Origin of the sequence: Methyloligella solikamskensis (assembly GCF_042676065.1) — a bacterium.
GTDB lineage: Bacteria > Pseudomonadota > Alphaproteobacteria > Rhizobiales > Methyloligellaceae > Methyloligella > Methyloligella solikamskensis.
The window spans coordinates 257,191-369,698 of record NZ_JBHTJO010000002.1; the positions used below are offsets into that span (position 1 = coordinate 257,191).

102 protein-coding genes, 2 tRNA genes and 2 pseudogenes (2 of these 106 only partly in view) are annotated in these 112,508 nt (G+C 64.1%); 61 read left to right on the forward strand and 45 right to left on the reverse strand.

All coding sequences use genetic code 11. The annotated features are described in order from the left end of the window. On the forward strand, positions 1-167 hold the final stretch of the coding sequence (locus ACFQ2F_RS14255; protein ID WP_379091176.1) for a UPF0262 family protein. Its footprint begins 322 nt before the window's first position; the window shows 167 of its 489 coding nt (coding positions 323-489); its start codon lies off the left edge, out of view; its stop codon occupies positions 165-167. Positions 168-190: 23 nt separating this feature from the next. On the opposite strand, the gene ACFQ2F_RS14260 is transcribed toward ACFQ2F_RS14255, so the two are convergent. Further along, positions 191-457: a DUF3303 domain-containing protein gene (locus tag ACFQ2F_RS14260; RefSeq protein WP_379091178.1), complete on the reverse strand. Its 267-nt coding sequence runs from the start codon at positions 455-457 to the stop codon at positions 191-193. Between the two features lie 228 nt (positions 458-685). Between ACFQ2F_RS14260 and infA the strand changes: the two genes are divergently transcribed. The 6 genes from infA (at position 686) to ACFQ2F_RS14290 (ending at position 3,225) form a co-directional block, all read left to right on the forward strand. Continuing rightward, on the forward strand, positions 686-904 hold the full coding sequence (infA, locus tag ACFQ2F_RS14265) for a translation initiation factor IF-1 (RefSeq protein ID WP_045365920.1): 219 nt from the start codon (positions 686-688) through the stop codon (positions 902-904). A gap of 4 nt (positions 905-908) precedes the next feature. Continuing rightward, a complete protein-coding gene (locus tag ACFQ2F_RS14270; RefSeq protein ID WP_379091180.1) occupies positions 909-1,658 on the forward strand; it encodes a Maf-like protein in 750 nt (249 codons plus the stop codon). After that, the gene (gene yacG, locus ACFQ2F_RS14275; protein WP_379091182.1) at positions 1,655-1,864 is read left to right on the forward strand and encodes a DNA gyrase inhibitor YacG; all 210 of its coding nucleotides are present in this window, start codon (positions 1,655-1,657) and stop codon (positions 1,862-1,864) included. Before ACFQ2F_RS14270 ends, yacG begins: the two co-directional genes overlap by 4 nt. Before the next feature lie 92 nt (positions 1,865-1,956). Then, a complete protein-coding gene (locus ACFQ2F_RS14280; protein ID WP_379091184.1) occupies positions 1,957-2,415 on the forward strand; it encodes a YybH family protein in 459 nt (152 codons plus the stop codon). Between the two features lie 70 nt (positions 2,416-2,485). Beyond that, positions 2,486-2,998: a YybH family protein gene (locus ACFQ2F_RS14285; protein ID WP_379091186.1), complete on the forward strand. Its 513-nt coding sequence runs from the start codon at positions 2,486-2,488 to the stop codon at positions 2,996-2,998. A 151-nt stretch (positions 2,999-3,149) separates the two neighbouring features. Beyond that, positions 3,150-3,225, forward strand: a tRNA-Phe gene (locus ACFQ2F_RS14290). 250 nt (positions 3,226-3,475) lie between these two features. Here ACFQ2F_RS14290 and ACFQ2F_RS14295 read toward each other — a convergent pair. The 4 genes from ACFQ2F_RS14295 to ACFQ2F_RS14310 all read right to left on the reverse strand — a co-directional run bounded on the left by ACFQ2F_RS14295 (position 3,476) and on the right by ACFQ2F_RS14310 (position 8,190). Then, positions 3,476-3,877 (reverse strand): DUF2147 domain-containing protein, encoded by a 402-nt coding sequence (locus ACFQ2F_RS14295; RefSeq protein WP_379091188.1) that lies wholly within the window; start codon positions 3,875-3,877, stop codon positions 3,476-3,478. A gap of 109 nt (positions 3,878-3,986) precedes the next feature. After that, complete coding sequence (locus ACFQ2F_RS14300) at positions 3,987-5,675, reverse strand: alpha/beta hydrolase (protein ID WP_379091190.1); 1,689 nt, start codon at positions 5,673-5,675, stop codon at positions 3,987-3,989. A 67-nt stretch (positions 5,676-5,742) separates the two neighbouring features. After that, positions 5,743-6,669, reverse strand: coding sequence for a DUF2950 domain-containing protein (locus ACFQ2F_RS14305; protein WP_379091192.1), 927 nt, complete (start codon positions 6,667-6,669; stop codon positions 5,743-5,745). A 27-nt stretch (positions 6,670-6,696) separates the two neighbouring features. Further along, complete coding sequence (locus tag ACFQ2F_RS14310; protein WP_379091194.1) at positions 6,697-8,190, reverse strand: DUF3300 domain-containing protein; 1,494 nt, start codon at positions 8,188-8,190, stop codon at positions 6,697-6,699. 271 nt (positions 8,191-8,461) lie between these two features. Between ACFQ2F_RS14310 and ACFQ2F_RS14315 the strand changes: the two genes are divergently transcribed. After that, positions 8,462-9,490, forward strand: a complete 1,029-nt coding sequence (locus ACFQ2F_RS14315) for a SphA family protein (protein ID WP_379091196.1) — start codon at positions 8,462-8,464, stop codon at positions 9,488-9,490. 141 nt (positions 9,491-9,631) lie between these two features. Further along, a complete protein-coding gene (locus ACFQ2F_RS14320; protein ID WP_379091198.1) occupies positions 9,632-11,488 on the forward strand; it encodes an ABC-F family ATP-binding cassette domain-containing protein in 1,857 nt (618 codons plus the stop codon). 84 nt (positions 11,489-11,572) lie between these two features. Here ACFQ2F_RS14320 and ACFQ2F_RS14325 read toward each other — a convergent pair whose 3' ends face one another. Further along, on the reverse strand, positions 11,573-12,457 hold the full coding sequence (locus ACFQ2F_RS14325) for an alpha/beta fold hydrolase (RefSeq protein ID WP_379091200.1): 885 nt from the start codon (positions 12,455-12,457) through the stop codon (positions 11,573-11,575). A 175-nt stretch (positions 12,458-12,632) separates the two neighbouring features. Continuing rightward, positions 12,633-12,989, reverse strand: a complete 357-nt coding sequence (locus ACFQ2F_RS14330) for an MliC family protein (protein WP_379091202.1) — start codon at positions 12,987-12,989, stop codon at positions 12,633-12,635. A gap of 393 nt (positions 12,990-13,382) precedes the next feature. Here ACFQ2F_RS14330 and ACFQ2F_RS14335 point away from each other — a divergent pair, with 393 nt between their 5' ends. Continuing rightward, the gene (locus ACFQ2F_RS14335) at positions 13,383-13,883 is read left to right on the forward strand and encodes a bactofilin family protein (RefSeq protein ID WP_379091204.1); all 501 of its coding nucleotides are present in this window, start codon (positions 13,383-13,385) and stop codon (positions 13,881-13,883) included. A gap of 113 nt (positions 13,884-13,996) precedes the next feature. Next, positions 13,997-14,755 (forward strand): dienelactone hydrolase family protein, encoded by a 759-nt coding sequence (locus ACFQ2F_RS14340; protein WP_379091206.1) that lies wholly within the window; start codon positions 13,997-13,999, stop codon positions 14,753-14,755. A gap of 67 nt (positions 14,756-14,822) precedes the next feature. Here ACFQ2F_RS14340 and ACFQ2F_RS14345 read toward each other — a convergent pair whose 3' ends face one another. Beyond that, a complete protein-coding gene (locus ACFQ2F_RS14345) occupies positions 14,823-15,077 on the reverse strand; it encodes a hypothetical protein (protein WP_379091209.1) in 255 nt (84 codons plus the stop codon). Between the two features lie 250 nt (positions 15,078-15,327). On the opposite strand from ACFQ2F_RS14345, the gene ACFQ2F_RS14350 reads away from it, so the two are divergent. From ACFQ2F_RS14350 to ACFQ2F_RS14360, 3 genes are all read left to right on the forward strand, one after another. Next, on the forward strand, positions 15,328-15,591 hold the full coding sequence (locus ACFQ2F_RS14350; RefSeq protein ID WP_379091211.1) for a helix-turn-helix transcriptional regulator: 264 nt from the start codon (positions 15,328-15,330) through the stop codon (positions 15,589-15,591). A gap of 122 nt (positions 15,592-15,713) precedes the next feature. Then, positions 15,714-16,181, forward strand: coding sequence for a BLUF domain-containing protein (locus tag ACFQ2F_RS14355; protein ID WP_379091213.1), 468 nt, complete (start codon positions 15,714-15,716; stop codon positions 16,179-16,181). A gap of 76 nt (positions 16,182-16,257) precedes the next feature. Next, a complete protein-coding gene (locus ACFQ2F_RS14360) occupies positions 16,258-17,394 on the forward strand; it encodes an FUSC family protein (RefSeq protein ID WP_379091215.1) in 1,137 nt (378 codons plus the stop codon). A gap of 13 nt (positions 17,395-17,407) precedes the next feature. Here the strand turns inward: ACFQ2F_RS14360 and ACFQ2F_RS14365 are convergent, their stop codons facing one another. Both ACFQ2F_RS14365 and ACFQ2F_RS14370 read right to left on the reverse strand, forming a co-directional pair. Further along, positions 17,408-17,974 carry a carboxymuconolactone decarboxylase family protein gene (locus ACFQ2F_RS14365; protein ID WP_379091217.1) on the reverse strand — a complete coding sequence of 189 codons (567 nt, stop codon included), beginning with the start codon at positions 17,972-17,974 and terminating at the stop codon, positions 17,408-17,410. Positions 17,975-18,158: 184 nt separating this feature from the next. Then, positions 18,159-18,581, reverse strand: a complete 423-nt coding sequence (locus ACFQ2F_RS14370; protein WP_379091219.1) for a DUF2267 domain-containing protein — start codon at positions 18,579-18,581, stop codon at positions 18,159-18,161. 161 nt (positions 18,582-18,742) lie between these two features. Here ACFQ2F_RS14370 and ACFQ2F_RS14375 point away from each other — a divergent pair, with 161 nt between their 5' ends. Together ACFQ2F_RS14375 and ACFQ2F_RS14380 are read left to right on the forward strand one after the other, a co-directional pair. Then, positions 18,743-19,975, forward strand: a complete 1,233-nt coding sequence (locus ACFQ2F_RS14375) for an MFS transporter (protein WP_379091221.1) — start codon at positions 18,743-18,745, stop codon at positions 19,973-19,975. 9 nt (positions 19,976-19,984) lie between these two features. After that, positions 19,985-20,455 carry a hypothetical protein gene (locus ACFQ2F_RS14380; protein ID WP_379091223.1) on the forward strand — a complete coding sequence of 157 codons (471 nt, stop codon included), beginning with the start codon at positions 19,985-19,987 and terminating at the stop codon, positions 20,453-20,455. Positions 20,456-20,515: 60 nt separating this feature from the next. Here ACFQ2F_RS14380 and ACFQ2F_RS14385 read toward each other — a convergent pair whose 3' ends face one another. Then, a complete protein-coding gene (locus ACFQ2F_RS14385) occupies positions 20,516-20,806 on the reverse strand; it encodes a PepSY domain-containing protein (protein WP_379091225.1) in 291 nt (96 codons plus the stop codon). A gap of 131 nt (positions 20,807-20,937) precedes the next feature. Between ACFQ2F_RS14385 and ACFQ2F_RS14390 the strand changes: the two genes are divergently transcribed. The 3 genes from ACFQ2F_RS14390 to ACFQ2F_RS14400 are packed head-to-tail and all read left to right on the forward strand — an operon-like array spanning position 20,938 to position 23,302. Beyond that, positions 20,938-21,267 (forward strand): PepSY domain-containing protein, encoded by a 330-nt coding sequence (locus ACFQ2F_RS14390; RefSeq protein WP_379091227.1) that lies wholly within the window; start codon positions 20,938-20,940, stop codon positions 21,265-21,267. Next, positions 21,267-21,953 (forward strand): response regulator transcription factor, encoded by a 687-nt coding sequence (locus tag ACFQ2F_RS14395; RefSeq protein WP_379091229.1) that lies wholly within the window; start codon positions 21,267-21,269, stop codon positions 21,951-21,953. The genes ACFQ2F_RS14390 and ACFQ2F_RS14395 overlap by 1 nt, the downstream gene beginning before the upstream one ends. Then, complete coding sequence (locus ACFQ2F_RS14400; protein WP_379091231.1) at positions 21,950-23,302, forward strand: sensor histidine kinase; 1,353 nt, start codon at positions 21,950-21,952, stop codon at positions 23,300-23,302. Before ACFQ2F_RS14395 ends, ACFQ2F_RS14400 begins: the two co-directional genes overlap by 4 nt. Before the next feature lie 3 nt (positions 23,303-23,305). On the opposite strand, the gene ACFQ2F_RS14405 is transcribed toward ACFQ2F_RS14400, so the two are convergent. Together ACFQ2F_RS14405 and ACFQ2F_RS14410 are read right to left on the reverse strand one after the other, a co-directional pair. Next, the gene (locus tag ACFQ2F_RS14405; RefSeq protein ID WP_379091233.1) at positions 23,306-24,565 is read right to left on the reverse strand and encodes a sensor histidine kinase; all 1,260 of its coding nucleotides are present in this window, start codon (positions 24,563-24,565) and stop codon (positions 23,306-23,308) included. After that, the gene (locus ACFQ2F_RS14410) at positions 24,562-25,284 is read right to left on the reverse strand and encodes a response regulator (RefSeq protein WP_379091235.1); all 723 of its coding nucleotides are present in this window, start codon (positions 25,282-25,284) and stop codon (positions 24,562-24,564) included. The genes ACFQ2F_RS14405 and ACFQ2F_RS14410 overlap by 4 nt, the downstream gene beginning before the upstream one ends. Positions 25,285-25,511: 227 nt before the next feature. On the opposite strand from ACFQ2F_RS14410, the gene ACFQ2F_RS14415 reads away from it, so the two are divergent. The 8 genes from ACFQ2F_RS14415 to ACFQ2F_RS14450 all read left to right on the forward strand — a co-directional run bounded on the left by ACFQ2F_RS14415 (position 25,512) and on the right by ACFQ2F_RS14450 (position 38,460). Continuing rightward, the gene (locus ACFQ2F_RS14415) at positions 25,512-26,384 is read left to right on the forward strand and encodes a hypothetical protein (protein ID WP_379091237.1); all 873 of its coding nucleotides are present in this window, start codon (positions 25,512-25,514) and stop codon (positions 26,382-26,384) included. 181 nt (positions 26,385-26,565) lie between these two features. Continuing rightward, positions 26,566-27,711 (forward strand): efflux RND transporter periplasmic adaptor subunit, encoded by a 1,146-nt coding sequence (locus ACFQ2F_RS14420; RefSeq protein WP_379091239.1) that lies wholly within the window; start codon positions 26,566-26,568, stop codon positions 27,709-27,711. Then, positions 27,708-30,836, forward strand: a complete 3,129-nt coding sequence (locus ACFQ2F_RS14425) for an efflux RND transporter permease subunit (protein WP_379091241.1) — start codon at positions 27,708-27,710, stop codon at positions 30,834-30,836. The genes ACFQ2F_RS14420 and ACFQ2F_RS14425 overlap by 4 nt, the downstream gene beginning before the upstream one ends. 413 nt (positions 30,837-31,249) lie before the next feature. After that, positions 31,250-32,176 carry a tonB-system energizer ExbB gene (gene exbB, locus ACFQ2F_RS14430; RefSeq protein ID WP_379091583.1) on the forward strand — a complete coding sequence of 309 codons (927 nt, stop codon included), beginning with the start codon at positions 31,250-31,252 and terminating at the stop codon, positions 32,174-32,176. Positions 32,177-32,195: 19 nt separating this feature from the next. Next, entirely contained in the window at positions 32,196-32,696 is a 501-nt protein-coding gene (exbD, locus tag ACFQ2F_RS14435) for a TonB system transport protein ExbD (protein ID WP_379091243.1), read from the forward strand. Further along, a complete protein-coding gene (locus ACFQ2F_RS14440) occupies positions 32,693-33,676 on the forward strand; it encodes an energy transducer TonB (protein ID WP_379091245.1) in 984 nt (327 codons plus the stop codon). The genes exbD and ACFQ2F_RS14440 overlap by 4 nt, the downstream gene beginning before the upstream one ends. Positions 33,677-34,018: 342 nt before the next feature. Continuing rightward, positions 34,019-35,302 (forward strand): efflux RND transporter periplasmic adaptor subunit, encoded by a 1,284-nt coding sequence (locus ACFQ2F_RS14445; protein ID WP_379091247.1) that lies wholly within the window; start codon positions 34,019-34,021, stop codon positions 35,300-35,302. Continuing rightward, on the forward strand, positions 35,299-38,460 hold the full coding sequence (locus ACFQ2F_RS14450) for an efflux RND transporter permease subunit (protein ID WP_379091249.1): 3,162 nt from the start codon (positions 35,299-35,301) through the stop codon (positions 38,458-38,460). The genes ACFQ2F_RS14445 and ACFQ2F_RS14450 overlap by 4 nt, the downstream gene beginning before the upstream one ends. A gap of 7 nt (positions 38,461-38,467) precedes the next feature. Here ACFQ2F_RS14450 and ACFQ2F_RS14455 read toward each other — a convergent pair whose 3' ends face one another. After that, positions 38,468-39,037, reverse strand: coding sequence for a MarC family protein (locus ACFQ2F_RS14455; protein WP_379091251.1), 570 nt, complete (start codon positions 39,035-39,037; stop codon positions 38,468-38,470). A gap of 401 nt (positions 39,038-39,438) precedes the next feature. On the opposite strand from ACFQ2F_RS14455, the gene ACFQ2F_RS14460 reads away from it, so the two are divergent. Genes ACFQ2F_RS14460 through ACFQ2F_RS14475 form a run of 4 tightly spaced genes read left to right on the forward strand, consistent with a single transcriptional unit; the run spans position 39,439 to position 43,405 of the window. Beyond that, entirely contained in the window at positions 39,439-40,839 is a 1,401-nt protein-coding gene (locus tag ACFQ2F_RS14460; RefSeq protein WP_379091585.1) for a circularly permuted type 2 ATP-grasp protein, read from the forward strand. Beyond that, positions 40,836-41,801 (forward strand): alpha-E domain-containing protein, encoded by a 966-nt coding sequence (locus ACFQ2F_RS14465; protein WP_379091253.1) that lies wholly within the window; start codon positions 40,836-40,838, stop codon positions 41,799-41,801. Before ACFQ2F_RS14460 ends, ACFQ2F_RS14465 begins: the two co-directional genes overlap by 4 nt. Then, positions 41,801-42,661 (forward strand): transglutaminase family protein, encoded by an 861-nt coding sequence (locus ACFQ2F_RS14470; protein ID WP_379091255.1) that lies wholly within the window; start codon positions 41,801-41,803, stop codon positions 42,659-42,661. The genes ACFQ2F_RS14465 and ACFQ2F_RS14470 overlap by 1 nt, the downstream gene beginning before the upstream one ends. Positions 42,662-42,670: 9 nt before the next feature. Beyond that, positions 42,671-43,405, forward strand: coding sequence for a peptidase (locus ACFQ2F_RS14475; RefSeq protein ID WP_379091257.1), 735 nt, complete (start codon positions 42,671-42,673; stop codon positions 43,403-43,405). Between the two features lie 70 nt (positions 43,406-43,475). On the opposite strand, the gene ACFQ2F_RS14480 is transcribed toward ACFQ2F_RS14475, so the two are convergent. Beyond that, positions 43,476-44,228, reverse strand: a complete 753-nt coding sequence (locus ACFQ2F_RS14480; protein WP_379091259.1) for a phasin family protein — start codon at positions 44,226-44,228, stop codon at positions 43,476-43,478. A gap of 254 nt (positions 44,229-44,482) precedes the next feature. Between ACFQ2F_RS14480 and ACFQ2F_RS14485 the strand changes: the two genes are divergently transcribed. Continuing rightward, complete coding sequence (locus tag ACFQ2F_RS14485; RefSeq protein ID WP_379091261.1) at positions 44,483-45,217, forward strand: class I SAM-dependent methyltransferase; 735 nt, start codon at positions 44,483-44,485, stop codon at positions 45,215-45,217. A 10-nt stretch (positions 45,218-45,227) separates the two neighbouring features. On the opposite strand, the gene ACFQ2F_RS14490 is transcribed toward ACFQ2F_RS14485, so the two are convergent. Together ACFQ2F_RS14490 and ACFQ2F_RS14495 are read right to left on the reverse strand one after the other, a co-directional pair. Further along, positions 45,228-46,817 carry a cisplatin damage response ATP-dependent DNA ligase gene (locus tag ACFQ2F_RS14490; protein ID WP_379091263.1) on the reverse strand — a complete coding sequence of 530 codons (1,590 nt, stop codon included), beginning with the start codon at positions 46,815-46,817 and terminating at the stop codon, positions 45,228-45,230. Beyond that, entirely contained in the window at positions 46,814-47,830 is a 1,017-nt protein-coding gene (locus ACFQ2F_RS14495; RefSeq protein WP_379091265.1) for a ligase-associated DNA damage response exonuclease, read from the reverse strand. The genes ACFQ2F_RS14490 and ACFQ2F_RS14495 overlap by 4 nt, the downstream gene beginning before the upstream one ends. Positions 47,831-48,111: 281 nt before the next feature. Between ACFQ2F_RS14495 and bcsS the strand changes: the two genes are divergently transcribed. Further along, positions 48,112-48,846: a cellulose biosynthesis protein BcsS gene (bcsS, locus tag ACFQ2F_RS14500; RefSeq protein WP_379091267.1), complete on the forward strand. Its 735-nt coding sequence runs from the start codon at positions 48,112-48,114 to the stop codon at positions 48,844-48,846. A gap of 582 nt (positions 48,847-49,428) precedes the next feature. On the opposite strand, the gene ACFQ2F_RS14505 is transcribed toward bcsS, so the two are convergent. The 6 genes from ACFQ2F_RS14505 to ACFQ2F_RS14530 all read right to left on the reverse strand — a co-directional run bounded on the left by ACFQ2F_RS14505 (position 49,429) and on the right by ACFQ2F_RS14530 (position 57,622). Further along, a complete protein-coding gene (locus ACFQ2F_RS14505; protein ID WP_379091269.1) occupies positions 49,429-50,658 on the reverse strand; it encodes an extracellular solute-binding protein in 1,230 nt (409 codons plus the stop codon). Further along, positions 50,655-52,547: an AsmA-like C-terminal region-containing protein gene (locus ACFQ2F_RS14510; protein ID WP_379091271.1), complete on the reverse strand. Its 1,893-nt coding sequence runs from the start codon at positions 52,545-52,547 to the stop codon at positions 50,655-50,657. Before ACFQ2F_RS14510 ends, ACFQ2F_RS14505 begins: the two co-directional genes overlap by 4 nt. Before the next feature lie 139 nt (positions 52,548-52,686). Further along, positions 52,687-54,354, reverse strand: a complete 1,668-nt coding sequence (locus tag ACFQ2F_RS14515) for an ABC transporter permease (protein ID WP_379091273.1) — start codon at positions 54,352-54,354, stop codon at positions 52,687-52,689. A gap of 20 nt (positions 54,355-54,374) precedes the next feature. Further along, positions 54,375-54,911, reverse strand: a complete 537-nt coding sequence (locus ACFQ2F_RS14520) for a hypothetical protein (RefSeq protein WP_379091275.1) — start codon at positions 54,909-54,911, stop codon at positions 54,375-54,377. A gap of 11 nt (positions 54,912-54,922) precedes the next feature. Next, positions 54,923-56,035, reverse strand: a complete 1,113-nt coding sequence (locus ACFQ2F_RS14525) for a Fe(3+) ABC transporter substrate-binding protein (protein ID WP_379091277.1) — start codon at positions 56,033-56,035, stop codon at positions 54,923-54,925. Between the two features lie 198 nt (positions 56,036-56,233). Next, positions 56,234-57,622, reverse strand: coding sequence for a PAS domain-containing sensor histidine kinase (locus ACFQ2F_RS14530; RefSeq protein ID WP_379091279.1), 1,389 nt, complete (start codon positions 57,620-57,622; stop codon positions 56,234-56,236). A 323-nt stretch (positions 57,623-57,945) separates the two neighbouring features. On the opposite strand from ACFQ2F_RS14530, the gene ACFQ2F_RS14535 reads away from it, so the two are divergent. Further along, positions 57,946-58,455, forward strand: a complete 510-nt coding sequence (locus ACFQ2F_RS14535) for a phasin family protein (RefSeq protein ID WP_379091281.1) — start codon at positions 57,946-57,948, stop codon at positions 58,453-58,455. A gap of 272 nt (positions 58,456-58,727) precedes the next feature. Continuing rightward, a tRNA-His gene (locus ACFQ2F_RS14540) sits at positions 58,728-58,804 on the forward strand. A 136-nt stretch (positions 58,805-58,940) separates the two neighbouring features. On the opposite strand, the gene ACFQ2F_RS14545 is transcribed toward ACFQ2F_RS14540, so the two are convergent. Further along, on the reverse strand, positions 58,941-59,633 hold the full coding sequence (locus ACFQ2F_RS14545) for a PRC-barrel domain-containing protein (protein ID WP_379091283.1): 693 nt from the start codon (positions 59,631-59,633) through the stop codon (positions 58,941-58,943). 159 nt (positions 59,634-59,792) lie between these two features. Here ACFQ2F_RS14545 and ACFQ2F_RS14550 point away from each other — a divergent pair, with 159 nt between their 5' ends. Beyond that, a complete protein-coding gene (locus ACFQ2F_RS14550; RefSeq protein WP_379091285.1) occupies positions 59,793-60,932 on the forward strand; it encodes a glycosyltransferase family 4 protein in 1,140 nt (379 codons plus the stop codon). On the opposite strand, the gene ACFQ2F_RS14555 is transcribed toward ACFQ2F_RS14550, so the two are convergent. From ACFQ2F_RS14555 to ACFQ2F_RS14565, 3 genes are read right to left on the reverse strand one after another with little or no spacing between them, the layout of a single operon-like run. After that, a complete protein-coding gene (locus ACFQ2F_RS14555) occupies positions 60,929-61,867 on the reverse strand; it encodes an NAD-dependent epimerase/dehydratase family protein (protein WP_379091287.1) in 939 nt (312 codons plus the stop codon). The two genes, ACFQ2F_RS14550 and ACFQ2F_RS14555, sit on opposite strands and share 4 nt — an antisense overlap. After that, the gene (locus tag ACFQ2F_RS14560) at positions 61,864-62,877 is read right to left on the reverse strand and encodes a glycosyl transferase (RefSeq protein WP_379091289.1); all 1,014 of its coding nucleotides are present in this window, start codon (positions 62,875-62,877) and stop codon (positions 61,864-61,866) included. Before ACFQ2F_RS14560 ends, ACFQ2F_RS14555 begins: the two co-directional genes overlap by 4 nt. A gap of 27 nt (positions 62,878-62,904) precedes the next feature. Further along, positions 62,905-64,914 (reverse strand): polysaccharide biosynthesis protein, encoded by a 2,010-nt coding sequence (locus ACFQ2F_RS14565; protein WP_379091291.1) that lies wholly within the window; start codon positions 64,912-64,914, stop codon positions 62,905-62,907. A gap of 238 nt (positions 64,915-65,152) precedes the next feature. Between ACFQ2F_RS14565 and ACFQ2F_RS14570 the strand changes: the two genes are divergently transcribed. The 8 genes and pseudogenes from ACFQ2F_RS14570 to hisG all read left to right on the forward strand — a co-directional run. Continuing rightward, positions 65,153-66,310 (forward strand): TRAP transporter substrate-binding protein, encoded by a 1,158-nt coding sequence (locus ACFQ2F_RS14570; RefSeq protein ID WP_379091293.1) that lies wholly within the window; start codon positions 65,153-65,155, stop codon positions 66,308-66,310. Positions 66,311-66,388: 78 nt separating this feature from the next. Next, positions 66,389-67,825, forward strand: a complete 1,437-nt coding sequence (locus tag ACFQ2F_RS14575; protein WP_379091295.1) for an FAD-linked oxidase C-terminal domain-containing protein — start codon at positions 66,389-66,391, stop codon at positions 67,823-67,825. Between the two features lie 3 nt (positions 67,826-67,828). Next, a complete protein-coding gene (glcE, locus tag ACFQ2F_RS14580) occupies positions 67,829-69,052 on the forward strand; it encodes a glycolate oxidase subunit GlcE (RefSeq protein ID WP_379091297.1) in 1,224 nt (407 codons plus the stop codon). Positions 69,053-69,063: 11 nt separating this feature from the next. Beyond that, positions 69,064-70,413 (forward strand): glycolate oxidase subunit GlcF, encoded by a 1,350-nt coding sequence (gene glcF / locus ACFQ2F_RS14585; protein WP_379091299.1) that lies wholly within the window; start codon positions 69,064-69,066, stop codon positions 70,411-70,413. Between the two features lie 143 nt (positions 70,414-70,556). After that, on the forward strand, positions 70,557-72,596 hold the full coding sequence (locus tag ACFQ2F_RS14590) for a hybrid sensor histidine kinase/response regulator (RefSeq protein ID WP_379091301.1): 2,040 nt from the start codon (positions 70,557-70,559) through the stop codon (positions 72,594-72,596). A 106-nt stretch (positions 72,597-72,702) separates the two neighbouring features. Further along, positions 72,703-74,199 carry a histidine--tRNA ligase gene (gene hisS, locus ACFQ2F_RS14595; RefSeq protein ID WP_379091303.1) on the forward strand — a complete coding sequence of 499 codons (1,497 nt, stop codon included), beginning with the start codon at positions 72,703-72,705 and terminating at the stop codon, positions 74,197-74,199. A 12-nt stretch (positions 74,200-74,211) separates the two neighbouring features. Then, the gene (locus tag ACFQ2F_RS14600) at positions 74,212-75,387 is read left to right on the forward strand and encodes an ATP phosphoribosyltransferase regulatory subunit (protein ID WP_379091305.1); all 1,176 of its coding nucleotides are present in this window, start codon (positions 74,212-74,214) and stop codon (positions 75,385-75,387) included. Then, positions 75,387-76,085, forward strand: a pseudogene (gene hisG, locus ACFQ2F_RS14605) (ATP phosphoribosyltransferase); the annotation flags it as partial. The gene ACFQ2F_RS14600 and the pseudogene hisG, both read left to right, overlap by 1 nt. 169 nt (positions 76,086-76,254) lie before the next feature. On the opposite strand, the gene ACFQ2F_RS14610 reads toward hisG, so the two are convergent. From ACFQ2F_RS14610 to ACFQ2F_RS14625, 4 genes are all read right to left on the reverse strand, one after another. Beyond that, the gene (locus ACFQ2F_RS14610) at positions 76,255-78,027 is read right to left on the reverse strand and encodes an ABC transporter ATP-binding protein/permease (protein ID WP_379091307.1); all 1,773 of its coding nucleotides are present in this window, start codon (positions 78,025-78,027) and stop codon (positions 76,255-76,257) included. Between the two features lie 238 nt (positions 78,028-78,265). Next, entirely contained in the window at positions 78,266-79,921 is a 1,656-nt protein-coding gene (gene groL, locus ACFQ2F_RS14615; protein ID WP_379091309.1) for a chaperonin GroEL, read from the reverse strand. A gap of 101 nt (positions 79,922-80,022) precedes the next feature. Then, on the reverse strand, positions 80,023-80,310 hold the full coding sequence (locus ACFQ2F_RS14620; protein ID WP_379091311.1) for a co-chaperone GroES: 288 nt from the start codon (positions 80,308-80,310) through the stop codon (positions 80,023-80,025). A 189-nt stretch (positions 80,311-80,499) separates the two neighbouring features. After that, positions 80,500-81,252: an HWE histidine kinase domain-containing protein gene (locus ACFQ2F_RS14625; RefSeq protein WP_379091313.1), complete on the reverse strand. Its 753-nt coding sequence runs from the start codon at positions 81,250-81,252 to the stop codon at positions 80,500-80,502. 501 nt (positions 81,253-81,753) lie between these two features. On the opposite strand from ACFQ2F_RS14625, the gene ACFQ2F_RS14630 reads away from it, so the two are divergent. Beyond that, on the forward strand, positions 81,754-82,512 hold the full coding sequence (locus ACFQ2F_RS14630; protein WP_379091315.1) for a Crp/Fnr family transcriptional regulator: 759 nt from the start codon (positions 81,754-81,756) through the stop codon (positions 82,510-82,512). Between the two features lie 67 nt (positions 82,513-82,579). Here the strand turns inward: ACFQ2F_RS14630 and ACFQ2F_RS14635 are convergent. Both ACFQ2F_RS14635 and ACFQ2F_RS14640 read right to left on the reverse strand, forming a co-directional pair. Continuing rightward, a pseudogene (locus tag ACFQ2F_RS14635) lies at positions 82,580-82,683 on the reverse strand (IS5/IS1182 family transposase); the annotation flags it as partial. A gap of 85 nt (positions 82,684-82,768) precedes the next feature. Then, entirely contained in the window at positions 82,769-84,154 is a 1,386-nt protein-coding gene (locus tag ACFQ2F_RS14640) for a phenylacetate--CoA ligase family protein (protein WP_379091317.1), read from the reverse strand. A 361-nt stretch (positions 84,155-84,515) separates the two neighbouring features. Between ACFQ2F_RS14640 and ACFQ2F_RS14645 the strand changes: the two genes are divergently transcribed. Both ACFQ2F_RS14645 and ACFQ2F_RS14650 read left to right on the forward strand, forming a co-directional pair. Next, on the forward strand, positions 84,516-86,003 hold the full coding sequence (locus ACFQ2F_RS14645; RefSeq protein WP_379091319.1) for a hypothetical protein: 1,488 nt from the start codon (positions 84,516-84,518) through the stop codon (positions 86,001-86,003). 189 nt (positions 86,004-86,192) lie between these two features. Next, entirely contained in the window at positions 86,193-87,077 is an 885-nt protein-coding gene (locus tag ACFQ2F_RS14650) for a TIGR01459 family HAD-type hydrolase (RefSeq protein ID WP_379091321.1), read from the forward strand. A gap of 44 nt (positions 87,078-87,121) precedes the next feature. Here the strand turns inward: ACFQ2F_RS14650 and ACFQ2F_RS14655 are convergent, their stop codons facing one another. Both ACFQ2F_RS14655 and ACFQ2F_RS14660 read right to left on the reverse strand, forming a co-directional pair. Further along, entirely contained in the window at positions 87,122-87,526 is a 405-nt protein-coding gene (locus tag ACFQ2F_RS14655) for a hypothetical protein (RefSeq protein ID WP_379091323.1), read from the reverse strand. A gap of 33 nt (positions 87,527-87,559) precedes the next feature. Next, positions 87,560-87,943, reverse strand: coding sequence for a response regulator (locus ACFQ2F_RS14660; RefSeq protein ID WP_379091587.1), 384 nt, complete (start codon positions 87,941-87,943; stop codon positions 87,560-87,562). Positions 87,944-88,154: 211 nt separating this feature from the next. Between ACFQ2F_RS14660 and ACFQ2F_RS14665 the strand changes: the two genes are divergently transcribed. Both ACFQ2F_RS14665 and ACFQ2F_RS14670 read left to right on the forward strand, forming a co-directional pair. Then, entirely contained in the window at positions 88,155-88,628 is a 474-nt protein-coding gene (locus ACFQ2F_RS14665) for a MaoC family dehydratase (protein ID WP_379091325.1), read from the forward strand. A gap of 34 nt (positions 88,629-88,662) precedes the next feature. After that, positions 88,663-89,616: a bifunctional riboflavin kinase/FAD synthetase gene (locus ACFQ2F_RS14670; RefSeq protein ID WP_379091327.1), complete on the forward strand. Its 954-nt coding sequence runs from the start codon at positions 88,663-88,665 to the stop codon at positions 89,614-89,616. Positions 89,617-89,822: 206 nt separating this feature from the next. Here ACFQ2F_RS14670 and ACFQ2F_RS14675 read toward each other — a convergent pair whose 3' ends face one another. Beyond that, positions 89,823-90,119 (reverse strand): hypothetical protein, encoded by a 297-nt coding sequence (locus ACFQ2F_RS14675; RefSeq protein WP_379091329.1) that lies wholly within the window; start codon positions 90,117-90,119, stop codon positions 89,823-89,825. A gap of 120 nt (positions 90,120-90,239) precedes the next feature. Continuing rightward, on the reverse strand, positions 90,240-90,512 hold the full coding sequence (locus tag ACFQ2F_RS14680) for a hypothetical protein (protein WP_379091331.1): 273 nt from the start codon (positions 90,510-90,512) through the stop codon (positions 90,240-90,242). Positions 90,513-90,855: 343 nt separating this feature from the next. Between ACFQ2F_RS14680 and ileS the strand changes: the two genes are divergently transcribed. The 9 genes from ileS to ACFQ2F_RS14725 all read left to right on the forward strand — a co-directional run bounded on the left by ileS (position 90,856) and on the right by ACFQ2F_RS14725 (position 102,318). Next, on the forward strand, positions 90,856-93,855 hold the full coding sequence (gene ileS, locus ACFQ2F_RS14685; protein WP_379091333.1) for an isoleucine--tRNA ligase: 3,000 nt from the start codon (positions 90,856-90,858) through the stop codon (positions 93,853-93,855). 9 nt (positions 93,856-93,864) lie between these two features. Continuing rightward, on the forward strand, positions 93,865-94,413 hold the full coding sequence (gene lspA, locus ACFQ2F_RS14690) for a signal peptidase II (protein WP_379091335.1): 549 nt from the start codon (positions 93,865-93,867) through the stop codon (positions 94,411-94,413). Between the two features lie 133 nt (positions 94,414-94,546). Continuing rightward, positions 94,547-95,077: a hypothetical protein gene (locus ACFQ2F_RS14695; protein ID WP_379091337.1), complete on the forward strand. Its 531-nt coding sequence runs from the start codon at positions 94,547-94,549 to the stop codon at positions 95,075-95,077. Beyond that, positions 95,077-95,382 carry a hypothetical protein gene (locus ACFQ2F_RS14700; protein ID WP_379091339.1) on the forward strand — a complete coding sequence of 102 codons (306 nt, stop codon included), beginning with the start codon at positions 95,077-95,079 and terminating at the stop codon, positions 95,380-95,382. Before ACFQ2F_RS14695 ends, ACFQ2F_RS14700 begins: the two co-directional genes overlap by 1 nt. Before the next feature lie 117 nt (positions 95,383-95,499). After that, entirely contained in the window at positions 95,500-96,813 is a 1,314-nt protein-coding gene (locus ACFQ2F_RS14705) for a M16 family metallopeptidase (protein ID WP_379091341.1), read from the forward strand. Between the two features lie 23 nt (positions 96,814-96,836). Then, on the forward strand, positions 96,837-98,108 hold the full coding sequence (locus tag ACFQ2F_RS14710; RefSeq protein ID WP_379091343.1) for a M16 family metallopeptidase: 1,272 nt from the start codon (positions 96,837-96,839) through the stop codon (positions 98,106-98,108). A gap of 43 nt (positions 98,109-98,151) precedes the next feature. Beyond that, positions 98,152-99,474: a glucose-6-phosphate isomerase gene (locus tag ACFQ2F_RS14715; protein ID WP_379091345.1), complete on the forward strand. Its 1,323-nt coding sequence runs from the start codon at positions 98,152-98,154 to the stop codon at positions 99,472-99,474. A 63-nt stretch (positions 99,475-99,537) separates the two neighbouring features. Next, the gene (gene mutL, locus ACFQ2F_RS14720; protein ID WP_379091347.1) at positions 99,538-101,382 is read left to right on the forward strand and encodes a DNA mismatch repair endonuclease MutL; all 1,845 of its coding nucleotides are present in this window, start codon (positions 99,538-99,540) and stop codon (positions 101,380-101,382) included. Positions 101,383-101,469: 87 nt separating this feature from the next. Further along, complete coding sequence (locus tag ACFQ2F_RS14725) at positions 101,470-102,318, forward strand: hypothetical protein (protein WP_379091349.1); 849 nt, start codon at positions 101,470-101,472, stop codon at positions 102,316-102,318. Positions 102,319-102,327: 9 nt separating this feature from the next. On the opposite strand, the gene ACFQ2F_RS14730 is transcribed toward ACFQ2F_RS14725, so the two are convergent. The 3 genes from ACFQ2F_RS14730 to ACFQ2F_RS14740 all read right to left on the reverse strand — a co-directional run bounded on the left by ACFQ2F_RS14730 (position 102,328) and on the right by ACFQ2F_RS14740 (position 104,597). Beyond that, positions 102,328-103,056, reverse strand: coding sequence for a hypothetical protein (locus ACFQ2F_RS14730; protein WP_379091351.1), 729 nt, complete (start codon positions 103,054-103,056; stop codon positions 102,328-102,330). Positions 103,057-103,139: 83 nt separating this feature from the next. After that, positions 103,140-103,694: a 16S rRNA (guanine(966)-N(2))-methyltransferase RsmD gene (gene rsmD / locus ACFQ2F_RS14735; RefSeq protein ID WP_379091353.1), complete on the reverse strand. Its 555-nt coding sequence runs from the start codon at positions 103,692-103,694 to the stop codon at positions 103,140-103,142. Positions 103,695-103,697: 3 nt separating this feature from the next. Then, complete coding sequence (locus tag ACFQ2F_RS14740) at positions 103,698-104,597, reverse strand: pseudouridine synthase (RefSeq protein ID WP_379091355.1); 900 nt, start codon at positions 104,595-104,597, stop codon at positions 103,698-103,700. Between the two features lie 96 nt (positions 104,598-104,693). Here ACFQ2F_RS14740 and ACFQ2F_RS14745 point away from each other — a divergent pair, with 96 nt between their 5' ends. Next, the gene (locus tag ACFQ2F_RS14745; protein ID WP_379091357.1) at positions 104,694-105,125 is read left to right on the forward strand and encodes a nucleoside deaminase; all 432 of its coding nucleotides are present in this window, start codon (positions 104,694-104,696) and stop codon (positions 105,123-105,125) included. A gap of 351 nt (positions 105,126-105,476) precedes the next feature. On the opposite strand, the gene ACFQ2F_RS14750 is transcribed toward ACFQ2F_RS14745, so the two are convergent. The 3 genes from ACFQ2F_RS14750 to purD form a co-directional block, all read right to left on the reverse strand. Further along, positions 105,477-105,815 carry a hypothetical protein gene (locus ACFQ2F_RS14750; protein WP_379091359.1) on the reverse strand — a complete coding sequence of 113 codons (339 nt, stop codon included), beginning with the start codon at positions 105,813-105,815 and terminating at the stop codon, positions 105,477-105,479. 261 nt (positions 105,816-106,076) lie between these two features. Continuing rightward, complete coding sequence (locus ACFQ2F_RS14755) at positions 106,077-106,286, reverse strand: hypothetical protein (protein WP_379091361.1); 210 nt, start codon at positions 106,284-106,286, stop codon at positions 106,077-106,079. Positions 106,287-106,369: 83 nt separating this feature from the next. Beyond that, positions 106,370-107,632 carry a phosphoribosylamine--glycine ligase gene (purD, locus tag ACFQ2F_RS14760; RefSeq protein WP_379091363.1) on the reverse strand — a complete coding sequence of 421 codons (1,263 nt, stop codon included), beginning with the start codon at positions 107,630-107,632 and terminating at the stop codon, positions 106,370-106,372. A 142-nt stretch (positions 107,633-107,774) separates the two neighbouring features. Here purD and xseA point away from each other — a divergent pair, with 142 nt between their 5' ends. Beyond that, positions 107,775-109,397, forward strand: coding sequence for an exodeoxyribonuclease VII large subunit (gene xseA / locus ACFQ2F_RS14765; protein WP_379091365.1), 1,623 nt, complete (start codon positions 107,775-107,777; stop codon positions 109,395-109,397). Positions 109,398-109,473: 76 nt separating this feature from the next. Next, a complete protein-coding gene (locus ACFQ2F_RS14770) occupies positions 109,474-109,692 on the forward strand; it encodes a DUF2093 domain-containing protein (protein ID WP_379091367.1) in 219 nt (72 codons plus the stop codon). Between the two features lie 73 nt (positions 109,693-109,765). On the opposite strand, the gene lpxK is transcribed toward ACFQ2F_RS14770, so the two are convergent. After that, entirely contained in the window at positions 109,766-110,797 is a 1,032-nt protein-coding gene (gene lpxK / locus ACFQ2F_RS14775; protein ID WP_379091369.1) for a tetraacyldisaccharide 4'-kinase, read from the reverse strand. Then, positions 110,787-112,508: the 3' portion of a glycosyltransferase N-terminal domain-containing protein gene (locus ACFQ2F_RS14780; protein ID WP_379091371.1), read on the reverse strand. It continues 297 nt past the right edge of the window; only the last 1,722 of its 2,019 coding nucleotides appear in the window; the start codon falls outside the window, past its right edge; its stop codon occupies positions 110,787-110,789. The genes lpxK and ACFQ2F_RS14780 overlap by 11 nt, the downstream gene beginning before the upstream one ends.

The window sequence follows — 112,508 nt, forward strand, 5'->3', positions numbered from 1 at the left end:
AGACGGCGCCCGCTTCGCGCATCGAGGCCATCGACATGGGCCGCAAAGGCCTGCACGACGAAGGTAGCCAGCTTTTGAAGGAGCGGCTGGATGGCAAGATCAATCTCGATATCGCCACCGCGCGCCGCCTCTTCACGCTTCTCTGCGCCCTTCACTGGAAAGGCTGAGTCGTCCGGAGGCGACCCCGCGCCTAGCGTCCGACGTAGTCCGCCAGCTCGGAGAAATCCATCACCGGTGCGATCTGGTGCACGTTGATATCGGTCCAGGGCTGGAACAGCCTCATGATTGCCGAGGCGTCGTCGGCCTCGAAGATGCACCAGGTTTCCTGCTGGGTGAGGGCGATCCACGCGCCGATCATCTTCACGCCATCGGGCTCGGCGATGCCGCCCTTCTTGAAATTCTCGATGCTTTCGTCCCGGTTTTCCGGGTCAATCGTGACGTAGCAAACGAACAGCATGGCTCCGCTTCTCCTCTTCTGCTGTGCATTCAACTGGAAGACGATAGGCGAAGCTTTCGCAACGGAGTATGAAGGCCCTGCGCGCTGCAAGAGGCGGGGCGCAAGGGGCGAGTCGTCCAGCCGCAGGCGTTTTCGCCGGCTCATTTTCCGGCAAGTCGGTGATCGCCCTTGATTTTGCGCATCCGCGCGACCATTCTCCGCCAGCCGGTGCGAGACGAAAGGAGATTTATGGCGAAGGAAGAAATGCTCGAATTTCCGGGAGTGGTCACCGAACTCCTCCCGAATGCCACCTTCAGGGTGAAACTCGAGAACGAACACGAGATCATCGCCCATACGGCGGGAAGAATGCGCAAGAATCGCATTAGGGTGCTTGCTGGCGACAAAGTTCTTGTCGAGATGACCCCATATGATCTCACCAAAGGCCGTATCACTTACCGCTTTAAATAGGCTGGTGCCTGGCCGGGGTGCCGCCAAGGGCGAGGCTGCTTCATCGCAAGAAGCGCCGCGCGACAAGACAGGTGCGCCTGCGCCCGCCAAGCCCGCAAAGGCGAAATCCAAGACCGGCGGCCATCGGCCGAAACTGGTGTTGGCAAGCGCCTCGCCCCGTCGTCTGCGTCTCTTGGAGCAGGCCGGCATCACGCCCGACGGGCTGCGCCCTGCCAATATCGACGAGAGCGCCAAGAAAGGGGAAGCTCCCCGCCATCTTTGCCGACGCCTGGCGCGCGGCAAGGCGGAAGCCATCCGCAAGCTGCTGCGCTCCGAACCCGAATTCGAAAATTCCTTCATCCTGGCCGCCGACACGGTCGTGGCCGTGGGCAAGCGCATCCTCGGCAAGGCGGAGAAGGAGCACGAGGCGACCCGCTGCCTGGAGCTGCTCTCGGGGCGCTCCCATCGAGTCTATAGCGCCATCTGCCTGATCACGCCTTCGGGCCGCATCCGCGAGCGCATCGTGGAGACGCGCGTCCGCTTCAAACGTCTGACCCGCCATGAGATCGAGGCCTATATCGCCACCGGCCAATGGCGTGGCAAGGCGGGCGGCTATGCCGTGCAGGGCGTGGCCGGAAGCTTCGTGGTGAAGCTCGTCGGGTCCTACACCAACGTCGTCGGCCTGCCCCTCTACGAGACCCTGAACCTGCTTGCCGGCGAGGACTTCCCCGTCACCTATTTCTGGCTGAACCGGGTCGAAGTGGAGACCGCGTGACCGGCGGCAATACGCGAAAGCCGAAGGAGTCTGCGGGCGCGAAGCCCAAATGCCCGATCTGCGGCAAGCCGACGGCCGAGGATTACCGGCCCTTCTGCTCCAAGCGCTGCGCCGATGTGGATCTGAACCGCTGGCTCTCCGGCCGATACGCGGTCCCCGGCGAGCCTGCCGGACAAGCCCCGACCGACGAAGACGGGGAAACCTAGAACACCGTTGCACGCTTGGCCTCTCGACGCGCTAAGCTCTCTCAAAACGACCGGGGGCAAATCTTCCGGCGATGATGAGGGAGGAACAGTCGATGACCGAGCTGAGAGCGTGGATGGCCGCCGCGATGGTGGCAGGCCTTGCGATGCTGCTGCCGGGGCTTGCCGCGGCGGACGGCCTCAAGAACCCGAAAGACGCCGTCGAGATCTTCAAGAAGGCCACCGCAGAGGGCGATGCGGCGGCGATTGCAAACGTTTATGGACCCAAGGCCACGCTGCTCCTGCCCGACGGCAAGGTGGCCTCAGGGAGGGATCAGATCCGCGCCCTCAACGAGCGCATGCTCTCCGCCGGCAAGAACGAGCTGACGTTCCGCGATGTGAAGGTCGATGGCGGCGATTCACGCGCCGTGATGATCTGGAGCTGGGAACGCAAGATCACCCCGGAGAAGGGCGAGCCCGTCACCATCCGCGGCCGCTCCATGCTCTATTGGCTGAAGGGCGAGGATGGCTGGCAGATCGCCGTCGATATGTATCAGCAGGTGCCCCGGCGCTGAGCGCTTCCCACGAGCCGCTGATCCTCTTCACAGCCCCTACGCCTTGCCTTCTTCCGGACAAGCCAGGAAAATGAAGGCCGAACGCGCAAGGTGGCGCAAGATGGAGGGGACCATGCGACGCTTAATTGGAACGTGGGGAGTGCTTGGATTCATCTTCCTTGGCGTGAGCCAGGCGCCGGCTTCGGCTGAGGAGGGTTTGAAGCTATTGGCCGATGCCGACGAAGTCTTCGAGGAAGCTTTCGCCAATGGCGACGCCGATGCGATCGCAGAGCTTTATTCGGAGAAGGCCGTGCTCTTCCTCGCGGACGGTGAGAAATTTACCGGCCGCGACGCGATACGCCAGGCTTATCAAGGCAATTTCGACGCTGGGCGGAACACGCTGAACATTACCGAGCGGGCCACAGCACCCTGCAAGGATCAGGCGATGCTCATCTGGACCTGGGAACAGGAAATCGCGCCGCCAGGCCAGGCACCGTACAAGACCCACGGCGCCGGCTCGATGTTTTGGCAGCGCAGAGACGGTGTTTGGCGGATCTCGTCCGACATGCATGTGAACGCACCAATGGAGCAAGAAAAACCGTAGGCAATTGGCTGTATCCGACTCTCGACAGCGAAGGCCGGATTGCCTATAAGCCCACTTCCTGCTTGGCCTTTATGGCGTTCGATCAGGTGAAATTAACTCGCGCCTGATACGAAAAAGCAGTCGCCCGGGGCACCCAGTCCCGGAAGCAGATGCCCAGGTAGCTCAGTTGGTAGAGCAGCGGACTGAAAATCCGCGTGTCGGTGGTTCAAATCCGCCCCTGGGCACCACTTCTTTCCGCAGAGCCCCAACGCTTAGAGCCGCGTTCTACCAATGGCTGCACGGCTTTAGGCCAAACATATCCACAGTGGCGCGCCTGCATTAGTTCGTCCCCGCGGGCCCAACGAAAATATGCAATCGCGTCGCTGAGTCGGTTCCGGCGCTGACCCAAATTGGGGGCGGATTGGCGAGTTTCGGGATGGCTCGCCCTCGGCTTCGTGGTTTCGCCTCGAATTTGAGCAGCTCCGATGAGCCTGGAAGCTATCGAGCGGGAGACCAGCTTTCGCTTTTGCAGATAATGCCTCCGACGACACAACCTCGCGTCGTCAAACCGCTGCCGACCGTTTTGATGGTCATCGAGAACGTCAGCCCGCGCTTCGGGTCGTAAGCTTGACCGGCAAGCGTCGTGTTGGACTTGGGTTGGAGAGTCATGATGAGCTTGTCGCCCACCTCTTCGCCCTTACTGGTATCGCGTATCCAGACGTTCGTTGCACAAAGCGATTCTCCGCATTCTGCGATGCGAACATGCGCGTTTCCGTCACCTCGCATCCACGTGCCCGAGACATCCGGACCGCTTTGAGCGATCGCAGATCCGAGTGTGAAGAGTCCGAAAGTGACGAGCCATACAGCCGTAGCCAAACCAACGTGCCGTTGCCCAAGCATGATTCTCCCTCGCCGGCTTATTGCGTTCTGGAAGAAGTACGCCCGACACCTGACGATGGATCAGCCGGTCTGTAGGCCGCCTCTGGGCACCATTTTCCTTCGCTCAGGCCTACCAGGAACTGCTGTGCTTGGCGGCCTCGGTCTGCAGCTTGTCCGCAAGCCGGCTTGCATCTTCGCCGGTCCAGTCCTCTGGCGCGCTGACGGCCGTCCACGCCTCGATGTAATCCGCCGCCGCGATATCGTGACCATGTCCCGGCGGCACTTCCGCTGCGAACATCATGTCGATCCCGACCTGCAGCGCGGTGACGATGGGGAACCATTGCAGCAGCGGTGACACATCCTCGCCCCGCGGCGGCGCCATCCATTCTGGCTGCCGATAAAGCATGCGCTCCTCGAAGAAGACGATCGCGTCGCTGGGATAGACGATATAGACGATCCGCACCCGTCCCCAATCTTTGTGCGCGTCTTGCGCGCTGTCGCCGTGACCGATCACGCGGAAGTTCGCGCCGCCCTCGAAGACCGGCCGCCAGGCTGGCGAGTCCTCCTCCCGGTCGCGCTGGATCGAGCGCCACATGCGGTTGCGAAAGGGCGGGCCCGACCAGACCGCGCCGTCGAACCCATCCCCGAGCCAGGCATACATCGGCGGTGAGGCTTCCGAGCCGTGCGAGCCGAGGCTGAGGCCGAACAGATAGAGCTTCGGCCGGCGCTCTTCCGGCAGGCTCTGCCAGTAGCGATAGATCACGCGAAACACTTCGGCCGCGGATTCCTGTGAGCGTCCGGGCTCGAGGATCAGCGAGAGCGGGCTTTGCAGATAGGAGTACTGCACGGCGACGGTCGCGACATCGCCGTCATGCATATATTCCAGCGGCGCGATGCCGTTATTGTCCACCCAGCCGGTCCCCGTCGGGGTCGCGATCACCAGGATCGAACGGTCGAACGCGCCCATGGCGATCAGGTCGGCGAGCGCCAGCTCGGCCTGCTCCTCCGGGGAATCCGCCGCGCGCAGCCCGGCAAAAACCCGGATCGGCTCCTGCGCCGGACGCCCGGTGAACGCTGCGATATCCGCCTTCCTGGGGCCTTCCGTGACGAAACGCTTGCCAGCCCGGCCGAGATCTTGCCAGGCGATCTTCGAGCCGGGGCCGCCGGACCGGGTGACTTCCGTCGGCTGGATCGCGCCGGGCGGGCTCGTCACATCCGTCAGCGCCTGCGCTTTGTCGATGGCGGTGATGGTGGCACTGATCAGCGTGCCGTTCACCAGAGTCACCAGCAGCACCGCGAAGATGGCGGCGCCCAGCAGCGCGGCGATCCTCCGCGGCATCCACCGGTAGACGAGGGCCGATGCGGCGCGAAATCCTGCAATTAGGCCGCGCAGGAGCAGCATGAGAAGAATTGCGACGAGGATCGCGGTGCAGAGCACCAGCAAGAGGCTGGCGGCCTCTGCCGGCGGCATGTCCAGGCGGGCGCGGACTTCGTCCTGCCAGGCGGCGGCCTGCGGAAGGTAGACGACGGCAGCAACCGCGCAGGCGAGCGCCAACACGATATTCACCGCGCGCCACCAAGGCCGCGGCAGCTCCGGCAATTCGAGATAGCGCCAGAGCGCCACGCCGCCATGACCGATGGCATAGCCGATGAAGAAGGCCAGCCCCCCGAGGAGTCCTTGGAACAGCGGTGGCCGCGGCACCAGCGAAGGCGTGAATGTCAGAATGAAAAAGAGGAAGCCGAGAAAGAGCCCGGCATAGGACGGCAGCCACCAGGGCGCTGTTCGCTTCTCGTCCCTGGAGCTTGGCCGGTCTGTCATGTGCCGGTCTTTCATGAGCAAAGTCTTGTGCGCAGCCATGGGCCAGGCCCGCGCCGTGAGAAAGAGGCTACCGCGGCGCGACCTTGGTCCAGCTCTCATCGGGGTCGAAGCTGTCGATCTCGCTCGCAAGTTCCTCGGTGTCCTCTCCGAGATCCTTCTCGTAGACGACCCCGTCGTGATTGACCATGAAGGTCATGATGCCCGAGTTCCCATACGCGGCCGGTACGGCGATGAGACCGAAGCCGCCGATCATCCGCCCATCCACCACGTAGTCGAACGCCCCGCCCGGGGCGTCGGGGCCTTGCTGCGTCAGGATACGATAATAGTAGCCGTGATAGGGCATCGGCGTGCCGCCGATCGCATAGCCCTCTTCGCCGGCCTCGGCGAACAGCGTCCCGAGCGGGCTTTCCGTCCCACCCTCGGCGTTTGGCCAATAGAGCCCGTCTTTCCGGCCCTGGGCACTCACGATCCGCTGGGCGTAAGCCGGAGGATTGCGGCCGTCCAGATCGAGCGCGGCATAGTCGTTCTGGGCGCCGACATAGGCGAGGCTCGACTCGATCGCCCGCATCTCGTTGCGCCCGATGCGCCGGAGCAGGATCTCTTCCTCGCCCGCTTCCGTATCGAACTCCCATTTGCCGTCCTGCGAGACAATCGGAATCGGGAAGGGCCAATCGTCGTCACCGAGGATGAGGATGGCCGTATCCTCGCCGTCCTGCTGGAGGCTGTGCTTTTCCTCGTAGGCGCTGACGAACGCATCGCGCGTATTCTTGTCCGCGACCGGGTCGCCGGAGCCGATCACCGTCTCGCCCTCCGGCCCCAGTATCTCGAGGAGCTTGTTCTTGTCGCTCTCCTTAGCGGCCGCGACCAGAGCCTCGGCCGCCGCATCGGGCGTATCGAATTCTTGCTGCGCACTCGCCGCGGTGCCGGCAAGCAAAAGCAGCGCACCGGCGAGGCAACCGCCCATAATCCGCATCAGACGAAACTCCTCTAACATCGCTAGATCTCCGACACGCTTGCTCGATTACCGCCGGCGTCCGCCGCCCATATGCCCGCCACCCACGCGTCCGCCTCTGAAGGACATATCCCTGGCGCTGCGCCCGCCGAGACTGGACCTGCCGCGGTCGGCGAAATCCCTCGCCCTCGCGCCGTCACCCCTGTCGAAAGCGTTGACGGAGGGCCGGTTGGCCGACGGCCTTTTGACATCTGGCCGCTTGATATCCGGCTTCTGGATATTCGGTTTCTTGAGATCCGGCTTGTTGGCGAGATTGGGCCTCTTGTCCGCAAGGTTGCCGCCGCCTGGCTTCTTGTCGCCCAACTGGCCGGCATTGCCGCTAAGCCGTCCGCCATCTCCAGAACCGGGCTTGTTCTTCAGCTCGTTCTCCAGATCACCGACGCTGGGGCGCTTGTCCCCGAGATTGCCCGAGGCGCCGTCGGCACGATTGCGGAGATCGTTCTTTGTATTGGTGAGGTTGGTCTGGGAGACCTTATTGCGCACATTCGTGTTGTCGTAGTTCACCCCGCGGCGGTGATACGAATCGTGCTGCCAGTTCTGGATGTTGACGTCGTTCTTGTTGATGTTGACGTTGCGATTGAAGTTTTGGTTCACGTTCACGTGGATGTTGTCGTGATGCCAATCGAAGCCGTCGCCCCAGATGGCGTTGCCGATGGCAAAGCCTGCGCTCCACGCCAGCCCGGTCGCCAGCGCGCCGCCGAAGATGTAGCCGGGCGGCGGTGCGAAATAGTAGGGCGGATAGTCGGGATAGGGCCAGCCGCCATAGACCACCGACGGCTGATAATAGGGCACGTAGATCGTCTGAGGGTTCGTTGGCTCGATCACGATGACCTGCTGCGGCGCGGCCTGTGCGCCGGACGGCGCCGGCGCCGCTGAGGGCGCCTGGGAGCTGGAAGCCGGAGCCTGATCAGTGTCCGAATCCGGTGTCGTCACCTTCACCGTCTGCTGGTCGTTGGATGTCAGCTTCCCGTTCTTCTTTGCAATAGCCCGCAAGCGCTGCACGGCGTCCATGACGTCGGCCTGCTGGGCAAGCACGGCGTCGCCGAGCTTCGATGTCCAGTCGAGATCCTTGTTCATCATATCCAGGACATCGGGCACCTCGACGAGCGACTTGATGCTGTTGTCCCAATCCTGGCCGTTGAGAGCCTTGTCGAGGTCCTCGCCCTTCAGATCCTTGTTCTTCTCAAGCCAGCGGTCCGCTTGCACCACTTCGAGCGGATAGGTGGAGGCGATCAGGACCTGGGCGAGAAGCGGATCGGGGTAGAGCGCGATCGGCGCCACGAGCTGATCGAGCTGAGCCGCATCGAGAAGCTGTGAGGATTGCTGATCGTCCGAGGATTGGCTGCTTTGCGCGGGCTCGTTCTGCGTCCCTGCCTGCACCTGGGTCGCGGCGTCATCCGCAGAGCTTGCCGGCGCGTCTTGCGCGATGGAGGAGCCTGTTGTTGCAAGGATGAAGGCGGCGCCCAGGAGGACTGCAAGACTATGCGTCGGGCTCTCTATCATGGTCCCCATCCTCTACGTTTCATCCCAGGCAAAATCGTCTAAGCAACGCTGTTTATTGCCGCCGATAATTGCACAGAGCGAATGCCCTGGGACAAGCGGAATCCGTTTTGTGGTAAGCGCCGTCGTAAGGCTTGCCGAAAAGCCGCACCGCCGCTCCAATCGTGCACGACTATCACGCAAAGCTCGCCGACTTCTGCTCATCTGAGCTATTCTCCACCCCTATGTTCTGACCGGCGGGAGATGCCGGTGGAGCGACGGGGGGGGTAGTGCAATGGGCGAGATTGGATGCTCCAAGATTGAGCGCTCCAAGAGTGCATGCACGAAAACCTGGCGGAGCAGGCTGGCTCCGGTCCTGGCGCTTGCCGCCCTGGTAGGGCTGGCGACGCCGCCTGAAAAAGCACAAGCCGCCGAGGGCGCGACCGGCATCTATCTGCTGGGCTCCAAGACCACCATGGCGGGCTATCTTCCGCCGCCCGGCACCTATTTCCTCGACTACAACTACTATTATTCGGGTAGCACCAACTTCACCCTCAACGCGGCGGGGTTCGAGCTGGAAGGCGGCGTGGACGCCGACGCCTACTACAATCTCGTCACGCCCATGTGGGTCGCCCCCGGCGAGGTGCTTGGCGGCAATATCGCCTTCCTGGTGCTGACGCCCATCGGCTGGAAGGACACCGAAGCCGGCGTTGCCGTTCCGCTTCAACAGCTCAATCTAACCCTTCGCGCCGACAAGCAGGACGAGGAGACCCGCTTCGGCGATCCCGTGCCGGGCGTGAATATCGGCTGGCACGAGGGCAACTGGCACTGGACCGTCGGCGGCCTCGTCAACGTGCCCATCGGCTATTGGAAGCGGGGCAACCTTGCCAATATCGGCTTCAACCGCTGGGCTTTCGACGTGAACGGCGCCTTCACCTGGCTCAATCCGGAGATCGGCCTGGAAATCTCCAGCGCCGCCGGCTTCACCTTCAACGTGGAGAACCCGGAGACCGACTATAAGACGGGCACCGAGTTCCACTACGAGTTCGCCGTGGTGCAGAACTTCTCCAAGGCCTTCGGCATCGGCATCAACGGCTATTTCTACGATCAGGTCTCAGGCGACAGTGGTCCGGGCGCCCGCCTCGGCCCCTTCGAAGGCCGTGTTGCGGCGCTGGGACCCGTGGCCAATTTCAGTTTCAATCTGGGTGAGATCCCCGTCTCGACCAGCCTGAAATACTTCCATGAGTTCGACGTGAAGAACCGCCTGGAAGGCGATGCGGGCTTCCTGACCGTGACGCTCCCGCTCTCGGTGCCGAAGCCGTAAGGCTCGAAAATTTGCCGCTGCGCTGTCCTGTGCGCTATTGATCGCGCCAGCCTCGGCCCCATCGGCTGAGGCACGTGTTTTCCGATTTCCGCAACACCCATCGACGGTGGCGCTGCCGCCGGATCTCACCAGCGTATTGTCATGGCATCGCCGCCTCTTCTTCTGCTTCAAGATATCGACCTCACCTACGGGGTGAAGCCGTTGCTCGACGGCGCGACTCTCTCCGTGGGCGAGGGCGAGATGCTGGCGCTTGTCGGGCGGAACGGCTCCGGCAAGTCGACGCTTCTGAAGATCGCCGCGGGCCTCGTGGAGCCCGATGGCGGCACACGTTTCATGCAGCCCACTGCGACTGTCCGCTATCTGCCCCAGGCGCCTGATCTCTCCGGCCATGCCACCACCGCGGCGTTCGTGGAGGACGGCCTGCCGCCCAGCGACGATCCTCACCGGGCCCAGATCTGGCTGGAGGAGATGGGGCTGACGGGCAAGGAGAGCACTGCCCATCTGTCCGGCGGCGAGGCGCGCCGGGCAGCGCTGGCCCGGGTCCTGGCCGCGGCGCCCGATATCCTGTTGCTGGACGAGCCCACCAACCATCTCGATCTCCTCGCCATCGAACGGCTGGAGCAGGCTCTGAAGGCGTCCCGCTCCGCCATCGTCATGATCAGCCACGACCGGCGCTTCCTGGAGAACCTCTCAAAGTCGACCGTCTGGCTCGACCGCGGCACCACCCGCCGCCTTGAGCGCGGCTTCGCCCATTTCGAGGAATGGCGCGATCAGGTGCTGGAAGAGGAGGAGCAGGGCCGCCACAAGCTCGACCGCAAGATTGTTCAGGAGGAGCACTGGCTCCGCTATGGCGTCAGCGGCCGCCGCAAGCGCAATCAGCGCCGTCTCGAAGATCTGCGCAGCTTGCGCCGCCAGCGCGACCAGCTCCGCCGCAACAAGGCGGGCGGCGACATGAAGCTGGAGATCCAGGACGCGCTGGAGACCGGCAAGCGGGTCGTCGAGGCCCACCGCATATCGAAGTCTTATGGCGACCGGAAGATCGTCGACGATTTCAGCATCAAGATCGTCCGCGGCGACCGGGTCGGCATCGTCGGCCCCAACGGCGCCGGCAAGACGACCCTGATCAATCTCATCACCGGCGGCCAAAAGCCCGATGCGGGCACCGTGAAGCTCGGCACCAATCTGGAAGTCGCGACCCTCGATCAGAACCGCGAGAAGCTGGATGTCGACCGCAGCCTCGCCGCGACCCTGACCGGCGGGCGGGGAGATTCCGTCATCATCAACGGGCGCTCCCGCCATGTGGTCGGCTACATGAAGGACTTTCTGTTCAAGCCCGAGCAGGCCCAGACACCCATCAAGGCGCTCTCGGGCGGCGAGCTCGGCCGGGCCATGCTAGCCGTGGCGCTGTCTCACCCGTCGAACCTGCTGGTGCTCGACGAGCCCACCAACGATCTCGACCTGGAGACCCTCGATCTGCTCCAGGAGATGCTGGCCAACTATCCCGGCACCGTGATCCTCGTCTCCCATGATCGCGACTTCCTCGACCGCACGGTGACCTCCGTGGTGGCGTACGAAGGCGAAGGACGCTGGATCGAATATGCCGGCGGCTATACGGACATGGTCGCCCAGCGCGGCTACGGCATGGAGAAGGAAGAGGCCCACGCGACGCCGGTCAGCGCGCCGCCGAAGAAGATGCTAGCGGGCGAGAGTGGTGGGGGCACGCCGAGCAAGAAGCCCAAGAACGAGCCGAAGCCCGAACGGCGGCGCCTCAACCCGAAGGAGCAGCACGCGCTCAAGGTGCTGCCCGGCCAAATGGAGGCGCTCCACAAGGAGATCGGTAAGCTCGAAGAGGCTCTCGCCGATCCGGATTTCTACACCCGCGACGTCGAGGCTTTCACCGCCTCCACCAAGCGCCTCGCCGAAGCCCAATCCGAGCTGGAGCAGGCGGAGGAAGAATGGCTCCGCCTGGAACTGCTGCGCGAAGAGATCGACGGTTAAACCCCCGACGCAAAACGGGCGCCCTGATCGGAGCGCCCGCGATTTGCTTCTAGAGTCGGCGCGGCCGGCGATCCGGCCAGCCCGTCACTTCTGATCATTCAGGAAATTGATGACCGCATCGGCGATGTGATCCGGCTGTTCCGGCAGCATGGCATGCCCCATGTTCGGAAAAGCGACCAGCCGCGCATTGGGACGGTTGGTGACGAAATCGAACGCGTTCTGGGGCGGAGCGATCTTATCCTGTAGCCCCTGGACCACCAGCGCCGGAGCCGTGCCGCCATTGAACAGCGGCTTGAAATCCGTGCGTTTGGCCGCTTCCGCTTGCAGCTCCGCCGTCTTCTGGTTCCAGCCGCCGAGAAACGCGTCCGGGCTGTTGCCAGGGGCGAACATCGACTTCATCACCGCCTCGCGATGTTCCTCCGGCGAGAGGCTCGGATCGTACATCTTCTCGAACTCCGCCCAGGTCGCCTTGCTGGGCTGGATCTCACCGCCGGCCGCCAGCAGCATGAGCCCGATCACCCGGTCCGGCTGCAGCGACGATACGGTCCGGGAAACGCGATTGCCGAAGTTCTGGCCAAGCATGAAGACCTTATCGAGCCCGAGCTGATCGGCGACCATCCAGACGTCGTTGCCGAGGTCCTGGAGCTTCACGGTCTCCATCGGACCGGTGCTCTCGCCGATCCCGCGCGGATTGATCAGGACGACGTGATAGCCGGCCTCAGCCACGCTGTTGCCAAGGGCCTCGAAATCCTGTGCCGGCCGTCCAAGCGAGGGATGCATCAGGACGGTCTGGCCCTCGCCGCGTTCGAAGATCTCAAGGTGCACATCGCCCTTGTCGATCATCTTATGCGACCAGCCCTCGAGGGAGGCTGCGAAGGCGGTGCTGCCGGACACGACCGCAAGCAAGGCGATTGCGAGGAAGCAGAACAGCGAAGCCGCAGCCCGCTCGTGAATTCTATGAAAGGTCATGGTCGTCCTTTGTTACGGCCGCTTTTATGTCATTTGCGCTTATAAACATGCGCTCGGAGAAATCAGAAATACCGCGCTGGACAGCTAACACCTCGTGACGGCGGGAAATCCACCAACCGGCGGGCGAGGGCCGTGTCGGGCAGCTAATGCGGCTCGGTCCGGGAACTTGCCCGAGCTAGCCTGCGTCCTTCTCGTCGATGCAATTCTCGAAGGTCATGGTCTCGTCCGGCCCTTCGGTGACAAAGGCCGTGTTGCCCTTGTTCCAGAACACGAAGCTCTCATCGGCGTTGGCGTAGCGTGCGCCGGAGCCGGAGATCACCTGGGGCAGGTCCATGCTCCGCCCGTCGGAAAGCGTGAGGTCGACCTTGTCGTCGTAGAACGTTGCGTCGATCGCCTTGTCGCCATCGCATTTGAAGACCGCTTCCGCGATCGGCTTGGCGTCGTCCGCCTGAACGCTGGCAGGCACGGCCATGCTCATGAGCAGTGCGGCAAGCAGCAGAGGAGTGTGTTTCGTGACGAGGGATGCGGGCATCTTCTGGCCTCCTAGGTCCGGTGAGCGGCGCGCATCATGTCGTCCGGCGCCCGGTGCGGCAAGCGTGCGGAGCCGTATCGGTTTATCGACCGGAAACGCCCGCTTCGATAGAGGATGAGGCGCGACCTCCTAAGCGCCCGCACCCGCGAGGGAATAACCCGGAGACCCCCTCTCGCTATCCACAAGGACGGTGGAAATTCGCAACCCATCGTTGCGGAAGTAGTGCCCCTTCCGTCTTTCAACTAGCCTCGAAACTGGAGTTGCCTGCCGCTGAGTCGTCGGCGCGGGCCCATGTTGGTTCTGCGTTGTTGGTGTGGATGCGGCCGGGGCGCGCTCGCAAGACGAGCGACACAAATCAGGCCTTGGGCCGCTTGTAAGCGGGGAGAGGCCATTATGGCAGATAACGCGTTTCGGCCTGAGGATAACGGGGCCTATATCGGGCCCGGCGTGACCTTCAAGGGCGAGATTTCAGGCCCGGAGAAGATCGTCGTCGAGGGTATCGTCGAGGGGGATATCACGGCGGGCTCCCTCCATATCGGGCCGAACGGCTCGGTGAAGGGCAATGTGGTGGCCACGGAGGCGGACGTGGAAGGCACCTTGTCCAGCAATGTGGACATCAAGGACTTCCTGCTCTTGCGCTCCACGGGCCGGGTCGAAGGTCAGATCCGCTGCGGCGACTTCCAAGTCGAGCGCGGTGCGGTCCTGGCTGGCGATTTCGCCGCCGGCAACGGCGAGTCCCAGAAAACCAAAGCCGAAACTGCATCCGAGGCGCCCAAACAGGCGCCGAAGGCGGCAGAGTCTCCAGCGAAGGAGACCTCAGAAGAGGCTGATACTTCCGGCAGCGCCGAGCCGGAAGCCTCCTCCGAAGAGGTTCGTCTGGAGGCCGCCGAGTAGGGGGTGGACTCCCCCTCCATCCCTCCTCATGCTGCGGTGCTTCAACCGGGACACTCGCGCGTTTGAACGCAAAAGGTCCCCGGCCTGAAGCGTCGCAGCATCGAGGATCGGCCATGACCCCGCGAATTCTGGCGCTTGCCGCCGCGTTCCTATCCGCAGCCACGTTTTTCCCGGCTGCCGGCCTGGCGGGCGAGGACGTGACCTATCAGGTCGACGGCGAGGCCTTCGAAGGCTATCGCGCGCCTGCGAAGGGTGGCGAGGCGAAGGGACTGGTGCTTGTCGTCCAGGACTGGGACGGTCTCACCGGCTACGAGAAGAAGCGCGCCGACATGCTGAGCGAGCTCGGCTACGACGCCTTCGCCCTCGATCTCTACGGCAAGGGAAATCGTCCAGAAGACACCGGGGCCAAGAAGGCAGAGATGCAAGGCCTCTACGAGGACCGTGCTCGCATGCGGAAGCTGCTTCTCGCCGGTCTCAGCGAGGCCCGCAAAGGCTCCGACAAGGAGAGCGTCGTGGTGATGGGCTATTGCTTCGGCGGCGCCGCAGCCTTGGAGCTCGCGGCCTCCGGCGAGGCTGAGGATGTCGCGGGCTATGCGACCTTCCACGGCGGGCTCAACAATCTCCACGACCAGAGCTACCCGGAGGAAACCCCGCCGATCCTGGTGGCCCATGGGGCGCTGGACAGCTCCGTGAGCATGAAGGACGTCGCCCGCCTGTCCGAGGCGCTGGAAAAATCAGACGTCCCTTATGAGATCGACATCTATTCCGGCGCGCCTCACGGCTTCACCGTGTTCGGCTCCGACGCCTATCAGACGCGTGCCGACGAGAAGTCCTGGGACGCCTTTACCGGCTTCCTCGAAGAGCAACTCTAAAGGGAAAGCATAAAGGGGAAAGCCGTGGCGGCTGACCGATAACCGCTGGTTCAGGGAGCGGGTACGGTCAATCGGTCAGCCCGGCGCTACCGCCGCCGCCGGAAAGGCGTGCCACATTCTTGCAGAGCGAAAGCGACGAACCGAGCTCTTCAAGCTCCAGAGCCACCGCCATCGCCTCAAGCTCGCTCAGAAGCGTTTCGGCATATTCCGTAAATGCCGCCGCATCGACCGGCAGGGGACCGTCGTCCGGCCCCGCCTGGTCGCCAATCGCGCGCCAGCGCGAAAAAATCTCCCGTAGGGGATCGTCCTGTTCGATGTTCATGAAAGGCTCCCGCCCTTCGTCACCCATGCGCAAACAATATAGATAATCGTACAGGGTACGACCCTACTACCAGAACTTCCCGATGTCATAGGGAATTTTGGCAGGCTTCATGTCTGCTGCGCATGGACGCACAGGCTGGAAAGTCGACCTAATTTGTCACAATATTGATTGGTCAATTTATCGCGAGATCCAGCGGGGTCTCGTGTGGACTGCAACAAGCGATCAGCGCAAGCAAGGGGGATCCGCCAGGATGGCGGGCTCTGTTTCATTCGCTCTTTCGAGCCGCATCGATGCACGCCATGTCCGCATGGCCCGGGCCGGACTCGGTCTTTCGGTGCGCGACCTCGCAGAGCGAGCCGGCGTCAACAAGGCGACCATCGTGCGCCTGGAGGCCGGAATGCCCGTTCGCGGCGCCACCACCGAGGCGGTGAAAGCCGCGTTGGAGGCTGAGGGCGCATGCTTCTACATCAATGACCAAGGCACGATTTGCGTCAGCGTTCCGGCCCGGAAATAGCCGCCGCTGAACAAAGTCGAGTCGGCGGCTATGCGACTCCTCGCGCTGATGTGAAGACGCGATGCCTGCCGATGATGTTACAATCAAAAAAAACGCTGTGATCGACAATGGAGGAGCGCGCCGTGCATCTCATTGTCTATGTGAGCGACTGCGCGGTCCCCGACGGCGAGTTGAAAAACACGCTGGAAGAGGTCGATGCGGACTCGCGCCGCAACAACGCAGCCGCGGATCTCACAGGCGTCCTATTCTGCGAAAATCGCCATTTTCTTCAGGTGCTGGAGGGAGAGGAAGACGCATTGCGCGCGGCGATGGCGCGCATTGAGAAGGATCATCGTCATCGCAATATCGAGATCCTGGTCGATCAGTCGATCGAGTCCCGTTCATTCCCCGACTGGTCCCTCGATACGTTCTTTATCGACGACCCGGAGCTCCTGACGCCGGAGACTCTCAGGTCTCTGCGTGACATCTACTTCAAGCATTTCGAGCTGGATGCCCGCGATCTCGTCGCCTTCCTGAAACGCATCATCGACGAGATCGATAGTTTCAAGATCCTCCACCGTCCGAACACGACGAACGACGTTCCGCCTTAGCGTGTGACCCCGTGCAATTGGTCTCCCGCCTTTCCCGCCTTGGAACAGCTGCGGCGCGCCTGCGTTGGGCCGCCCCATGCATCTACCGCTCGCTCATAACCGCGAAGATCTGCGTGTCGCCCTCCAGGGCTGCATCGCCGCGATCGCTGCCTACGTGATCTGCCATGCCGCAGGTCTGGACAAGGCGGGCTCCTGGGCGGTGATCTCCGCGCTGTTCGTGCTTCACCGCAATCTCGACGCCACCTTGAGCCTTGTCGGAATGCGCCTCGTGGCGACGGTCGTGGGCACGGTCGCGGGTCTTCTCCTGGTGCAGATGCTCCAGGGTGAAGACTTCTCTCTCCTCCGCTTAGGCCTCGGCACCGGTCTCCTGATGCTCGTGGCGAGCCGCTGGCAGGGGCTGCGCTATGCGGTCGTGCCGGTCACCATTCTGGCCCTGTCGCCCGGCGCCGGCATCTTCGAAGGCGCGCTCACCAACGCGGCGGCGATTATCAGCGGCGCTCTGGTCGGCCTGGCGGCCACCATCCTCGTGTGGCCCCGCACGGCGTCGAACCGCGTCTTGTGGGAGACGAGCCGCGCCGCCCACGATTGCCGCCAGCTCCTGAACCGCATCCTGTGCGCCATCTTCGAAGACGATGGCGAGCGGCTCGATTCCCTCCATGCGGCGTTCTACCGGAACCTCCAGAAAGCTCAGAGCACCGCCCAGGAAATCCGTCTGCGCCCGGCCCGGGAAAAGACCGCGGCCAAAACCATGCTGCGCCATCTGGAGCGCCTTTGGCATAACCTGCTGCTCATCGACCGGGTAATCACCGAGCATGGGCCGCGCCCGAACCCGCAGGATTTGCGCGCTGTGCGCCCTGCCATGGAGGATCTGCGGAAGACGGCATCGGACTGCCTCGGTCAGGTGGAAGACTGCCTGCTGGAGGACTGCGAACCTCCGAAAGCCGAGGCGCTCAAGAGCGCCATCCGCAAGGCCGAGCAGGAAGCTCATACCGCGTTCGAGGCCTCCGATGCCGACCGGAGTGCCAGCGAGGAGCAAGCCATGCACGTGCTGCTCTATAGCGTGGGCGAAGTGAACGATTCCGTCTGCTACTTCGCCCAGAGCCTCGAGGACCGCGGGGCGCAGATCACCACGCCCTTCGGCGCGGTCCGCGCGCGCCTGGCGCGTCTCTTCACCCCAAGCCTTCCCCAGACCGCCATGCTGCGCCGACGCTAGGCCGAACGAACCATCAGCCTTTCTCGTCTGTCGACTGGGAAGGCAGAGCGCAGAACCCTTGCGGCGGCACGTCGAGCGCCGCGTTGAACTTGCTGGAGAGATTCTGGAAGGCGATCAGCCCCGTCAGCTCGACGATTCCGTCCTCGTCGAAATGCTCCCGTAGGGCAATGAAATGGGCGTTCGTCGTCTCCTTATCCGACAGGGTCACGGCTTCCGCATAATCGAGAGCCGCCCTCTCACGGTCGTCGAACAGATTGCTCTCCCGCCAGTCTGGCAGCGCCTCCACCTTCTCCATATCCACGCCACGCTTCATCAGCGTCGAAGAGTTCAGATCCACGCAGAAAGCGCAGTGATTGAGCTGGGAGACCCGCACGGTGATCAGCGAGCGCAAACGGGGATCGATGGGCGAGCTGTTCCGGTCGATCATGCCGTAGAGGAGCGCCACGCCGACGAACAGCCGCGGCGCACGGCCCCAGACGAGGGCCGGATCGAGCACGGCGCCGTATTTCCGGCGCTGGCTCCAGAAGAATGGCTTCAGATACCAGGGATAGGATTTGAGGGGTTTCGGCGCGATGCGCATGGCCAGAAATCGCTGCTAAGGGTCGCTGCTAGGATCGTCGTTGCGCCCATCATGGGCAGGAACGCGAACGAGCCTAGGCGCCAGGCCGCGCGAGCCGCAATGCAAAGGGCGCCCCCGCCCCATCACGTTGTCGCGAGGGGCGGGGCGCAGTCACGCCTGATGGTCAGGCGCGAGATGCCGGCCGCTAGTGGAAGTAGCCCTTCAGCTCTTCCGGCAAGGACTGCTTCACATCTCCCATCTCGCCATCGGAGATATGGGTGTCCAGCAGCTTGAACACGGCGCGGGTCGCGCGGTCGGGATCGATCGGATCGCTGGATTTCAGGTGCTCCGACACCTTCTCCAGAAACTCAGACTCCGAGCGGATCTTCTCCGGCTTACCGGCCGGCTCGTAGCCGTCGTAATAGATGCCGCGCACCAGCGTCGGCAGCTGCGAGGCGAGATGCGCCGATTCCTCCGGCGGAAGCCGGTCACGCAGGGCGAACAGCACGGCCCGCAGCGCGTGATAGGAATTCTGCTTGTCGGGACCGACGGTTTCGCCGATCTCGTTGAGCCAGCTATTGGTCGTCTGCAATGTCTTGTCGAAGACTTCGAGACCCGTAGCACTCATGGTTCTCCTCCCTTCTTCGATGTTGACTGGTCCTGCGCCCAACGGCTGCTGCGGATCATTGTTCCTGCCGCGGCGCTCGCGATCGGTGTCAAATCCGATATCCTGCGGAACGGCCAAACAGGGCAGAGTGGCCAAGGGGGAGGGGCGAAATGATTGGGGCGATGCTTCCGGAGTCACTGCGCGGCTGGAGCCGGTCTCAGCGCCACGCCGTGATCGCCAGCTATCTCGGCTGGACCCTGGATGCGTTCGATTTCTTCCTGCTGGTCTTCGTCATCGTGGACGTGGCCGAAGAGTTCGGCGCCTCCATCGAGGCCGTTACCTGGGCGGTGACCCTCACCCTGGCGCTTCGCCCGGTCGGCGCGCTGATTTTCGGCCGTCTCGCCGACCGCTACGGTCGGCGGCCCGTACTGATGATCGACGTGCTGGCCTATTCGATTCTTGGCTTCGTCACCGCGTTCTCGCCCAACCTCATGATCTTCATCATCATTCGCGCCCTATTCGGCATCGCCATGGGCGGCGAATGGGGCGTCGGCGCATCGCTGACCATGGAATCGATCCCCGCCAAATCCCGCGGCATGGTGTCGGGCATCCTCCAGGCGGGGTATCCAACGGGCTATCTGCTGGCGGCCATCGTCTACGGCCTGCTCTACGAATATATCGGCTGGCGCGGCATGTTCATGGTGGGCATCCTGCCGGCCTTGCTGGTGCTCTATATCCGCCAGTTCGTCCATGAATCCCCCGGCTGGCGGAGGGAGCATGCGGGGGCGAGCCGCATCGTCGACATCCTGCGCCGCCACTGGACCCTGACCGTCTATGCCGTGCTTTTCATGATGTGCATGGCCTTCTTCAGCCACGGCACCCAGGATCTCTACCCGACCTTCCTGAAGGTCGATCGCGGCCTCGACCCGCGCACCATCGGCGCCATCGCGGTGGTCTATAATCTTGGCGGTATCCTGGGCGGTATCGTCTTCGGGGCGTGGTCGCAGAAGATCGGCCGCCGCAACGCCCTCATCATCGGCGCCGTTGGGGCGCTCGCGGTCCTGCCGTTCTGGACCATGGCCCATAACGTCGTGATCCTGGCGGGAGCGGCCTTCCTCATGCAGTTCACCGCCCACGGCTGCTGGGGCGTTGTGCCGGCTCATCTCAACGAGATTTCGCCGCCGGAAGCCCGGGGCACCTTCCCGGGCTTCGTCTATCAGCTCGGCAATCTTCTTGCGTCCGGCAACGCGACCCTGCAAGCAGGGCTCGCCACGAGCTTCGGCGGTTATGCGCCGGCGCTCATGATCGTCGCGGCCGGCGCCGGCATCGGCGTGGCGCTGCTCTCCTTCTTCGGCCGGGAGGCCAGGGAGATCGACATGGCGTTGGCATCTGAATCTCAAGCACCGAAGGAGTAGCGAAGAGCGATGCGCGTATTGTCCAGACTTTCCGGAACCTGTGTGGCCCTATGCCTGCTGGTTCTGCTCTGCAGCCCTGCCTCCGCCGCCGACGAGCCGGAGGCGGTCGCGCTGGTGCAAGGGCTCTACGAGGCCCAAGCGAAGCTGCTGGCAGAAGAGGACATGCCCCTGGTCAAGGTGCCCCGCGTTTCGATCCGCTATTTCGATCCCTTCGTCGCCGGTCAGCTCGACGCTACGGATCTCGACTTCGATCCTGTCTACGACGCCCAGGACTATGACGTGACCGATGTGCGGGTGGCGCTCGATCCGGAGATGCCCGAGCTACGCGGCACCACCTTTGTGCAGGTGCATTTCAAGAATTTTGGCACCGAGCGGCAGCTCACCTATCTGCTGCGGCCCATGGAGGGTGGCGGCCCCTTGCGGGTGATCGATATCGAATCCGCCGATTGGCGCCTGTCAGAGCTGCTCGCCGCGAACTAGCGGGGCACGAGCAGAAGAAAGCGGGCCGGCGTGCACCGGCCCGCACTCCAGGACGATAGACTAGTCGTCGTAGTTCTTCAGGATCTCTCCCGTCTCGGGATGAACGTAGGCCTCGATGCGAGTGCCGTCCTTGTCGGTCATCTCGACCTCGTAGGCGCCGTCATCGGTCTCGATCTCCCGGACGTCGTAGCCCTGGTCCTTCAGGTTCGACTTCAGCTCCGCAGGCGACATCCACTTGTCGGCCGGCACGTTCAGCCGGTTGACGGGATCGGCCATGGCAGGCGTCGCCATAACAGAGGTCGACATGGCGAAGGCACCGAGAACGGCGAGGGTGATTGCTGTCTTACGCATTGTTTGCTCCTTCTCTCGTGATGTCGGGTTTTGGCCCGTTCGATGTGTGCGAGACTGGAGCACCCCCGCTGATACGGTGCTGACCGGTCTTGTCAGGGTTTTGTCAGCTTCTTCCGGGCAGGTTGAGCGCCATGGAATATGCACTCCGATCCATAGCGAAGCCGGCGGTTTTCCTCCTCCTTGCGAGCCTGCTTGTGGTGCCGGGAATCGTCCATGGCGACGATGACGACGATCACGAGTTCGCTCGGCGCGCGGTAGAGCAGGGCCTCGTGGCCCCGCTTGCCGAGATCGCCGAGAAGGTCAGCGAGGAGATCCCCGGCGAGATCATCGAGGTCGAGCTGGACCGCGAGGACGGCATCTATGTCTACGAGTTCAAGATCCTGACCGGGCAGGGCCGTCTGCTGGAGGTCGAGGTCGACGCGAACACCGCCGAGATCCTCGACCTGGAGGACGAGGACTGATGCATATCCTCATCGTCGAGGACGATGCACGCATCGCCGCCGATATCGAAAAGGCGCTCTCCGCGGCCGGGTTCTCGTCAGAGCTGTCGGCGGATGGCGAGGACGCCTGGTTTCGCGGCGACACGGGCGCGTTCGATGCCATCATCCTCGATCTCGGCCTGCCCAAAATGGACGGCCTCGCGGTGCTGAAGCGCTGGCGGGCAGGCGGCAAGCAGACGCCGGTCCTGATTCTCACCGCCCGGGGCGCCTGGCCGGAGCGGGTGGAGGGGATCGATGCCGGGGCCGACGACTACCTGACCAAGCCCTTCCGCATGGAAGAGCTGGTGGCGCGCATCCGGGCGCTTGTCCGCCGTGCCTCAGGCCATGGCGCAGCCCTGATTGAGGCCGGCAATCTCACCCTAGACACCGTGCAGATGCGGCTTTCCAATCGCGGCGTCCCGGTCTCCTTGTCGCCCCTGGAATACCGGCTCATGAGCTATCTGATGCACCAGAAGGGCAGGGTCGTTCCGCCGACGGAGCTGATCGAGCATCTCTATGGCGACGACGATGCCCGCGATGCGAACGCACTCGAGGCGGTGATTACGCGGCTGCGCAAGAAGCTCGGGGCGGGCGCCATCGAAACCCGCCGCGGTTTTGGTTATTGCATCGCGGACGGTCCGGAGGCTGTGCCGGACAAGGCATCATGAGCCGCGGCTCACTGCGCTGGCGCCTGCTTCTCGCAGGTGGCATCTCCAGCCTCGTCGCGGTGCTGATCGCGGCGGCACTCCTCATCCTCCTGTTCGAGCGCCACGTCGCAAGCTCCGCTGACAACGAGCTGAACGTCCATCTCGACCAGCTCATTGCCGGTTTGGGGCGCGGACCCGACGGCGGCATCGCGGTCGTCACGCCGCCAGGCGACAGCCGCTTCCGTGAGCCGCTCTCCGGACTCTACTGGGAGGTCAAGGTCGTGCCCGACGGCCCCACCTACCGTTCCCGCTCGCTTTGGGATTTCACGCTGACATTTCGCAAGACCGCCGGAGACGGTGGAGTGAAGCAAGTCAGTCTTGAGGGGCCGGGCGACACCGATCTTCATGGCTTGCAGCGTAGCGTCGTGCTGCCCCAAAGGCTGGGCGGCGGCACCGTGGAGGCGGTGGTGGCCCTCGACGCCACGGAGCTGCAATCGGCGACGCGCCGTTTCGCCGGCATCCTCGTGCCGTCGCTCCTGCTGATCGGCGTGCTGCTGGGGGCTGCCGCTTTTGCCCAGGTCACTATCGGCCTGCGTCCGCTGAGGACCATGCGGGAGCGCCTCGCCAGGATCCGGTCTGGCCGCGAAGATCGTCTTGGCTCGGCCCTCCCCGACGAGGTGCAGCCGCTCGCCACCGAGATCGACAGCTTGCTTGCCGCCCGCGCCGATCAGGTGGAGACCGCCCGCCGCCGCGCCGCCGATCTCGCCCACGGCCTCAAGACGTCGCTTCAGGTCCTCTCAGGCGAAGCCCGCAGCTTGCGGGAGAAGGGCGACAAGGATGCCGCCGACAACATCGAGCTTCTTGCAGACGCCATGCAGCGTCATGTGGAGCGTCAGCTCGCCCAGGCGCGGCTCGCGCCCCAGATAGGGGCTCGCGCCGAGATTGCGAAGGTGGTGGCAACCGTTCTGCGGGTCGTGGAGCGGACGCCGCGCGGGGCAGGGCTGACTTGGTCGGCGGATGTGCCCGAGGGCCTTGCCGCCCGGATCGACGCCCAGGATCTCGCCGAGGCACTTGGTAATCTGCTGGAGAATGCGGCCCGCCATGCCAAAAGCACGGTGGTGATCTCCGCTCGGGCGGAAGACGGCGCAGCCCATCTCACGGTCTCCGACGACGGGCCCGGCATCCCGGAGGATCAATTCGATGCGGTGCTGCGCAGGGGCGGCCGGCTGGACGAGACAGGCGGCGGGGCCGGTCTCGGCCTCGCCATCGTCGGCGATATCGCGGAAGCCTGGGGCGGTACCGTCAGGCTGGAGAGCAACGCACCTGGCCTTGCCGTTCACCTGATCCTACCCTTGGCTGCGGAAGGTTGAGGTCTACGCTTCGCTCGCCAGCGGTAGGCGGATCGTCTGGCGCAACCCCTTGGACGTCTTGTTCTCGATGGTCACGTCGCCGCCCGCCCGCTGCAAGATCTCCTTAGCGATAGTGAGCCCGAGCCCGGCACCGGCGATGTTCTGCCGGCGGGCCGGATCGACCCGGAAGAACGGCTCGAAGATCTGCGCCAGAAGATCGTCGGGAATGCCCGGCCCGTTATCGTCGATGCGCACGATCGCCTCGCCATCGTCCTCGATCAGGGCGATGGAGGCACCGCCCCCATGGGTCGCGGCATTGATGATCAGGTTGCGCAGCGCCCGGGACAGGGCCAGCGTGCTGCCGCTCACCGTCAGCGGCGGTAGGGCGCCCAGCGCCACGGACCGGCCTTGGGTGCGCAGCTCTCCGGCTATTTCTTTCAAAAGATCGTCTAGCCGGATCCTCTCCGGCGCCGGCTGATCGACCTCCTCGCGCACCAGCAGGATGGCGCTGTCGGCGATCCGGTCCAACTCGTCCAGATCCTTCAGCCAGAGTGCGCGCTCGTCATCGTCGAGATCGAGAAACTCGGCCCGGAGCCGCATCCGCGTCATGGGCGTGCGTAGATCGTGGCCGGCCGCCGCGACGAGCCGCATTCGGCTTTCCACCGCCGTTCGCAGGCGCGCCGAGAGGCGGTTCAGCGCTTGCGCCGTGGCCCGCACCTCCGCCGGTCCCTTCTCGGGCAGCCTCGGCAGGATAGCCTCCGGCTCCACCGCCGCCACGGCATTCTCCAGCATCACCAGAGGCCGCGTCATTCGGTAGGACACGAAGATGGCGATCGCCGCCGCCGCTGCCGTGAGATAGAGCATCCACTTGGAGAAGATCCGCCAGCCCACGCCGGGACGCGGCAGATGGGGCATGGGGATCAGCAGGTAGCCCTGGTCGCCGGCCTGGATCGACACCATGAAAGGCTCGGCGCGGCTTTCCCGTGTGACCCGCACGCCAAGGTCCGAGCCTTTCTTCTCCAGGGTGCTCTGGAGCCAGTTGGTCATGTCGGTGTCGTATTGCCCGGGGGCCGGCGTCTTCGAATAGTTCACGACACCCGCGGCCGCATCGGGATTGGCGGCTGCGAGCTTGGCCATCACGATGATGTCCTCCGCGATGGGCTCGATGGTGGTCTTCGGCCCCGGCGGCCCGAACACGAACATCGAGATCGCGGTGGTTGATCCCACGACGCCGACGATCACGGCGATCAGCAGGATCGCGATGCGGACACGCAAGGTATTCACGAGGCGGCGTCCTTGCTCTCGACCCGGGCCGCGAGTTGATAGCCGCCGTTGCGCACGGTCTTGAACAGCGGCTTGGAATTCTTCTCCCCGAGCTTCCGGCGGAGCCGGCTCATCAGCACGTCGATGGAGCGATCCATCACGTCGCCTTCCCGGCCGCGGGTGAGGTCGAGCAGGCTGTCTCGCGACAGCACCCGCCCGGGTCGCTCCAGAAAGACCTGCAGAAGATCGTATTCGGCGCCGGTGAGATCGATCTCCTCGCCTTCAGGGTCGATCACACGCCGGGTGGCCGGTTCGGCCACGAAGCCTTCGAAGGCATAGGTGGTGGCTTCAGCCGGTGCAGGGAGCTCCGCGCGACGCCGCAAGACGGCACGGATGCGCGCCACCAGCTCACGCGGGTTGAAGGGCTTGCCCATATAGTCGTCGGCGCCGATCTCCAGCCCGATAATGCGGTCGACATCTTCCTTTAGAGCGGTGAGCAGGATGATCGGCACGTTGGAGCGGCGGGCCCGCAGGTCCCGGCAGATATCGAGCCCCGAACCGTCAGGCAGCATCACATCAAGCACCATCAAATCGACACCGTGGGTGGTCAGGGCTTCTTCCAGCTCCCGTCGCGTGGCGGCGAGCAGCACGCGAAAGCCCTGGCTCTCGATATAGCGGGCGAGCAGCTTGCGGATTTCGGGGTCGTCGTCGACCACCAGAATTTGCGGGGAAGCTTGCATACGTGACCTGTTCTAATGCGTTCGCGATCCAGCCCGGCTCACCCTCTTCTAGCCACGGCCCGGTGGCACAGCGAGGGGAATTTTGTAAGCGAGCATTGAGAAACCCGGTCTGGGAAACACTTTGAAACAAAATTCCTTCGTGCGGACATCCTTGGACACAACAAGACCTACTGTTGCAAAGGTTTAGGCCTACCTTTCAGGCATCGAAACGACCCAAGGAGGTCCACATGACCCGTTTCAAATCCCTTGCCCTCGGACTGGCGGCCCTGCTGGCCGCGTCTGCGGCAGGCGGCATCGTTTATGCCCAAGACAAGATGGGTGGCGATCGCGGCCCCCACGCGATGAGCGACCAGAAACCCGGTAAGGACGGCAAAGGTCCGGGCTGCAAGATGCACAAGAACATGCATCAGAAGATGCATGGCAAAATGCAGGACAAGATGAAGGGCAAAATGCATGGCATGAAGCCCGGCATGCGAGATGGGATGCGCGGCCCCCATTTCCGTCCTGACCCGAACCGTCTGGCACGTGAGCTCTCCGTCATGGAGACCGCCATCGGCATCCGTGCCGAGCAGCTCGATACTTGGCGCGACTTCACCGATGCGCTCCAGGCCATGATGCCGAAGCCGCCCCATCGCGGTCCCATGGCTGACATGCCGGAAGAGCGTGAGCCTTTCTGGATGGCGGAGAAATTCGCCGACAAGTCCCTGGAAAAGGCAAAAGCCGCGCAAGACCTGAAGGATGCGGTGGCCAAGCTTCGCGAGACCCTGACGCCGGACCAGATCGAACGCGCCAGGACCTATGAGGAGAACCTCCTCGACCGCATGCACTCCCGCTGGGGCGGCGGTCAGTGGGGTGAAGGTCGCTGGGGCGACCGCGGCGATCGTGGTCCCGGCGAGATGCGCGGCCACGGCCACAAGTGGAAGCATCAGGAGCGCTACGGCGACAAGGATCGCGGCGGCATGATGGGCGGTGCCATGGACTCCGACGAGGAGGAGCAGATGGCTCCGTCCGACGATGAAGAGACCATGACCGCGCCCGACGAAGATGCCGGCGATAATGCTGACACGGAAACCGCCCCTGAGGAGCGGGACGAACTCTAGGCCTCGGCCAGAGCAGGAAAGTAAGCCAGGCCCGATAAAACGGGCCGGCGAAGATGAGAGGCAACGGTGAGGGGATGGCGAAAATGCCCTGCATGGCAGCCATCCCCCATCCTCTCCTCCAAGACTTCTGATGAAATTTTTTGATCGGTTGCAGTCGAAAGACGGTCTGAGGGACCTTGAGATGACCCGAGCCTATTCCATCGTGCTGGCCCTTTTCGTCATTCTGTTCGGCGTGCTCTTCGCCGCCACCAGCCACGCTTGGGCCCAAGATACCGCCCAGGCACAAGAGGCGGATGCCTCCGTGGCGCCCGAAGGCGCGGTCGCAGGCTTGAGCGTGCTCGTCACCCCCGTCGCCCGGCGCAGCGTCGATCACCGCGTCACCGCGACTGGCACGGTCTCCGCCTGGCGCGAGATGCCGATCGGAGCGGAGACAAGCGGACTTGCCGTCGTCGCCGTGGATGTGGACGAGGGCGACCGGGTCCGGAAAGGCCAGCGTCTCGCCAAGCTGAACGATGCGCTCCTGAAGGCGCAGATTGCCCAGCAGGAAGCGGCCATCGCCGAGGCCGAGGCGGCACTTGCCAATGCGCGCTCCGATCTTGACCGCGCCAACCGCGTCAGCAAGGGCGTGCTCACCGAGCAGGCTACGGAAGAGCGGGCCACCCTGGTGAAGACCCGCGCCGCCAAGCTCGACGCGGCCAACGCCCAGCTTGACCACCTTCAGGCACAGCTCGCCCAGACCGAGATCGTTAGCCCCACCGATGCCATCGTCGCCGAGCGGACCATCACCCTCGGCCAGGTGGTGCAGGGCGGGGCGGAGCTGTTCCGCCTGATCCGCGACGGCCGGCTCGAGGTTGCCGCGCGCATTGCCGAGGCCGATCTCGCCAAGGTGCAGCCCGGCCAGACTGTTACCGTCATCGGCCCCTCCGGCGGCCGCTACAAAGCCGAGGTTCGCCTCGTAGCCGAGCGTGTCGACGAAGATACTCGCCTCGGCACCGCCTATGTCGCGCTGCCCCCCGGCACGCCCCTGAAGATGGGCATGTTCGCCCGGGTCGAAATCGAAACCGGTGCGGAAGTTGCCATCGCCGTGCCCCAGAAGGCTCTGGTCTGGCGCGAAGGCAAGGCCGGCGCGTTCGTCGTGGCCGAGGATGGCCGCGTTGCCTTCACACCCGTCACCATCGCCAAGCAATCGGGCGATGCGGTCGAGATCGCCGAGGGCCTGAAGCTCGGCCAGCGCATCGTCGTGAACGGCGCCGGCCTGCTCAATGATGGCGATAGGGTCCGGGCGAAGCTCGCCGCGGCAGAAGAGCCCGAGGTCGCCGCGCCGTGAACCAGATTTCCGCCTGGGCAATCCGCAGGCCGATCCCGACGATCGTCCTCTTCTTATGCCTCACCCTGTTCGGCGCCCTGAGCTTCGAACAGCTGCGCATCAACAATTCGCCCGATATCGAGATCCCCACGGTCACCGCGACCATCACCCGCCAGGGGGCCGCGCCGACCGAGATGGAGAGCCAGGTCACGCGCCTGGTGGAGGACTCGGTCTCCGGCCTCACCAATGTTGAGCATATCCGCTCCACCGTGAACGAAGGCGTCTCGACCACCAGCGTCGAGTTCGTCATGGGCACCGATATCGACCGCGCCACCCAGGATGTGCGGAATGCCATTTCGTCCATCCGCTCCAACCTGCCCACGGATATCCTCGAGCCGATCATCCAGCGGGTTGAGGCCACGGGTCAGCCGATCCTGACCTATGTTGCCGACAGCCCGCACATGGCGCCCGATGAGCTCTCCTGGTTCATCGACAACGATATCGCCAAGGCCGTGCTCACCGTGCAAGGCGTTTCCAAGATCACCCGCTCCGGCGGCGTGGACCGCGAGATTCGCATCCATCTCGATCCCGACCGCCTCATGTCCTTAGGCATCACCGCGGCGGAGATCTCCCAGACCCTGGACCAGGAGAACGTCAACGAGCCGGGCGGGCGCACCACCTTCGGCGACAGCGAGCAGACCATCCGGACCGTCGGCAGCGCCGATAGTGTCGAGGACCTGGCCGCCAAGCGCATTCCCCTCGATGACGGGCGCAGTGTCCGGCTGTCCGATATCGCGAAGGTCGAGAGCGGCTGGGCCGAGCCCCGTCAGCGCGCGCGGCTGGGTCAGGAAGAAGTGATTGCCTTCAGCATCTATCGCTCCGTCGGATCGAGCGAGGTGGATGTCGCCGAGGAGGTGCGCGAGACGCTCGCGACGTTCGAAGCCGACAATCCCGAGGTCAGCCTTAAGGAAATTACCTCGTCCACCGATTGGGTTCTGGAGGGCTATCACGCCGCCATCGAGGCCCTTTGGCTGGGCGCTATTCTGGCCGTGATCGTCGTCTGGTTCTTCCTGCGCGACATCCGCGCCACCCTGATCTCCTCGGTCGCCCTGCCGCTGTCGCTGCTGCCGACATTTGCGGTGATGTACGCCTTTAACCAGTCCCTCAACAACATCACCCTGCTGGGCATCGCGCTGGTGGTCGGCATCCTGGTGGACGACGCCATCGTGGAGATCGAGAACATCGTCCGCCACATGCGTACCAGCGGGAAGAGCGCCTACGATTCGGCCATCGAGGCCGCGGACGAGATCGGCCTGGCGGTGGTCGCCACCACCTTCTCCATCATCGCCGTCTTCATGCCAGTGGCCTTCATGCCGGGCATCCCGGGGCAGTTCTTCAAGGCCTTCGCCATCGCCGTCTGCTGCTCGGTCTTCTTCTCTCTCGTCGTGGCGCGGCTGCTGACCCCGCTCATGAGCGCCTATCTCATGAAGGCCGGCGGCAAGCACGAAGATCAGCCACGCTGGATTTCGCCCTATCTGAGGCTGCTGCGCGCCACTCTGCATCACCGCTGGATCACTATCGCCGCCGGCATCGCCTTCTTCATCGGCTCCATGGTGCTGGCCGGGTTGCTGCCCACCGACTTCCTGCCCGCCGCCGACCGTGGCCGTTCGGTTCTCTCCGTCGAGCTGGCGCCCGGCGCGTCCTTGGCCGAGACCGACGCCGTCACCCGCACCGCCGCGGCGATGCTCCAGAAGCGCCCCGAGGTGACCTCCGTCTATTCGGCCCTCGGCAGCGAGCATTCGGGGCGGGGCATGACTTCGAGCACCTCCAGCGAGGTGCGCAAGGCCACTGTGACGGTGAACCTGAAGCCCCGCGGCGAGCGCGAGCTGAGCCAGCAGGAGTTCGAAGCCGAGATGGGACCGAAGCTTGCAGAGATCCCCGGCGCGCGCCTGCGCTTCGGCGCAGACGGCCGCTCCGGCGCCAAGATCGAGGTGCGTCTGGTGAGCGACAACTCCGAAGCCCTCGACGAGGCTGTCGGGTCCGTCTCCCGCCAGATGCGAAATATCGACGGCTTCCAGAATGTCGCCTCGACCGCGGCGCTCGCCCGGCCCGAGTTGATCATCACGCCGAAGCCCGAGAAGGCGGCGGCGCTCGGCGTCACCACCAGGGCCATCGCCCGCACCGCCGACGTGGCGACCCTGGGCGATAACGAGCAGAACCTGCCGAAATTCAATCTGACCGACCGGCAGATCAATATCCGGGTGATGCTTCAGGAGGATGCCCGCTCCGACCTCGCCCGCATCGAAACCCTCCAGGTGCCCGCCGGCACCGGCTCCGTCCCGCTGAGCTCGGTCGCCGATATCGCCCTGGGTTCCGGCCCGAACCAGATCGACCGCGTCGACCGCAACCGCAGCGCCACCATCGAGGCGGAGCTCGTCGGGCTCACCATCGGCGAAGGCGATGAACTGGTGCGCGAGCTGCCTGCCATCCAGAACCTGCCCGATGGCGTCCGGCGGGTCCCGGCCGGCGATATCGAGCGCATGGAGGAGCTGTTCGACGGCTTCAAGGTCGCCATCCTGTCCGGCATCGTCCTGCTCTATTTCGTCATGGTGCTGCTGTTCGGCGGCTTCATGCAGCCGGTCACCATCCTCACAGCCCTGCCGCTCGCCATCGGCGGCGCCATGGGGCTGCTGCTGCTCACGGGTAGCTCGCTCGCGATCTCCGTCCTCATCGGCATCCTGATGCTCATGGGCATCGCGGCGAAGAACTCCATCCTGCTGGTGGAGTACGCCATCCTCGCCCAGCGGGAGCGGAACATGCCGCGCGAGGAAGCCCTTCTCGACGCCGCCAGCAAGCGCGCGCGGCCAATCATCATGACCACTGTCGCCATGGGCGCCGGAATGCTGCCCATCGCGCTCGGCATCGGGGCGGATTCGGAGATGCGCGCCCCCATGGCCATTGCCGTGATCGGCGGTCTGGTCAGCTCCACCGCCCTGAGCCTGGTCTACGTGCCTGCGGTTTATACGGTGATGGACGATCTTCAGCACTTGCTGGGCCGACTCCTGTCGCGGCTCTTGCCCAAGCAAGAACAAAATGTCGCACCAGAGCCCCAAGGTCCGGCCGAAGATCCCGCCGTTCCCCGCTGATTCCGGCGGTTCTGAGCGATAATCGTCGCCCCACGGACGATTTCTGAAGCCTCGTGGCGAACTCTCGCTTGCGATAGCGGTTTGAATTCTTGTATCTAAAAGTCAACTTTTAAGACGGCGGCTTTCGGGCGCCGTCTTTTCTGCGCTTGAAGAAACCCTCCTGGGGACCGCGCTCATTTTCGTTCGAGACTTTTTGGAGGCCATGTATGGGGACCCGTCAGCAGCTGTGCCGAGAGCAGGGGTGGTCCCTTCTGCCCGCAGCGGCGTTCGCTTTGGCGCTTTTTGTTGCGCCTGCCGCGCTCGCCCAAACCTCTGACCAGGCGCCCGCCGCCGAGACCGCACCCGTAACGGAGACCCCGCCCGCGACCGGCGGCGCCTCCGACCAGAACAAATCCGTGCAGTCCGCGCCTGGCATGTCGGGCAGCGAGACGCCGGAAGCCGCAGGATCCAGCCAGCCTGAAGCGGCAGCACCCGCTCAATCGCCGTCCGCCCAAGCCCCTGAAGGTCAAGCTCCCGCGGGACAGGCGCCGTCCATCCAGATGCAGCCCATCGACGCCCAGTCGCCGACGCCGGCTCAGGCCGAGCCGGCCGCAACCGAAGAGGGGGGCGAGGCCCAGGAAGCTCTGTTGCCCCACGATCTTTCGCCCTGGGGCATGTTCATGGGCGCCGACTGGGTCGTGAAGAGCGTGATGATTGGTCTGGCCATCGCCTCCTTCATCACCTGGACGGTCCTGGTTGCCAAATCCATCGAGATCGCCGGCGCCAAGCGGCGCGCCCGCTACGCCCTGAAGGTGATCGCAAGCTCCGCCAATCTCGACGACGCCATCGCCAAGCTGGGCCCCCGCCGCGGCGCCCCCGCCATGCTGGTCAGGGCGGCCGAAGAGGAGATGAAGGCCTCGGCCTTCCTCGTCGATAACGCCAAGGGCGAGGGCGTGAAGGAGCGTCTCGCCTCCCGCCTGTCGCGCCTCGAGGCCGCTGCCGGGCGGCGCCTGACTGCGGGCACCGGCATCCTCGCCACCATCGGCTCAACCTCCCCGTTCGTCGGCCTGTTCGGCACGGTCTGGGGCATCATGAATTCGTTCATCGGCATCTCCGAAGCGCAGACCACCAATCTCGCCGTGGTTGCGCCGGGCATCGCCGAGGCGCTGCTCGCCACCGCCCTCGGCCTCGTCGCCGCCATCCCCGCGGTGGTCATCTACAACGTCTTCGCCCGGTCCATCACGGGCTATCGCCAGCTTCTGGCCGACGCCTCGGCGGGCGTGGAACGTCTCGTCAGCCGCGAGCTCGACCTGCGGGCCATCGCGCCCCAGAGCCGCAAGCCGCGCGCCGCTGCGGAATAGGATTTGAGGATACGCCGTCATGGCAGGAAGCCTGAACAGCAGCGAGAACGATGAGCTGGAGGAGAACCACGAGATCAACGTGACGCCCTTCATCGACGTCATGCTCGTGCTCCTCATCATCTTCATGGTCGCCGCACCCCTCGCCACCGTGGACGTGAAGGTCGATCTGCCGGCCTCCACCGCGAAGCCTCAGGAACGCCCGGGCGATCCCCTCTATGTCACCGTGAAGCGAGATCTATCCGTCGCCGTGGGCGAGGCCGTGGTACCGCGTGAGGCCCTGAAAGAGGTGCTCGATGCCCAGACCAAGGGCAATCAGGACACCCGCATCTTCCTGCGCGCCGACAAGGTCGTCGATTACGGGGACCTGATGGCGGTCATGAACCTGCTGAGGGAATCCGGATATCTGAAATTCGCCCTGGTCGGCCTGGAGACGGTCTCAAACGATGGCGCCGCGACCGCGGCCTCTGGCCGCCTGCCGACCCCTGACGACGTGCCCGTGGAGACCATTCAAGCGCGATGACCGAGACCAACGAACCAGTCACGCCGGAATGCTGCTACGCCTGCCACGCGCTGTGCGGGGTGGAGATCACCACCTATAGCTGGCGCGACAGGGCGCTCTGGATTGGCGCGGCCGTGGCCGTGCTCACTTTCTATGGCGCGGCCGCCGTTGCCGCCATCGCCCTGCGGAATCAGCCCGAGCCCGTGGGCGCGCCGCCCGCCGCCGTCATGGTGGAATACGCGCCGGCTCCGGCTGCTCCGAGGCTTGAGAAGAAGGACGTCGCCCTCGGTCCTCAGATGGAGGAGCGCGCAGCCAGCCAGGCTTCGGATGCCAAGGACGCGCCCGAAGAGAATCTGAAGGAGCTGGTCGAGGCCGAAGGCTCCGGCGAGGAGGTCGTGCTCAACGACTCCAAGGAATTCGCCGAGGACGCCGAGCAAAAGGTCGCCTCCCTGGTGGAGAGCCAGTCCCAGGCCGACGAGGTGAAGGCCATTGATCCGACCATTCCCGACGTTGTCGAGGCGGAGAACCCCGACGTCGTGGTGCCGGAAGCGACCGCGTCTTCCGCAGCGCCCGAAAGCGCCAAGATGGTGAAGCCCTCCGCTGCGAGCGTTGCCTCGGAAGCAACCCTGGCCGACCAGCCCGAGGTCCAGGAAGAGATCGCGGAAGTGGCCATGGCGCCCAACCAGACCGAGACCAGCATGGAGGTCGCCAACCTTCCCGTGAAGTGGCAGACTAAGCTGCTCGCCTATCTGGAGAAGCACAAATCCTATCCGGCCGCCGCCCGCAGCAAGCGCCAGACCGGCGTGGTCAATCTCCACTTCAAGATCGATGGGGCGGGCCGGGTGATGATGGCGGAGATCAGCAAATCCTCTGGTTACCCGGCTCTGGATAACGCCGTCATGGAACTGATCGAGAAGGCCTCGCCGGTGCCGGCGCCCCCGGGCATCTTCGCCCAGACCGGCGTCGAGCTGACCGTACCGGTGCGCTTCCAGCTCCGCTAGGGCTCCGGGCTTCAGCTCAAAAGTTTGTGAAGTCTGGCCACCCGCGGCCCGATTTACGGCCGCGCCACGTGCGACTAAGTGCGACCAAACCGCAGCCTTGAAGGGCTAGCCTTGCGCTAAACTTTGGCTTAAGTACCATACGGCGAACGAATTATACGCTCGTCGCTAGTGATCCTATTTTATCCTTCTGATCGAAAAAGAGCTTCCAGCCGCTCGCACTTGAAGAATCGCGTCCCTACATTACCGCCGCGGCTCTGACTTAGAGCGGAAAATTTTGAGGGGGATTGCCAAGACGATCTCGCCGAGCCTTGAGGACGGCGAGCCTTGGCCCGCGGAGAATCCATGGCTGAAAAATCCAACAACCAGACGTCCGGAAAGGGCGCCTCGGCGCCCGACAACGAGCCTAAAGCCACTCATGGCGGCCGCTCTCGCGGTGGCTCGACGGTCGTTCTGCTCATCCTCGTCGCGATCCTGATCGCGGGTGGTGTGGCCTATCGCTACTGGGGCTTCTGGCAGTCTTCCGAGCAGGCCGGCGGTCAGCCGCCCGCGCCGGAAGTGACCGTCGCCAGCCCGCTGGTGCGCGACATCAAGCAGTGGCGCGAGTTCACCGGCCAATTCGAGGCGCAGGATTCCGTCGAGGTCCGCCCCCGCGTCAGTGGCTATCTGGAATCCCGCGACTTCACCGACGGCGAGTTCGTCAAGAAGGGCGAGCTTCTCTTCGTCATCGAGCCGCGCCCCTTCGAGCTCGCCCTGGAGAAGGCGAAAGCGACCCTTGCCCAGTCCAAGGCCGAGCTAAAGCTTGCCGAAAGCCAGCTCAATCGGACCTCTCAACTGCGCGAGAAGGACTTCGCGGCCCAAGCCACTCTCGACGAGCGCCAGGCCCAGGTGGATACCGCCAAGGCTGCGGTCGAAACGGCCGAAGCGTCGGTTCAGCAGGCCGAGCTCGATCTCGACTACACCCATGTGGTTGCGCCCATGGCCGGCCGTGTTAGCCAGCGCGAGGTCAGCGTCGGCAACCTCATCATGGGCGGAACCGGCGGTCAGAGCACGCTGCTCACCAATATCGTGTCCCTGGATCCCATCTATTTCGTCTTCGACATCAGTGAATCCGATGCGCTGGAGTACCAGCAGCAGGTCGACAACGGCGAGGTAGCGTCCGCAAGAAACGGCAAGGTCGAGGTCGAAGGCCAGCTGATGGATGAGAAGTCCTGGGATCTGGACGGCTATATCGACTTCATCGACAACCAGTTCAATTCCTCCACCGGCACCATCCGGTGGCGTGCCGTCTTCCCCAACAAGGATCTGTCGATCACGCCTGGCCAGTTCGGCCGGGTGCGCATCCCGATCTCCAAGCTCGAACCCACCATGCTGGTGCCGGCGGCGGCGGTGACCTCCGATCAGGCGTCGAAGCAGCTCTACACCGTCGACAAGGATAACAAGGTCGTTCCGAAGACCGTCGAGCTCGGCCCCATCGTCGGCGACAATCTCCAGGTCGTCCGTAGCGGCATCGAGCCTGACGAACGCGTCATCATCAATGGCCTGATGCGCGCCCGCCCCGGCGCCACCATCACGCCGAAGGATGGCGAAATCGACGGAAGCTCTCTGCCTGAATCGGCCCAGAAATGAATCTTTCTCACTTCTTCATCGACCGGCCGATCTTTGCCGCGGTCGTCTCCATCCTGATCACGCTGATCGGCGGTGTGGCATTCTTTGCCCTGCCGATCGCGCAGTATCCGGAGATCGCGCCGCCCTCGATCGCGGTGAGCGCGCAGTATTCCGGCGCCTCCGCCGAGGTGGTGGCCAAGACCGTGGCGACCCCGCTCGAGCAGGAGATCAACGGCGTCGACAACATGCTCTACATGACGTCGCAATCGACCAGCGACGGCCGCATGTCTCTGACCGTGACGTTCAAGCTGGGCACCGATCTCGATACAGCCCAGGTGCTCGTCCAAAACCGTGTTGCCATCGCCGAGCCACGGCTGCCTCAGGAAGTGCGCAACATCGGCGTCAATGTCACCAAGCAGTCGCCCGACATGCTGATGGTGATCCACATCTATTCGCCCGACGGTTCGCGCGATCAGCTCTACCTGTCCAACTACGCGACCCTGCACGTTCGCGACGTGCTTTCGCGCATCGACGGCGTTGGCGATGCGCGCATCTTCGGTGCGCGCGACTATTCCATGCGCGTCTGGCTGAACCCGGAAAAGCTGGCCGCCCGCGAGCTCACCGCCGGTGACGTGGTGGCGGCGCTTCGGTCTCAGAACGTTCAGGTCGCAGCCGGTGTGATCAACCAGCCACCCGTTCCCCAGCCCGGCGCCTTCCAGCTTTCCGTGGAGACCCAAGGCCGGCTTCCCGACGCCGAGGCGTTCGGCAATATTATCGTCAAGGCCGAGGGCGGCCGGGTCATACGCGTGCGCGACATCGGCCATGTGGAGCTCGGTGCGGCCGACTACACGTTGAACGGTTATTTGGACAAGACGGTCGCGATTCCACTCGGCATCTTCCAGCGGCCAGGCTCCAACGCGCTGGAAACCGCCGATCAGGTCATCGCGGCGATGGAGGAGCTCTCCAAATCCTTCCCCACCGGGCTCAAATACGACATCGTCTACAACCCAACGGTCTTTATTTCCCAATCCGTTGAAGCCGTGCTCCACACTATGTTGGAGGCGGTGGTCCTCGTTGTCGTTGTGATCGTGCTGTTCCTCCAGAACTGGCGCGCCTCCATCGTCCCCATCGTCGCCATTCCGGTCTCCCTGATTGGCAGCTGCATGGTGCTCGCAGCTCTGGGGTTCTCGATCAACAACCTCACCCTGTTCGCGATGGTGCTGGCGATTGGTATCGTGGTGGATGACGCCATCGTCGTGGTGGAGAATGTCGAACGTCTGATCCGCGAAGGCCACCCGCCGCGAGAGGCGGCGCATCTCACGATGGACGAGGTGGGCGGCGCCCTAGTTGCCATCTCGCTAGTGCTTGGCGCGGTGTTCATTCCCTCTGCCTTTCTCACCGGCATCACGGGACAGTTTTTCCGCCAATTCGCGGTCACGATTACCACGGCGACTGCCATCTCGCTGATCGTGTCGTTGACCTTGAGTCCGGCGCTTTGCGCATTGCTTTTCAAGCCCCACGAAGAGGGGCACCAGCGCAAGGGTGTCTTGGCCCGCGCGGTGGGCGGTTTCTTCAACGGGTTCAACCGCGGCTTCGACTGGCTGTCCGACAAGTACGGAAGGATGACCGGGCGCTTGGTGCGTATGGGCGTCGTGATGCTTGGCATCTACGCATTGCTGATCGGCTTGACTGTCTATCAGTTCGGCCGTGCGCCCACCGGCTTTATTCCCGCTCAGGATCAGGGCTACCTGATCAACATCATCCAGCTTCCGCCGGGCTCCTCCCTTGCGCGGACCGACGAGGTCGCAAGAAGCGTCGTCGACATGGTGCTGGATCAGCCGGGCGTGGCGCACGCTGTTCCCATCGTGGGTCTCGACGGTGCTACCTTCACCAACGCACCGAACTCCGCTGTGATCTTCTCCACGCTGGAACCGTTTGAAGAGCGGGCCGAGCAAGGACTCTCGGCGGATGCGATCATCGGGGCCCTCAATCAGAAATTTGCCGGGATCGAAGATGCGCTGCTGATCTCCATCTCGCCGCCGCCCGTCCGCGGTGTGGGGACAACCGGCGGCTTCAAGATGGAAGTGCAGGACACGCAAGGCGGCGATCCGGCCCAACTCGCAAACGTGGCCAACCAACTCTCCGCTGCCGCCAATCAGACGCCCGGCTTCTCGCGCGTCTTCACGACGTTCAATACCGGTACGCCCAAGGTTTACGCGGATATTGATCGTGTGCGGGCGGAGATGCTCGGGGTGCCCGTCCAGAATGTGTTCGAGGCGCTCTCCGTCTATCTCGGCTCGGTCTACGTGAACGATTTCAACTTCCTCGGCCGGACCTATCGGGTGACGGCCCAGGCCGACGGTGAGTTCCGCCAGGATCTGCACACCATCGCCAATCTGAAGACCCGCAACGACCAGGGTGAGATGGTGCCGCTGGGCTCGGTCGCATCGTTCCGCAACATCACCGGTCCTTACCGGATCGAGCACTTCAACATCTTCACTGCCGCCGCCGTGCAGGGCAGCACCTTGCCCGGTTATTCCTCCGGCTATGCGATCGAGGCCATGGAACGGCTGGCGGAGGAGGTGCTCCCCGATGGCTACAGCTACGCGTGGACGGAACTCTCCTTCCAGGAGAAGGCGGCGGGTAACACCGCGATCTACGTCTTCCTCGCCGCCGTGGTCTTCGTGTTCCTGCTGCTGGCTGCTCAATACGAGAGCTGGAGTCTGCCATTCAGCGTCATTCTCATTGTGCCGATGTGTTTGCTGGCAGCGATCACGGGTCTCCTATTGCGCGGTATGGAGGTGAATATCCTCGGCCAGATCGGCTTCGTCGTGCTCATTGGCTTGGCGGCGAAGAACGCCATTCTCATCGTCGAGTTCGCAAAGCAGAACGAGGAGGAAGGCGAGGACCGTTTCGACGCGGCCACCGATGCCGCGCGTGTCCGCCTCCGTCCGATTCTGATGACGTCCTTCGCCTTCATCTTGGGCGTGCTGCCCCTGATGATCGCGACCGGCGCCGGCGCGGAGATGCGTCAGTCACTCGGCACCGCGGTGTTCACCGGTATGCTGGGCGTGACCTTCTTTGGCCTGATCTTCACCCCGATCTTCTATGTCGTGGTGCGGAAATTCGCCAAGAAGCCGAAGGAGCTCGAAGGCAGCGCAAATACGGCCCGGTCGTAAGGTCACATCAGCGGAACAGGTGAGCCTCACCTGGCCCGTTGAAGATCGATTGCATGGCCAGGGCGGCGAGCAGAATATCGAAGATCCGGACCAGGACCTTGCGGGCAATGACGCCGAGAAAATCCTGGATCTTCTCGGCCGCCAGGAGCAGGGCGAGGGTCACGGCCATCACCGCGACCACCGCTACCATCACTGCCATATGGTCGGTGAATTCGTGCCGGCTGGCCGTCAGCACGATGGCGCTCGTCATGGCGCCGGGGCCTGCGATGATCGGCATGGCGAGCGGAAAGACGGCGATCTCCGAACGGTCGTCGCTCTTGGCGCAGGCTTCCGCATTCTCCGAGGCGGAGAGCCTGTGGCCATTGGTCGAAGACAGGACCATGCGCAGCCCGATCGCCAGCAGGATGATGCCGCCGGCAGTTTGAAGCGCCGCCAGCGACACGCCGAGCGCCCTCAGCACGGGATTTCCAACCACCACGAAGCCCAGAAGGATGATCGTGCCGATCAGCACCGCGCGGATCGCGATCCAGCGCCGCTCCTGCTCGCTGAAATCCGGGGTCAGCGTCGCAAGCAGCACAGCGGGTTCACCGGATTGACGACAGCGAGAAAGGTCGTGAAGGCCGTAAGGCCGGTTTCGAGCATAAGAGGCTCCGGCAAATGGATATTCGTGAGGTTTTGGCCGGACGCTATTTGAATTTTGCCAAGGAACCGTTCACGCTCGTTTTGCGTCTTCCGCTCATCCCTCCCGTCTTTGGAACTCTCGAGCTGATTAAGAATTAGGCCCTGTGAATCATTGCTCAATCGATTGGCATCTGTTTAATTTGAGCCTTAGCAGGCGCGTCTTCGCATTCCAGAAGGCGGGAAATCCCATAAGAAACAAGCCGGTGATCCTTGTCGGAAAGTACTGAGACGGTCGAAATCGCCGATGGCACTGAGGACGCGGAGTCCGAAGCCAGGGCAAAGAAATTCTTCAATGAAATGCTGGAGCCGGATGGGTCGGTCAGGCCGTCCTATGCCGACTTCGCGGAGCTTCTGAAGAGCCTTTCAGCGAAGGATCTGCAAGGTAAGACCCGCGCCGCTGAGGAGCTTTTCCGCCGTCTCGGCATCACCTTCGCCGTCTACACGGAGGGCGGCAGCACCGAGCGTCTGATCCCCTTCGACATCATTCCGCGCATCATCGACCGCGCCGAATGGGATCTCGTCGAGCGCGGCTGCGTGCAACGCGTGAAGGCGCTCAACACCTTTCTCTACGACATCTATCACGATCAGGAGATCCTGAAGGCCGGCCTGATCCCGCCGGAGCTCGTGCTGCGGAACTCCGACTTCAGGCCCGAGATGATGGGCGTCGATTTGCCCAACGACGTCTACGCCCACATCGCGGGTATCGATCTGGTGCGCACGGGCGAGAAGGATTTCTTCGTCCTTGAGGACAATGTCCGCACGCCGTCCGGCGTCTCCTATCTCCTGGAGAACCGGGAGGTGATGATGCGCCTCTTTCCGGATGCCTTCGCCAATCAGAGCATCTCGCCCGTCGGCAACTATTCCGAGCGGCTGATTGAGAATCTTCGCGCGGTCGCGCCGCCCACCGCGAGCGACGATCCCGTGGTCGTCCTGCTGACGCCGGGCCGCTACAACAGCGCCTATTTCGAGCATGTCTTCCTCGCCGAGCAGATGGGCGTGGAACTGGTCGAAGGCTCCGATCTGTTCGTCCGCGACGGCTTCGTCTGGATGCGGACCACCGAAGGCCCGGTGAAGGTCGACGTCATCTATCGCCGGATCGACGATCCCTTCACCGATCCGCTCGCCTTCCGCTCCGATTCCATTCTCGGCATCGCCGGTGTGCTGTCCGCGGTGCGCTCGGGCACGGTCAATCTCGCCAATGCCATGGGCACGGGCTGCGCCGACGACAAGGCGATGTACACCTACGTGCCGCGCATGATCGAGTTCTATCTCGGCGAGCACGCCATCCTGAAGAATGTGGAGACCTGGATGCTCCGCAACGAGATGGACCGGAAGCACGTCTTCGCCCACATGGAGGACCTCGTGATCAAGGAGGTCCACGGCTCGGGCGGCTACGGCATGCTCATTGGCCCGGCCTCCACCAAGGAGGAGCGGGAAGAGTACAAGAAACGGGTCGAGGCCAATCCGTCAGGCTTCATCGCCCAGCCGACCCTTGAGCTTTCCACCGCGCCGACCTTCGCCAACGACATGATCGTGCCGCGCCATGTCGATCTGCGGCCCTTCGTGCTGTCCGGCAAGGAGACCAGTGTGATCCCCGGCGGCCTGACGCGCGTGGCGCTGAGGGAAGGATCGCTCGTGGTGAATTCCAGCCAGGGCGGCGGCACCAAGGACACCTGGGTGTTGGAGACTGCCAAATGATGTTGAGCCGCACAGCGGAGAACCTGTTCTGGATGTCCCGCAATATCGAGCGGGCGGAGAACACCGCACGCATGCTGGATGTCAGCTTCCGCATGGCCCTCGTGCCGTCCTCCATCGACAGCCAGGAGCTGCATTTCGAGCCCATCCTGGCCATCGCGCCCGGCACCGGCGACTTCAAGGACCACTATGGCGAGTTCAACAAGGAGAACATCATCCGCTATGTGGTGCTCGATCCGGACAACGAGAGCAGCATCTGGTCGCTGATCCATGGCGCCCGCGAGAATGCCCGCGCCCAGCGCACGGCCATCTCGTCGGAGGCCTGGGAGAGCATCAACTCTACCTGGCTCCAGGTGCAGGATCTGGACTATCAGGGACTCGTCGAATGGGGCTTCCGCGACTTCTTCGAATGGGTGAAGGAGCGCTCCCATCTTTTCCGCGGCGTGGTCTTCGGCACGTTGCTCCATGACGACCCGTTCCGGTTCATCCGTCTAGGCACGTTCATTGAGCGCGCCGACAACACCGCCCGGATTCTGGACGTGAAGTATCACGTGCTCCTGCCCGAGACGGAGAAGGTCGGAGGCTATGTCGATTATTATCAGTGGGCGGCGCTGCTGCGCTCCGTCGGCGCTTTCCGCGCCTATCGCCGGGTCTATCATGATACGGTCTACCCCTGGCGCGTCGCCGAACTGCTGATCCTGCGGGAGGACATGCCGCGCTCCCTGCATCACTGCTACGAGGCGCTGATCACGACCCTGGAAGACCTCACGGGCAACAAGCAGCTGGAATGCCGCCGGATCGCCGGCCAGACCTATGCGCGCCTCAAATACGGCCGCATCGACAAGATCTTCGCTCTGGGACTCCACGAGTTCCTGAACGACTTCATCGAAAACAACAACGCGTTGGGAGCCCAGCTTCAGGAGGATTTCCTCATGACGCCGGTTTCCATCTCTGCGGTGGCCTAATGCTGATAAGAGTCGAGCACACCACAAAGTACAGCTATTCCGAGCCGGTCCTGGCGAGCACCCAGTATCTGCGGATGACGCCACACTCCGGCCGCACCCAGGCCGTGGAGAGTTGGAAGCTCACCGTGCCGGGGGCGAGCACCCAGGAATGGACGGATCAATACGGCAATCTCTGCCATACCCTGACCGTCAACAAGCCGATCACCTCCCTGGAGATCAGGGTCTCCGGCCTGGTCCGGACCCGCAATACCGACGGCATCGTGGGGCTGTCCCAGTCTGAGCTGCCGCCGGGGCTCTATCTGCGCGAGACCGAGTACACGGCCTGCACACCGAGCCTGAAGAAATACGCAGAGGCGTTCCGCGCAGCGGTGGAGAAGGACCCCATCGAGGGCTTGCACAAGATCATGCTGCAGATCGCCGACGACGTCTCATACTCGCCGGGCGAGACCCATGTGCACACCAAAGGCGCCGAAGCGCTGGAGCAGGGGCAGGGTGTCTGCCAGGACCACGCCCATATCTTCTGCACGATTTGCCGGTGTCTCGGGGTGCCGGCCCGCTATGTGAGCGGCTATCTCGGTGAGGACATGGAGCAGGCCGGCCAGGCCTCGAGCCATGCTTGGGCCGAAGCTCTTGTGGACAAGTTGGGCTGGGTGAGCTTCGATCCCACAAATAGATCCTCTGCGACTGAGGCGCATATCCGCAGCGCCGTCGGTTTGGATTATGCTGAGGCGAGTCCCATCCGCGGCGTACGGAGCGGTGGGGGCATCGAAACCATGTCAGCCCACGTCGCGTTCCCCAGCCAAGGGCAGAGTCAGAATCAGACCCAAGGCCAGGGCCCGTCGCAGGCACAATCGCAATAGGGCAAAGCAGTGACATACTGCGTCGGCATCCTTTTGAACGAAGGCGTCGTGCTCGCGTCCGATTCCCGCACCAATGCAGGCATCGATCGCGTCTCCACCTTCAAGAAGATGCATATCTATCAGCAGCCGGGGAAACGCTTCTTCGCGCTCACCACCGCCGGCAATCTTTCGCTCACCCAAGGAGTCTTGAGTCTCGTCGACGAGTGGCTTGATAGCGGCGACCCGGAGAAGGATCTCTGGGCGACGGAGTCCATGTTCGGCGCCGCCCGTATCATCGGCAAGGCGATCCGGGAGATGCACAAGGTCGATGACGGCTACATGATGGAGGCGGTCGATTACAGCGCCTCGATCATCCTGTCCGGCCAGATCAAGGGCGGGCGCTTGCGCCTCTTCCTGATCTACAACGCCGGAAACTTCATCGAGGCCATGGGCGATACGGTCTATTTCCAGATCGGCGAGGTAAAGTACGGCAAGCCCATCCTCGACCGCATCCTGACGCCCGAATCGTCCCTCGGCGACGCGGTGAAATGCGCGCTGATCTCTTTCGATTCAACGATGCGTTCCAACGTTTCCGTCGGACCGCCCATCGATATCCTGCTGTATCGCCGGGACAGCCTGGAGAAGGTCTTCGTCGACAGGCTGGATGAAGGGGATCCCTATCTCCAGACCATTCACGAGAAATGGGGGAGCGCGATCCTGGAGGCGTTCAATCACATCAGCGCCCAGCCTGACTGGGATTACTGACGGCCCTCCGCTTGGCGCGCGGTCAGCGCGGAAGACCCGCGCCGACCGGCCAAGCCTGCATGAACGTGTCTTAGTTGCCGCCACCGGGCACGAACGTTCCGGGGCCGCCCACCGGACCCGAGCCGCCGGGGCCCTTGTTCTGATCGAAGCCGGAAGCGGCATTCTGCTGCGCTTCCTGGATCGCCTTGGCGGCCATCTCGCGGATCTCTTCGATCTGCTTGCCGAAATTGTCCATCTGATGCTTCACGTGGTCCGTCTGGATCGACAGGGCCTGCTGGAAGTCGTTCGCCTCGGCCAGCTTCATGGCGAGCGCGAAATTGGCTTCCGCGTTGGCGCGGGTGATCTGGGAGATCTTGTCGTTCAGGCTCCGCATGCTGTCGCCCATGGGGCCGGCATTCGCCTCGAAAGTCCGCATCGCCTGCTCGCTGGTCGTCGCGAAATTCTCGAACGCGTAGCGGGCCTGCTCGATACCCATCTTCATCAGGTCCCGCACGGAGCCGGGCATTTCCATCTTGTTGAAAGTGTCGTTCGCCATATCGTCCTTCCTTGTCTCGGTTTCGGCTGCAGTTTCGTTCGTTTCGCCTTTGTCCGAGGTTTCCTCCGGTCTTGCTGTGTTGAATGAGGTCGGCCGCACGTCGGGTGCGACGTTGCTGGCGGTCTCAGCTGCCGCTCGGGCTGCAGTGTGCGCAGCCTTGTCGGCTTGGGCCGCGGTCTCGGCGAAAGCGTCGCTCGCGCGAGCGGTCGCCTTCTCCATGGCCAGCAGCCAGGTGCTTGCAGGCCACCAAGCGGCCCAAACGAAGCTCCTAATCATCAGAGACAGCATATGCGCATCCCTCGAAACCGTCGACCGAGTCGCCGCGGCCTCACAACGGATCTATTGCAGTTCCTTGTCAGTCCCGTGTCGCAAGGCGCGACGGGCGTGATCTCGGCAATCATGTCCAAAGCCAGGAAAACCTAGACGAAAAGTGTTTCCAACCTCTCGCATGCCAGTCATTTCGGTGTCCTGTCTCTCCCTATTGCTAACAAGACCTTAGGACATGTCCGCTAGAACCGCGGCGGTCTAAGAGGAGAACGTCCGTGGTCAAGCTTGCGATCCATGAATTCGCGCCTTCGTCGGAAATCGACGACGCAAACGCCATGGAACAGTTTCAAAAGCAGTGGCGCACATATCAGAAGCTCGTCGATTCCGATGCGCTCTCTCATCACGAGGTGGCGGACTGTCTTCACGGTGCGCTGACCGCGATCGATAAGCCCTTCAGTATTCTCGATATCGCCTGCGGCGACGCCGGCGAGATCAAGCATGTCCTGGCCGACACAAAGGCAAACCACTATCACGGCATCGATCTGTCTGAGCCCGCCCTGGAGCTGGCCGAGAAGAACCTTCAGGACTGCCCCTTCGAGATCGATCTCGACCATGGCGACTATGTCGAAATGGTCGAACGCCGGCCTGAACCGGCCGACGTGGCCTGGTGCGGCCTTTCAATCCATCACCTCAAGAGGGACCGGAAGCGCGATCTCCTCACCGCGCTCCGCAAGACGACCGAACGCTTCGTCATGATCTACGAGCCCACCCTGAAGGAGGGCGAGACCCGCGACGGCTATCTGGAGCGCTTTCGCACGGTCAATCGCCCCGCCTGGACATTCCTTACGGATGAGGAGTGGCAGCAGATCAACGACCACGTCACCCAGTGCGACCTACCGGAGACGGCGGAGACCTGGCTGGCGCTGGGGCGCGAGGCAGGCTTCGCGAAGGCCGCGGAAGTCTTCCACGACCGCACGGATTTCTATTCCATCTACCGTTACGACGTCTGAGGACAGCCCCTCACCCCTCGATCATCTTCACCAGGGTCTCCAGCCGGTCCGCCTCGTCCGCCGGCTTGTCCCAGCGGATGCGGTGCACCCGGGGAAACCGCATGGCCACGCCCGATTTATGCCGCGTCGACGGGTGCACGGAATCGAAGGCCACCTCGAAGACGAGCTTCGGCTCCACCTGGCGGACGGGCCCGAACCGGTCGACCGTGTGGTTGCGCACCCAGCGGTCCAGCTCCTGGAGCTCGGCATCCGTAAAGCCGAAATAGGATTTTCCGACCGGCACCAACTCCTCGCCGCCATCGTCAGCCGGACGCCAGGCGCCGAACGTGTAGTCGGAATAATAGGAGGAGCGCTTGCCGCTGCCCCGCTGGGCGTACATCACCACCGCATCGAGGGTGAGGGGTGCGCGCTTCCACTTGTACCAATGGCCCTTCGGCCGGCCCGAAAGATAGGGGCTCGCCCGCCGCTTCAGCATCAGCCCTTCAATTCCCGTCTCCCGCGCGTTCTCCCAGAGCGCTTTCAGCTCGGCGATATCGTCGAAGGCAAGCGTCTCGGAGAGATCGGCCCGGGGCGGCTCGTGGTGCCCATACCAGGCCTCTAGCCGCGCCCGGCGCTCTTGAAGGGAGAACGCCCGCAGGTCCTCCCCGTCGTCATAGAGCATGTCGTAGAGGCGGATATGGGCCGGATAGCTCTTCAGCATGTTCGCCGTCACGGTTTTCCGGTTCAGCCGCTGCTGCAGGTCGTTGAAGGGCTGCACCTCGCCCTCGCGCATCACCAGAAGCTCGCCGTCCAGAACGCAATTCTCCGGCAGCCCCTCGAACACATCCGGAAAGGCGCCGGAGATATCGTCGCCTGTGCGAGAAAACAGCCGGTGCTCCCCGGCCATGGTGGAGAGTTGCACCCGGATTCCGTCCCATTTCCATTCCGCCTGGAAATCCTCCGCCGCGATCGTCTCAAGCTCGTCGTCTTCGATGGCGTGGCTCAGCATCAGCGGGCGGAAGATGGGAAGCTCTTCCACGTTGGGCCGTTCCGCCGCGCCGGACAGCCAAGCGAAGAGCTCGGGGTAGGGCGGCGTGAGCCCGTGCCAGACCTCCTCGATATCGTCGAGATTCTGGCCGGACCATTCGGCGAGCGCGGTCTTGGCGAGCCGTGCCGACACGCCGACCCGCAGGGCGCCCGTGATCAGCTTCAGAAGCGCCCAGCGCTCCGTGGCGTCCAGACAGTCGAGCCAGCGGGAGATCAGCCCGCTGGCTTGCGCGGCACTCGCCTGGGAAAGGTCCTCGATGATCGTCTGAAGCGGCGGGGGCGAGGTCTCCGCATCTGCCTCCGATCCCGGCCAGAGAAGCGCCAGGGTTTCCGCCGTATCGCCCACATAATCGCGGGAAAGCTTGAACAGCACCGGATCGATCCGCCCTTCGATCATCTCCGTCATGATGCGCCGGAAGGGCAGGCGGAGCGACAGGCTGCCCGTGAGCACGGCCAGCGCCCAGCCCCGCTCCGGATCGGGCGTGGCGGCGAAGTAATCCGCCATGAGCCGCAGCTTGTCATTCCGGGCCGGCGTATAGGCGAGGCGGTCGAGCAGGGTGGCGAAGCCTCTCACTGATCCTCCTCCTCCTCGAACCCGATCAGCCGCAACGCCCGGCCGCGCTTGCCCGTCATCTGGATGTGATGGAGCAGCGCGTCCTCCTGGCCGTGGGTCACCCAGATCTCGCCAGCACCCGTCTCCTCGATGGTCTGCACCAGCTCGTCCCAATCGGCGTGGTCGGAGAGGACGATGGGAAGCTCCACGCCTCGCTGCCGGGCGCGGGCCCGCACCCGCATCCAGCCCGAGGCGAAAGCCGTGACCGGATCGGCCAGCCGCCGGGACCAGCGATCCGTGATGGCCGAGGGCGGCCCCAGCACGATCTCGCCCCGCAAGGTTTCCCGCTTCTCGCCCGTGGCGGGCCTGAGATCGCCGAGATCGATTCCGAAACGCTCATAGGTGGCGCAGGTCTCCTGCAGCGCGCCATGCAGCCAGATCGGCCGGTCGTAGCCCGCCTCGCGGAGCAGCTTGATCACCCGCTGTGTCTTGCCGAGCCCATAGGCGCCGACTGCATGGGTGCGCTCCGGAAACTGCTCCACGGAGCGCAGCAGCTTGCCGATCTCCTCGGCCGGATCGCCATGGCGGAAGACGGGGAGCGCGAAGGTTGCCTCGGTCACGAAGAGATCGCACGGCACCAGCTCGAACGGCGCGCAGGTCGGGTCGGCCTGGCGCTTGTAATCGCCGGAGACAACGGCCCGGACGCCCTCCCACTCGATGACCACCTGGGCGCTGCCCAGCACATGGCCCGCAGGCGCCAGCCAGACGCTGACATCGCCAATCTTCAGCACCTCGCCATAGGCGAGCGCCTGGGGCGTCTTCGGCGCGCCGTCGCCGAGCCGCGTCTGCATTATGGCGAGGGTCTCCTCTGTCGCGAGGGCCGCCCCTAGGCCGGGCCGCGCATGGTCGGCGTGGGCATGGGTGACGATGGCTTTCTCGGCCGGACCGTGGGGGTCGATATGGAATCCACCGGGGCGGCAGTAGAGACCTTTCCGGTCGACCGCCAGCCAGCTATCGAAGACTTTGGGCTGCATTGGAGACTGCATGGGAAGAACTTAGATAAGCTGGAACAGACAAAGAACAAGAGTAATCAGCGCGAGCATATAAGGTAACAATGCAACCTAAGGGGAGTCTTCGGGTCCGTTAATCTTCATCGGTTGTACGAATCCGTGTAGCCACGTCCTGGTTGCCCTGCTCATAGTAAACGCCTGCGTTCGGGGGAGCGTTCGGTGTGAGTGGTGTCGTCATGAGAATCCGGCAGCCAGGTGCCGGACACCGGCCCATGAGGCTGGTGCGATTTTGCTTCTTGGGGGTGATGAGCCTCCGGGGATTAGCTCTTTGGGGATCCGTATTTTGCGCACTCGCCCTTTGGGCGCTGACCGTCTCCCCGGCCCACGCCGATCCAGAAAGTGTTCCCCGCGAGCCCACCTGGGAAACCTTCTCAGGCGTCGATATCACCGGCAATTCCGCCGGCACCTATCTCGGCGGCGGCACCGCCTTCGGTAAGAGCCTCTGGAAGCCGGGCTGGCGGGGCCGTGCCGTCGGCGGTCTCGGCCGCTATGACTACGAAAGTGGTGTCACGATCTATGACGGCCGTCATGGCTTCATCACTGGAATGCTGGGCTATCAGATGCAGCGGGGCAGGCTGACGGCGAAGCTCTTCGCCGGCGCCGAATATCAGGAGCATGTGATCGTGCCCTACGATCCCGGCAACTCGGTCCAGGGCAGCGCCTCGGGCGTCCGGCTTCAAGCCGAAACCTGGTTCGACCTCACCCCACGCAGCTTCGTCTCGGTCGATGCGTCCTACGGCAGCGCTTTCGACGAATATTGGGGCCTCGCCCGCTATGGGTATCGCTACTCGCCCAAGCTTACCGTGGGGCTGGAAGGCGGGCCATTGGGAAACCGGGAATACGATGGCGGACGCGGCGGCGCCTTCGTGCAGTTCCAAGTGCTTCGGACACAGCTCACTGTTTCCGGCGGTGTGACGGGCGACTATCTGGAAAGCACTGGCAGCGGCTATTTCGCGCTCAATGTCTATCGGAATTTCTGAAAGAGCGGGGCGCGGTTGACGGGCGCCTGGACCCGCACGGGAGCCCAAAAGAGAAACGCACTGCCGACCCCGCTCGACAGTGCGCTTCTTGCCTCAAGGACCGTCAGAGTGAGCCGATAAACGGCTGATCTGGGCGGCCCCAGCCCTCTTTGGTCTCAGATTTCTGAGAGAAGGATGCTCAACTCATCTCACGCGAGCACGTTCTCTAAGGATCAAAATGACGCATCGGTCATCCCAACGCAAACCTCTCGATCACCCCGGAATGCATTTTTGTCTCCGTGACGCTTCCGTCGTCTAACGGGATATAGGATGAGAGCTGATCGGCGCGGGAAAGAGAATCGGCGCGCGGGTCGGGGCGGTGCGCGAATGCGGGAAACAGCCGAAAGGCGATTCCGCAAATTTCATCAGCCCCGTAGAAAGCTACGGTCAAAAATCGCTTCCAGCTACGTGGAGGGGCGTGCCGGATCGATCGGCCGTCGAACGCCTGAGACGAAGACAGAACGCGTCTTCAAGTGTGCGAGTATCGTCTGTTGCGGTTCAGTGACAGGCAAGCGGGAGCGTCAAAAATAATTCATGCCGCCGTCACGGGGCATCATTGCCCTCGTCGTCCGGCTCGGCACGATTGGCGGCCGTGCTGCGGCCCTGGCGCCACGCATCGAAGCGTTCTTCGACCTCTTCGCCGTGCTTGTCCCACCAGCCCTGATCGAAATGCAGCGCGTTCTCGAAGTTATCTGGTGCGGTGGGCAGGAAGCGCGCCATCTTCACTCCCACGACCGGATGGTCTCCGACCAGCGGAATGGCCGACGGGCGCGCCGGGCCGTAGGCGGTGAGAGCTGCATGGGCGGCCAGCCTGTCGGGACGACTGGCGAAGGCGATGAACTCCGCCGCCTGCCCCTTGCGGCTGGAGGTTTTCGGGATCGCCCAATGGTCGAGATCGTAGATCTGGCCGTCCCACAAAATGCCGACCTGAGACGGCGCCTCCACGGCGTTGCGGAAGATACGGCCCGTATAGGCGATCCCCATGGCCGCCTTGCCCTGACGGATCAGCCGTAACGGCGTGCCGGGCCGCGACCACCACACGATGTCGGTGCGGATCTTGTTCAGGGTGTCGAAGGCTCGGGTCTGTCCGGCTTCCGTGGCCAGCGTCGAATAGACTTCCGATGGCGGAACCCCATCGGCCATCAGCGCCAGCTCCATCGTGTAGCGCGGTCCCTTGGGCAGGGCGCGCTTGCCCGGGAAGCCTTCCGGATCGAAGAAATCCGCCGCCTTTGTGGGAGCCTTCCCCTCGAAGCCTTCCTTCTCGAAGACCACCGTCGCGGCCCACGCCACGCTGGCGACGCCGCAGGACGAAACAGCACCGTCAATGAAGTCTGCCTCCACTGGCGTGGACGCCGTGGTTTCAGGCGCGGACGTATCGGGAGACTGTTGGTCCGGACCGCCGCCGCCGGCGGCCGGCGGAAGCTTCGAGACGTCGATGGGCGCGAGCAGCTCCGCATCGCACAGCTTGCTCAGCACGCCGGAGGAGACGTCGATGACATCGGCTGCGCCTTTCTTGGCGATGGCCTTCTTGATCGCCTGGAGGCTGCCGTCATAGGTCTCCGGCTTGATTGGGATGCCGGTGTCCTTCGTGAAGGGTGTGAAATAGGCGATGCGCTGGGAATCTTCATACGCGCCGTCCCACGTCACCACGGTCAGCGGATCCTCCTTCACCTGCACGGCGGGCGCCTGGCCCATCAGCACGGTCGAGACCGAGGCGGCGAGAAGCGCGCCGGCGGTCTTCCGCCACCGGGTCTGTGAGATCGGGCGGGTCAATTCGGCGTAATCGGCTGAGAGGTTGCGGGCAGGGTCGCGGAGGGTGCCGTCCCATCCCGGCTGATAACCGGCGCGTCGATCGGGCCGCGCAAGGTCACCTTTCGCAGCGGCTGGGGCGCCGGCGGCTCGTTCGTCGAGGTCAGCGCTATGGGAAGCATCACGTCCCAGTCGAGACTGCTGCTGGCGAAGTCGATCTTCCCCGACCCGGAGACAGGACCTTGCGGCGTTTCCATGGAAAACCTCTGGCACCAGATCTGCGCCGCGGCGATGCGGCAGCTCGCATTCAGACTGCCGAAGCTCGTGGCGGGGGCTGGCGCCCAGCCCACCTTCTCAATCGGCACGTCTTCCGACATAAGCGACCCGACGTCGACGGGCAAGCTGCCATTGTTCGCGTCAAGCTCGATGCTCCCGCTCACCTGATGCAGAAAATCCCCCCAGCTTTGGCCCGTAGTCTTGAACTGACCTTTGAGATTGGCGCGCCCCTCCAAAGGCACATCCAGGGCGAAAAGCTGTAGGCAGGGGCTGGCATCGACCTGCTCCAGCCGGGCGGCGAAATCCGCATCGCGCGTGGGGGCGGTGAGGTTCAGGGTGAAGCGCGCGCTGGCGAGACCGCCGCAGAGCTCCAGATCGGCGATATCACCGATCACGATGCCGTCCTGGACGGCGATGGTGAAGGCGCCGCCGCCGAAGCGCAGATCCCGTGCAGCGATGGTGTTGGCCGAGAAGCGAAGATCCGCATCGGCAAGCTTCACCATGGTCCAGTCGAAGATAGGACGCACCGGCTCCTGCGGTTCGAGATCCTCGGCGGGCGGAGGCGGTGCCGCGGCGGTTTCCGTCGAGGCCGTCTCCTCTTCCCCATCGTCCGGCGCGACAGTCTCCTCGACGGGCCCGAGATAAGGGTCGAGGCTCAGCGTGTCGAAGGCAAGCGTCGCCTCGACCCGGGGCCGTTCCCCGCCGAGCCCGATGGCGAGCAGCCCGCTCGCGCTGTTGCCGTCGATGGCGTAATGGCCGTCCTCGAAGATCAGCGTCCGGTCGCTCAGGCGAAAGGGACCCGAGAGGGAGATGTCCTTCAGGCCGGACCCGTCGAGATCGGCGATGTCGACCCAGCGCAGGAAGTCGCGCAGATCGGCGATGGTCGCGTTCATGGTGCCTTCCATGGCGAACCCGTGATCGAAAACGCCCGCTCCGTCGATGGTGGCGGAGAAGGGCGCAGACTCGATGCTGACATTGAGAGGCGAGGGCGTCTCGGACGATGCCGTGCGGATGGTTTCCGCATCAAACCCCGTCTCGTAGGTGAAGCGCACAAGCTCGCCCTTCCAGACGAACGTGCCGAAGCCGTCCGTGCGCTCGCTTCCGTCGCCGAGATCGAGCTTCAGGGTGAGATTTTCGATGCGCGAGGTGGACGTCGGGCTGACGAACCGGACCGTCCCGTTCTTGGTGCGGAGCACATGGAAGGGACGCTTGCCGAGCATCTTGACCAGCGCGGCCTCTGCCCGGTGCCAGCCTTCAGGACCCGGCGCACTCGGCTGCTCGTAGGTGATCTCAGGCTCGATCAGATTGATCGACTGCACCACCAGCCGCCCGAGCAGAAGATGCGGCAGGCTCAGCGCGATGCGGGCATGCTCGCATGTCAGCTCCGTCGGCAGGGTCGGGCTTTTCGGATTGCGAATGGTGAGGCCGCTGTCGATGGACAGGCGCGGGAAGTAGCGCAGCTCCACGGGACCGGTCAGCTCGACCTCGGCGCCGGTCCAATGCTCCAGCTTGGCTGCGATCCGATCGCCGAAAGTGGATGTGTCGCCGATCAGCCAGGGCAGCAAGCCGATCCCGATCAGGCAGAGCCCCACGAGACTGAGCAGAAGCCGTTTCCATGGCAGCTGCCGCGGCTTCATATTCGTGCACTCCAACTTGCTCGACGCTTGCGCGCGCGAAAAACGCTACATTAACAATGCTTGTAACCCGGATGGGATCGCAATAGCGAGCCCGGCCCCCGCGAATTATGACGGGGTCTACGCGCCAAGGCTGCAAAGTCTAGGCGAGGGTCGCGGGAAGCGCCGATTTGTCCACAGGCGCAATGCCGCCATCAGCCCGTCTAGCCACGATCACCCTGTGCAGAATGAGCACCGGAAGCAGGCTCGCCAGCACGATGACGAGCGCCGCAAGCCCCGCCTCTTCGTAGCGATAGAGGGAGGCGAGGGTGAAGACATGGGTGGCCAATGTCTCGAAATTGAAGGGCCGCAGCAGCAAGGTCGCCGGCAGCTCCTTCATGGACTCCACGAAAACGAGCAGGGCCGCGGCGGCGAGGGCCGGGCGCAGCAGCGGAAGCTGGATGCGCCACAGCGTCGCTTGGGCTGAAGCTCCGAGGCTCCGGCTCGCCGCATCGATGTTTTCGGAGATCTTGGAGAAGCCTGTCTCGACCGCGCCGAAGGCGGCGGCCAGGAACCGGATGCTGTAGGCGAGCACCAGGGCCGCGGCCGTGCCGGTGAAGAAAGGCATGACCGCATCGCCGGTGATCATGCGTCCCGTCTCCATGATCCACCGGTCGAAGGCGCCGAGAGGCGCGAGCAACCCGATGGCCAGCACGGTGCCGGGCACGGCATAGGCGAGCGCCGGGATTAGCGCGGCCGTCCGAAGCGATTGGGAGGACAGCATGCGGCGCCCGTAGGAGAGGACGAGGGCGAAGAGGAGCGCAACTGCGGCGGCGAGAGCGGAGAGCATGAGGCTATGGCTCGCCGCATCGAGAAAATCCGGATCGAGGGCCGTGTCGAGATAAGCGATGGCCGAGCGGAGCAGGATGAAGCCCGGCAGCCCGAAGCCCAGCACGACCGGCGCGAAGCAGGCGATGGAAGCGCCCACACCCCGCCAGCCAGTCAGCTCGGCCTGCACCGGCGGGCGGCTGCTATTGCTGAGCGCATGGAAGCGCCGGCCGAGGCGCAACCCCCGCTCCAGAAAGATCAGCGCCAGCACGAAGAGCAGCATGACGGAAGCGAGCTGGGCCGCGCCGCTCAGGCTGTTGCGCGACAGCCAGGTCTCGTAGACGGCGACGGTCAGCGTCCGGACGCCTAGGAATTCCACCGCGCCGATATCGTTCACCGTCTCCATCAGCGCCAGCGCCACACCGGCGGCGAGGGCCGGTCGGGCGAGCGGCAGTGCGATCCGCCAGAAGGTGGCGGCGGGTCCTGCGCCGAGCGTCCGGCTCACCTCCAGCATCTCCACCGATTGCTGCTGAAAGCTCACCCGTGCCGTGAGGTAGACGTAAGGGTAGAGCACGGCGCTCATGAGCAGGATCGCGCCGGGCAGGGAACGGATGTCTGGGAACCAGTAATCGCCCGCATTTTGCCAACCGAAGCCCGCCCGCAAAGCCGTCTGGATCAGGCCGGAATAGTCGAAAAGCTCCAGATAGCAGAAGGCGACGATGTAGGTCGGCACCGCCAGCGGAAGCAGCAGGGCCCAGGTGAGGAACCGGCTGCCCGGAAAGCGGAACATGGTGACGAGCCAAGCCGTGCCCGCGCCGATGGTCAGCGTCAGCACCGCCACGCCCAGCATCAGCAGAAGCGTCGTCCGAACCGCGTGGGGCAGAACGTAAGCGGCGAGATGCGGCCAGACATTCTCACCGCCCCCGCCGGTCAGGGCGACAGTGAGCACGGCAAGGATGGGCGTCACCGCAATGGCGATGACGGCCAGCACCGAAAGGCGCAAGATCGGATGAGACGGGCCGGTCAGCCCCGGCCTGCCGCGCTCGCAACTGGCGAGGCGCTCCGCGAGATGGCAGACAAGGCCGTCACGGCCTCAGGATTGAGCCGCTGATCGGCTTCCTGGAGTACGTCGCCGAAGGCGTTGGCCGCCTCGATCACCGGATCCACCAGATCCGAGCCCGTCAGCGCAAGCGCGCAGGCCTGCATGGCCGGGCAGCGGTGATGCTGGGAGGCCGCGATCAGCGACATTGCCATGCACTCGTCGGGGCAGAACCCAGCGCAGCCATACGGGTAGTATTCGATCTTGCGGGAGGCGCAGCCGCGCAGGGCGCGCACCCAGCAGGCAAGTTCGGTTACGGCCCGCTTGGCCCGCTCCGGCCCCAGCGCCCGGTTATACTCGTTCCAGCCGGTCTCCCAGCAGGCGATGTCGCCGGTGTCGTAGCCGGCCAGCCAGCATCGGAAGCCGACGCCCACCAGCCACTCGGCACCCTCGCGCCGGGGGATCTTCACCTGTCCTGCGGTCTGCAGGCCCTTACCGTCGATTTTGTTGTAGAAGCTCATCTTTGCCACCCTTAAGAGCTGGGCCCCTCATCGAAATTGACTTCGTCGATCAGCTCGCTCGCGCGCTCTCTGTATTTCGCGATCTCCTGAAGCGGAAGCTCGTCGGCCTCGAAATCGCCCCAGGACTCCACCAGCTGCGACCACGCCACGCCCTCGCGCACGGGATATTCGTGGTTCATCTCCGCATAGACCTCCTGCCCCTCTTCGGAGGCCAGGAATTCGAGGAGCTTGATGGCGTTTTCCTTATGGGGCGCGTCCTTCACCACCACGGCACCGGAGAGGTTCACATGGGTCCCGCGGGCGCCTGAGTTGGGGAACAGGATGTCGACGGAGTTGGCCCACTCCTTCTGCTCCGGCTCCTCGTCGTTGGTGAGCATCACGCCCATGTAATAGGTGTTGCCGATGGCGATATCGCACTCGCCCGCATAGACACCCTTCACCTGAAGCCGGTCGTTGCCGGCGGGCTTGCGCGCCAGATTGGCCTTCACACCCTCCAGCCATTCCTTGGTCTTCTCCTCGCCGTGATGGGCGATCATCGAGGCGACCAGAGCGACGTTGTAGACATGCTGGCCGGAGCGGATGCAGATCCGTCCCTCCCATTTCGGATCGGCCAGCTCCTCATAGGTGATGCTGTCCTGATCGACACGCTCCTTGGAGGCGTAGACGACGCGGGCCCGGCGGGTGAGACCCCACCAGCTGCCGTCCTCGGCGCGGTATTCAGACGGAACAGCCGCTTCCAACGTCTCGGTGGTCACCGGCTCGGCGATGCCTTCCTCCACGGCGCGGCTGAGATTGCCGATATCGACCGTGAGCAGGAGATCGGCTTGCGCCGCGGGGCCGAGCTGCTTGATGCGCTCAATCAGGCCTTTGCCGGAGAATACGACATTGACGTCGATTCCGGTCTTCTCCGTGAAGCGCGCGAACAGCGGCTCGATCAGCTCCGGCTGGCGATAGGAATAGACATTGACCTCGCCGCCGTCTTCCGGCGCGGCAAAGGCCGCAGGCGCGGTGAAAGCAAGCGTGGTCGCAGCAAGGGCGACGGCGATCGTCGCAGCAAGACATGTTCGGGTGGCAGCCCGCAGACCGCCGCAGCGGTTCGCTGCGCGCATCGATGCGCGTTTCATGACCTTCCTCCAATAGACGGGGTTCAAGGCCCCGATATCGGACAAGCCGCCCCGAGACGCCAGAGGCGACAAAATATGACTTTGAGTTTCCGATTAAAGCGGAATCGACGCCAAGGTCAACGCTAAAGCCGCACCGCACAATACATTAGAAGACTTCTAAAATACTGGTCTGGCTGCGGAATTCAGCTTCGAAGGGCTTCAGTCGCGTGTCTCGGCGACCCGTTCCTTGGGGAAGATCACATCGGCCGAGGTGCCCACCCCGGCCTCGCTCGTCAGCATGAAGTGGGCGCGGTTGGCCTCGATCAGGGCCTTGGTGAGCGGCAGGCCGAGCCCCGTGCCGTTCTGCTTGCGGGGCGTGGTGTCGAGCTGCTGGAAGGGCTGCATGGCGAGCTGGATCTCGTCCGCCGTCATGCCGACGCCCGTATCACGCACGCGGATGCGCACCGCGCCGGTCGAGGTCTTGCTCGCCGAAAGGATCACCTGGCCGCCCTTTCGGGTGAACTTGATGGCGTTGGAGAGAAGATTGAGCAAGATCTGCTTCAGCCGTCTCGGATCGGCGATCACCGCAGGAACGTCCGGATCCAGCGAGACCCGCAGCAGGATCTGCTCCCGCTTCGCCATGGGCTGAAGCAGATGCAGGCATTCGTCGACGATCTCGTCGATATCCACGGCGGTGAAATCGAGCTCGAACTCGCCCGCTTCGATCTTGGAGAGGTCCAGCAGGTCGTTGAGCAGGCTCAGGGCGTAGCGCCCGCTCTGATGGATGTCCTCGATATAGCCCTTGTAGCGGGCGTTCCCGATGGCGCCGAGCTTCTCCCCGATCATCAGCTCCGTGAAGCCGAGGATCGAGTTGAGGGGCGTGCGCACCTCGTGGCTCACCTTGGCAAGGAAGCTCAGTTGCTGAGCGGCATTCGCCGCCGGTTCCGCAGACGCCGCCTCCGCGTCCTCCGCCGCCTCGGGCGGCGCGGTTTCCTCGTCCTGGGACTCTGCAGCGGGTTCCGATTCCGTGGGATTAGTCTCAGGCTCCGCCGGCGTTTCCGCCTCGGCGGTCGTTCCTGGCTCGGCAGACACTTCTGGCGCGACCGGCACGGGCTGCTCGTCTGTCGCCGACTGATCGATCAGCCGCAGCATCTGCAAGGGCGGATTGGCCTGCAGCGGAACGAGTTCCACCAGAAGCTTGAGATGGCGATGGCCGGAGGTCCGCGCATCGATGCGGAGCTGCGAGAGATGATCGTCCGACGGGGCCGGCACGGTTTCGGCGTTTTGAAGCCCGGCCGGCACGATGGCATCGAGACCGCCGGCCTCCAGCAATTCGTCGATGCGGCGATAGCCGAACGCATTGGCGAAGGCGGGATTGCAGTGCAAGAGTTCGCCATCCCCTAGAACCGCGATGGCCGAGGGCAGGGCATCGACCATCGCAACCAGGGTGCTGCTCGCAAGCGCGCCTGCAGGCATCTCGCTCTCCTGCCGCGGCCCGGCCTGGGGCACACCATTCGCTGACGGCTGGCTTAGGGCACGCGCGATATGCTCGAGCGCTTCCCGGTCGTCTTCGACCTCATCGCTCTGCTGGTGAAGGGATTTATGCATCGTCCGCGTGACCATCAGACCGCCCGGCCCGAAAATTTATTTTCGGAAATCGCATGACCGAACGGCGGATGCTTACTCGTCTTCCCTACTAACACGCCTCAAGCATTGGGCGTCTAGCCCAGTCTACCCACTAAATTTAGTAAAGTCTTCCCGAGTTCCAAAGGTGTTGAAAGACCGCCTTTCCCACACAGGCGGCCGTTGTCGTCTTGTGTACATCGCATTGCAGCAATATATATATTGCAGTGCAATATAAACTGCAGGATGGTCGAAATGCCGGCTCCCTCGTGAGCCGGTCGATCCTTCAACCCCCAGGAGGTACCGATATGAGTGATTCCTATACACCGCAGGATGCAACAGAAGACGTCAAGCATATGGCCGAAGAAACCACTGAAAATATGGAAGATGCGGCGAACCGCGCTGCGTCCACCTTCGAAAGCGGCTTGCCTGAGGGCATGCGCGCCATGGCCGAGAAGGCCGTCGCTCAGACCCGCGAGGGCTACGAGATGGCAAAGGGCAACATGGAAGAGACCGTGCACGCCTGGGAAAAGTCGTTCGATGCATATGGCCAGGGAGCCTCTGCCTTCCAGCAGAAGCTGCTCGACATCTTCCAGTCGAACATGAATTCGGGCTTCGATTTCGCTAAGAAGCTGACCGAGGCGAAGGACTTCTCCGAGGTCGCCAAGATGCAGCAGGCCTTCATGCAGAAGCAGCTCTCGACCCTGTCCGATCAGGCCGGCGAGCTTCGTGCCCTGTCGACCAAGGTGGCCGAGGATGCGTCCCAGCCGATCAAGAGCCAGTTCTCGAAGTCTTTCGAGAAGATGCCTGGCGCATAAAACCAGTGCCAGCGGCTTGCATGAGGCCGGCGCCAAACGGCCCACAACGTCATTAAAAGCAGCCGCGGCATAAGTCGTTCTGTGTATTCTTTTGTTTAGGTCCGGGTTCTTCGCTCGGGCCTTTTTCTTTTTCGCCCGCCCGCGCTAAAAAGACCCTGAAGGCGGGGTGTAGGCCGAGGGTGTGAATTTCCGTCCGGGGCGGCGCAACGACGCTTGCCAGCAGCCGTTTCAGCCCCTAGGTTTCGCACCTTCCAAGGACATGTCGAGCTTGGGCCGCTGTAGCTCAGTTGGTTAGAGCGCTTGATTGTGGATCAAGAGGTCACTGGTTCAAATCCAGTCAGCGGTACCACCTCAAAAGGTACATCGAGCCTTGTGATCGAGCCCGGTAACGTGCCGGGCATCGGAGCAAAGAAAAAGGGCCGGAGCGATCCGGCCCTTTTTGCGTCTCGGTAGAGACTTGGTGTCGTTGAGCGAAGGCGGAGGCGTTATTTCTCCTCAGCCGGCTCTTCATCGCCAACAGGCTGCTTGGCCGTGTCGTCCGCCGGCGTGTCGACATTCTTGGCCTTCGCGTCCGCATCGGCCGGCTCTTCGTCGGCCATGGGCTCCTTGCTCTCGTCCTTCGCAGCTTCCTTGTTCTGCTCTTTTTCCGCTTCGACTGCTTCAGACTGGCGCGCCTCGCCGGCGGGGATCCAGGCTCGGGCCTCGTCGTCGAACGTATAGCCGGGCGCCTGCTCCAGCGCGCCCTTCGTGGCGTTCAGCGTGATCATGGTCTCGCCGTCTTCGTTCTCGGTCAGCTGCAGCGCATCGAAGGGGATGGCGACGTTCTTCTCGCCGACACCCAGGAAGCCACCGACACCGATGATCACCGTGGTGACCTCGCCGTTCTCGTCGATGAGGAGATCGTTCGTGTCGCCGACCTGGTTCTTCTCAGGCCCGTAGACCGGCTCCTGATAGTACTCGCTGATCGGACGGGACTTCTCCGGAAGCGTCTTGAGGAGCTCCACGGTCGTCTCCGCCTCTTTGACCGTGGTCTTCGTCTCTTCCGTCTTCGCCGGCGTTTCCGTCTTCGCCTCGGCGGCCGGCTTCTCGGTCTCCATGTCGTCCTGCGCGTAGGCCGGCAGCACCACGCCGCCCGTCATCAGCAGGGCGATCGCGGTCGACGATAGAAGCTTCTTCATAGTTTCCTCCTCTTGGGTCAAAACAGTCAGCCTCACAACGCCAAGCCTTAGCAGGCGTTCCATGACAATACGGTCGCGGCTACCGCGACACAGACGCACCCTCCAGATCCGCTGCCAAACCACTTGCCTCCCGCGCCGCTTCGCGGGATGAACGCATCCATGGCCCAGCGAATCCTCTTCGCCGTCACCGAGGATTGGTATTTCCTCTCCCACCGATTGCCCATGGCGCGAGCGGCGCGCGACGCCGGATTCGAGGTCCATGTCGCGACACGGCTGAACGAGGGCGAGGACGCGATCCGCGCCGAAGGATTCATTCCCCACCACCTGCCCCTGAAGCGAGGCTCGTTCTCGCCCATCGGTCTGATGAAATCGGCCTTCGGTCTCCGGGCGCTGATCCAAGAGCTCCAGCCGGCCATCCTCCATAACGTGGCCATGAAGCCGATCCTGATCGGCGGCCTCGCCGCGCTGCTGTCGGGGCAAGACCGGGTGGTCAACGGCCTAACCGGGCGGGGCGCCGTCTTTGCCGACAAGAACAAGCGCGTCCAGTTCACCCGGCCGCTGATTGCGGGCCTGCTCGGCTGGCTACTTCGCCGCGACCGGAGCTGGACCGTTGTGCAGAACCCGGACGACGGCGAGCTAGTGGAAGGTCTCGGCGTGGCGAAGGACCGGATCGTGCTCATTCCGGGCTCCGGCGTGGAAACCGACAAGCTCGTGCCGCTGCCCGTTCCGCCCGAGCCGGTCACCGCGGCTTATGTTGGCCGCATGCTCGCTATCAAGGGCGTGCCGACCCTGATCGAGGCCTATGCCTCGCTCGGCGACCCGTACCCGGAATTCAAGCTGCTGCTGGCCGGACGTTGCGATCCGGAAAACCCGGGCTCGCTCGCGCCGGAACAGCTCACCGAGTTCGCCTCCGCTTTCGGGATCGACTGGCTCGGTCATGTCGAGGATGTGCGCGAGGTCTGGACGCAGGCCCATTTTGCCGTGTTGGCTTCGAGCGGGGGAGAGGGGCTTCCCAAGACGCTGCTGGAGGCGGCGGCCTGCGGCCGGCCCATGGTCGCCACGGATGTGCCCGGCAGCCGGGAGATCGCCATCGACGGCGAAACCGCGATCACGGTGCCGCCCGACGATCCCCAAGCGCTGGCCAAGGCCCTGGACCGCATGGCAAAGGACGCGGAGCTTCGCGATCGTCTCGGCGCCAATGCGCGTGCCCGGGTGGAGGAGAAGTTCTCCGCCGACGCCATCGGTGAGGCGACGGTCGCCCTCTACCGGAAAATCCTGAGCGGCAAGGATTCGGACTAGAGCTTCTGGGTCGCGCCTTCCGCCGCCATCATTTTCATGATGCCGTCCCGGGTCTCGATCTGCGGGTCCCAGCCGATCCCCTGGAGCTTCCTGCTGTCGATGATGAAATTGCCGGAGATGCGGTCCCAATCCGCCTCCCGGCCGAAGGATTTCATGATCCGCTTCACCGCGCCGAGCGGCATGCCCACGAGCTGGGGCTGGCGGTCGAGCCCTTCGCGCATGGCCGAGACGAGCCCCGCGACGCTGATCGGATCCGGATCGGCGACCAGGAAGGTCTCGTTGCGGGCCGCGTCTTCCGTGAGCGCCAGCTTCACCGCTTCGATCAGGTTCTCGATGGCGAGCAGGGAGCGCCGGTTCTTTAGCCCGTTGAAGGGAAGCGGCATGGGCGTGCGGGCGAGCGATGCCAGCGAGGCGATGTTTCCCTTCACCCCGGGCCCATACACGACGGCCGGGCGGAGAATGGTGTACTCCACGCCGCTCTCCTTCAGCGCGGCCTCCGCGGCGAGCTTCGAACGTCCGTAAGGATCGGTCGGCTGCGGCTCGTCCGTCTCGGTGATCGGGTGCTCCGCCGAAAGCCCGGCCTGGGCCCGGACCGACGACATCAGCACGATGCGTTTCACCTTGCCCTTGGCGGCAGCGCCGAGCGCCGCGACGGAGTCCGTATTGATGCGGTCGTAGCGCTCGTCCTCCTCCGAGACGGGCACATGGGCGACGCCGGCGAGATGCACCACATGGGTCACCCCTTCCAGCAACGGCGCCCAGTCCACCGTCTCGCCGAGATCGGGCAGGGCCACGGTCTCGATGCGATCGATGGACTCAAGAGATTTCGGATCCCGGCACGCGGCCCGGACCGTCCAGCCCGCATCCCGCAAGGCGGGGACGAGCTGACGGCCGACGAAGCCCGAGGCGCCGGTGACGAGTACGGTTCCGGTCATGCACGGCCTCTTTCGAGATGACGAAGAAGAAAAGCGGTGGCGCCCGCGCCGAAGGCGAGCAGCGCCAGATCGATCGCGAAGCTCTCCACCTCGACGGCGGCGATGGAGAGCGCGGCCAGCAGACAGCCCAGCAGGAAGACCCGCAAGGTAACATCGGGCGCCTTGAAGCCCAGCATCACCGCCCGCTGATAGAAATGGGAGCGGTGGGCCACCCAGAGCGGCTCGCCCTGGCGCGCTCGGCGGATCAGCGTTACGCCCGTATCGGCAAGCGTATAGAGCGGCAGGATGAGAGCCGCCTCCACATCGGCCCGCGCCACGAAGATCAACATCCAGGCGAGGAGCAACCCCACGGGCAGGCTCCCGGCATCGCCCAGAAAGATGCGCGCTGGATGCTTGTTGAAGACGGCGAAGCCGAGGGTGGCGCCCAACAGCAGCAGGGCTATCAGCCCGACATTGTCCGGCACCGCGCCCATGAAGGCCATGACGATGACCGCCGCCGCCATGGGCACGGTCTGGGCAACGGTGATCCAGTCGATCCCGTCCAGGAAGTTCACTGCGTTGATGAAGGCGATGATGCCGATGACCAGGAGCGAACGTTCGACCGTGACGGGCAGGACCTCAGGCAGGATCTGAAACCCTTCCGGCAGATTGAACACGATGACGATGGCGGCCGCGGCTTGGCCCGCGAGGCGCCAGAGGATCGGAAGGTCTGCCGCGTCGTCCAGCGCGCCCAGCATGGTCAGCCAGACTGCAGCGCCCAGCACGGGCAGGGGCCAGGGCGGGTCGACCTGAAGATGGTCCAGCAGCCAAAGCGCGACATAAACCGCGAGCATCGCGGCCATCATGGCGATCCCGGCCCCTTGCGGCACGGGCTGGCCGTGGGAGGAGCGCTCGTTGGGGATGGCCAGGAAATGCCTGTTCAGGGTCGGCTTCAGCAGCACGATCAGCCCGGCGGTCAGCAGCGCGCAGGCTGCCACGACGACGACCGAGAGCAAGACTACCTCTGTCATGACAAGAGAACCGGCTGAACTGATGGCCTAGTGCACCGTGCGCGAGACGGTGGGCCAATCGGGAATGGTGGAGAGCGTGTGGCCCGCGCCCGACTGGTCGTACCCCTCAACGGTCGTACGGAGCAACTCCTGAAGATCGGGCTCGTCGTGGCGCTGCATGGCGTCGTCGAGACGCTCCAGCGCGGTTTCCAGCTCTTCGAGGGAGAGCACGGGCTCGTGGGTCTTGAAGATGCGCGGATGGCCGGTGCCCGTGGTGTTCTCGCCCAGCAGCAGCTCCTCGTAGAGCTTCTCGCCGGGGCGCAGCCCGCAATACTCGATCGAGATATCGCCTTCCGGATTGGCCTCGTCGCGCATCTGCAGCCCCGAAAGGCGGACCATGGTGCGGGCGAGATCGGCGATCTTCACCGGGGTTCCCATGTCGAGCACGAAGACCTCGCCACCGGTGGCCATGGCGCCCGCCTGGATCACGAGCTGGGCTGCTTCCGGGATCGACATGAAATAGCGGATGATCTCTGGATGGGTGACTGTGATGGGCCCGCCCTGTTCGATCTGATTGCGGAACCGGCGCACCACGGAGCCGGAGGAATCGAGCACATTGCCGAACCGCACCATGGTGAAGATGGTCGAGCCTTCACGCTCTTCCGAGAGCGCCTGGAGGATCAGCTCCGAAAGCCGCTTGCTCGCCCCCATGACATTGGTCGGGCGCACCGCCTTGTCCGACGAGATGAGCACGAAGCGCTCGACCCCGAGCTCCAGCGCTTCCTCGGCCAGCGCCAGGGTACCGAACGTGTTGTTCTGAATGCCGGCGAAGGCGTTCATCTCCACGATGGGTACATGCTTGTAGGCGGCGGCGTGATAGATCACCTCCACCTCGTATTCGGCGATCGTCCGGTTCACCAGCCGCCGGTCGAGGATCGAGCCCAGCACCGTGACCACCCGCGTCTGGCTGATCGCGCCGCCACGCTTCTGCTGGATCGCCTCGATCTCCATGGAGATCTCGTAGAGCGCCACCTCGGAGAGCTCGAAAAGCACCAGGGTCTTCGGTTCGTAGGAGAGAAGCTGCCGTGTCAGCTCCGACCCGATGGAGCCGCCGGCGCCGGTGATCATCACCACCTTGTCCTGCACATGGCTGGCGATCAGCTCCGTGTCGGGCGCCACCGGATCGCGGCCGAGCAGATCCTCCACGTCGATGGGGCGCAGATCGCTGATCTCGACCCGGCCCGAGGCGATGGCCTCCAGATCGGGCACGGTCTTCACCTCGACCGGGAACGGCTCGAGCGCTGCGAGCGCTTCCCGCCGCTGGCTCCGCCGAGCATGGGGCAGGGCGAGCATGACCTCCTGCACGCCCTCGCGCCGGATGATCTTCGGCAGCTTCTCGTGGCTGATGACGCGGACGCCGTGGATGTACTGGCCTTGCAGGCTGGGATCGGGATCGACGAAGGCGATGATCTTGTGCATCTCCGCTTCGTTCAGTGCCCGGAGAAGCTGCACGCCGGTGGCGCCGGCGCCGTAGATCACCACACGGGAGCGCTCGTCGAAGCTGACGCCGCGATAGCTTGGCAGGGCCCGGAGCAGGGCCGACCCGGCCCATTGCCGGCTGAGGCGGATCAAGCCGGCGGCGATCAGCCCGTAAATGATGATGACCGAGCGCGGATGCGGTGTAGGCGACAGCATCAGCACCAGCAACGCCCAGAATAGCACCGCCAGTATCACGGCGAGATAGATGCGTGTGGTGCCTTCCGGCCCGATGAAGCGGGTGACGAGCTTGTAGAGCCCGCGGGCGTAGAAGGTGAGCACCCCGATGAAGGGCGCGGCGATGAAGATCAGCCAAAGCGTGGGCGTGTCGGGGATGTAGAGCTCGCTGAGGCGCAGCGAATAGGCGCTCCATAGCGCCAAGGTCAGCATGAAGACGTCGTTGGCGACGAGCAGGCAGCGCTTGAACCAGCGCGGGCTCTCGACCATCCACGACGAGAACCGCCCCAGCAGTTGGCGCGGCCGAGCCTCTTCTTGCTCAGGGTTCGATTGGTCGGCCGTCATCCCTGGCCCATTTTCGCTAAAGTCCCAGTTTCAGGCACTTCATGCCTGCAACGGGACCATAAAGCAATCGCCCGCAAGGCTGCAGGAAATTTGAATCAGACCAATTCCCCGTACTTCCGGTGCCGGTCGGATTTCACGTTGGCAACTCAAGCCCCCGGGTGGCGAAGCGGGCAGGGGAAGATGTAGTCTCCCCGTCAGCGAACCGCACCGCCGGGCGATTCCAGATTGGGGGGAAGCAATGCCGGCCCGATCTCGCTTCGATTTCCAAAAAGGGCTCAAGAGGGCTTTTGCGCCGCTGGCCCTCGCGGTCGCGCTCACCCTGGACGGAGGATATTCCGCCTTCGCGCAGACGGCGGGCGCTCCGGTCTATCTCACCATGCCAGTGCTCTACGGCACCCATTTACCGGGCCTGGGCAAGCCTGCCCGCGACTGGGCGCTGCTCACTCAGAAGCTCTCGGGTAAGACGCTCCGCATCTCCATTCTGCAGCCGGGCGAGGGCCCCGATCCCCAGGATCTGCTCGATGCGGTCTCGGAAGGGAAGGTCGACGCGGCCTTCTCCAAGGCGAGCTTTTGGGCCGATCGCCTGCCGGCCGCCTCGCTCTTCGCGGGCTTCCCCTTCGGTCCCGACGCGGCCGGCTATGCCGCCTGGTTCCATGGCGGCGACGGGCTGAGGCTCTATCAAGAGATGTACGACGAAGCAGGGCTGTCGGTGCATGTGCTGCCTTGCGCCTTCGGCGGGGCGGAGACCTCCGGCTGGTACGCCAAGCAGCTCCAGACCCCCGACGATATCGATGGTCTGCGCATCCGCATCTTCGGCCAGGGCGGGCTCGTCATGCGCCGCCTTGGCGCCGTGCCCGCGCTCGTGCCCGGCAGCAAGCTCACCGAAGCTTTCAAGTCCGACGAGATCGATGCGGCGGAGTTCTATCCTCCGGCGGTCGATGCGCAGGCGAATCTCGGACAGACGGCGAAATACGTCTACGTGCCCGGCTGGCATCAGCCGGAAACCGTGATGGAGCTTCTGATCAATAAGGACCGCTGGAATGCCCTCAGCGACCGCCAGCAGAGCTGGATCGAGACCGCCTGCAGGGCGACCTTGCTGAACACCATGGCCGAAAACCCGGTCCTTGCCAGCGACGCCCTGAAGGGCTTCGCGGCCGAAGGGGTGGAGATCAAGACCTGGCCGGCGCCGCTTCTGAAGGCCTTCCGGCAGAGCTGGGAGGAGATCGCCGCCGATGAGGCCCGCCGGGACGAATTCTTCGCCGAGGTCCTCGACGACCTCAGAGCCTTCCGCGCCCGCCAGACGCCGGGCCTCGAAGGATCGCAAAGCGAGACCGCGGAACCGCTGACGGCGAGCACGGATGCTGAAGACGCGCCGGACGAGGGATCCGCGGACTAGCCCAAAACGTTGGAAAAATCGGGCGGCCGGCGAAAAGAAAGCTGGCCCGCGTCCAATGAATAGGCGAAAACCGAACCCATGGCCCATCCTGCGATTTTGCAGCCCGATCCCGCCGTCATGTCGCGCCGGGACGAGATCCTGAAGCAGTTGAAGACGCGCGCCCCCGACACGGTGTTCATCACCGACGAGGAGGGCCGCCGCACCTTCGAAACCGATGCGCTGACCGCCTATCGCTGCATGCCGCTCGCCGTGGCGCTTCCCGGCAGCACCGAGGAGGTGAGCGCTCTCATGGCCTATTGCTGGGAGAACGACATCAAGGTCGTCGCCCGCGGCGCCGGCACCTCGCTCTCCGGAGGCGCGCTGCCTTCGGAAGACGCCCTCGTGATCTGCGTCTCGCGCATGAACCGCATGCTGAAGATCGATGAGGACAATCGCGTTGCCCGGGTCGAGTCCGGCATCACCAATCTCGCCATCTCTCAAGGGGTCGCGTCCCGCGGCTTCTTCTACGCGCCCGATCCGTCCAGCCAGCTCGCCTGCACGCTGGCCGGCAATATCGCCATGAATTCCGGCGGCGCCCACTGCCTGAAATACGGCGTGACCGTGAACAACATTCTCGGCCTCAAGCTGGTGCTGGTGAACGGCGAGGTGATCGAAATCGGTGGCGATTATCTCGATCAGCCCGGCTACGACCTCATGGGGCTCATGGTGGGCTCAGAAGGTCAGCTCGCCATCGTCACCGAAGCGACCGTTCGCCTCATCAAGATGCCGGAGATCGCTCGGCCCATGCTGCTGGGCTTCCCGTCCTCGGAAGCCGCAGGCGCCTGCGTTGCCGCCATCATCGGCGAAGGCATCGTGCCCGTCGCCATCGAGTTCATGGACAAGCCCGCCATCCATGTCTGCGAGAACTTCGCTCATGCCGGCTACCCCCTGGATGTGGAGGCCATCCTCATCGTCGAGGTGGAAGGCTCCGAAGAGGAGGTGTCGCTGCTCCTGGAGCGCATCGCCGAGATCGCCGAAAACCACGAACTGCAGCACAAGCGCATCAGCGAAAGCTCGGAAGAGAGCGCGGCCATCTGGAAGGGCCGAAAATCCGCCTTCGGCGCCATCGGCCAGCTCTCCGACTATTTCTGCATGGATGGCGTGATCCCGCTCTCCAAGCTGCCCGAGGCGCTCATGCGGGTCTCCGAGATCTGCCAGGCCTTCGGCTTCGACGTCGCCAATATCTTCCATGCCGGCGACGGCAATCTTCATCCGCTCATTCTCTACAACGCCAACGAAGAGGACGAGCTGGCCCGGGCCGAGGCCTGCGGCGCAGAGATCCTCAAAGTCTGCGTCGAGCTCGGCGGCTGCCTGACCGGCGAGCATGGCGTCGGCATCGAGAAGCGCGACCTCATGCCGGTGCAGTACACCGAGACCGACCTCGTCCAGATGATGCGCGTCAAAAGCGTCTTCGACCCCGACTGGCAGCTCAACCCGGCCAAGGTCTTCCCGCTAGCCGCGCGCGAGCTTTTGTGACCCATGCAGCCACGTTTTCACGCACCGGAGACCGTCGAGGATCTCGCCGATCTGCTGCTCGGCTATGCCGAGGAGGGTCTGCCTGTGGAGGTGCGCGGGCTGGGCTCCAAGCTCGGCTATGGACGTCCCGTGCAGACCGCCGCCGTGGTCAGCACTGAGAATTTCGACGGCGTCACCCTTTATGAGCCGAGCGAGCTGGTGCTCTCCGCCGGTTCCGGCACGCCGCTTACCAAGATCGAGGCACTGCTCGACGAGAACGGCCAACAGCTTGCGTTCGAACCCTTGGACATGCCCGCGATTCTCGGCGGCAAGCCGGGCGAGGGCAGCATCGGCGGTGTTTTCGCCACCGGCCTGTCGGGCAGCCGCCGGGTTCTCTCCGGCGCCGCCCGCGATCACATCTTGGGGGTGAAGGCCGTCAACGGCCGCGGCGAGGCCTTCAAGGCCGGCGGCCGGGTCATGAAGAATGTTACGGGCTACGATCTCAGCAAGCTGCTCACCGGCTCCTGCGGGACCTTGAGCGTCATGACCGAGGTCACCATGAAGGTGCTGCCCAAGCCGGAGCAATCCACCACGCTGCTCTTCTTCGATATCCCTGAGGCCGCGGCCATCGAGCTTCTCTGCAAGGCCATGGGCAGTCCCTATGAGGTGTCAGGCTCCGTCCATTTGGAGCCGGGCTTGGGCGCTAGCTTCTCCGACAAGTCTCTGCGCAATCAGAAGAATGCTGTCACCGCGCTCCGGGTCGAGGGGTTCGAAGGCGCCGTCCGCTATCGTGCCGCCAAGCTGAAGCAGAAATTCGCCGCCTTCGAAGACATGACTGAGCTCTCCGGCGACCGGTCCCGCCGCTTCTGGGCGGAGATCCGCCAGGTCAAACCTTTACAATCCGCCGACCGCCCCTTATGGCGAGTCTCCACCGCCCCGTCCCGGGCGGCGGACCTTGTCGCAGCCTTGCGCCATACCATCGATCTGAAGGCGCTCTACGATTGGTCCGGCGGGCTTGTCTGGCTGGAGACGGGACCCAGCTCCGATGCCAGCGCGGTTGAGATGCGGCGGATCCTTGCCGATTTCGGAGGTCACGCGACGCTTGTGAGGGCGGAGCCCGGTATCCGCGCCAGCGCCGATGTTTTTCAGCCGCTCGAGATGCGGCTTATGGAGATCACTCGCGCGCTGAAGGCCAGCTTCGATCCGGCGGGCATTCTCAATCCCGGGCGCATGTATTCAGGAATCTGACCCGAGCGGCCATGCAGACCAACTTCACCCTCAGACAACTGCACGAGCCCGATATCGTCGCCGCCGACGATATCCTGCGCCGCTGCGTCCATTGCGGGTTCTGCACCGCCACCTGCCCGACCTACGTGCTGGGCGGCGATGAGCGGGATTCGCCGCGCGGCCGCATCTATCTCATGAAGGAGATGTTCGAGAGTGGCGAGGTGACCGAGCCCGTCGTCACTCATCTCGACCGCTGCCTTACATGCCTGTCCTGCATGACCACGTGCCCCAGCGGCGTAGACTACATGCATCTGGTCGATCTCGCCCGTGCGCGCATCGATGAGACCATTAAGCGCCCCTGGCACGAGCGCCTGAAACGCTGGGCCTTGGGCCGTACGTTGCCCAATCCGAAGCGCTTCCGCTTCATGCTGCTGGCAGGCTGGATGGCCAAGCCCCTGAAGCCGGTCCTGGAGAAGCTCAATTTCCACGGCGCAGCGGCGGCCCTCAACATGGTGCCCAAGGGCTTTCCGCGCCTCACCGTGCCGACCCGGAAGGACGCGGACGCCAGGCACCGGGTCCGGGTCGCCCGTGTGGCAATGCTCCGCGGCTGCGTGCAGGAGAACCTCGCGCCCTCCATCAACGATGCGGCGGTGCGGCTTCTGGAACGCCACGGCGTCGAGGTCGTCTTCATCGAAGATCAGTTCTGCTGCGGCGCTCTGGAGCATCATCTCGGCCAGGACGAAGGCGCTCGCGAACAGGCCCGCCGCAATATCGATGCGTGGTCGGAGCAGATGCGCGAACGCCCCCTCGATGCGATCCTGGTGACCGCGTCGGGCTGCGGCACCATGCTGAAGGATTACGGCACCCTGCTTGCCCGCGATCAGGGCTATGCCGAGCGCGCCGCCGAGGTTGCCTATCTCGCTCAGGATATTTCGGAGTTCATGGAGCGGGTGGGGCTCGCAGCCCCCAGCGTCTGGACCAACCTCACCGTCGCCTATCAGTCCCCATGCTCGCTTCAGCATGGTCAGGGGATCGACGCCGAGCCTCGCGAGCTTCTGGCCCAGGCGGGCTTCCGCGTCGTGGACCTGCCGGAGAACCATCTGTGCTGCGGGTCCGCCGGCACCTACAGCCTCATGCAGCCCAAGATCTCCGCCGAGCTGCGCGACCGGAAATGCGCGAATATCGAAGCCGTCGCGCCCGATATCGTCGCGACCGGGAACATTGGATGCCTCTCGCAGCTTATGGAGGGAAGTCCCGTGCCGATCGTCCATACCGTCGAACTGCTGGACTGGGCGACCGGCGGGCCGTGTCCGCGGAGCATTGAGAAGCTGAAAGGAAGAGCAAAGCCGGTCAAAAGCTTACTTCAACCGGCGCGTGTCTGATTTCGAGATGCGCTATGGTTGTTGGCGAAGTGATTCGTAAATTTTTCAGGCCAGCTGTTGCAGCGCATTATTCTCCGCGCGTGGTCTGAGCGGACGTCCATACTGTAAACAACTTCGAACCGAGCACCGTTTAGCGCTATTCGATGAGCAATCGTGCAGAAAAGGTGGGATCGAGCAGTGAAGAGGTCAGCCTTGAGATGCTGCTCGACGCTGTTGTCGACTACGCCATCTATATGCTCGATCCCGAAGGCTATATCTCGAGTTGGAACGCCGGCGCCGAGCGCATCAAGGGCTATCCGACCTCCGAAGCGCTGGGTCTCCATTTCTCGCAATTCTTCACCCCGGAAGACCAGGCCACGGGCAAGCCGCTCCTCGGCCTGAATATCGCCGAGCGCACGGGCCGCCATGAGGAAGAAGGCTGGCGGGTCCGCAAGGACGGCACTCGCTTCTGGGCCTTCACGGTGCTCGATGCGATCCGCGACAAGGAGGGCAACCTCCTCGGCTTCGCCAAGGTCACCCGCGACATCTCCGAGCGCCACGCCGCCGAGCAGGCCCTGCTCGATAGCGAGTGGCGATTTCGCATGCTGGTGGATGCGGTCAGCGACTACGCCATCTACATGCTGGACACCCAAGGCTGCATCACTAACTGGAACAAGGGCGCCGAGCGCATCAAGGGCTACAAGGCCCACGAGGTTCTGGGCCGCCACTTCTCCATGTTCTACACGGCCGAGGAGCAGGAGGCCGACCGGCCCCAGCAAGGCCTGGCCCGGGCGCTTAGCGAAGGGCGCTACGAATCCGAAGGTGTCCGCGTCCGGAAGGACGGCAGCACCTTCTGGGCCAATGTCACAATTCAGCCGATCCGCGACGACCAGGACCGCATGGTCGGATTCGCCAAGGTAACCCGCGATATCACCGAGCAGCGCGAGGCGCACCAAGCCCTGGAAGATGCCCGCGAGGAGCTGCACCAGGCCCAGAAGATGGAAGCCCTCGGTCATCTGTCGGGTGGTGTCGCCCACGACTTCAACAACTTCCTGACCGCCATCATCGGCAATCTCGAGACCCTGAAGTCCAATCCCGATATCGACGAGCGTGGCCAGCGTCAGATCGAGGCAGCGCTTCAGGCGGCCGAGGATGGCGGTGCCGTCGTGCGTCAGATGATGGTCTTCGCCCGCAACAAGCCGCTCAAGCTGGTGACCGTCGATGTCAACGAGACGGTTCAGGAGATCGCGGGCCTGGTCCGGCGCTCGGCCCACGAGAACATCGTGCTGGATCTCGACCTGCATGAGGGCGTGATGCCTGCGCAGTCCGACCCCGTCCAGCTTCAGACCAGCGTCCTGAACCTCGCCCTCAACGCCTGCGATGCCATGCCGGATGGCGGGACGCTCACCATCAAGACCGAGCATTGCGAGCTGGAAGGCGACCATCGCGTGAAGCCCGGCTCCTATATCTGCGTCTCGGTGGCCGACACCGGCGAAGGCATGCCGGAAGACGTTCTGGCCCATGCCTTCGATCCGTTCTTCACCACCAAGGAGCTCGGCAAGGGAACGGGGCTGGGCCTCAGCATGGTCTACGGTGCCGCCCAGCAGATCGGCGGCGATGTCTCCATCGCCAGCAAGGTCGGCGAGGGAACCACGGTGAAGCTCATCCTGCCCGCCGGGAAGGTGGAGGATCTGGAACGCCCGAAGCCTCTGACGCGGAGCGATGAGCGCCTCTTGGCCGACACCGAGTCAGAAGAGAGCCCGGAGACGGAGAGCGCGTCGCAACAGACCGCGCGACCGGAACAGCCAAATGATACGCCGAAAGATAAGCCGTTGAGCATCCTCTACGTGGAAGACGACTTCCTGGTCGGGCTTGCCACCATCGAGATCCTCGAGAAGGACGGTATGATCGTCCAGAACGCCGCCGGCGCCGAGGAAGCGCTGGAAATCCTCGACAAGAGTGAAGAGATAGACCTGCTTCTGACCGATATCGGCTTGCCGGGCATGAGCGGCCACGAGCTGGTGGCGGAAGCCCGGCGCAGGCGTCCCGGCCTTCGCGTCCTCTTCCTCACCGGTTACGACCGCAGCGGCCCCGTTGTCGGCACCGAGGCCGACGAGAGCACCGAATATATGGACAAGCCCTACAAGCCCGATGTGCTCCTGGCGACGGTCCGCCGCCTCGCGACCGCCGAGCCCGGCGCATAAGCGCACGTTTCTGATATCCGCTTGGCTTGCTGGCCCGAAACCTATGGGCTAAACCCGGCGCCAGAAGCTCCGGCACCCGGAGCGCCTGGACTTTCAGCGGATTCCTATGAGCAACAAATCCAAGCCGGACCGACCCAAGGCCCGCCTGCCGCGAGGCCTGCAGGACGTCTCGCCGTCGGAGATCCGCCAGACGGCGCGCATGGTCGAGGCCATCCGCGAGGTCTTCGAGCGCTACGGCTTCGAGCCCCTCGAGACACCGGCCATCGAATACACCGATGCGCTGGGCAAGTTCCTGCCCGACTCGGACCGCCCCAACGAAGGCGTTTTCTCCTTCCAGGATGATGACGAGCAGTGGCTCTCGCTGCGCTACGACCTGACCGCGCCGCTCGCCCGCTTCGTGGCGGCGAACCAGCAGGGCCTGCCGCGCCCCTATCGGCGCTATCAGACGGGGCCGGTCTTTCGCAACGAGAAGCCGGGTCCCGGCCGCTTCCGCCAGTTCACCCAGTTCGATGCCGACACAGTCGGCGCACCCTCCGTGGCGGCGGACGCCGAGCTTTGCATGCTCGGCGCCGACACTCTCGAAGCTCTGGGGCTCTCCCGCGGCGATTACGTCATCAAGGTGAGCAACCGCAAGCTGCTCGACGGCGTCATGGAGAAGGCAGGCGTCGCCAGCCTTGCCGACAATCCCGAGCAGCGCATGACGGTCATGCGCGCCGTGGACAAGCTCGACCGGCTGGGCGTCGAAGGGGTCGAGGCTCTGCTCGGCAAAGGCCGCAAGGACGAGTCCGGCGATTTCACCAAGGGCGCCGAGCTGACATCCGATCAGATCAAGGCCGTGCTGACCTTCGTTGACTCCGGTGCTGCCACCCGGAAAGACACGCTTGCGGCTCTGAAGGATGCTGTATCCGGCTCGGAGGAGGGCGAGGCAGGTGTTGCCGAGCTCGCCGAGATGGATGCGCTTTGGACGGCCGCCGGCTTCGGCGACGACCGGATCGTCATCGACCCCTCCATCGTGCGCGGCCTGGAGTATTACACCGGGCCGGTCTTCGAGGCAGATCTCACCGCAGAGGCCACCGACGACAAGGGCCGTCCCGTCCGCATCGGCGCTGTCGCCTCTGGCGGTCGCTATGACGGGTTGGTGGAGCGCTTCACGGGCCAGCAGGTGCCCGCGAGCGGCGTCTCTATCGGCGTCTCGCGGCTACTCTACAGCCTGAACCTCATCAATGGCGGCGCCGAAGATGAGCCCCTCGGTCCCGTCGTCATCACCGTGTTCGAGAAGGACCGCATCGCCGATTATCAGCGCATGGCCACCGAGCTTCGCCAGGCCGGCATCCGCGCGGAGATGTATCTCGGCGGCTCCGGCATGAAGGCCCAGCTGAAATACGCCGATAAGCGTGGCGCCCCCTGCGTGGTCATCCAGGGCGGTGACGAGCTGGAGAAGGGCGAGATCACCATCAAGGATCTCATCGAAGGCGCGCGTCTGTCCCAGGAGATCGAGGATAACGCGGAATGGCGCGAGGCCCGCCCGGCCCAGGTGTCCGTGCCCGAAGGGGATCTCGTGCAGGCCGTGCGGGACATCCTCGCCCGCTACGGGAGCGACTAAAGAGACCGCCCCATGGCCGCAGAATCTGCAATCAATTTCGAGGCGTTGGAGACCCAGGCCGGCACCCTGGTCGAGACCTTCAAGATCGCCGGCTACGAGCAGGTGGCGCCCGCCATCCTCCAGCCGGCTGATATCTTCCTCGATCAGATCGGCGAAGCTCTGCGCAGCCGCACCTATGTCTTCACCGACCTGACGGGCGAGGAGCTTTGCCTCCGCCCTGATCTCACCGTGCCCGTCTCAAGGCTTTACCTGGAGCGGCACCCCAAGGCCGACCGGGAAGCCCGCTATTGCTATAACGGCCCGGCCTTCCGCTTTCAGCCCGGCGGGCGCAGCCGCGTCCGCCCCCGCGAGTTCCGCCAGGCGGGCATTGAATCCTTCGGCGTGAAGGATCGCGATGCCGCCGATGTGGAGATGGTGCTGCTCGCCACCGCCGCCGTGCAGCAGGCGGGCCTGCGCGATTTCTCGCTCCGCTTCGGCGATATCGGCCTGTTCTTTGCTCTGATCGAGAAGCTCGAGATTCCTGAACGTTGGCGCCGCAAGCTCGGCCACTATTTCTGGCGGCCTTCTGCCTTTCACGCCCTGCTGCGCCGCCTGAGCCGGGGCGAGCGCCCCGAGGCCGAAAGCCCAATCGCGGAGTTCGCCCGTACTCTGGATCTGAACGATGCCGCCCGGGCGGAGGAGCAGGTGGAGCGCTATCTTAGCGACAACGATCTTCCGCTTCTGGGCAATCGGTCTTTAACTGAGATCACCGCCTCGCTACTCGATTTCGCCGCCGATCTCGAAGCACCGCCGCTCGCCAAGGAGATCGCGACGGTCATCGATTATTACCTCGCTGTCTCCGGTAGCCCCGAGGAATGCGTCGGGCGCATTGCCATGATCGCGCGGGGGGCCGGCCTCGATCTCGACGAGAGCCTCGACCGGCTGATCCGCCGCTTCGATCGCTTCAAGGAAAACAATCTCGATCTCTCCGGCGCGGTCTTCGCCACGGATTTCGGCCGCAACCTGGAATATTACTCAGGGCTCGTTTTCCAGATCGAGATGCCTGCGCTTGAAGACGGCAGCCAGATCGCCGGCGGCGGCCGCTATGACGGCCTGCTGAAGGCGCTCGGCGCGCCGAACGATCTCCCGGCCATCGGCTGTGCCATTCATACCGAGCGTCTGCTCGCCGCGGTGGAGGCGATGGACTGATGACCGGTACCGTCCTCACCGTTGCCGTGCCCTCCAAGGGCCGCCTGAAGGAGCAGGCCGACGCCCTGTTCGAGAAGGTGGGGCTCGGCCTCCACAAGACCGGCCACGAGCGCGGCTATACGGGCGCGTTCGACGCCTTCGACGACGTCGAGGTCGCCTTCCTGTCGGCCAGCGAGATCGTGCATCACCTGCGCGCCGGCCGCGTGCATCTCGGCATTACTGGCGAGGATCTGGTCCGAGAGACCATTCCCGATGTGGACGCCTCCATCAGCTTTGAAGCGCCGCTGGGTTTCGGCCGTGCCGACGTGGTGGTGGCCGTGCCCGATTGCTGGATCGACGTCGCCGGCATGGCGGATCTGGAAGACGTGGCCGCCCAGTTCGCCCGGGCCCATGGGCGGCGGCTCCGCGTCGCGACCAAGTACTTCAATCTGACCCGGCGCTTCTTCGCCAAGCACAACGTCTCCGGCTACCGCATCGTGGGCAGCGTCGGCGCCACGGAAGGCACGCCCGCCGCCGGCACCGCAGAGCTTATCGTGGACATCACCACGACCGGCACGACCTTGCGCGCCAATCATCTCAAGGTGCTGGACGACGGGCTGATCCTGTCCTCCCAGGCCCATCTTATGGGGGCGAAGGAGGCCGACTGGTCCGATGCAGCCGAAGCCCGCCGGAAAGAGATCGTCGGCAAGCTCAAGTCTGCGCTGTAGGCGAGTGGCCTACATGGTTCGAGACGCGCGCTGCGCGCGCCCTCACCATGAGGAGAAACGCGGAGCCAGCGGCGCATAGGCGGCAAACTCAGCAATGCACCTCACCCTGAGGGGGCCGAAGGCCCGTCTCGAAGGGTGCAGGCCCCATCGGTGACGGAATCTAAGCGGGCGCACCGGCCGGGCTCGGGCCGCCGCCCGTCTCTTTCAGCCGCAGATGATGGTCGCCGTTCTCGTCCGGGGTCAGGTGATAGAACCGGTCGTGGAAGACAGACAGTCCCGAACGGTGGCCGATGGAGACGATCGCCGTATCCGGCAGGCGGTCCAGCAGCAGCCGATAGAGCTGCTCTTCCGATTCCTCGTCCAGCGAGCTGGTCGCCTCGTCCAGCAGCAGCCATTGGGGCTTCTGCAGCAGCGCCCGCGCGATCGAGAGCCGCTGCTGCTCGCCGCCGGACAGGAGATCCGCCCAATAGGCGGTCTCGTCCAATTGATCCACGAGCTTGCCGAGACCGACCGCGGTCAGCACCTCCTCCACCTCCTCCGGCGCATAGGCCTGTTCGCCAGCCGGGTAGGTGACGGCGCGGCGCAGCGTGCCGAGCGGCATATAGGCCTGCTGCGGCAGCACAAGCACATCGCCTTCCCGGGGCAGCTCGATCTTGCCCTCGCCGAACGGCCACACGCCGCCCAGCGCCCGGAACAGGCTGGTCTTGCCGGAGCCCGACATGCCGGTCACGAGCACCTTCTCGCCGGGCTTCACGGCGAAATCCGAAATCCGGACCAAGTCCCTTCCCGTGGGCAGCGCCACCACCACGTCCTGGGCGCGCAAGGAATTGTGGTCCGCGGCTTCGGCCTGCTTCAGGCTGACCTCATGCTCCGCGTCGAGAGACTGAGCCCATTCCAGCGAGCGCTCGAAGCCGCTCAGACGGTCCAGGATGGCTTTCCAGTTCGCGATATTGTCGTAAGCGTCCACGAAGAAGGACAGGGAGTCCTGCACCTTTCCGAATGCCTGGGAGATCTGGATCAGCCCGCCGAGCGTCATGGCGCCGGCGAAATAGAGCGGGCTCACCACGACGAAGGGGAAGATGGTCGCCGCTTGATTATACCCGGCCGTGAAGAACGTGAGTTTCTTGGTCCGGGTCATGATCGAGTACCAGTTCTGGATCACGTGGCCGAACCGCTCCTTCAGCCCCTGGCGCTCCACCTCCTCGCCGGAGAGCAGCGTCACCTCCTCGGCGTTCTCCCGCAGGCGCACCAGGGAAAAGCGGAAATCCGCCTCGTAGCGCTCCTGGTTGAAGTTGAGCCGGATCAGCGGATAGCCGATCAGATGGGTGAGCCAGGTGCCGAGAATGGCGTAGAGCAGGGCGGCCCAGACCAGATAGCCGGGAATCTCCATGGACCAGGAGCCGATCACGAGCGGTTGGTCGGCCGACAGCCCCCAGAGAATCGCCACGAAGGAGACCAGGGTTACAACGGAGCTCAGCAGCCCCAGCCCGATCCCGATCGTGGTGACGATGAAGGACCGGACGTCCTCGGCGATGCGCTGGTCGGGGTTGTCGATCTGATCGCCCCGAAGCCGCATCCGGTAATGGGTGCCGGCTTCGAGCCAGCGGGCCATGTAGTTGTCGGTCAGCCAGGCGCGCCAGCGGATCTGCAGCCATTGGCGCAGGTAAAGCTCATAGACCGCCGCGATGATGAAGAGCGCAGCCAGCACGGAGAACACGCCGAGCTGATAGATGAAGCTGTCCCAGTCCTTCTGCTCCAGCGCGTTGTAGAAGTTGCGGTACCAGGTGTTGAACTGGACGCTCAGATACACTTGGAAGAGCTGCAGCGCCACGACGACGCTGAGCAGGATCCGCCCCGCCCAGCGGTCCTCGCCTTTGAAATAGGGAAGTGCGATGCGCGAAAATTCTTTCGCTGCTTGGGAAAATCCCGCCATAGGGGCGATGCTCCGGAAGACCGCTTGAGGCAGAAGGCGTGACCGCCGCTAATGCTGGCGTTAAGCCGCATTCAGCGAGCGCGGTTGGAGTTTTCGGTGAGCCGCGCCCCGAAAGCAAGCGCTAGCGGATTACGGTTGCGTAAGGTTGGAGCCTGCTTTTCACGCGGATTGCCCACGAAAAAGGGCGGCTCCGAAGAGCCGCCCTCAAAGTCATCTGCTCGATTGAGCGGATGGGCTGCTACATCATGTCCATGCCGCCCATGCCACCCATACCGCCCATGCCACCGCCAGGCATGGCCGGGGCAGCGGAGTCGTCCTGCGGGAGCTCGGCCACACCGGCTTCGGTGGTGACCAGCAGACCCGCGACGGAGGCGGCATCGGTCAGAGCGGTCAGCACGACCTTGGTCGGGTCGATGATGCCGCGCTCGACGAGATTGCCGTACTCGTCCTTCTGGGCGTCGTAGCCATAGGCCGTCTCGTTGTTCTCCAGCACCTTGCCGACAACGATGGAGCCCTCGACGCCGGCATTCTCGGCGATCTGACGGGCCGGGGCCTGCAGCGCACGGCGGACGATGTTGATGCCCGCTTCCTGGTCCTCGTTATCACCAGTGATGGTGAGCACCTTGGAGGCGCGGAGCAGGGCCGTGCCGCCACCGGCGACGATGCCCTCTTCCACGGCCGCGCGGGTCGCGTTCAGAGCGTCGTCAACACGGTCCTTGCGCTCCTTCACCTCGACCTCGGTAGCGCCGCCGACGCGGATCACCGCAACACCGCCGGCGAGCTTCGCCAGACGCTCCTGCAGCTTCTCCTTGTCGTAATCGGAGGAGGTCTCCTCGATCTGCGCCTTGATCTGCGCGACGCGGGCGTCGATGTCGGCCTTCTCGCCAACACCGTCGACGATGGTCGTGTCGTCCTTGGTGATGTTCACGCGCTTGGCGCTGCCCAGCATGTCGAGGGTGACGCCCTCGAGCTTGATGCCGAGATCCTCGGAAACCACCTGGCCACCGGTCAGGACAGCGATGTCCTGCAGCATGGCCTTGCGGCGATCGCCGAAGCCAGGCGCCTTCACCGCCGCGACCTTCAGGCCGCCGCGCAGCTTGTTGACCACGAGGGTGGCCAGGGCCTCGCCCTCGATATCTTCAGCGATGATCATCAGCGGACGGCCCGACTGCACAACCGCCTCGAGCAGCGGAAGCATCGGCTGCAGGCCGGTCAGCTTCTTCTCGCAGATCAGGATGTATGGGTTCTCGAGATCCGCCACCATCTTCTCGGCATTGGTGATGAAGTAGGGCGAGATGTAGCCGCGGTCGAACTGCATGCCTTCCACGACCTCAAGCTCGCTCTCAAGGCTCTTGGCCTCTTCGACCGTGATGACGCCTTCATTGCCGACCTTGCCCATGGCTTCTGCGATCATGTCGCCGATGGACTTCTCGCCATTGGCGGAAATCGTGCCGACCTGGGCGATCTCCGAAGAGCCAGAAACCTTCTGGGAGCTCTTGCGGATATCGGCGATGACCTCGGTCACGGCCTTGTCGATACCGCGCTTCAGATCCATCGGGTTCATGCCCGCGGCGACGGCCTTCAGGCCTTCGCGCACGATCGACTGGGCAAGCACGGTCGCCGTGGTGGTGCCGTCACCGGCCTTCTCGTTGGTCTTGGACGCCACCTCGCGCACCATCTGTGCGCCCATGTTCTCGAACTTATCCTCAAGCTCGATATCCTTCGCGACGGTCACGCCGTCCTTGGTCGAGCGCGGGGCGCCGAAGGATTTCTCGAGGATCACATTGCGGCCCTTGGGGCCGAGCGTGACCTTGACTGCATTGGCCAAGGTGTCGACGCCGCGCAGCATGCGCTCGCGCGCATCTGCACCGAATTTCACGTCTTTAGCTGCCATTGGCGCTTAACTCCATTGTTCAAAAATTTCAAAAACCGCCTGCTCACGAGCCCGCTTCAAGATGCGGGGAGGCGAAATTGGGGTGGGACAGCCAATTGGCCTTAACCCATCACCCCCATGATGTCGGACTCCTTCATGATAAGGAGCTCCTGGTCGTCGATCTTGACCTCGGTGCCCGACCACTTGCCGAACACGACCTTGTCGCCGACCTTCACGTCCAGCGGCTGGACCTTGCCGTCTTCGCCGCGTGCCCCGGGGCCCGCCGCGACGATCTCGCCGGTCTGCGGCTTCTCAGCCGCCGAGTCCGGGATGATGATCCCGCCTTTGGTCTTCTGCTCCTCTTCGAGCCGCTTCACCACGACACGATCGTGGAGAGGACGAAATTCCATAGTTGCACTCCCTGAAAATTGTCTCTGCTTTCGAGATAGGGTCGCCTGTTGGCACTTGCCAGTGTTGAGTGCCAAATCGTGGGCGGGGATAACGTTTCGATTGTGCCGCTGTCAAGAAAGCGGGCCGAAACCGCCCATCCGAGGCGTGATTTGCGCCAATGTGGTGAAGCGCGTGTGAAGGAGCGTCTTCTAGCGGGCGCTGGCGCGGAAGCGGAGCCGGCAGAAAAGCCCGGATTCGTACCATTCCACCACGGGTGCATCGTGGCCGTGGCGCTTCGCCAGCCGCTCCAGCAGGGTCATTCCGAAGCCGCGATCGGCCGGCTTGACCACGGGCGGGCCTGCGACCTCCTGCCATGTCATCAGGATCTCGCGCGGCTGGACCGTATCGTCCTCAAGCCCCTCGAAACGCAGCGAAACATGCCCGTCGTCGTTGGAAAGGGCGCCATATTTGATGGCGTTGGTGGCGAGTTCGTGCAGCACCAGAACGAGGGTCTGCATATCGTAATCGCCGAACATCAGGTGGTCCGCGTCGATATTGACCCGCCTGAGCACGCCGAGCGGCTCGATAACCCGCGCAGCGAGGTCTTCCAGCGGCATGAAGAGCCATTGCCGTTCTTTTAGGAGGTCGTGAGCCGCGGAAAGGCTGTTGAGCCGCGATTGGAAGGTCTGCACGAAGGGCTTGGCTTCCGGATGGCTTTCGGCGCTCACCGCCGCGATGCTGCCGACCACCGAGAACAGGTTCTTCATGCGGTGGGCCAGCTCTCGATTGAGCAGCTCGCTCGCCTCCTTCTCGAAATGCCGGTCGGTGACATCCTGGATTACGCCCATCGCGCGGATCGGTCTGCCGGCCTCGCGCTCGACAACACGGCCCGTAAGGCAAACCCATTGGGTCAGCGGCGGAACGCGCCCGGTCGAGCCGGAATTCCTCTGCGATCTCGCCATCGCTGCCGATCGCGGCTCGCAGCGAATGCTGGAATCCGGCCAGATTCTCCGGATGAATGGCCTCCTCGAACCTTGCGGCAGGCAGCGAGCCGCCGCCATGGGGCAGGTCCAGAAGTCGGCTGGCCTCTTGGTCCAGGCCGATTTGGCCCTCTTGGAACCACCACTCCCACAGACCGACTCCACCCGCTTCCAACGCGTCGCGCTTCTCGGCGGCGCTGGTCAACGGCTCTTTCCCGTCTTCGGGAAGAGCGGCAAGTTCCTCCTCGGTCATCATGGTTTGCTACACAGTGGCGGGGCGCACGCAATCGGTCGCGCTGGCAGGAATATGAAGGGAGTCGGGCAACTCAATTTCCGTCCTTGCCCTCAGATCCCTGGCTCCGCCGAATTGACTTCGATTAGTATGACGGCTTCACTCTTAGAACTTCGCAGACGCGCCGTCTTTCAACTAAGACATACTCATCTTGCATCGGCGCCGGAGCGGCCAAGGAGATCATCGCGCCAATGAATTTGGTCGCTCAATTCGCTGTCGATCACAAAGTCCCGTGCGAGCAGTGCCCCTTGCGCGACTGCGCGATTTTTCGCCCCCTGAGCGACGGCGAGGTCGATCTCCTGTCGGACTTCAAGATCGGCGAATTCACCGTGGAGGGCGGATCGACCATATTTTCCGAAGGGGTCCGGTCCGATCAGCTTTTCACCGTGCTGGAGGGGTGGGGCTTCCGCTACAAGACGCTTCCGGACGGCCGCCGACAGATCATCAATTTCATCCTGCCCGGCGATTTTATCGGGCTCCAGGCAACCCTAGATGCCGAGATGGAGCATTCTGTGGAAACCCTGACCGCAGCCTCGCTCTGCACCTTCCCGCGCCAGAAGCTCACCGAGGTCTTCGCCCGCAGCCCGCGGCTCGCCTTCGACGTCACATGGCTGGCGGCCCGCGAGGAGCGCGTCTTGGACGAGCATCTCTTGAGCCTTGGCCGGCGCACCGCCCGGGAGCGTGCCGCCTATTATCTCGCTCATCTTTTCGTCCGCGCCGAGGAGGTCGGCCTGGCGGTCGAAGGCCGGGTGCGCTTCCCCTTCACCCAGCAGCATCTAGCCGATGCTCTGGGCCTTTCCCTGGTTCATACCAACAAGATCCTTCGGCGCCTCACCTATGACCGCCTGATTGAGTGGGAGCATGGGCTTTTTCGTTCGCCGGATTTCGGAGCTCTGGCGGAGCTTGGCGGGTATGACATGGAGGACCGGCAGGAGCGTCCGCTGCTTTAGGCGGTGGACGTATTAACTCGGCCCAGAGCCTGATTGCATCGGGCTTGACGAAGGCGAGGAAGTTCTACGCCAGCTTCTCGTAGCGGATCGTATCCGCCGGCAGTGCTTGATCTGATTGAAGAGCCGTTCGACGCGATTCCGCTGTCTATAGAGGAAGAGGCTGAAGCAGATTGCGACGGCCGTCCATTCGGCGTCCGACAGGCAGAGGCGCATAGGGCCTATCCGCTCACTCGGAAGCCAACCGCCGAATGCCGGGTCACGCTATGGTTCGTGTATCGGCGCTCCGCATAGGCACAACTTTGTGGAACTTGCCGCTCGCGGTAAGTTGGGGCGGCGTCCGGCTTTCCCGCACCGCGACGTCCTCCAGGCCGTTGTCGCGAAACACCCGTTTCACCGACCCGATGACCTCCTCAAAGACAGCCCCTGCTGCCGCCTCGTCGGCCAGCTCTATCCGCACCTCGAAATTCCTGTCGCCGGTCTGAACCAGCTGGATGCGCCGGGCGCGCTCATGCTCCAGACCGAAGACGAGCGGCGACAGCGTAACGTCGCCGACGCGGACGAGTGTCGCCTCGCGTCCTTCCACCTGGAAACTGCGGAACGGCGATCCGCAGGGGCAAGGGTCGGTGTGGAAACGGACGCAGTCGCCGAGGTCGTACCGGATGAAGGGTTGGACGTCGTTGGCGAGCACGGTCAGCAATGCACTCGCCGATTGCGTGCCGTCGGGAACCGGCTGCATCGCTTCGTCGACTGCCTCCAGGATGACCCAGTCCTCGTGCACATGCTGCCGACCGCGGCCGCACTCGAACGCCAGCGCCATGCACTCGGTGGAGGCATAGGTGTCGATTATTCCGTATTTCAACGTGGGGAAGGCGTGGCGAACCCGCTCGCGAAGGTCATCCGTGAGGGTCTCGCCGCCGGTTTTCAAGACCAACGGCTCGATCCGCAACCGCCCGGCTTCCTGTTCCTTGACGAGAATGGCGAGCATACTCGGATAGGTCATGATCCAGGCGATCTTGGGGATCGCGTTGAGGGTTTCGACCACCCGGCCGATCGGCTGGGCGGCCTCGATGAAGGTCCAGCGCCCCGCCAGCTTCGGATGCAGTCTGTTCATCAGCTTGTTGAAACCGACACCGGCGAAGTGACCGTTGCCGCCGGTGAGAGACACCTTGACGCCGCTTTCGCGGACTTCCCGGTTGAGCTTCCACTGATCCCAGTCGAAACGCGCCATCTGGATCCCATAAGTATACTCAACGAACGACGAGGGGTAGACGACGACCGCCGGTTCCCCCGATGTCCCGGAGGTCTGGAAGATGGCGACATCTTCGATGGGCACGCCGACCTTCGAGATGTCGCGGAGGTGCTCCCGGGCCCTTTCCAGCGGGAGAGAACGGATCGTCAGCCAGTCGTCGAACTCCCGCATGAGTTCGCGTTTGCGGGTTACCGGCAGGTCGCGCAGTTCGATCTCACTTGATGGTCCCAGATCCGCGTAAAGCCTTTGAAACAGCGGGGAGTCGCGCCGCGCCTTTCCGACGAGGCGTCGCAGATTACGAAGCTGCTTGGCTTCGATCCGCTTCCGTCCGCCCCAGGCGGTCCATCGCCCGCCGACGAGGTACCCCAATGCTCTAAGAAGGCTGAAACGCATAACCGCGGGGGCCGTTGTTTGTGTCGGGCAGGAAATTATCTTTGATTGGAAATACAGCAAGAAGCGGCCACGCCTATTGGCCAATGTCAACTCGCGTTGTCTTGCTAGCCTTTGATCATGCGGCATACAGCGATTGCTCAGGCAAGCAGAACTACGCCAAATGTCAGCTTCCTCCCACATCTGGGACTAGCACCGCGTTCCTCTTCACGTTCAAATGTACCAGGCGACACCAGCGTTTGTGAGTACACTTCCCAGCCTGCCGGTGCGTCGCCTGCCGCTTGGCCTTGCCCGCACCGGCTGCTAACAAAGAACGGTTGCGCGCCAGAGGGCTGCGCGGGACATGGAAGGTCATGGAGGATCAATGGACCGCCGAGGCAATCTCCTTCTCGATGCCGTGGTGATGTTCGCCATGTTCGTGACCGCCACGGCCTTCGCCGCGGCGCTCATGGTGCATGCCAATATCGGCGCTCTTCCGGCGGTGATCTCCGGTCTCGCCATCCTGATGCTGATGATCACTTCCCACATCCTGCTGACGCGCTTTGCTCAAGGCGGCGACGCGGAGCGCATGGACGATTTCGAAGCGGCGCTCGAGATTATCGACGGCGACCTTCAGCGCATCGACAGGATGGAGGACGACGTCGCCCGGCTTGATCTTCTGACCGACAAGATCGAGCAGTTCGACAGGACGCTGAGCAGCTTCGAAGCGGCCAATCTGTCCCGCCTCTCCTCCGACATGGAGACCATGCAGACTCGTCTTGAGACCCTCCGGGGCGAGCTCGAGACCGAGGCCCGCTCCCAGCGCGAAGAGCTCAACACAGAGCTGCGCCTGCTGGAGCGCCTCATGAAGCAGCTTTCCATCGATCTGGCCGCCACCGAGGACGAGGAGGGCGAGGCCCGTGCCGCCGTCACGGCGTCTGAAGCCGAGGACGTTGCGGCAAGCGCGCAAGATTTTGAGCCCATCGATTTCCTGGAGACCGAGCCTGCTGCGGAAGAGACGGCCGAGCCTTCCGAAGCTGAGGAAGACGCAGAACCCATCGACATGACCGCCGAGTCAGAGCCTCAGCGTCATGAGGCCGGTGCCTGGCAGGGCGATTGGCACGACACCGAGCAGCTCGCCGAGCGCGACGAGGAAGACTGGGAGACCGCCGGTCCGAGCGAGGATGTGGCCGTCGAAAGCGCTTCGAGCGAAGACACCGCCGCCGAGGATGAACCCGTCCAGGAGACGATGGCTGAGGACGCTTATCCGGCGCCCCTCGCCGACGAACCTCTGCCGGCGGACGATACGGACGAGACGAGCGAAGAAGAGGGGGCGAAACTCGCCGCCTCAACGGCCGAGACTGAGGCGGAAGAGGCCGTGGGCTTCGCCGGCGACGAAGATGTCTGGCCGGCAAGCGAGACCGAAGAGAGCCCTGAGGAACCGCAGCCGGTGACGGAGCCCGAGGTGACTTCCGAGACGCCCCAGGCGGCTGTCTCCGAAGAACCGGCGCCGGAAGAGCCTGTTCTGGAAGAGCCCGCCGCGCAGGAGCCCACCTTCGCAGAACCTGCCTCTGAGGAGGTTGCGCCGGAGGAATCCGATCTGGTCGAGGCCGATCTCGGCCGTGTCGAAGCGGCGGAGATCGAGGCCGCGGAAGAGGGCGTCGGCACCCCCGCCGAGGAGACATCCGAGACGGCCCCGGAAAGCGAGGAGCATGAGGAGCTGGTGCTCACCGATCTCGTCGCCGAGGATCTGGCGCCTGACGAGGAGCCAGCGGAAGCCGATAGCGAAGCGCCAGCGGACTCAACGGATGAGGACGGGCCGGCCTCCGGCGAGACGGAAGAAACCGAAGATACCGAGCGACGCGACACCTGATTTCGCGCCCACGGCGTCGCGGTTGGGGCGAGCAAGCCGTTTCAACGAAAGCACAATCAGCAGCCGGGAACGACACCTCCGAAAAATGGGAAAATTCGCCCTCTTGACGGGCGAGCCCGAGCCCCCCATTAGGGCCATATGAACGACAGCGCGCCACCGTCACAACAAGCCGGCCGTCCTCCTATCAAGATGCTCGATAGCGTCGCGGAGTTCGGTCACAGCTATCCCGCCTGGATCGTCGATATCTGGGGCGTGATGCATGACGGCGTGAGCGCCAATGAGGCCGCGGTCGCCGCCACCGCCGGCTATAGGGCGCAAGGTGGTGTCGTGCTGCTCTTGTCGAATTCCCCGCGGCCGAGCCCCGAGGTCCAGGCGCAGCTCGGGGCCCTGGGCGTGATCGAGGCGGCCTATGACGACACCCTCACCTCGGGCGATTTGACCCGTCACGAGCTGGAAATGCGCCCCGGCGCGAAGGTCTTCCATCTCGGGCCGGAGCGGGACCTGCCGATCTTCAAGGATCTCGACCTGACCCTGGTGGAGTCCGACAAGGCCGATCTCGTGGTCTGCTCAGGCCTCTTCAACGACGAGGTCGAAGGGCCGGAGGACTACAACGACCTTTTGAGCGACATGGCGGCCCGCAAGCTCCCCATGCTCTGCGCCAATCCGGACCATATGGTGGAGCGCGGCGAGGAGCTGATTTATTGCGCGGGCGCCCTGGCCGACGTCTATGAAGACTTCGGCGGCGACGTCACCTATGCCGGCAAGCCCTACGCACCGATCTATCAGCTCGCCTTCAAGAAGCTCAGCGATCTCGCAAGCCGCGAGTTGGAGCCGCGCGAAATTCTCGCCATCGGCGATGGGATCAATACGGATATGCGGGGGGCGGCGGAAGCAGAGCTGGATTCGCTCTTTATCGCCGGGGGGCTGCACGCCTCCGACCTGAGGACCATCGCCACGGCGGAAAAGGGCGAGCAGACCGATGGAGCAGGAGATCTGCTCTACGATGGCACGCTGCTGTCGAAACTCTTCGCCGGTCAGCAGCTGCCCGTGGCCGCCATGCGGGGGCTGGCCTAAGCCGGGCGGCTCAGGTCAAGTCTCTTCGCGGCTCTGAAAGTCTCTTAAGTCTCGTCGCGGAAGAACGCGTCCACGCTCGCCTGGCTTAGGCGCTCAGACGTATCGTCCGCTTCCGGCTTGGAGCCCAGCGCTTCCAGGCGTTTCGCCATCAGCGCGTTGACGATTCGGCTGGCATGGGTCGCCCGCTGGCCGACCAGATCCTCGAAGCCACAAGCCGTCATGATCTCGATTGCCGCGGCTTCGGCCGCAGCGCGGCATTCCTCGGCATTGCCCTCATCGAGGGAGTCGAGCAGGCCCTCGCACGCGCTCAGGATCTGATTCGCCGCCGTGTTGGCTTCGGTCTTGATTGTCCTGAGGTCGCGGAGCGCCTCTGCGAGATCCGACATTTCCTCGGCCTGCTGGCTGCCTTCAGCCCCTGCGCCGTCCCACCCGCGCGACTGCGCGGCCATCCTCTGCCCCATGCTGTCCCCGTACTCTGAAAACTATTTGCCGAAGATCGATTCGATCTTGGCGCGCAGCGTGGTGGCGTTGAACGGCTTAACGATATAGCTGTTCACCCCGGCATGCCGGGCGGCCACAACATTCTCTGTCTTCGATTCCGCCGTCACCATGAGGAACGGCGTCTTTTGCAAGTGGTTGTCGGCGCGGACCTCGCGCAGGAACTCGTAGCCGGTCATCGGCTCCATGTTCCAGTCGGAGATCACCAGACCGTAATCCTGCTCCCGCATCATGTTGAGAGCGGAGCTCCCGTCGGATGCCTCGTCCACATTGGTGAAGCCGAGTTGTTTCAGGAGATTGCGGATGATTCGGACCATGGTCCGGTAATCGTCTACCACAAGAACACGCATATTCGGATCGAAGCTCATCTTGTGTCCACCATGCCCGAGGATAGCGTTGTAGCTGGCCTGTTGCGGGTCCCCCATGATCATCATCGGTCTGTCCCTCGCGTCACCGCTATGAAAGTGAGTAAGAGTAGAGCAACCCCATGAACGGACCGTTAAGCGTCAGAATGCGCGGTTTGCAGTGCACAAGGCGGTTCTGTAATTTGCGCGCCGACTGACAAAGAAGGACCAATCGATGCAAGACACTCCGACTGCCCAGCCGAAAATGGATACGCTCGGCCACGGCTACTATTTCGAGGACCTAAAAGAGGGCATGGAGGAGAGCTTCTCCAAGGTCATCAGCGAGCAGGATGTTGACCAGTTCGCTATTCTGTCCGGCGACCGCAATCCGGTGCATCTGAGCGACGAATTCGCCGCCGGCACGATTTTCAAGAAGCGGATCGCTCATGGGTTCCTGACCGGCAGCCTGATCTCCACCGTGCTCGGTACGAAGCTTCCGGGACCTGGCTGCATCTATCTCGGTCAGGATCTGAAGTTCATGGCGCCGGTCTATCTCGGCGACGAGGTCACAGCGACGGTCACCATTCAGGGGCTCGATCCCGACAAGCGTCGCGTCGTGTTGAATTGCGTATGCAGCGTCGATGGCAAAGCGGTCCTGACGGGCGTGGCCGTGGTTATGGTCGACAGCCGCGAGAAGAAGAAGCGGTAGAAGCCTCGCTACGCGACGCTGAGGGATGTGAAAAATGGATGTTATTCGCGGCTGGCAGAATGTGCCGGCTTCAGCGAAGGGCGCGGTGCTTGCCATCGGCAATTTCGACGGTGTGCATCGCGGCCATCAGATGGTGCTCCGCCGGGCCATGGAGATCGCCAAGGCGGAAGGCCGCCAGGCCGGCACGATTCTGTTCGAGCCGCACCCGGTGGAGTATTTCGCGCCCGAAAAGCCGTTCTTTCGTCTGACGCCCCTGGACGTAAAGCTCGAGCTGCTCGAGGAGCTAGGGCTGGATCAGGCGGTGGTCCTTGATTTCGACGCCGAGCTTTGCGCGCTGACCGCCCAGGAGTTCGCCGAGCAGGTGATTTCCGAAGGCATCGGCGCCCATCACATCGTGGTTGGCTACGACTTCAAATACGGCAAGGGCCGCGGCGGCTCCACCGAGGATCTGAAGCGCATGGGCGAAGAGCTGGGCTTCGGTGTGTCCGTGGTCGACCCCGTCAGCGGTGGCGGCTCGACGTATTCCTCGAGCCGGGCGCGCGATCATCTGCGCCGCGGGGAACTGCGCGAGGCAGGCGAAACCCTGGGGTATTGGTGGCGGGTCCGTGGTGCTGTCGAGGCCGGCGCCGGGCGCGGCAAGGGGCTCGGCTTTCCCACGGTCAATCTCGAGCTTAGGCCGGGTCAGGCTCTGGCCCATGGCATCTATGCCGTACGCGTCGTCGTCGACGACAAGACCTATGCTGCGGCGGGCTATCTGGGCGAACGTCCGACTTTCGGTGCAGGGCCTCCCATATTCGAGGCGTTCCTGTTCGATTTCGAAGGCGATCTCTACGGCAAGGACATCGAGATCGTCTTCGTCGAGCATATCCGCGAGGACGAGACGTTTGAGACGCCAGAGGCCCTGGCGGAGCAGATGGATCGGGACTGCAGGAAGATCGAGCAAATTCTGCGCGACGCCCCGGCCAGCCCCGTCGTTGGCGGCATCTAGGCACCGACATTTTGAGAGACCGCAGGTCACACCCTTCGAGACGGACCTTCGGTCCCCTTAGGGTGAGGCGCCCAAGGTCAGGACTGTTCCAGGCCCGAATCCTTTGACTGTCTCCTCATGGTGAGGGCGCGAGAAGCGCGCGTCTCGAACCATGCAGGCCCTGAGCGGAGCCACCGCTCTTCTCTGGATTGTCTTTTGTCCGGTTGCTAGAAGGCGGAGAGTTTCGAGCCCGACGACGCGAACCGAAGCATACTCATCATGGCGAAGGATGATGCGGCGCCGAAAAAGCGCGCCGCCAGCAAAGCTGCATCTGCCAGAAAGCCTGCCAAGGTGAGCGCCAAAGGCCGGAAGCCTAGCGCTGCGCCGGCCACCACCACGGAAAACTCGGCGGTGAAGAGTTCTGCGGCCATGCAGGACGCTGTGAAGAAGGCGGCTGCGACGAAGGCAGCCAAGCGGCCGGCGACCAAGGCGGGTGCCCGGAAGAGGTCTGCGGAATCGGCCAAAAGCTCGGCAGCCCCGGGAAAGACGGCGCCGGCTGGGCAGCGGGTAAGCCGGGCAGGGACGGCATCGAAGACCACGGCCAAGGGAATTGAGAAGGCAACGCGTTCGGGGAAGGCAGGGCGTCAGACCAAGCCTTCGGCACCGGCACGCAGAAAAACCCCACCAGCCAGTCGGTCGGCAGCGAGCCCTGGGACCCGAAAGGCATCGGGAGTCCCGGCCGCTGAGACGAGCCCTGCATCAACCCAGGGTTCATCAGGAAAGGATTCCCCTGCCAGAAGCTCAGCGGCGAAGTCGGCTTCGAAAGCGACGACGACGTCCGCCAGAACATCATCCAAGGCATTTGGAAAGGCATCTGGGAAGAACCCTGCCATGCCTGCAGGGAAGGCCTCAGCCAAGGTAAATACTGCTCCCAGAACGCAAGCCACGGCTCGATCCAAGGCTCGGCCCATGCCAGAGCGGGCGGCAAGGCCGGCTTCTGGGGTGCAATCCCCAGGAACCGTTGCCACATCTCAGGCCAGACCATCAGCGGCGAAACGGGCTCCGGTTCAGGCTGCCAATAAGACGGCGAAGTCCAGGCAGGGGGAGACGAAGGCGTCGAAGCCGGGTAAGAAGCGTGCCCAGAAGGTGCAGGCGAAGTCACCTCCGGCGCGGGATGCTGCCGTTCGGAAGGCTTCCCGGCCTCCGTCGGATCCCAGACCGCCAACGCACGATCCATCGCTTCAAAGAAATTCTTCAAAGATGACTACTCCACCAGCCGATAAATCAGAGCTTGCCTCAAATAAGACCGCGGAGCCAGCCTCCGGCGGCAAAGAAGACAAGGGCCGCAACTGGAGCGAGACGCTCTTCCTGCCGAAGACCGACTTCCCCATGAAGGCCGGCCTGCCCAAGCGCGAGCCGGAGCTGATCGCCCGCTGGAACGAGATCGAGCTCTATAAGCGCCTGCGAGACGAGGCGAGGGGGCGCGGCAAGTTCGTGCTCCATGACGGCCCGCCCTACGCCAACGGCAATCTTCATATCGGCCACGCCCTCAACAAGACGTTGAAGGATGTGGTCGTCCGCTCCCAAGGCATGATGGGCAAGGATGCGCCCTACGTGCCGGGCTGGGACTGCCACGGCCTGCCCATCGAGTGGAAGGTCGAGGAAGGCTTTCGCGAGAAGGGCAAGAACAAGGACGAGATCCCGATCAACTCTTTCCGGCGCGTCTGCCGGGAGTTCGCCGACAAATGGGTGAAGATCCAGTCCGAGGAATTCCAGCGGCTGGGCATGCTCGGCGACTGGGACAATCCCTATACGACCATGGCCTTCGAGGCCGAAGCGATCATCGCCGAAGAGCTGATGAAATTCGCTCTGAACGGCTTGCTCTATCGCGGCTCCAAGCCGGTCATGTGGTCGGTCGTGGAGAAGACGGCGCTCGCAGAGGCCGAGGTCGAATATCAGGAGGTCGTGTCCGACACGATCTTCGTGAAGTTCCCCGTGACCGACGGCCCCGCCGATCTCGCTGGCGCCTCCGTCGTCATCTGGACCACCACGCCCTGGACCATCCCCGGCAACCGGGCCATCGCCTATTCGCCCAACATCGAATACGGCCTCTACGAGGTCACCGATGCGCCTGCGGACAACTGGGCCAAGGTCGGCGATAAGCTGATCCTTGCCGACGCCCTTGCGGAGAACCTCAAGACCGCCGCGCGGATCGAAGAGTGGAAGCGCCTGTACTCCATTTCTTCCGATACTCTGAAATACTCGCATGCAGCCCATCCGTTGAGTGGGCGAGGCTACGATTTCCGTGTTCCACTTCTGCCCGGCGATCACGTCACCGCCGAGACCGGTACCGGCTTCGTGCACACGGCGCCCGGCCACGGCATGGAGGATTTCGAGCTCTGGGAAGACAAAAAGCGCCTACTGGAAGAGCGTGGCATCGACACGGCCATCCCGTTCACCGTGGACGCCGACGGCTTCTTCACCGATCAGGCTCACGGCTTCGCAGGCAAACGCGTTCTCACCGATAAGGGCGAGAAGGGCGACGCCAACGAGAGCGTCATCGCCGCGTTGAAGGACGCCGACGCGCTCGTCGCCCGCGGCAAGCTTCGCCACGACTATCCCCATTCCTGGCGTTCCAAGAAGCCGGTGATCTTTCGCAATACGCCGCAATGGTTCATCGCCATGGATGAGCCCATCGACGGTAGTGTGGATAGCTTGCGCGACCGGGCACTGCGCTCCATCCGCGAGACCCGCTTTGTGCCGGCCTCCGGCGAGAACCGTCTGCGCGGCATGGTGGAGTCCAAGCCTGACTGGGTGGTCTCCCGCCAGCGCGCCTGGGGCGTGCCCATAACCGTTTTCCGTCACGCGGAGCGGGGCGACATCGCGCCGGGGCCGAAATTCGGCCATTCGGAAGAGCTTGTCGCGCGCATCGGGGATGCTTTCCGCACCGAAGGCGCCGATGCGTGGTTCGCCGATGGGGCCAAGGAACGCTTCCTGAGCGGCCTCGTGGACGATCCGGCCCAGTGGGAGAAGGTCGACGACATTCTCGATGTCTGGTTCGATTCCGGCTCCACCCATGCCTTCGTGCTGGAGCAGCGCGAAGACCTGAAATGGCCGGCCTCGCTCTATCTGGAAGGCTCCGACCAGCATCGCGGCTGGTTCCAGTCCTCCATGCTGGAAGCCTGCGGCACGCGCGGCCGCGCGCCCTACGAGGCCGTGCTGACCCACGGCTTCACCATGGACGAGCAGGGCCGGAAGATGTCGAAATCCGCCGGCAACACCACTGCGCCACAGGACGTCATCAAGCAGTCCGGCGCCGAGATCATACGCCTCTGGGCCATGTCCTCGGACTATTGGGAGGATCTGCGCATCGGCCCGGAGATCCTGAAGGCCAATGTCGACGCGTACCGGAAGCTCAGGAACGCCATCCGCTTCATGCTCGGCAATCTCGCTCATTACCGGGACGATCTCCGGGTTTGCCCCGGCGATATGCCGGAGCTGGAGCGTTACATGCTGCATCGGCTGGCGGAGCTGGATGCCCAGGTCCGGGCGAACTACAACGCCTTCGACTTCAAGCGGGTCTTCCAGGCGCTGTTCAATTTCTGCGTCAACGACCTGTCGGCCTTCTATTTCGATATCCGGAAGGACGGGCTCTATTGCGAGCCCTACGACAGCCTGACCCGCCGGTCGGCTCTGACAGTGCTCGATCAACTCTTCAATACGCTCACCGCCTGGCTCGCCCCCATGCTCTGCTTCACCATGGAGGAGGCTTGGCTGAACCGCTATCCGAGCGACAAGGGTTCGGTCCATCTGCGCCACTTCCCCGATATCCCAGAAGAATGGCTGGACGAGGAACTGGACCAGAAATGGCGGAAGGTCCGTCAGATCCGCCGCGTGGTGACGGGCGCGCTCGAGATCGAGCGGAAAGAGCACCGCATCGGCGCCAGCCTCGATGCGGCGCCCAAGGTCTATATCGCCGATCAGGATCTGCGCGCCGCGCTCTCCGGCCTCGATCCGGCGGAAATCTTCATCACCTCCGATGCGCGCCTCCTCATGGGCGAAGGATCGGACGACGCCTTCCGCCTGGACGAGGTGCCCGGTGTTGCCGTCGAGGTGGAGCTGGCCGAGGGGAAGAAATGTGCCCGCTCCTGGAAGATCTCCGAAGAGGTGGGCTCAGATCCGGACTACCCCGATCTCAGCCCGCGCGATGCGGAAGCGGTGCGCCAGTTCGAACGCCGCCAAGCCGAAGCGGCGGAGTAGGGGGCGAAGATGGCCATGGAGCAGGAAGACATGGAAGGCCGCGCGCCGGCTGTGCCCATGCAATGGGCGCATTTCAAGCTCGGCATGATCGTGGCCGTCATTGCTCTGGTCCTCGACCAGGCGAACAAGCTCTGGCTGATCTTCTCCTACGATATCGCGGAGAAGGCGCCCGTGAGCCTCGCCCCGTTCTTCGACCTGGTCATGGTGTGGAACCGCGGCATCAGCTACGGGCTGCTCCAGCAGGAGTCCGATTTCGGCCGCTGGGCACTGATCGTCTTCGCCTTCGGTGTCTCCATCGGCCTCGCCCTATGGCTGTTCCGCCTGGAGACGCGGCTTGCCGCCATCTCCGTGGGGCTGATTATCGGCGGCGCCATCGGTAACGCTATCGACCGCATCGCCTACGGCGCCGTGGCCGATTTCTACTCGATGCAGATCTTCGGATTCGACTGGTACGTGTTCAACCTTGCCGATTGCTGGGTGGTTGTCGGGGTCGTCGGCCTTCTTTATGACTCTTTGTTCGGGCACCATAAAAAGGTCTCAAACCGTTCTAAAATGTAGGAAAATCTTGGGTCTACCCGGGTTTTATCCGACGACTTTTGAGGGAATTGTGGGGCAACGCCTGCTGAAAGCCGGAATTTTTGGCGACTCGCGACTTGCGCGCGGGATCCTTGCTGCGTGCCTTTCCGGTTGCGTGCTGACCCTCGGCGGCTGCGGCGGCGTGGAGTTCCAGGGCAAGATTTTCGACTATGCCGGCCTGTCTGGTGAGCGCCAGCAGGAGGACGTGCAGATGTCCGAACGCGCGCCCCTCGTGATCCCGCCGAACACAAATCACCTTCCGCCTCCTGGCTCCGGCCCGGCCACGCCCAGCGCCTGGCCCACGAACCCGGAAGTGGCGGCCCGCGAAGCCCAGCAGCAGCAGGCGGCCGCGGAGAAGAAGGACGCCGAGACCCAGGATCCGCTCAATCCTTACGCCGGCAAGCCGACCTTGCTGGATAAGTTGTTCGGCCGCGACAAGGAGCCGGCGCCTGAGGTGGCCGCCGTTCCCGAGCCCGATCCCTCTGCCGCCATTCCGCCGGTCAACCGCAGCGGTCAGAGCGCGCCTCAGCGCAATGCCTACAAGCCTCCCACCGAGGGCCCGGCGCCTAGGCCTAGCGAGGAAGAGGAAGAGCCCAAGGCTTCCACCTACGAGTCCGTCAACGATGGCTCCTACCGGGGCATGTAATGCACTCTTCGAAGTTGGTTGCTCTGCTCGCCGGCCCGTTGCTGGCGATGCAACTCCTCACGTCGTTTTTCACGCCGCTCTCGCCCGCACGGGCTGAGGAGGCGGCCGATCCGGCAAAGCCAAAATGCGAGATTGCAGAGGTCAACCCCGTGACCGGCCACGCCATCTGCATCAAGCCGATCGGCGCGCCAGTCGAAATGCCGCCGCCCGAGGAAGAGGTCTCCGAGGATTGCCAGCCCGGCGACGAGTCCACGGAGGATTGGAGCTGGAGCTCCAAATGCCGCCCCGAAACCGTGGGTCAATGACCGATCCGTTAGGTGTACCGGGTTTTCTTCCGTGCTATCACCTTGCCCATGAAAACACCCGTTCAAGGGGCGCCTAAACCGGCTCAAGCCGCGCGCCCCGCCGCAAGCCAGTCAACAATGACCGAAGGGCTGATCCCGGCCGATGGCGGCCTGGGACGCAAGGTCCACGAGTTCTTCCTGGAGAACGGCCTGCAGGTCGTGGTGATCCCCGATCACCGCGCGCCCGTCGCCACCCAGATGCTCTGGTACAAGGTCGGCAGTGCCGACGACCCCAAGGGCATTTCCGGGCTGGCTCATTTCGTCGAGCATCTGATGTTCAAGGGCACAGAGGCGAACCCACCCGGCCAGTTCGCCAAGGTCGTGGCGCGCAATGGCGGCGAGTTCAACGCCTTCACCCGCAACGACGTCACCGCCTATTTCGAGCGCGTCGCCAAGGACCGCCTGCCCACGGTCATGGCGCTTGAGGCCGACCGCATGATCAATCTGCGCTTTTCCGCCGAAGAGGTGAAAAGCGAGCGCGACGTGGTGCTCGAGGAGCGCCGCTCGCGGGTGGAGAACGCCCCCAACGCGATTCTCCAGGAGCGCATGATGGCTGCGCTCTTCCCCGGCCATCCATACGGCATCCCCGTGATCGGCTGGTACGAGGAGATCGAAGGCTTCTCGCCGGAAGCCGCGGTCGAGTTCTACAAGCGCTACTACGCGCCCAACAACGCCGTGCTGGTCATTGCCGGCGACGTCACGCCCGAAGAAGTGCGCACGCTGGCGGAGGAGACCTTTGGTCCGATCCCCGCAAGCGACCTGGAGCCGGTCCACGTGCGCCCGGTGACCGCAGCACCCACCGAGCCGGCCGTCATCCACGTTGCGGATCCGCGCGCCGGACGCATCACCGTGCAGCGCTACTTCCCGGTCCCGAGCTACCCTTCCGCCAAGCCAGGCGAAGCCGAGGCGCTCGATCTCATGATGCGCATCGTCACCGGCGGTGCGGCCGGCAAGCTCTATCGCCGTCTCGTGGTGGAGGAGAAGCTGGCGGCCACGGCAGGCGGCGGCTATGTCCGGCCCCTTCGCGATGCTGGCATGCTGGCCTTCGACGCCATCGCCGCTGAAGGGGTAAGCGCCGAGGAGCTTGAGGCGGCGCTGACCCGGTTCATCGCGGAGCTTCGCGAGGGCAACATCACCGAGGCCGATCTGACCCGCGCCAAATCCGCCTATCTGGCTCAGTTCGTTTACGCCGCCGACAGCCAGGACGAGCTGGCGGCCCATTATGGCGGGTTCCTCTCCGCCGGCCTGACCCTCGATCAGATCGAGACCTGGCCGGAGCGGATCGACCAGGTCACCGTGGCCGATATCGAGAAGGTCGCGGCAACCTATCTGGACCCGGCGCGTTCCGTGACGGGCATCCTGGAGCCCTCCGCCGAATCTCTGGCCGCTTAGAACCGAAGCTCAGCGCCGACCCCATGGATATTCAACGCATCACAAGCCCCGGCGGGATCACGGCCTTCCTGGTCGAGCATCACGATAACCCGCTCATCGCCCTCCGCTTCGCCTTCCGCGGCGGCTCCGCCCAGGACCCTGAAGGCAAGGGCGGGCTCTCCTATTTCGTCACCGGCATGATGGATGAGGGCGCCGGCGACATGGATGCGGCCGCCTTCCAGGAGAAGGAGCAGGAACTCGCGGTCCATATGGACTTCAACACCTCCCGCGATCTCGTCACCTGCAGCTATCAGACCCTGACGGCGCGGAAAGACGATGCCTTCGATCTCTTGAAGACCGTGCTGACCGAGCCGCGCTTCGATGCGGATGCGACGGAGCGCGTGAAGGGACAGATCCTGGCCGGGCTGAAGCTGGACCAGAACAATCCGGTCAATGTCGCGTCGCGCGCCTGGAGCGAGCTCGCCTTCGACGGCCACCCCTATAGCCTGCCCATCAAGGGCAGCTTCGACACCGTGCCGGCCATCATGCCGGAGGATCTCAAAAGCTACGCCAACAGGGTTTTCGCCCGGAACAATCTCATCGTCGTCGCCGTCGGCGATATCGATCCCGAGACCCTGGCCAAGGATCTCGACCACATCTTCGGCGGCCTGCCGGAGAAGTCGGAGCTCGCGTCCGTGCCCGATGCGAAGCTGGTCTCAGGCCCGGTCCGCGAGATTGTCGAGATGGACATTCCCCAGTCGATCGTCCAGTTCGGCCAGCAAGGCGTCATGCGTTCCGACCCGGAGTTTCTGCCGGCCTACGTGCTGAACTACATTATCGGTGGCGGCGGTTTTAATAGCCGGCTCATGGAGGAGGTCCGCGTGAAGCGCGGGCTCGCCTATTCGGTCAACTCCCACCTTTTCCCGTTCCAGCACGCTGCCGTCTTCATGGGCCGCGTCGCCACCAAGAACGAGGCGGTCGCCGAGTCCTTGAGCGTCATCAAGCAGGAGCTGTCCCGCATCGCCGAAGAGGGCCCGACGGAAGACGAGCTGGACGACGCCAAGCGCTATCTCACCGGCGCCTATGCGCTCCGTTTCGACTCCTCAAGCTCCATCGCCAACCAGCTCCTCTTCCTGGAGGTGGAAGGGCTGGGCGTCGATTACGTGCATGAGCGCAACGATCTCATCGAGGCGGTGACCCTGGAAGACGTGAAGCAGGTGGCCCACCGCATGCTGGGAACGGACCGGCTCATCACCACCATCGTCGGCAAGCCGGTCGAGGCGGAGGCCGACCCGTCGCTGGGCGAAATGGCATAGCGGCAGAACACAAAGACATCAGACAAGAGCAGGGCAGGACGACATGGCATTCAAACAAGGGATCGAAGGCTGTCTGGAGCAGGGCATTGGCGCAGGCGGACTCTCCGCGGATGTGCTCGACCAGTATCTGGAGAAGCTCGGCCCCCGCATGCATTCGCTCCATGAGGCATACGAATCTGGCTCCCTGCCGATCCTGCGCGTAGCAGAGCGCCGCGACGACATCGAGCCGATGCGTGAAGCCTTCGGAAAGCTCACGGAAGGCGCCAAGACCATCGTCTTCTTCGGCACCGGCGGGTCCAGCCTCGGCGGCCAGACCATCGCCCAGCTCGGCGGATGGGGCATTCCAGGTGACAATGGCGACCGGACGGGACCGAACCCGCGCACCCGCTTCTACGACAATCTCGATGCCCGCACCCTGGAGCGCGCGCTCGCTAATCTGGATCTGGAGACCACTCGCTTCATCCTGATCTCCAAATCCGGCGGCACGCCGGAGACCCTGGTGCAGTCCATGGCGGCGCTTCAGGCCGTGCGGCACGCAGGTCTTGAGGACAAGGCGAACCAGCTCTTCCTCGGCCTCACGGAGCCCGCGCAAGACGGCAAGAAGAATGGCCTACGGGATCTGTGCGATGCGTTCGGCATCCCGACCTTGCCCCACGATACGGGCATCGGCGGCCGCTTCTCAGCGCTCACCAATACCGGCCTCCTGGCCGCGCTCGCCCGGGGTATCGATCCGGTCGAGATCCGCGAAGGCGCGAGCCAGGTCGTCTCGGCGCTGATGTCCGACAAGAACCCGACCGATTTTGCGCCTGCCATCGGGGCGGCGCTGCAGATCGGGCTTGCCAAGGAGAAGGGTGTGAAGGCGACCGTCATGCTTCCCTATTCCGACCGTCTGGGCCGCTTCGCCGCCTGGTTCGTCCAGCTCTGGGGCGAAAGCCTCGGCAAATCGGGCGAGGGGACCACGCCCGTGGCCGCCCAAGGACCGGTCGACCAGCACAGCCAGCTCCAGCTCTATCTCGACGGCGCCGAGCAGCATCTCATCACCGTGCTGCGCCCCGGCGGGGCGGGCACGGGTCCCCGCATCGCGCCGGACCTCGCCAAGACGGCCCACGCCGACTATCTCGCCGGCAAGACCGCGGGCGATCTCGTCGCCGCCCAGCAGAAGGCCATTCCGCAAGCCCTGATCGATGCGGGCCGCGCCGTGCGGACGATCGATATCGAGACCCTGGACGCCAAGGCCCTCGGCGCGCTTCTCATGCATTTCGTGCTGGAGACGATCCTCTCCGCCCACCTTCTGGACGTCGATCCGTTTGACCAGCCGGCCGTGGAAGCCGGCAAGGTGCTCACCCGGAAATATCTGGGGGCTTAGGGGACCGGTGGAAAACTTTTCCGCCCCTTCGCCAAGCCGCATTTGAGGCGTTAATCCTGGGCCATGTCGCAGCCCGGACAGATTCGCCAGCTCCCGCCCGACCTTGTGAACCGCATTGCGGCCGGTGAGGTCGTCGAGCGCCCGGCGAGCGTCGTGAAGGAGCTGGTGGAGAACGCCATCGATGCCGGCGCCACCCGTATCGATATCTCGGCCACAGGCGGCGGTCTCGGCCTGATCCGCGTCGCCGATGACGGGCGCGGCATGGACGCCGAAGATCTTCAGCTCGCCGTGGAGCGCCACGCAACCTCCAAGCTTGCCGACGAGACACTGTCTCAAATCGCCACCCTTGGCTTCCGGGGGGAGGCGCTGCCCTCCATCGGCTCCGCGGCGCGGCTCACGATCCAGAGCCGGGCGGAAGGTGCGCGCCACGCCCACGAGATCACCGTCGATGCGGGCGAGAAATCGCCCCTGAAGCCGGCTGCCCTCAATGCCGGCACCACCGTCGAGGTGCGCGACCTCTTCTACGCGACGCCCGCCCGCCTGAAATTCATGAAGTCGGAGCGGTCCGAGACCGCTGCCATCACAGATACCGTCAAACGCCTGGCCCTCGCCCAGCCCGAGGTCGGTCTCAGCCTCACCTTCGGAAGCCGCGCATCCTTGCGTCTGCCCCCCTGCCAGCCGGGCCTGCTGGACGATGCGCTCGCCAGGGTGGGGCGCATTCTGGGCGACGATTTCGTGCGTGACGCCATGCCCGTGAAGCTGACCCGGAACGGCATTACCCTCCAGGGTTTCGCCGGCCTGCCGACGCTTCATCGCCCCAACGGCATGCAGCAATATCTCATCGTCAACGGCCGGCCCGTGAAGGACAAGCTGCTCGGCGGTGCAGTGCGCGCAGCCTATGGCGACTACATCCCCGCCGGCCGCTTCCCGCTGCTGGTCCTCTACGTGACCCTTCCTCCGCAAGAGGTGGATGTGAACGTCCACCCGGCCAAGGCGGAGCTGCGCTTTCGAGACGCCCAGACCGTACGCGGCATGATCGTCTCAGGCCTGCGCGATGCCTTGAGCGCCGCCGGCCACCGCGCCACCAACACCCTGTCCGACGTGGCGCTCGCGCGCTTGAGCGAGCGGGTAAACGGCCCCATCAACGGTGGCGCCCCCGGTCACTACGCGCCGTCGAACCAGCCCTACCGCGCGCCCGACCGCCGCTTCTACGGGATGGCGGAAGCGGCCCAGAGTCCGCTGGCCGAGATCGACCGGCCGAGCGCCGACACCCGCGCCAGCTACGAACCTGCGCCGGAGGCTGCTCCGGATCAGCCGGCGGTGCAGTATCCGCTCGGCGCGGCAAGGGCCCAGCTCCACGACATGTTCATCGTCGCCGAGACCGAGGACTCACTCGTCATCGTCGACCAGCATGCGGCCCATGAGCGCCTCGTCTATGAGCGCCTGAAGAAGAGCTACGCCAATGGCGGCATCGCCCGCCAGATGCTGCTGATCCCGGAGATCGTCGAGCTGGACGAGGAGCGCACCGCACGGCTGCTTGAGGCGGCCGAGAAGCTCGAGACCCTCGGCCTCGTGATCGAGCCCTTCGGCGGCGGTGCCATTGCGGTGCGCGAGACGCCGGCCATCCTCGGCCAGGGTGACGTCAAAGGCCTGGTGACCGATCTCGCCGACGAGCTGGGTGAGGAAGACGACGACGCCCAGCTCCTTTCCGAACGTCTCGACCACGTGCTCGCCACCATGGCCTGCCACGGCAGCGTGCGGGCCGGGCGCCGGCTGAACGGCGAGGAGATGAACGCGCTGCTTCGCGATATGGAGAAGACGCCCCATTCCGGCCAGTGCAATCATGGCCGGCCGACTTATGTGGAGCTGTCACTCGCCGAGATCGAGAAGCTCTTTTCGCGCCGCTAGAAAGCTGCATTTCCCTGCTTCGAATGCTAGCGTCCGGAGCTTCTTCGAGGCTCGCGCGCAAGGAATAGACGGGGACCGGTCGCGATCATGTTCGCCAATAAAAAGCTGCGCCGCTGGACCATCGGCATCGCCGGTGTGACCGCTATCGTCGCGGGCAGTTGGGCGCTGGTGGATTACCTGAAGGACCGGCGCACCGAGCGCATCTACAACGCCGAGCTTGAGAAGGTCGTGGCCCTGGGCGATCTCGCCAGGGAAGAGGAGTTCCACGCCAAGCTCGACCGCATGCGCGACTTCATCAACGATCACAGCGACCACCGCATGGGCAAGGAGTTCTGGCGGCTCCACGCCCAGGCCGATGGCATTGGCTATCTGCAGCGCATCCGGGCCCACGCAGAGGGCGAGTCCGACGAGCCCGCGCCCATGGATTGCAGCACCCGCTCCAACCTCATGAGCAAGATGCTGCAGGACCAGGGCTACGAGACCCGCATCGTCGCCCTGTTCGACACGGACAAGACCACCCGCTCCCACACGGTTGTCGACATCCTGAACCCTGAGACCGGCCGCTGGGAGACCCAGGACCCGGACTACGATCTATTCTGGAAATCCACCAAGACGGGCGAGCGCATCTCCATCGCCGATGAGAGCGGGGATCTGGACGCCATCCTGCCCTGCGGGCCGACCCATTGCGGCTGGGACAATGTCGGCCGGGACGGTCAGAAGGCCACCACCGTGAAGCTGATGCTCGACATCATCGGCATCACCCGTAAAGGCAAGGATGTGCGCTACGCGGTCTATTCGCCCCGCGCCAACCTGGACGCCACTTTCGAGCAAGGAGGTGAGAAGGGCCGGTTCTGCGAGGTGCACGAGAAGCGCTGCCGCGACGGCTTCGTCGCCATCGGCGGTCACGCAGCGCTGGAGCAGAAGCTCTACCGCTAGGCGTTCCGCCTACTCCTGCTCGAGCTCCGAGACCACGGAAGGCCCGAGAAACGCATCGTCCGCGTGCGCCAGCTCCTCGCCTTCGATCGCGTCCTGAGACCCCAGGCTGATATGGGCGATCTGGAGAATGTGCCCCGCCGGCGTCTTGAACAGGGTGTAGTGGATCTCCATCGGATCCTCGCCGGACCGGCAGCCCGTGAACAGCCGCCGCACGATCACGTTCTGGATCTTGTCGCCCTTCTTCTTCCCCGAGATGAAGCGTGCATCGCAGGCGGACGAATCGTCGGCCATGATCTGGTCGACCGCTTCATCGAGATCGACATCGGCCATATCCTTGTAGCCCGCCAGCGCCCCGATGATCCCGTTGTCATAGGTCCAGACGACGTCGAACCCTTGCATGGGATTCTCCGACGGATCGAGGATTCGGTACTTCGTGATGCCGGCATCGGCGAGCAGGTTGGAGGCGAACACGACCGCCTCGCTGCCCGTGAACAGCTGATGGTCGCCGCCTTCGGAATCCTCATCCGAAGTGTCGTCCGCGGCGGCCTCGATCTCCGGGTCCGCGTTCGCTTGAAGCCCTGCGAAATCGCTATTGCCGCCGCTCGTGCGGTCTATGCTACGCGGCGTACCGGTGACGTCTGCCGAAGCCACACCCGCAAAGAGGATGGAAACGGAAAGACAGGCTGCGACAATCGCAGAGCGCGCGCAAAGGCGCGAAATTAGCTCAGCGGAACGCATCGAACACTCCCAGCCACACGCGAAGCCCCTCGATCTACTAAAACACGACCAGCAGGCCCCTGCCATGGTCGTTAGGGCTCAAGTCACGTTCCGCGCAGCAGTGTGATCCTCGTGTCACCATAGTCCCGCTCGTCGAGCGTCTCGAACGCGCACGGAATCTCTAGGGTGAGCCCGCTTTTTTCCTCCAGGACGGCGATCGCGTCGGGGGCGAGCCAGCCCCCTTCTGCGAGGCTGGCAAGGGCTTTCTCGCCCAGACCCTTCCCGTAGGGCGGATCGAGGAAGACAAGATCGAACGGCGTCATGGTGCCGACAGGACCGAGCCGCGTGGCGTCCCGCCGCCAGATCTTGCTGGCCCCTGTCAGGCCCAGCGCCTCGACATTGCGCCGGATCGCGGCCCGCGCCCCTGCCGCCTCGTCGATGAAGCAGCAGAACCGCGCGCCCCGGGAGAGCGCCTCCAGGCCTAGCGCGCCGGAACCCGCGAACAAGTCCAGCACCCGCGCATCGTCGAAATCGACGCCCATCCCGTGCTCCAGCACATTGAACAGCGCCTGGCGCACCTTGTCCGAGGTCGGCCGCGTGGCGTCGCCCTTGGGCGCCACGAGGGTATGGGAGCGAAACCGGCCGGAGACGATCCGCATGGCCTAGCGCTTCGCCTTCCGGCGGTTCTGGGGTCCGCGCGGTGAATGGGGTTTGCCCTGCTTACCCGGTGTCGGTCGCTTGCCGCCTTCCTTGGTGGGCGCGCGCAGGCCCAGCTCCTGGGCGAGCTTCACGCCCAGATGGCTGACCAAGGCCTTCGCTCCCACCTCCTGGATCGCGCCCGGCGCCAGCTCCCCCAGCTGGAACGGCCCGAAGGAGATGCGGATCAGCCGGTTCACCTTCAGCCCGAGATGCTCCAGGAGCCGCTTCACCTCCCGGTTCTTGCCCTCCCGGATTCCGATGGCGAGCCAGATATTGCCGCCCTGCACCCGCTCGATCGACGCCTCGACGGGGCCGTAGGCAATGCCGTCGATGGTGACGCCCGCGCGAATCTCCTCCAGCTGCTCATCGCTCACCTGGCCGTAGGCCCGCACCCGATAGCGCCGCAGCCAGCCGGTCGAAGGCAGCTCCAGATGCCGGGCGATGGCGCCGTCCGTGGTGAGCAGCAGGAGCCCTTCCGTGGCGATATCCAGCCGGCCGATGGAGATCACCCGGGGCAGCTCCGGCGGCAGCGCCTCGAACACGGTCTTCCGGCCCTGCTCGTCCTTATGGCTCGTCACCAGCCCCTTCGGCTTGTGATAGCGCCACAGCCGCGGCGTCTCGGCCTCGGGCAGGGCCTTGCCGTCCACCGTCACCTTGTCCTTTTCCGTGACGACGCAGGCCGGCGTCGCCAGCACCTTGCCGTTCACGGCGACGCGGCCCTCTTCGATGAGCTTCTCCGCATCCCGCCGGGAGCACAGCCCCGCCCGCGCAATCAGCTTGGCGATGCGCATGCGGGCAGGAGCATCGGGGGCTTCAGCGCCTTCACCCTGTTGCTTTTGCGATTCTTGATCCGCTTGTGTCATGAGGCGCATATGACGTGGATGAGCAACAAATTGAAAGCCCTCAGGATGCCGGAGCGGGAGGAAGATGGACGCGGAGCGCCGGATCGGCGCCCTCCCATGGAGCTCGCTCTTGGCGAGGCCGAGAAGGCCGCCGCCGCAGGCGAGGTGCCCGTGGGCGCCGTGATCGTCTCTGCAGAGGGCGAGATCCTGGCCGCCGCCGGCAACCGCCCCAGGGCGGCGAACGACCCGACGGCCCATGCGGAGCTGCTGGCGATTCGGGAGGCCTGCGCCAAGCTGGGCTCCGAGCGGCTGATCGATTGCGATCTCTACGTGACCCTGGAGCCCTGCGCCATGTGCGCCGCGGCGATCTCGTTTGCGAGGGTAAGGCGGCTCTATTTCGGGGCCTACGATCCCAAGGGCGGCGGCGTGGAGCACGGCCCGCGCTTCTTTGCGCAACCCACCTGCCACCACGCGCCGGAGGTTATCGGCGGGCTGAACGAAACCCGCGCCTCGGAGCTTCTGAAGGACTTCTTCGCCGAGCGGCGGTGAGTGTCAGGGGCCACATGGTTCGAGACGCGGGCTACGCCCGCCCTCACCATGAGGAGAAAGGTCAGCGATTCTGGCCAGAAGGCAGCGAGCAGATCGTTTCACCTCACCCTGAGGGGCGCGGAACGCGCCGTCTCGAAGGGTGCAGGCCCGTGCGCAAAACACCTTCGTCATTGCCGGGCTCGACCCGGCAATCCATGCCGTTCCCTCTCGGCTTGAGCCCCGGGTCAGCAATGATCGCCGAACGCGCTGCACGGCAACGGCGTGGATGCCCGGATCAAGTCCGGGCATGACGACAGAGTTTGCGGCGGCCGGGTCAGACCAACCAATAACGATGTGAAGTGGAGAAAGCCCCTACCGCTGATTCGGCATGGGGTTGGCTTCGGGCTTCAGCCAGATCGAGGGCGACTGCGACCGGCGCAGGGCCTGATTCTCGATATTACCCGGCTCGTAGGGCACGAAGCCGAAATAGGAATCCCAGCGCGGCCCGCGGCGGATCACATAGGGATATTGCGGCGTGCGGCCCCGCTCGAAGATCTTGGCTTTCGTCACCGGCGAAGCATGCTCAGGCGCTGAAAGCGACAGCGGCCCGGCTTCGGCAGGCTTCGGGGCAATCGCGGTCAGGCAGAAAGCCACCAGGGCAAAGCCGAAAACGGCTGCCAGCTGCCCGATTTCCAAAAAGCTCCGCGCCATGAAGTCCTCCGCAAGTTTCGCAAATCAAACCGCAAGCTAGGCCTGCCGGTCCCAATTGGCAATGAGCCTTGCACGAAACCGTGGAGAAAGTGCGAATCTGCAACGGTTTGTTTCTGAAGGCAGGGCGTTGGCCCACGGCAAGACCGTCATCCCAGCGAAAGCCGGGATCCAATAACCACCGAAATTCGTGAGACGCAAAGGCAAGGGGTTACTGGATCGCCCGGTCAAGCCGGGCGATGATCGACAACAACGGAGAGGTGCCTAAACGCTTTCGGCCCATTCTATGAATTTCTTCCAAGGAATCTTTTTGCCCTTGCCTCGGTGCGTGCGGCCTTTGCACCACTCGAGATTTCCTTTTCCCAAGATCAAGTCTCCATGGTGGGTCTTCCCGTCAGGCGACCGGACTTGAAATTCGATCCCCTTGGTCTTGACGTCCATATCGACATCGAAGCTCTTGATTTTCACTTCCATCAAGCATCCTCCTGTAAATGCTCGATGGTTGTAACGAGAAAGCTCAGAGAGGGGCAAGGATAGGTTGTGTGGGGCGGTCTGACCTAAACCGCCCGCCAGCCGATGTCCCGCCGGCAGAAGCCTTCCGGCCAGTCGATCTTGTCCACGGCCTCATAGGCGCGCTTCTGGGCTTCGGCGATGGTATCGCCCCGCGCCGTGACGCCGAGCACGCGGCCGCCGGTGGCGATCACCTTGTCGCCGTCCTGGGCCGTGCCCGCATGGAAGATCTCGACGCCCTCAGGCGCCGCGGCTTCTTCGAGCCCCTTGATCTCCGAGCCCTTCTCGTAGGCGCCCGGATAGCCTTTCGAAGCCATCACCACGCAGAGGCTCGCACCCGTATGCCAGTCGAGCGTCACCCCTGAGAGATCGCCTTGGGCGGTCGCCAGCAGCGCCGGCAGCAAATCCGACTTCAGCGCCACCATGAGCGCCTGGCATTCCGGGTCGCCGAAGCGGACATTGTATTCGATGAGCTTGGGGCTTCCGTCCTTCACCATCAGCCCGGCATAGAGCACGCCCTTATAGGCCATGCCCGCATCCGCCAGCCACGAGACCGTCGGCTGGATGATCTCGGCGACAACCTTCTGGCAGACCTCGTCGGTCATGATCGGCGCAGGGGAATAGGCGCCCATGCCGCCCGTGTTCGGCCCCTCGTCGCCGTCATAGGCGCGCTTGTGGTCCTGGGCAGTCGCCAGCGGCAGGATCGTCTCACCATCGACCAGGGCAAAGAAGCTCGCCTCCTCGCCGTCGAGAAACTCCTCGATCACCACCTTCGCGCCTGGGCCGCCATAGGTGCCGTCGAAGCAAGACTGCAGCGCCCGCAAGGCCTCGCCCGCGTTATGAGCGATAGTCACGCCCTTGCCGGCCGCGAGCCCGTCCGCCTTGATCACCACCGGCATGTCGTGGGTCATCAGATGGGTGCGGGCATCGCTCGCATTGTCGAAGGTCGCGTATTTCGCCGTGGGGATATTCGCCTCGTCGCAGATCTGCTTGGTGAAGGCCTTGGAGCCTTCGAGCTGGGCCGGCTTCGCGGCGGGGCCGAACACGGCGATGTCCTCAGCCTCCAGATCGTCCGTCAGCCCCTCCACCAGCGGCGCCTCGGGCCCGATCACAACGAGGCCGATCTCCTTCTCCTTGCAAAAGGCGAGCACCGCCTGATGGTCGGTCAGCATCAGGTCCACGCATTCGGCGACCTTTGCGATTCCGGCATTGCCCGGCGCGCAGTAGAGCGTCTCCAACTGAGGCGATCCCGCCAATTTCCAGCAGAGCGCATGCTCGCGCCCGCCGCCGCCGATCACTAGAACGTTCACGTCTCGCTTATCCCCGCTTTATTGTCCGGATTGCGTCTTGCACTTGCTTGTGGGGCGCGTAGGCCCCAGCTTCGAGAAATTCCGCGCTTCATAGCGCGCTTTTGCGCCCCATAACAAACCGCGAGATCAAGATCACAAAGACATGCCGCCCGAGCTCGACCTCAAATCCAACCTGATCGAATATTCGGTCTCCGAGCTGTCCTTCTCCCTGAAGCGCACGGTGGAGGACGCCTACGGCCATGTGCGCCTGAGGGGCGAGATCTCCGGCTTTCGCGGCCAGCATGCCTCGGGCCATGCCTATTTCACACTGAAGGACGAGAAGGCCTGCATCGATGCGGTCTGCTGGCGCTCCACCTTCGGCAAGCTGAAGTTCAAGCCGGAGGAGGGGCTGGAGGTGATCGCCACCGGCAAGGTCACCACCTATCCCGGCCGATCCAAATATCAGATCGTCATCGAGCAGCTGGAGCCGGCGGGCCTCGGCGCGCTCATGGCGCTCCTCGAAGAGCGCAAGCAGAAGCTCGCCGAAGAAGGCCTGTTCGACGAGGCCCACAAGAAACCGCTGCCCTTCCTGCCCAGGGTCATCGGCGTGGTGACCTCACCGACCGGCGCCGTGATCCGGGATATCCTGCACCGGCTGGAAGACCGCTTCCCGAGCCATGTGATCGTGTGGCCGGCCCGGGTTCAGGGCGATACCTGCGCACAAGAGGTCTCGGCTGCCATCGAAGCCTTCAACGCCATGGACGGCGCAGGCCCCATGCTGCGCCCCGACCTCATCATCGTGGCCCGGGGCGGCGGCAGCCTGGAAGACCTCTGGGGCTTCAACGAGGAGGCCGTGGTGCGTGCGGCGTTCGCAAGCGAGATCCCGCTGATCTCCGCCGTCGGCCATGAGACCGACTGGACGCTCATCGACCTGGTCGCCGATTACCGCGCGCCGACGCCCACCGGCGCGGCCGAACGCGCCGTGCCAGTCCGCGCCGATTTGCTGCTTCAGGTGTCCGGTTATGGGGTCCGCATGGGCGGGGTCTTGCTCAGCTCGCTGGGCGGCCATCGCAATCGCTTCCTGGCCGCGTCCCGGGGCATTCCGAAGCCGTCTGCTATCCTCGCTCTACCGCGCCAGCATTTCGACAGCGTCTCCGGGCGTCTGGGCAGGGGCACGCTTTCTCATGTGCAGCGCGCCCGCAGCCTGTTCGCCAACCAGGCTATGCGCCTGCCGAAGCTGTCCCAGCTCATCACGGCGCCGCGCCACCGGTTCGACGCGACGGCCCGCATGCTGGCGCCGGCGCTTTCGGCGAACGCCCAGAAGCATCGCGGCCGCTTCGACCGGGCCGCCCAGCTCCGTCCCCATCTTCTCTCGGGCCGCGCGCGCCAGGCCCGCGAGCGGCTGACGCGGCTGGAGCGCCAGGCGACACGGGGCATGGCGAACGAGATCGCGCTGAAGCGCCGCAAGCTGGAAGAGCAGTCGAAGTTGCTGGTGTCCTTAGGCCCGCAAAACGTGCTGGCCCGGGGGTTCGCCCTGGTGCGCGACGAGGCGGGGCAGGTGGTGCGGGAAGCCACGGGCGTGAGCCCCGGCACACCGCTCGATCTGCAATTCGCCGACGGCCATCTCGGCGCTATCGCCGGAAAGGCCACACCGGATAGCTCAGCGCCGAAGAGGACGGCACCGCCCAAACCCAAGTCCCCTAGACTTGAGTCCCCTAAACCTGCATCCGCCAAGCCTGAGGCCAGCGCCGAAAAGCCGCCGGCCAAACAGGGCAAGCTGCTCTAGCGATCTTCGGATGTGGAGTCTAAGGTGGCCCCGGTCCGGCAGGAACAAGCGCAAGAGAAGAGACGGCTCTAACGTGATGAACCGCTTCGAACGGCTCGGCTTCAAAGGCGAGGCCAAGCTCAGATATCTTGATGGCGAGGTCCAGGTGCTCTCGCCCGGAGACTTCGTGCGTTGCGCGGTCACCGGCGAGCCGATCCCCCTGGACCAACTCCGCTATTGGAGCGTCGAGCTCCAGGAGCCCTATATCGACGCCGCCGCCTCCCTGTCGCGCTACCGCGCGACCCACGGAAAGTAATAGACTTACTCGGCGATTGGATGGGGTTTCGGTAATACCGAACTCGTCGACGCGTAGAGGCTTGACCGAACCGCTACCCCTTCGGCACGTCGCCGCGCTTGCGGTTGATCGTTTTCGTCATCAGATCGCCGAGCGCGGCCTCGTCGCCGATTTTGATCTCGATGGGCAGCGGGCGGGAGCGGAATTTCAGCTCGCCCGGCGGCGTCTCCCGGTCTTCAGGCAAACGCACCCAATCCTTCTCGGTGGTCACCAGCATGCAGTTGCGCGATTCCGCCTCGTCGAGCAGCGCCTGGGCCTGCTTATCCGTGAAGCGGTGGTGATCGGGGAAAACCTTCTTATCGACGAGCCGCGCGCCCGCGTCCCGGAGCGTGCGGAAGAAGCGGTCCGGCTGGGCGATCCCGGCAAAGCCGATCACCGGCAGCACGCCGAGCCACCGTGTATCCTGCTTGAAGCCGATCTCGGCCTTGAGCACGAGCTTGCCGGCCTCGGTGAAGCGCTCGATCAGCCCGTTCGCCTTGTTGCCTTCGCCCACTACGATCAGCGCATCGGCCATGCGGATCTGCGGCTCAAGCGGCGCGCGCAAAGGGCCTGACGGCAGCACCATGGCATTGCCGATGCCGGTCTTGGCATCGACGCAGATCAGCGAGAGATCCTTCCCGATGGACGCATTCTGGAATCCGTCATCCATCACGATGACGGTCGCATCCATGGTCTCGATAAGCTTGGCGCCCTGCTCGCGATTGGCGGAGACGATGGTCGGCGCGTGCTCGGCCAGCAGCAGTGGCTCGTCGCCGACCCGGTCCGCTTCCATGCCCTCGCTCACGCGCACCGGGCCGTCCTCCTTGCCGCCATAGCCGCGGGTCAGGAAGGCGGGCCGCTCGCCGGCGATCTTCAGGATCTCGGCCACAGCGATGGCTGTCGGCGTCTTGCCGCTGCCGCCCACGGTGAAATTGCCGACGCAGATCACCGGCAGGCGCGAAAGATAAGGTGCCGCCTGGGTCGCCTTCTTCTCGGCGATGCGTCCGTAGAGCCGGCTCACCGGCTTCAGCGCCGTCGCCATGGCGCCTTGCTCCTGATACCACCATTTCGGCGGACTAAGCTTCATTCGTCGTCTCCGTCTCGTCGGGCAGGAAGCGGGCGAGCTCCGCAACCGTGCGGTCCAGCGCGCCGCTCATCCGGTTCAGGCAGCGCGTCGCATTAGCGATCATCGCCTCCCGCTCGTTTTCATTCGTTAACAGGGCCACGACCTCGCGGGCCATTGCCTGGGGATCGCCCACCTGCCGGCAGCCGTCCGCTTCCAGAAGCTGGGAATAGGAATCCTTGAAGTTCGACCAGCCGGGGCCGGTCAGCACGGCCGCGCCCAGCTTGATCGCCTCCACCGGGTTCTGGCCGCCCTCCTTTTTCAGAGAACCGCCGATCAACGCAACAGGCGAAAGCGCATAAAGCATGCCGAGCTCACCGATCGTGTCCGCGATATAGACATCGGTGTCCGGACCTGGAAGTGCGCCTTCGGAGCGGAGCGCTGTTTTGAGCCCGCGCTGGGAAACCGCCTTTGCGACGCCGGGGCCGCGATGGGGATGGCGCGGGGCGATGATGGTGAGGAGGTCGGGCAGGTCGCGCTTGGCGATCTCGTGGGCTTGCGCCACCAGCTCGTCCTCGCCGGGATGGGTGCTGGAGGCGAGGAAGACCGGCCGTCCTTTGAGGGCCTCTTCAAGCGCCGGACGCCCTTCGATATCGGCGGGCGGCGGCGGCGCATCGGCCTTCAGATTGCCGACCGCGATGGATTCGCCTGCGCCCAGCCGCATGAACTGGCGGCCCAGGGACGCGTTCTGCGCCAGCACCAGATCGAAGCAGGAAAAGAGTGGCCGGCTGAAGCTCTTGAAGCGGCGCCAGCGGTTATAGGTTTTCTTGGAGATGCGACCGTTGATGAGCACCAGGGGCACGCCCCGTGCCTTGGTTTCCAAGAGCAGGTTCGGCCAGATCTCCGATTCCACCAGCAGCGCAAGGTCGGGCTTCCAATGATCCAGGAAGCGCCGCATGTATTCCGCGCTGTCCAGCGGCACGTATTGATGGATGGCGCCTTCCGGCAGGCGGCTTCTGGCCAGCTTGGCCGACGTCACCGTCACCGTGGTGAGCAGGATGTTGAGGTCCGGCCAGCGCTTCTTCAGGGCGCCGATCAGCGGCAGCGCCGCATTCGTCTCGCCCACGCTTGCCGCATGGAGCCAGCAGAGCGTGCCTTCAGGCCGGGCCTGGCTCGCCTCGCCGAACCGTTCGCCGCGGTGCTCCGGCTCTTCCTTGCCCTTCCCCTCGCGCCAGTCGAGCAGCTTCGGCACGAACGGCTCCGCCGACCGCGTCAGCCCGCGATAGGCCTTGAGCACCGCACCGGGCTTGGCGCGCTTCAGGCGGTAGGCGTCCGAAATCGGATCGTCGCTCCCAGCCAACCCATAGGCCTTGGCCATGGTCTCGTTCAGCCCGTCCTCCAGCGCCTGGCGGGCGCGTTCCATCTCCTCTTCGTCGGCATCCGCCGATACCCAGACCGGATCGCCCACGGCGATGCCCAGCCTGTTGAAGGGATAGTTGATGGTGAGCTTGCTCCAGGAGTTGAAGGCGAAATAACGCTTCGTCGCCATGCCGAACGGCACCATGGGCCGGCCCGATAGCCGCGCCATGGTCACGATGCCCATGCTGGCGCGCCGGGCAGGGCCCGGTGGCACATCCGCGGTGATCACGATGGTGGTGCCGCGATCCAGCGCTTTGACCGCTTCGCGCAAAGCCGTCGCCCCGCCGCGATCCTTCCGCCGGTTGCCGGCACCGGC

Excerpts from the sequence above, each read along its gene's own strand:
- ACFQ2F_RS14260 (WP_379091178.1), bottom strand. The coding sequence starts at position 457 with ATGCTGTTCGTTTGCTACGTCACGATTGACCCGGAAAACCGGGACGAA.
- infA (WP_045365920.1), top strand. The coding sequence starts at position 686 with ATGGCGAAGGAAGAAATGCTCGAATTTCCGGGAGTGGTCACCGAACTC.
- ACFQ2F_RS14280 (WP_379091184.1), top strand. The coding sequence starts at position 1,957 with ATGACCGAGCTGAGAGCGTGGATGGCCGCCGCGATGGTGGCAGGCCTT.
- ACFQ2F_RS14285 (WP_379091186.1), top strand. The coding sequence starts at position 2,486 with ATGAAGGCCGAACGCGCAAGGTGGCGCAAGATGGAGGGGACCATGCGA.
- ACFQ2F_RS14295 (WP_379091188.1), bottom strand. The coding sequence starts at position 3,877 with ATGCTTGGGCAACGGCACGTTGGTTTGGCTACGGCTGTATGGCTCGTC.
- ACFQ2F_RS14300 (WP_379091190.1), bottom strand. The coding sequence starts at position 5,675 with ATGACAGACCGGCCAAGCTCCAGGGACGAGAAGCGAACAGCGCCCTGG.
- ACFQ2F_RS14305 (WP_379091192.1), bottom strand. The coding sequence starts at position 6,669 with ATGTTAGAGGAGTTTCGTCTGATGCGGATTATGGGCGGTTGCCTCGCC.
- ACFQ2F_RS14310 (WP_379091194.1), bottom strand. The coding sequence starts at position 8,190 with ATGATAGAGAGCCCGACGCATAGTCTTGCAGTCCTCCTGGGCGCCGCC.
- ACFQ2F_RS14315 (WP_379091196.1), top strand. The coding sequence starts at position 8,462 with ATGGGCGAGATTGGATGCTCCAAGATTGAGCGCTCCAAGAGTGCATGC.
- ACFQ2F_RS14320 (WP_379091198.1), top strand. The coding sequence starts at position 9,632 with ATGGCATCGCCGCCTCTTCTTCTGCTTCAAGATATCGACCTCACCTAC.
- ACFQ2F_RS14325 (WP_379091200.1), bottom strand. The coding sequence starts at position 12,457 with ATGACCTTTCATAGAATTCACGAGCGGGCTGCGGCTTCGCTGTTCTGC.
- ACFQ2F_RS14330 (WP_379091202.1), bottom strand. The coding sequence starts at position 12,989 with ATGCCCGCATCCCTCGTCACGAAACACACTCCTCTGCTGCTTGCCGCA.
- ACFQ2F_RS14335 (WP_379091204.1), top strand. The coding sequence starts at position 13,383 with ATGGCAGATAACGCGTTTCGGCCTGAGGATAACGGGGCCTATATCGGG.
- ACFQ2F_RS14340 (WP_379091206.1), top strand. The coding sequence starts at position 13,997 with ATGACCCCGCGAATTCTGGCGCTTGCCGCCGCGTTCCTATCCGCAGCC.
- ACFQ2F_RS14345 (WP_379091209.1), bottom strand. The coding sequence starts at position 15,077 with ATGAACATCGAACAGGACGATCCCCTACGGGAGATTTTTTCGCGCTGG.
- ACFQ2F_RS14350 (WP_379091211.1), top strand. The coding sequence starts at position 15,328 with ATGGCGGGCTCTGTTTCATTCGCTCTTTCGAGCCGCATCGATGCACGC.
- ACFQ2F_RS14360 (WP_379091215.1), top strand. The coding sequence starts at position 16,258 with ATGCATCTACCGCTCGCTCATAACCGCGAAGATCTGCGTGTCGCCCTC.
- ACFQ2F_RS14365 (WP_379091217.1), bottom strand. The coding sequence starts at position 17,974 with ATGCGCATCGCGCCGAAACCCCTCAAATCCTATCCCTGGTATCTGAAG.
- ACFQ2F_RS14370 (WP_379091219.1), bottom strand. The coding sequence starts at position 18,581 with ATGAGTGCTACGGGTCTCGAAGTCTTCGACAAGACATTGCAGACGACC.
- ACFQ2F_RS14375 (WP_379091221.1), top strand. The coding sequence starts at position 18,743 with ATGCTTCCGGAGTCACTGCGCGGCTGGAGCCGGTCTCAGCGCCACGCC.
- ACFQ2F_RS14380 (WP_379091223.1), top strand. The coding sequence starts at position 19,985 with ATGCGCGTATTGTCCAGACTTTCCGGAACCTGTGTGGCCCTATGCCTG.
- ACFQ2F_RS14385 (WP_379091225.1), bottom strand. The coding sequence starts at position 20,806 with ATGCGTAAGACAGCAATCACCCTCGCCGTTCTCGGTGCCTTCGCCATG.
- ACFQ2F_RS14390 (WP_379091227.1), top strand. The coding sequence starts at position 20,938 with ATGGAATATGCACTCCGATCCATAGCGAAGCCGGCGGTTTTCCTCCTC.
- ACFQ2F_RS14395 (WP_379091229.1), top strand. The coding sequence starts at position 21,267 with ATGCATATCCTCATCGTCGAGGACGATGCACGCATCGCCGCCGATATC.
- ACFQ2F_RS14400 (WP_379091231.1), top strand. The coding sequence starts at position 21,950 with ATGAGCCGCGGCTCACTGCGCTGGCGCCTGCTTCTCGCAGGTGGCATC.
- ACFQ2F_RS14410 (WP_379091235.1), bottom strand. The coding sequence starts at position 25,284 with ATGCAAGCTTCCCCGCAAATTCTGGTGGTCGACGACGACCCCGAAATC.
- ACFQ2F_RS14415 (WP_379091237.1), top strand. The coding sequence starts at position 25,512 with ATGACCCGTTTCAAATCCCTTGCCCTCGGACTGGCGGCCCTGCTGGCC.
- ACFQ2F_RS14420 (WP_379091239.1), top strand. The coding sequence starts at position 26,566 with ATGACCCGAGCCTATTCCATCGTGCTGGCCCTTTTCGTCATTCTGTTC.
- exbB (WP_379091583.1), top strand. The coding sequence starts at position 31,250 with ATGTCGGGCAGCGAGACGCCGGAAGCCGCAGGATCCAGCCAGCCTGAA.
- exbD (WP_379091243.1), top strand. The coding sequence starts at position 32,196 with ATGGCAGGAAGCCTGAACAGCAGCGAGAACGATGAGCTGGAGGAGAAC.
- ACFQ2F_RS14440 (WP_379091245.1), top strand. The coding sequence starts at position 32,693 with ATGACCGAGACCAACGAACCAGTCACGCCGGAATGCTGCTACGCCTGC.
- ACFQ2F_RS14445 (WP_379091247.1), top strand. The coding sequence starts at position 34,019 with ATGGCTGAAAAATCCAACAACCAGACGTCCGGAAAGGGCGCCTCGGCG.
- ACFQ2F_RS14450 (WP_379091249.1), top strand. The coding sequence starts at position 35,299 with ATGAATCTTTCTCACTTCTTCATCGACCGGCCGATCTTTGCCGCGGTC.
- ACFQ2F_RS14460 (WP_379091585.1), top strand. The coding sequence starts at position 39,439 with ATGCTGGAGCCGGATGGGTCGGTCAGGCCGTCCTATGCCGACTTCGCG.
- ACFQ2F_RS14465 (WP_379091253.1), top strand. The coding sequence starts at position 40,836 with ATGATGTTGAGCCGCACAGCGGAGAACCTGTTCTGGATGTCCCGCAAT.
- ACFQ2F_RS14470 (WP_379091255.1), top strand. The coding sequence starts at position 41,801 with ATGCTGATAAGAGTCGAGCACACCACAAAGTACAGCTATTCCGAGCCG.
- ACFQ2F_RS14480 (WP_379091259.1), bottom strand. The coding sequence starts at position 44,228 with ATGCTGTCTCTGATGATTAGGAGCTTCGTTTGGGCCGCTTGGTGGCCT.
- ACFQ2F_RS14495 (WP_379091265.1), bottom strand. The coding sequence starts at position 47,830 with ATGCAGCCCAAAGTCTTCGATAGCTGGCTGGCGGTCGACCGGAAAGGT.
- bcsS (WP_379091267.1), top strand. The coding sequence starts at position 48,112 with ATGAGCCTCCGGGGATTAGCTCTTTGGGGATCCGTATTTTGCGCACTC.
- ACFQ2F_RS14510 (WP_379091271.1), bottom strand. The coding sequence starts at position 52,547 with ATGAAGCCGCGGCAGCTGCCATGGAAACGGCTTCTGCTCAGTCTCGTG.
- ACFQ2F_RS14520 (WP_379091275.1), bottom strand. The coding sequence starts at position 54,911 with ATGAGCTTCTACAACAAAATCGACGGTAAGGGCCTGCAGACCGCAGGA.
- ACFQ2F_RS14525 (WP_379091277.1), bottom strand. The coding sequence starts at position 56,035 with ATGAAACGCGCATCGATGCGCGCAGCGAACCGCTGCGGCGGTCTGCGG.
- ACFQ2F_RS14530 (WP_379091279.1), bottom strand. The coding sequence starts at position 57,622 with ATGCATAAATCCCTTCACCAGCAGAGCGATGAGGTCGAAGACGACCGG.
- ACFQ2F_RS14535 (WP_379091281.1), top strand. The coding sequence starts at position 57,946 with ATGAGTGATTCCTATACACCGCAGGATGCAACAGAAGACGTCAAGCAT.
- ACFQ2F_RS14545 (WP_379091283.1), bottom strand. The coding sequence starts at position 59,633 with ATGAAGAAGCTTCTATCGTCGACCGCGATCGCCCTGCTGATGACGGGC.
- ACFQ2F_RS14550 (WP_379091285.1), top strand. The coding sequence starts at position 59,793 with ATGGCCCAGCGAATCCTCTTCGCCGTCACCGAGGATTGGTATTTCCTC.
- ACFQ2F_RS14555 (WP_379091287.1), bottom strand. The coding sequence starts at position 61,867 with ATGACCGGAACCGTACTCGTCACCGGCGCCTCGGGCTTCGTCGGCCGT.
- ACFQ2F_RS14560 (WP_379091289.1), bottom strand. The coding sequence starts at position 62,877 with ATGACAGAGGTAGTCTTGCTCTCGGTCGTCGTCGTGGCAGCCTGCGCG.
- ACFQ2F_RS14565 (WP_379091291.1), bottom strand. The coding sequence starts at position 64,914 with ATGACGGCCGACCAATCGAACCCTGAGCAAGAAGAGGCTCGGCCGCGC.
- ACFQ2F_RS14570 (WP_379091293.1), top strand. The coding sequence starts at position 65,153 with ATGCCGGCCCGATCTCGCTTCGATTTCCAAAAAGGGCTCAAGAGGGCT.
- ACFQ2F_RS14575 (WP_379091295.1), top strand. The coding sequence starts at position 66,389 with ATGGCCCATCCTGCGATTTTGCAGCCCGATCCCGCCGTCATGTCGCGC.
- glcE (WP_379091297.1), top strand. The coding sequence starts at position 67,829 with ATGCAGCCACGTTTTCACGCACCGGAGACCGTCGAGGATCTCGCCGAT.
- glcF (WP_379091299.1), top strand. The coding sequence starts at position 69,064 with ATGCAGACCAACTTCACCCTCAGACAACTGCACGAGCCCGATATCGTC.
- ACFQ2F_RS14590 (WP_379091301.1), top strand. The coding sequence starts at position 70,557 with ATGAGCAATCGTGCAGAAAAGGTGGGATCGAGCAGTGAAGAGGTCAGC.
- hisS (WP_379091303.1), top strand. The coding sequence starts at position 72,703 with ATGAGCAACAAATCCAAGCCGGACCGACCCAAGGCCCGCCTGCCGCGA.
- ACFQ2F_RS14600 (WP_379091305.1), top strand. The coding sequence starts at position 74,212 with ATGGCCGCAGAATCTGCAATCAATTTCGAGGCGTTGGAGACCCAGGCC.
- ACFQ2F_RS14610 (WP_379091307.1), bottom strand. The coding sequence starts at position 78,027 with ATGGCGGGATTTTCCCAAGCAGCGAAAGAATTTTCGCGCATCGCACTT.
- groL (WP_379091309.1), bottom strand. The coding sequence starts at position 79,921 with ATGGCAGCTAAAGACGTGAAATTCGGTGCAGATGCGCGCGAGCGCATG.
- ACFQ2F_RS14620 (WP_379091311.1), bottom strand. The coding sequence starts at position 80,310 with ATGGAATTTCGTCCTCTCCACGATCGTGTCGTGGTGAAGCGGCTCGAA.
- ACFQ2F_RS14625 (WP_379091313.1), bottom strand. The coding sequence starts at position 81,252 with ATGGCGAGATCGCAGAGGAATTCCGGCTCGACCGGGCGCGTTCCGCCG.
- ACFQ2F_RS14630 (WP_379091315.1), top strand. The coding sequence starts at position 81,754 with ATGAATTTGGTCGCTCAATTCGCTGTCGATCACAAAGTCCCGTGCGAG.
- ACFQ2F_RS14640 (WP_379091317.1), bottom strand. The coding sequence starts at position 84,154 with ATGCGTTTCAGCCTTCTTAGAGCATTGGGGTACCTCGTCGGCGGGCGA.
- ACFQ2F_RS14645 (WP_379091319.1), top strand. The coding sequence starts at position 84,516 with ATGGACCGCCGAGGCAATCTCCTTCTCGATGCCGTGGTGATGTTCGCC.
- ACFQ2F_RS14650 (WP_379091321.1), top strand. The coding sequence starts at position 86,193 with ATGCTCGATAGCGTCGCGGAGTTCGGTCACAGCTATCCCGCCTGGATC.
- ACFQ2F_RS14655 (WP_379091323.1), bottom strand. The coding sequence starts at position 87,526 with ATGGCCGCGCAGTCGCGCGGGTGGGACGGCGCAGGGGCTGAAGGCAGC.
- ACFQ2F_RS14660 (WP_379091587.1), bottom strand. The coding sequence starts at position 87,943 with ATGAGCTTCGATCCGAATATGCGTGTTCTTGTGGTAGACGATTACCGG.
- ACFQ2F_RS14665 (WP_379091325.1), top strand. The coding sequence starts at position 88,155 with ATGCAAGACACTCCGACTGCCCAGCCGAAAATGGATACGCTCGGCCAC.
- ACFQ2F_RS14670 (WP_379091327.1), top strand. The coding sequence starts at position 88,663 with ATGGATGTTATTCGCGGCTGGCAGAATGTGCCGGCTTCAGCGAAGGGC.
- ileS (WP_379091333.1), top strand. The coding sequence starts at position 90,856 with ATGACTACTCCACCAGCCGATAAATCAGAGCTTGCCTCAAATAAGACC.
- lspA (WP_379091335.1), top strand. The coding sequence starts at position 93,865 with ATGGCCATGGAGCAGGAAGACATGGAAGGCCGCGCGCCGGCTGTGCCC.
- ACFQ2F_RS14700 (WP_379091339.1), top strand. The coding sequence starts at position 95,077 with ATGCACTCTTCGAAGTTGGTTGCTCTGCTCGCCGGCCCGTTGCTGGCG.
- ACFQ2F_RS14705 (WP_379091341.1), top strand. The coding sequence starts at position 95,500 with ATGACCGAAGGGCTGATCCCGGCCGATGGCGGCCTGGGACGCAAGGTC.
- ACFQ2F_RS14710 (WP_379091343.1), top strand. The coding sequence starts at position 96,837 with ATGGATATTCAACGCATCACAAGCCCCGGCGGGATCACGGCCTTCCTG.
- ACFQ2F_RS14715 (WP_379091345.1), top strand. The coding sequence starts at position 98,152 with ATGGCATTCAAACAAGGGATCGAAGGCTGTCTGGAGCAGGGCATTGGC.
- mutL (WP_379091347.1), top strand. The coding sequence starts at position 99,538 with ATGTCGCAGCCCGGACAGATTCGCCAGCTCCCGCCCGACCTTGTGAAC.
- ACFQ2F_RS14725 (WP_379091349.1), top strand. The coding sequence starts at position 101,470 with ATGTTCGCCAATAAAAAGCTGCGCCGCTGGACCATCGGCATCGCCGGT.
- ACFQ2F_RS14730 (WP_379091351.1), bottom strand. The coding sequence starts at position 103,056 with ATGCGTTCCGCTGAGCTAATTTCGCGCCTTTGCGCGCGCTCTGCGATT.
- rsmD (WP_379091353.1), bottom strand. The coding sequence starts at position 103,694 with ATGCGGATCGTCTCCGGCCGGTTTCGCTCCCATACCCTCGTGGCGCCC.
- ACFQ2F_RS14740 (WP_379091355.1), bottom strand. The coding sequence starts at position 104,597 with ATGACACAAGCGGATCAAGAATCGCAAAAGCAACAGGGTGAAGGCGCT.
- ACFQ2F_RS14745 (WP_379091357.1), top strand. The coding sequence starts at position 104,694 with ATGGAGCTCGCTCTTGGCGAGGCCGAGAAGGCCGCCGCCGCAGGCGAG.
- ACFQ2F_RS14750 (WP_379091359.1), bottom strand. The coding sequence starts at position 105,815 with ATGGCGCGGAGCTTTTTGGAAATCGGGCAGCTGGCAGCCGTTTTCGGC.
- ACFQ2F_RS14755 (WP_379091361.1), bottom strand. The coding sequence starts at position 106,286 with ATGGAAGTGAAAATCAAGAGCTTCGATGTCGATATGGACGTCAAGACC.
- xseA (WP_379091365.1), top strand. The coding sequence starts at position 107,775 with ATGCCGCCCGAGCTCGACCTCAAATCCAACCTGATCGAATATTCGGTC.
- ACFQ2F_RS14770 (WP_379091367.1), top strand. The coding sequence starts at position 109,474 with ATGAACCGCTTCGAACGGCTCGGCTTCAAAGGCGAGGCCAAGCTCAGA.
- lpxK (WP_379091369.1), bottom strand. The coding sequence starts at position 110,797 with ATGAAGCTTAGTCCGCCGAAATGGTGGTATCAGGAGCAAGGCGCCATG.